General features: G+C 59.4%; 112 protein-coding genes and 1 pseudogene (2 of these 113 cut by a window edge). 69 read left to right on the forward strand and 44 right to left on the reverse strand.

What is annotated here, in order from left to right; genetic code table 11:
* The 6 genes from AC07R0_RS09220 to AC07R0_RS09245 form a co-directional block, all read left to right on the forward strand.
* Nucleotides 1–532, forward strand: the 3' portion of a protein-coding gene (locus tag AC07R0_RS09220; protein WP_495096913.1) for a M15 family metallopeptidase. The gene continues 314 nt to the left of window position 1, outside the view; the window shows 532 of its 846 coding nt (coding positions 315–846); its start codon lies beyond the left edge, outside the window; its stop codon occupies nucleotides 530–532.
* A gap of 91 nt (nucleotides 533–623) precedes the next feature.
* Nucleotides 624–887 (forward strand): PAAR domain-containing protein, encoded by a 264-nt coding sequence (locus tag AC07R0_RS09225; protein ID WP_495076129.1) that lies wholly within the window; start codon nucleotides 624–626, stop codon nucleotides 885–887.
* Nucleotides 888–926: 39 nt separating this feature from the next.
* On the forward strand, nucleotides 927–2,351 hold the full coding sequence (locus AC07R0_RS09230; RefSeq protein WP_495104574.1) for a hypothetical protein: 1,425 nt from the start codon (nucleotides 927–929) through the stop codon (nucleotides 2,349–2,351).
* A gap of 72 nt (nucleotides 2,352–2,423) precedes the next feature.
* Nucleotides 2,424–6,245, forward strand: coding sequence for a type VI secretion system membrane subunit TssM (gene tssM, locus AC07R0_RS09235; protein ID WP_495104670.1), 3,822 nt, complete (start codon nucleotides 2,424–2,426; stop codon nucleotides 6,243–6,245).
* Nucleotides 6,242–7,228, forward strand: coding sequence for a type VI secretion system-associated protein TagF (gene tagF, locus AC07R0_RS09240; protein ID WP_495104575.1), 987 nt, complete (start codon nucleotides 6,242–6,244; stop codon nucleotides 7,226–7,228). Before tssM ends, tagF begins: the two co-directional genes overlap by 4 nt.
* A gap of 4 nt (nucleotides 7,229–7,232) precedes the next feature.
* Entirely contained in the window at nucleotides 7,233–8,009 is a 777-nt protein-coding gene (locus tag AC07R0_RS09245; RefSeq protein WP_495104576.1) for an OmpA family protein, read from the forward strand.
* Between the two features lie 27 nt (nucleotides 8,010–8,036).
* On the opposite strand, the gene tssA is transcribed toward AC07R0_RS09245, so the two are convergent.
* Entirely contained in the window at nucleotides 8,037–9,098 is a 1,062-nt protein-coding gene (gene tssA, locus AC07R0_RS09250; RefSeq protein WP_495104577.1) for a type VI secretion system protein TssA, read from the reverse strand.
* Between the two features lie 103 nt (nucleotides 9,099–9,201).
* Entirely contained in the window at nucleotides 9,202–12,684 is a 3,483-nt protein-coding gene (gene mfd / locus AC07R0_RS09255) for a transcription-repair coupling factor (RefSeq protein ID WP_495104578.1), read from the reverse strand.
* Nucleotides 12,685–12,766: 82 nt separating this feature from the next.
* Between mfd and ispD the strand changes: the two genes are divergently transcribed.
* Both ispD and ispF read left to right on the forward strand, forming a co-directional pair.
* Nucleotides 12,767–13,501, forward strand: coding sequence for a 2-C-methyl-D-erythritol 4-phosphate cytidylyltransferase (gene ispD, locus AC07R0_RS09260; RefSeq protein WP_495104579.1), 735 nt, complete (start codon nucleotides 12,767–12,769; stop codon nucleotides 13,499–13,501).
* A complete protein-coding gene (ispF, locus tag AC07R0_RS09265) occupies nucleotides 13,501–13,974 on the forward strand; it encodes a 2-C-methyl-D-erythritol 2,4-cyclodiphosphate synthase (protein ID WP_495104580.1) in 474 nt (157 codons plus the stop codon). Before ispD ends, ispF begins: the two co-directional genes overlap by 1 nt.
* On the opposite strand, the gene AC07R0_RS09270 is transcribed toward ispF, so the two are convergent.
* Together AC07R0_RS09270 and ompR are read right to left on the reverse strand one after the other, a co-directional pair.
* On the reverse strand, nucleotides 13,963–15,306 hold the full coding sequence (locus tag AC07R0_RS09270; RefSeq protein WP_495104671.1) for an ATP-binding protein: 1,344 nt from the start codon (nucleotides 15,304–15,306) through the stop codon (nucleotides 13,963–13,965). The genes ispF and AC07R0_RS09270 overlap by 12 nt on opposite strands.
* 129 nt (nucleotides 15,307–15,435) lie before the next feature.
* The gene (ompR, locus tag AC07R0_RS09275) at nucleotides 15,436–16,167 is read right to left on the reverse strand and encodes an osmolarity response regulator transcription factor OmpR (RefSeq protein WP_490594065.1); all 732 of its coding nucleotides are present in this window, start codon (nucleotides 16,165–16,167) and stop codon (nucleotides 15,436–15,438) included.
* Nucleotides 16,168–16,360: 193 nt separating this feature from the next.
* Between ompR and AC07R0_RS09280 the strand changes: the two genes are divergently transcribed.
* Nucleotides 16,361–17,092 (forward strand): SIMPL domain-containing protein, encoded by a 732-nt coding sequence (locus AC07R0_RS09280; protein WP_495104581.1) that lies wholly within the window; start codon nucleotides 16,361–16,363, stop codon nucleotides 17,090–17,092.
* Nucleotides 17,092–17,508, forward strand: a complete 417-nt coding sequence (arfB, locus tag AC07R0_RS09285) for an alternative ribosome rescue aminoacyl-tRNA hydrolase ArfB (RefSeq protein ID WP_495104582.1) — start codon at nucleotides 17,092–17,094, stop codon at nucleotides 17,506–17,508. The genes AC07R0_RS09280 and arfB overlap by 1 nt, the downstream gene beginning before the upstream one ends.
* Nucleotides 17,509–17,518: 10 nt before the next feature.
* Here arfB and AC07R0_RS09290 read toward each other — a convergent pair whose 3' ends face one another.
* The 4 genes and pseudogenes from AC07R0_RS09290 to AC07R0_RS09305 all read right to left on the reverse strand — a co-directional run bounded on the left by AC07R0_RS09290 (nucleotide 17,519) and on the right by AC07R0_RS09305 (nucleotide 20,086).
* Entirely contained in the window at nucleotides 17,519–18,316 is a 798-nt protein-coding gene (locus tag AC07R0_RS09290) for a UDP-2,3-diacylglucosamine diphosphatase (RefSeq protein WP_495104583.1), read from the reverse strand.
* 7 nt (nucleotides 18,317–18,323) lie between these two features.
* Entirely contained in the window at nucleotides 18,324–18,830 is a 507-nt protein-coding gene (locus AC07R0_RS09295) for a peptidylprolyl isomerase (protein ID WP_495076118.1), read from the reverse strand.
* 71 nt (nucleotides 18,831–18,901) lie between these two features.
* Nucleotides 18,902–19,482, reverse strand: a pseudogene (locus tag AC07R0_RS09300) (peptidylprolyl isomerase).
* Between the two features lie 61 nt (nucleotides 19,483–19,543).
* A complete protein-coding gene (locus AC07R0_RS09305) occupies nucleotides 19,544–20,086 on the reverse strand; it encodes a tetratricopeptide repeat protein (RefSeq protein ID WP_495104584.1) in 543 nt (180 codons plus the stop codon).
* 191 nt (nucleotides 20,087–20,277) lie between these two features.
* On the opposite strand from AC07R0_RS09305, the gene cysS reads away from it, so the two are divergent.
* From cysS to AC07R0_RS09320, 3 genes are all read left to right on the forward strand, one after another.
* Complete coding sequence (gene cysS, locus AC07R0_RS09310) at nucleotides 20,278–21,654, forward strand: cysteine--tRNA ligase (RefSeq protein WP_495104585.1); 1,377 nt, start codon at nucleotides 20,278–20,280, stop codon at nucleotides 21,652–21,654.
* 48 nt (nucleotides 21,655–21,702) lie between these two features.
* Nucleotides 21,703–22,371 (forward strand): DNA-3-methyladenine glycosylase family protein, encoded by a 669-nt coding sequence (locus AC07R0_RS09315; RefSeq protein WP_495076114.1) that lies wholly within the window; start codon nucleotides 21,703–21,705, stop codon nucleotides 22,369–22,371.
* A gap of 78 nt (nucleotides 22,372–22,449) precedes the next feature.
* Complete coding sequence (locus tag AC07R0_RS09320; protein WP_495076113.1) at nucleotides 22,450–23,427, forward strand: acetyl-CoA carboxylase carboxyltransferase subunit alpha; 978 nt, start codon at nucleotides 22,450–22,452, stop codon at nucleotides 23,425–23,427.
* A gap of 64 nt (nucleotides 23,428–23,491) precedes the next feature.
* On the opposite strand, the gene AC07R0_RS09325 is transcribed toward AC07R0_RS09320, so the two are convergent.
* Nucleotides 23,492–24,907 carry a phospholipase D-like domain-containing protein gene (locus tag AC07R0_RS09325; RefSeq protein ID WP_495104586.1) on the reverse strand — a complete coding sequence of 472 codons (1,416 nt, stop codon included), beginning with the start codon at nucleotides 24,905–24,907 and terminating at the stop codon, nucleotides 23,492–23,494.
* Nucleotides 24,908–25,035: 128 nt separating this feature from the next.
* Between AC07R0_RS09325 and AC07R0_RS09330 the strand changes: the two genes are divergently transcribed.
* Nucleotides 25,036–25,221 carry a hypothetical protein gene (locus tag AC07R0_RS09330; RefSeq protein ID WP_495076111.1) on the forward strand — a complete coding sequence of 62 codons (186 nt, stop codon included), beginning with the start codon at nucleotides 25,036–25,038 and terminating at the stop codon, nucleotides 25,219–25,221.
* Nucleotides 25,222–25,244: 23 nt separating this feature from the next.
* Here AC07R0_RS09330 and AC07R0_RS09335 read toward each other — a convergent pair whose 3' ends face one another.
* From AC07R0_RS09335 to AC07R0_RS09360, 6 genes are all read right to left on the reverse strand, one after another.
* Nucleotides 25,245–25,514, reverse strand: a complete 270-nt coding sequence (locus AC07R0_RS09335) for a hypothetical protein (RefSeq protein ID WP_495104587.1) — start codon at nucleotides 25,512–25,514, stop codon at nucleotides 25,245–25,247.
* A 70-nt stretch (nucleotides 25,515–25,584) separates the two neighbouring features.
* Nucleotides 25,585–26,349 carry an amino acid ABC transporter ATP-binding protein gene (locus tag AC07R0_RS09340; RefSeq protein ID WP_495076109.1) on the reverse strand — a complete coding sequence of 255 codons (765 nt, stop codon included), beginning with the start codon at nucleotides 26,347–26,349 and terminating at the stop codon, nucleotides 25,585–25,587.
* Nucleotides 26,333–26,986, reverse strand: coding sequence for an amino acid ABC transporter permease (locus tag AC07R0_RS09345; RefSeq protein ID WP_495076108.1), 654 nt, complete (start codon nucleotides 26,984–26,986; stop codon nucleotides 26,333–26,335). Before AC07R0_RS09345 ends, AC07R0_RS09340 begins: the two co-directional genes overlap by 17 nt.
* Nucleotides 26,987–27,004: 18 nt before the next feature.
* Nucleotides 27,005–27,676, reverse strand: a complete 672-nt coding sequence (locus tag AC07R0_RS09350; RefSeq protein WP_495076107.1) for an amino acid ABC transporter permease — start codon at nucleotides 27,674–27,676, stop codon at nucleotides 27,005–27,007.
* Between the two features lie 96 nt (nucleotides 27,677–27,772).
* The gene (locus AC07R0_RS09355) at nucleotides 27,773–28,564 is read right to left on the reverse strand and encodes a transporter substrate-binding domain-containing protein (protein ID WP_495104588.1); all 792 of its coding nucleotides are present in this window, start codon (nucleotides 28,562–28,564) and stop codon (nucleotides 27,773–27,775) included.
* Nucleotides 28,561–29,340, reverse strand: coding sequence for a GntR family transcriptional regulator (locus AC07R0_RS09360; protein ID WP_495104589.1), 780 nt, complete (start codon nucleotides 29,338–29,340; stop codon nucleotides 28,561–28,563). Before AC07R0_RS09360 ends, AC07R0_RS09355 begins: the two co-directional genes overlap by 4 nt.
* Nucleotides 29,341–29,507: 167 nt before the next feature.
* Between AC07R0_RS09360 and AC07R0_RS09365 the strand changes: the two genes are divergently transcribed.
* Nucleotides 29,508–30,494 carry a diguanylate cyclase domain-containing protein gene (locus tag AC07R0_RS09365; RefSeq protein WP_495104590.1) on the forward strand — a complete coding sequence of 329 codons (987 nt, stop codon included), beginning with the start codon at nucleotides 29,508–29,510 and terminating at the stop codon, nucleotides 30,492–30,494.
* Here the strand turns inward: AC07R0_RS09365 and AC07R0_RS09370 are convergent.
* From AC07R0_RS09370 to AC07R0_RS09400, 7 genes are all read right to left on the reverse strand, one after another.
* Nucleotides 30,491–30,853: a PilZ domain-containing protein gene (locus AC07R0_RS09370; RefSeq protein ID WP_495076103.1), complete on the reverse strand. Its 363-nt coding sequence runs from the start codon at nucleotides 30,851–30,853 to the stop codon at nucleotides 30,491–30,493. The two genes, AC07R0_RS09365 and AC07R0_RS09370, sit on opposite strands and share 4 nt — an antisense overlap.
* Before the next feature lie 38 nt (nucleotides 30,854–30,891).
* The gene (locus AC07R0_RS09375; RefSeq protein WP_495096745.1) at nucleotides 30,892–31,131 is read right to left on the reverse strand and encodes an HNH endonuclease; all 240 of its coding nucleotides are present in this window, start codon (nucleotides 31,129–31,131) and stop codon (nucleotides 30,892–30,894) included.
* A 115-nt stretch (nucleotides 31,132–31,246) separates the two neighbouring features.
* Nucleotides 31,247–31,693, reverse strand: coding sequence for a hypothetical protein (locus AC07R0_RS09380; protein WP_495104591.1), 447 nt, complete (start codon nucleotides 31,691–31,693; stop codon nucleotides 31,247–31,249).
* Nucleotides 31,694–31,866: 173 nt separating this feature from the next.
* Nucleotides 31,867–33,120 (reverse strand): hypothetical protein, encoded by a 1,254-nt coding sequence (locus tag AC07R0_RS09385; protein ID WP_495104592.1) that lies wholly within the window; start codon nucleotides 33,118–33,120, stop codon nucleotides 31,867–31,869.
* A gap of 10 nt (nucleotides 33,121–33,130) precedes the next feature.
* Nucleotides 33,131–33,880, reverse strand: coding sequence for a hypothetical protein (locus tag AC07R0_RS09390; protein WP_495076099.1), 750 nt, complete (start codon nucleotides 33,878–33,880; stop codon nucleotides 33,131–33,133).
* A gap of 40 nt (nucleotides 33,881–33,920) precedes the next feature.
* Nucleotides 33,921–34,451: a hypothetical protein gene (locus AC07R0_RS09395; RefSeq protein WP_495104593.1), complete on the reverse strand. Its 531-nt coding sequence runs from the start codon at nucleotides 34,449–34,451 to the stop codon at nucleotides 33,921–33,923.
* Entirely contained in the window at nucleotides 34,448–34,726 is a 279-nt protein-coding gene (locus tag AC07R0_RS09400) for a DnaJ domain-containing protein (protein WP_495076097.1), read from the reverse strand. Before AC07R0_RS09400 ends, AC07R0_RS09395 begins: the two co-directional genes overlap by 4 nt.
* 429 nt (nucleotides 34,727–35,155) lie before the next feature.
* Between AC07R0_RS09400 and AC07R0_RS09405 the strand changes: the two genes are divergently transcribed.
* The 5 genes from AC07R0_RS09405 to AC07R0_RS09425 all read left to right on the forward strand — a co-directional run bounded on the left by AC07R0_RS09405 (nucleotide 35,156) and on the right by AC07R0_RS09425 (nucleotide 36,966).
* Nucleotides 35,156–35,386, forward strand: a complete 231-nt coding sequence (locus AC07R0_RS09405; protein ID WP_490594091.1) for a hypothetical protein — start codon at nucleotides 35,156–35,158, stop codon at nucleotides 35,384–35,386.
* 85 nt (nucleotides 35,387–35,471) lie between these two features.
* Complete coding sequence (locus AC07R0_RS09410; RefSeq protein WP_490594092.1) at nucleotides 35,472–35,639, forward strand: hypothetical protein; 168 nt, start codon at nucleotides 35,472–35,474, stop codon at nucleotides 35,637–35,639.
* A gap of 99 nt (nucleotides 35,640–35,738) precedes the next feature.
* Nucleotides 35,739–35,978 carry a hypothetical protein gene (locus AC07R0_RS09415; protein ID WP_495076096.1) on the forward strand — a complete coding sequence of 80 codons (240 nt, stop codon included), beginning with the start codon at nucleotides 35,739–35,741 and terminating at the stop codon, nucleotides 35,976–35,978.
* Nucleotides 35,979–35,980: 2 nt separating this feature from the next.
* The gene (locus tag AC07R0_RS09420; RefSeq protein WP_495104594.1) at nucleotides 35,981–36,358 is read left to right on the forward strand and encodes a DOPA 4,5-dioxygenase family protein; all 378 of its coding nucleotides are present in this window, start codon (nucleotides 35,981–35,983) and stop codon (nucleotides 36,356–36,358) included.
* Between the two features lie 2 nt (nucleotides 36,359–36,360).
* The gene (locus AC07R0_RS09425) at nucleotides 36,361–36,966 is read left to right on the forward strand and encodes a DUF2242 domain-containing protein (RefSeq protein ID WP_495104595.1); all 606 of its coding nucleotides are present in this window, start codon (nucleotides 36,361–36,363) and stop codon (nucleotides 36,964–36,966) included.
* Between the two features lie 7 nt (nucleotides 36,967–36,973).
* On the opposite strand, the gene AC07R0_RS09430 is transcribed toward AC07R0_RS09425, so the two are convergent.
* Nucleotides 36,974–37,342, reverse strand: a complete 369-nt coding sequence (locus AC07R0_RS09430) for a thioredoxin family protein (protein WP_495104596.1) — start codon at nucleotides 37,340–37,342, stop codon at nucleotides 36,974–36,976.
* Nucleotides 37,343–37,381: 39 nt separating this feature from the next.
* Nucleotides 37,382–38,287: a LysR family transcriptional regulator gene (locus tag AC07R0_RS09435; protein WP_495104597.1), complete on the reverse strand. Its 906-nt coding sequence runs from the start codon at nucleotides 38,285–38,287 to the stop codon at nucleotides 37,382–37,384.
* Between the two features lie 80 nt (nucleotides 38,288–38,367).
* Here AC07R0_RS09435 and AC07R0_RS09440 point away from each other — a divergent pair, with 80 nt between their 5' ends.
* Both AC07R0_RS09440 and AC07R0_RS09445 read left to right on the forward strand, forming a co-directional pair.
* Nucleotides 38,368–38,709 (forward strand): protocatechuate 4,5-dioxygenase subunit alpha, encoded by a 342-nt coding sequence (locus AC07R0_RS09440; RefSeq protein WP_495104598.1) that lies wholly within the window; start codon nucleotides 38,368–38,370, stop codon nucleotides 38,707–38,709.
* Between the two features lie 2 nt (nucleotides 38,710–38,711).
* A complete protein-coding gene (locus tag AC07R0_RS09445; RefSeq protein ID WP_495104599.1) occupies nucleotides 38,712–39,578 on the forward strand; it encodes a class III extradiol dioxygenase family protein in 867 nt (288 codons plus the stop codon).
* A 52-nt stretch (nucleotides 39,579–39,630) separates the two neighbouring features.
* Here the strand turns inward: AC07R0_RS09445 and rpoD are convergent, their stop codons facing one another.
* Nucleotides 39,631–41,979, reverse strand: coding sequence for an RNA polymerase sigma factor RpoD (gene rpoD / locus AC07R0_RS09450; protein WP_495096736.1), 2,349 nt, complete (start codon nucleotides 41,977–41,979; stop codon nucleotides 39,631–39,633).
* Between the two features lie 254 nt (nucleotides 41,980–42,233).
* A complete protein-coding gene (gene dnaG / locus AC07R0_RS09455; RefSeq protein WP_495104600.1) occupies nucleotides 42,234–44,111 on the reverse strand; it encodes a DNA primase in 1,878 nt (625 codons plus the stop codon).
* A 502-nt stretch (nucleotides 44,112–44,613) separates the two neighbouring features.
* On the opposite strand from dnaG, the gene AC07R0_RS09460 reads away from it, so the two are divergent.
* Nucleotides 44,614–45,345: an alpha/beta fold hydrolase gene (locus tag AC07R0_RS09460; RefSeq protein ID WP_495096734.1), complete on the forward strand. Its 732-nt coding sequence runs from the start codon at nucleotides 44,614–44,616 to the stop codon at nucleotides 45,343–45,345.
* A gap of 77 nt (nucleotides 45,346–45,422) precedes the next feature.
* Here the strand turns inward: AC07R0_RS09460 and icmH are convergent, their stop codons facing one another.
* Genes icmH through tssJ form a run of 3 tightly spaced genes read right to left on the reverse strand, consistent with a single transcriptional unit; the run spans nucleotide 45,423 to nucleotide 48,254 of the window.
* A complete protein-coding gene (icmH, locus tag AC07R0_RS09465) occupies nucleotides 45,423–46,208 on the reverse strand; it encodes a type IVB secretion system protein IcmH/DotU (protein WP_495104601.1) in 786 nt (261 codons plus the stop codon).
* Nucleotides 46,205–47,551: a type VI secretion system baseplate subunit TssK gene (gene tssK / locus AC07R0_RS09470; RefSeq protein WP_495104602.1), complete on the reverse strand. Its 1,347-nt coding sequence runs from the start codon at nucleotides 47,549–47,551 to the stop codon at nucleotides 46,205–46,207. Before tssK ends, icmH begins: the two co-directional genes overlap by 4 nt.
* A 37-nt stretch (nucleotides 47,552–47,588) precedes the next feature.
* Nucleotides 47,589–48,254: a type VI secretion system lipoprotein TssJ gene (gene tssJ / locus AC07R0_RS09475; protein WP_495104603.1), complete on the reverse strand. Its 666-nt coding sequence runs from the start codon at nucleotides 48,252–48,254 to the stop codon at nucleotides 47,589–47,591.
* 257 nt (nucleotides 48,255–48,511) lie between these two features.
* Between tssJ and AC07R0_RS09480 the strand changes: the two genes are divergently transcribed.
* The 11 genes from AC07R0_RS09480 (at nucleotide 48,512) to AC07R0_RS09530 (ending at nucleotide 63,637) form a co-directional block, all read left to right on the forward strand.
* Complete coding sequence (locus AC07R0_RS09480; RefSeq protein WP_495104604.1) at nucleotides 48,512–49,126, forward strand: tetratricopeptide repeat protein; 615 nt, start codon at nucleotides 48,512–48,514, stop codon at nucleotides 49,124–49,126.
* A 71-nt stretch (nucleotides 49,127–49,197) separates the two neighbouring features.
* Nucleotides 49,198–49,698, forward strand: a complete 501-nt coding sequence (tssB, locus tag AC07R0_RS09485) for a type VI secretion system contractile sheath small subunit (protein ID WP_495096729.1) — start codon at nucleotides 49,198–49,200, stop codon at nucleotides 49,696–49,698.
* An 11-nt stretch (nucleotides 49,699–49,709) separates the two neighbouring features.
* The gene (gene tssC / locus AC07R0_RS09490) at nucleotides 49,710–51,197 is read left to right on the forward strand and encodes a type VI secretion system contractile sheath large subunit (protein ID WP_495104605.1); all 1,488 of its coding nucleotides are present in this window, start codon (nucleotides 49,710–49,712) and stop codon (nucleotides 51,195–51,197) included.
* 35 nt (nucleotides 51,198–51,232) lie between these two features.
* On the forward strand, nucleotides 51,233–51,724 hold the full coding sequence (locus AC07R0_RS09495) for an Hcp family type VI secretion system effector (RefSeq protein ID WP_495096727.1): 492 nt from the start codon (nucleotides 51,233–51,235) through the stop codon (nucleotides 51,722–51,724).
* Between the two features lie 65 nt (nucleotides 51,725–51,789).
* The gene (tssE, locus tag AC07R0_RS09500; protein ID WP_495096726.1) at nucleotides 51,790–52,281 is read left to right on the forward strand and encodes a type VI secretion system baseplate subunit TssE; all 492 of its coding nucleotides are present in this window, start codon (nucleotides 51,790–51,792) and stop codon (nucleotides 52,279–52,281) included.
* Nucleotide 52,282: 1 nt separating this feature from the next.
* On the forward strand, nucleotides 52,283–54,127 hold the full coding sequence (tssF, locus tag AC07R0_RS09505; protein WP_495104606.1) for a type VI secretion system baseplate subunit TssF: 1,845 nt from the start codon (nucleotides 52,283–52,285) through the stop codon (nucleotides 54,125–54,127).
* Nucleotides 54,091–55,188, forward strand: coding sequence for a type VI secretion system baseplate subunit TssG (tssG, locus tag AC07R0_RS09510; protein WP_495104607.1), 1,098 nt, complete (start codon nucleotides 54,091–54,093; stop codon nucleotides 55,186–55,188). The genes tssF and tssG overlap by 37 nt, the downstream gene beginning before the upstream one ends.
* Before the next feature lie 15 nt (nucleotides 55,189–55,203).
* Entirely contained in the window at nucleotides 55,204–57,912 is a 2,709-nt protein-coding gene (gene tssH, locus AC07R0_RS09515; RefSeq protein ID WP_495104608.1) for a type VI secretion system ATPase TssH, read from the forward strand.
* Nucleotides 57,913–57,930: 18 nt separating this feature from the next.
* Nucleotides 57,931–61,038, forward strand: a complete 3,108-nt coding sequence (locus tag AC07R0_RS09520; RefSeq protein ID WP_495104609.1) for a type VI secretion system Vgr family protein — start codon at nucleotides 57,931–57,933, stop codon at nucleotides 61,036–61,038.
* A 105-nt stretch (nucleotides 61,039–61,143) separates the two neighbouring features.
* Nucleotides 61,144–63,345: a hypothetical protein gene (locus AC07R0_RS09525; protein WP_495104610.1), complete on the forward strand. Its 2,202-nt coding sequence runs from the start codon at nucleotides 61,144–61,146 to the stop codon at nucleotides 63,343–63,345.
* 1 nt (nucleotide 63,346) lies between these two features.
* The gene (locus tag AC07R0_RS09530) at nucleotides 63,347–63,637 is read left to right on the forward strand and encodes a hypothetical protein (RefSeq protein ID WP_495104611.1); all 291 of its coding nucleotides are present in this window, start codon (nucleotides 63,347–63,349) and stop codon (nucleotides 63,635–63,637) included.
* Between the two features lie 30 nt (nucleotides 63,638–63,667).
* Here the strand turns inward: AC07R0_RS09530 and AC07R0_RS09535 are convergent, their stop codons facing one another.
* Nucleotides 63,668–64,657 (reverse strand): formylglycine-generating enzyme family protein, encoded by a 990-nt coding sequence (locus AC07R0_RS09535; protein WP_495104612.1) that lies wholly within the window; start codon nucleotides 64,655–64,657, stop codon nucleotides 63,668–63,670.
* Between the two features lie 365 nt (nucleotides 64,658–65,022).
* Between AC07R0_RS09535 and AC07R0_RS09540 the strand changes: the two genes are divergently transcribed.
* From AC07R0_RS09540 to AC07R0_RS09575, 8 genes are all read left to right on the forward strand, one after another.
* Nucleotides 65,023–65,952 carry a branched-chain amino acid ABC transporter permease gene (locus AC07R0_RS09540; protein ID WP_495104613.1) on the forward strand — a complete coding sequence of 310 codons (930 nt, stop codon included), beginning with the start codon at nucleotides 65,023–65,025 and terminating at the stop codon, nucleotides 65,950–65,952.
* Nucleotides 65,942–67,102: a branched-chain amino acid ABC transporter permease gene (locus AC07R0_RS09545; protein WP_495104614.1), complete on the forward strand. Its 1,161-nt coding sequence runs from the start codon at nucleotides 65,942–65,944 to the stop codon at nucleotides 67,100–67,102. Before AC07R0_RS09540 ends, AC07R0_RS09545 begins: the two co-directional genes overlap by 11 nt.
* Nucleotides 67,099–67,854: an ABC transporter ATP-binding protein gene (locus AC07R0_RS09550; protein WP_495104615.1), complete on the forward strand. Its 756-nt coding sequence runs from the start codon at nucleotides 67,099–67,101 to the stop codon at nucleotides 67,852–67,854. The genes AC07R0_RS09545 and AC07R0_RS09550 overlap by 4 nt, the downstream gene beginning before the upstream one ends.
* A complete protein-coding gene (locus AC07R0_RS09555) occupies nucleotides 67,854–68,549 on the forward strand; it encodes an ABC transporter ATP-binding protein (protein ID WP_495104616.1) in 696 nt (231 codons plus the stop codon). Before AC07R0_RS09550 ends, AC07R0_RS09555 begins: the two co-directional genes overlap by 1 nt.
* Nucleotides 68,550–68,639: 90 nt before the next feature.
* Complete coding sequence (locus AC07R0_RS09560) at nucleotides 68,640–69,959, forward strand: lactonase family protein (RefSeq protein WP_495104617.1); 1,320 nt, start codon at nucleotides 68,640–68,642, stop codon at nucleotides 69,957–69,959.
* Nucleotides 69,960–70,059: 100 nt separating this feature from the next.
* Nucleotides 70,060–72,159, forward strand: coding sequence for a 3-hydroxyacyl-CoA dehydrogenase NAD-binding domain-containing protein (locus AC07R0_RS09565; protein ID WP_495104618.1), 2,100 nt, complete (start codon nucleotides 70,060–70,062; stop codon nucleotides 72,157–72,159).
* 12 nt (nucleotides 72,160–72,171) lie between these two features.
* Nucleotides 72,172–73,347, forward strand: coding sequence for an acetyl-CoA C-acyltransferase (locus tag AC07R0_RS09570; protein ID WP_495104619.1), 1,176 nt, complete (start codon nucleotides 72,172–72,174; stop codon nucleotides 73,345–73,347).
* Between the two features lie 115 nt (nucleotides 73,348–73,462).
* Nucleotides 73,463–74,356, forward strand: a complete 894-nt coding sequence (locus AC07R0_RS09575) for a LysR family transcriptional regulator (protein WP_495104620.1) — start codon at nucleotides 73,463–73,465, stop codon at nucleotides 74,354–74,356.
* Here AC07R0_RS09575 and AC07R0_RS09580 read toward each other — a convergent pair.
* Nucleotides 74,346–75,674 (reverse strand): glycerate kinase type-2 family protein, encoded by a 1,329-nt coding sequence (locus tag AC07R0_RS09580; RefSeq protein WP_495104621.1) that lies wholly within the window; start codon nucleotides 75,672–75,674, stop codon nucleotides 74,346–74,348. The genes AC07R0_RS09575 and AC07R0_RS09580 overlap by 11 nt on opposite strands.
* 6 nt (nucleotides 75,675–75,680) lie before the next feature.
* Entirely contained in the window at nucleotides 75,681–76,979 is a 1,299-nt protein-coding gene (locus AC07R0_RS09585; RefSeq protein WP_495104622.1) for an MFS transporter, read from the reverse strand.
* A gap of 259 nt (nucleotides 76,980–77,238) precedes the next feature.
* On the opposite strand from AC07R0_RS09585, the gene AC07R0_RS09590 reads away from it, so the two are divergent.
* Nucleotides 77,239–77,445 carry a hypothetical protein gene (locus AC07R0_RS09590; protein ID WP_495096707.1) on the forward strand — a complete coding sequence of 69 codons (207 nt, stop codon included), beginning with the start codon at nucleotides 77,239–77,241 and terminating at the stop codon, nucleotides 77,443–77,445.
* Between the two features lie 14 nt (nucleotides 77,446–77,459).
* Nucleotides 77,460–78,389, forward strand: coding sequence for a glutathione S-transferase family protein (locus AC07R0_RS09595; RefSeq protein WP_495104623.1), 930 nt, complete (start codon nucleotides 77,460–77,462; stop codon nucleotides 78,387–78,389).
* Between the two features lie 17 nt (nucleotides 78,390–78,406).
* Here the strand turns inward: AC07R0_RS09595 and AC07R0_RS09600 are convergent, their stop codons facing one another.
* Nucleotides 78,407–79,138: a DUF1223 domain-containing protein gene (locus AC07R0_RS09600; RefSeq protein ID WP_495104624.1), complete on the reverse strand. Its 732-nt coding sequence runs from the start codon at nucleotides 79,136–79,138 to the stop codon at nucleotides 78,407–78,409.
* A 181-nt stretch (nucleotides 79,139–79,319) separates the two neighbouring features.
* Between AC07R0_RS09600 and pgm the strand changes: the two genes are divergently transcribed.
* The 11 genes from pgm (at nucleotide 79,320) to AC07R0_RS09655 (ending at nucleotide 91,647) form a co-directional block, all read left to right on the forward strand.
* Complete coding sequence (pgm, locus tag AC07R0_RS09605; RefSeq protein ID WP_495104625.1) at nucleotides 79,320–80,960, forward strand: phosphoglucomutase (alpha-D-glucose-1,6-bisphosphate-dependent); 1,641 nt, start codon at nucleotides 79,320–79,322, stop codon at nucleotides 80,958–80,960.
* Between the two features lie 94 nt (nucleotides 80,961–81,054).
* Nucleotides 81,055–81,792, forward strand: coding sequence for a sulfite exporter TauE/SafE family protein (locus AC07R0_RS09610; RefSeq protein WP_495096703.1), 738 nt, complete (start codon nucleotides 81,055–81,057; stop codon nucleotides 81,790–81,792).
* Nucleotides 81,789–82,145 (forward strand): winged helix-turn-helix domain-containing protein, encoded by a 357-nt coding sequence (locus tag AC07R0_RS09615; RefSeq protein ID WP_495104626.1) that lies wholly within the window; start codon nucleotides 81,789–81,791, stop codon nucleotides 82,143–82,145. The genes AC07R0_RS09610 and AC07R0_RS09615 overlap by 4 nt, the downstream gene beginning before the upstream one ends.
* Before the next feature lie 42 nt (nucleotides 82,146–82,187).
* The gene (gene modB / locus AC07R0_RS09620; protein ID WP_495104627.1) at nucleotides 82,188–82,862 is read left to right on the forward strand and encodes a molybdate ABC transporter permease subunit; all 675 of its coding nucleotides are present in this window, start codon (nucleotides 82,188–82,190) and stop codon (nucleotides 82,860–82,862) included.
* A gap of 17 nt (nucleotides 82,863–82,879) precedes the next feature.
* Nucleotides 82,880–83,635 carry a molybdate ABC transporter substrate-binding protein gene (gene modA / locus AC07R0_RS09625; RefSeq protein ID WP_495104628.1) on the forward strand — a complete coding sequence of 252 codons (756 nt, stop codon included), beginning with the start codon at nucleotides 82,880–82,882 and terminating at the stop codon, nucleotides 83,633–83,635.
* Nucleotides 83,632–84,366: an ABC transporter ATP-binding protein gene (locus AC07R0_RS09630; RefSeq protein ID WP_495104629.1), complete on the forward strand. Its 735-nt coding sequence runs from the start codon at nucleotides 83,632–83,634 to the stop codon at nucleotides 84,364–84,366. Before modA ends, AC07R0_RS09630 begins: the two co-directional genes overlap by 4 nt.
* Nucleotides 84,367–84,680: 314 nt before the next feature.
* Nucleotides 84,681–85,298, forward strand: a complete 618-nt coding sequence (locus AC07R0_RS09635; protein WP_495104630.1) for a hypothetical protein — start codon at nucleotides 84,681–84,683, stop codon at nucleotides 85,296–85,298.
* 229 nt (nucleotides 85,299–85,527) lie between these two features.
* A complete protein-coding gene (locus AC07R0_RS09640) occupies nucleotides 85,528–87,024 on the forward strand; it encodes an arabinofuranosidase catalytic domain-containing protein (protein ID WP_495104631.1) in 1,497 nt (498 codons plus the stop codon).
* 322 nt (nucleotides 87,025–87,346) lie between these two features.
* Complete coding sequence (locus AC07R0_RS09645; RefSeq protein WP_495104632.1) at nucleotides 87,347–89,713, forward strand: Tex family protein; 2,367 nt, start codon at nucleotides 87,347–87,349, stop codon at nucleotides 89,711–89,713.
* An 81-nt stretch (nucleotides 89,714–89,794) separates the two neighbouring features.
* The gene (locus AC07R0_RS09650; RefSeq protein ID WP_495104633.1) at nucleotides 89,795–90,622 is read left to right on the forward strand and encodes an HDOD domain-containing protein; all 828 of its coding nucleotides are present in this window, start codon (nucleotides 89,795–89,797) and stop codon (nucleotides 90,620–90,622) included.
* Between the two features lie 68 nt (nucleotides 90,623–90,690).
* On the forward strand, nucleotides 90,691–91,647 hold the full coding sequence (locus tag AC07R0_RS09655) for an alpha/beta hydrolase (protein WP_495104634.1): 957 nt from the start codon (nucleotides 90,691–90,693) through the stop codon (nucleotides 91,645–91,647).
* Here AC07R0_RS09655 and ygfZ read toward each other — a convergent pair.
* The gene (ygfZ, locus tag AC07R0_RS09660; protein ID WP_495104635.1) at nucleotides 91,630–92,547 is read right to left on the reverse strand and encodes a CAF17-like 4Fe-4S cluster assembly/insertion protein YgfZ; all 918 of its coding nucleotides are present in this window, start codon (nucleotides 92,545–92,547) and stop codon (nucleotides 91,630–91,632) included. The genes AC07R0_RS09655 and ygfZ overlap by 18 nt on opposite strands.
* Nucleotides 92,548–92,597: 50 nt before the next feature.
* Here ygfZ and mltG point away from each other — a divergent pair, with 50 nt between their 5' ends.
* The 6 genes from mltG to AC07R0_RS09690 all read left to right on the forward strand — a co-directional run bounded on the left by mltG (nucleotide 92,598) and on the right by AC07R0_RS09690 (nucleotide 97,277).
* Nucleotides 92,598–93,581 (forward strand): endolytic transglycosylase MltG, encoded by a 984-nt coding sequence (gene mltG, locus AC07R0_RS09665; protein ID WP_495096690.1) that lies wholly within the window; start codon nucleotides 92,598–92,600, stop codon nucleotides 93,579–93,581.
* Between the two features lie 160 nt (nucleotides 93,582–93,741).
* Complete coding sequence (tmk, locus tag AC07R0_RS09670) at nucleotides 93,742–94,395, forward strand: dTMP kinase (protein ID WP_495104636.1); 654 nt, start codon at nucleotides 93,742–93,744, stop codon at nucleotides 94,393–94,395.
* On the forward strand, nucleotides 94,392–95,393 hold the full coding sequence (locus tag AC07R0_RS09675) for a DNA polymerase III delta subunit-related protein (protein WP_495104637.1): 1,002 nt from the start codon (nucleotides 94,392–94,394) through the stop codon (nucleotides 95,391–95,393). Before tmk ends, AC07R0_RS09675 begins: the two co-directional genes overlap by 4 nt.
* 21 nt (nucleotides 95,394–95,414) lie before the next feature.
* Nucleotides 95,415–95,774, forward strand: coding sequence for a PilZ domain-containing protein (locus tag AC07R0_RS09680; RefSeq protein WP_495096687.1), 360 nt, complete (start codon nucleotides 95,415–95,417; stop codon nucleotides 95,772–95,774).
* 52 nt (nucleotides 95,775–95,826) lie between these two features.
* Nucleotides 95,827–96,621, forward strand: a complete 795-nt coding sequence (locus AC07R0_RS09685) for a TatD family hydrolase (protein WP_495104638.1) — start codon at nucleotides 95,827–95,829, stop codon at nucleotides 96,619–96,621.
* The gene (locus tag AC07R0_RS09690; RefSeq protein ID WP_495104639.1) at nucleotides 96,618–97,277 is read left to right on the forward strand and encodes an ankyrin repeat domain-containing protein; all 660 of its coding nucleotides are present in this window, start codon (nucleotides 96,618–96,620) and stop codon (nucleotides 97,275–97,277) included. Before AC07R0_RS09685 ends, AC07R0_RS09690 begins: the two co-directional genes overlap by 4 nt.
* 11 nt (nucleotides 97,278–97,288) lie before the next feature.
* Here the strand turns inward: AC07R0_RS09690 and AC07R0_RS09695 are convergent, their stop codons facing one another.
* From AC07R0_RS09695 to smpB, 8 genes are all read right to left on the reverse strand, one after another.
* On the reverse strand, nucleotides 97,289–97,591 hold the full coding sequence (locus tag AC07R0_RS09695; protein WP_495104640.1) for a copper-binding protein: 303 nt from the start codon (nucleotides 97,589–97,591) through the stop codon (nucleotides 97,289–97,291).
* A gap of 29 nt (nucleotides 97,592–97,620) precedes the next feature.
* Entirely contained in the window at nucleotides 97,621–98,115 is a 495-nt protein-coding gene (locus tag AC07R0_RS09700; RefSeq protein WP_495104641.1) for a cupredoxin domain-containing protein, read from the reverse strand.
* 95 nt (nucleotides 98,116–98,210) lie between these two features.
* Nucleotides 98,211–99,584: a multicopper oxidase family protein gene (locus tag AC07R0_RS09705; protein WP_495104642.1), complete on the reverse strand. Its 1,374-nt coding sequence runs from the start codon at nucleotides 99,582–99,584 to the stop codon at nucleotides 98,211–98,213.
* A gap of 1 nt (nucleotide 99,585) precedes the next feature.
* The gene (locus AC07R0_RS09710; RefSeq protein ID WP_495104643.1) at nucleotides 99,586–101,007 is read right to left on the reverse strand and encodes a TolC family protein; all 1,422 of its coding nucleotides are present in this window, start codon (nucleotides 101,005–101,007) and stop codon (nucleotides 99,586–99,588) included.
* 4 nt (nucleotides 101,008–101,011) lie between these two features.
* Complete coding sequence (locus tag AC07R0_RS09715) at nucleotides 101,012–101,278, reverse strand: hypothetical protein (RefSeq protein WP_495096680.1); 267 nt, start codon at nucleotides 101,276–101,278, stop codon at nucleotides 101,012–101,014.
* A 103-nt stretch (nucleotides 101,279–101,381) separates the two neighbouring features.
* Complete coding sequence (locus tag AC07R0_RS09720; protein WP_495096679.1) at nucleotides 101,382–101,777, reverse strand: hypothetical protein; 396 nt, start codon at nucleotides 101,775–101,777, stop codon at nucleotides 101,382–101,384.
* Between the two features lie 48 nt (nucleotides 101,778–101,825).
* Nucleotides 101,826–103,355, reverse strand: coding sequence for a methyl-accepting chemotaxis protein (locus AC07R0_RS09725; RefSeq protein WP_495104644.1), 1,530 nt, complete (start codon nucleotides 103,353–103,355; stop codon nucleotides 101,826–101,828).
* 115 nt (nucleotides 103,356–103,470) lie between these two features.
* Complete coding sequence (smpB, locus tag AC07R0_RS09730; protein ID WP_490594157.1) at nucleotides 103,471–103,944, reverse strand: SsrA-binding protein SmpB; 474 nt, start codon at nucleotides 103,942–103,944, stop codon at nucleotides 103,471–103,473.
* Nucleotides 103,945–104,004: 60 nt separating this feature from the next.
* Here smpB and AC07R0_RS09735 point away from each other — a divergent pair, with 60 nt between their 5' ends.
* Both AC07R0_RS09735 and AC07R0_RS09740 read left to right on the forward strand, forming a co-directional pair.
* Nucleotides 104,005–104,445 (forward strand): type II toxin-antitoxin system RatA family toxin, encoded by a 441-nt coding sequence (locus AC07R0_RS09735; RefSeq protein WP_495096677.1) that lies wholly within the window; start codon nucleotides 104,005–104,007, stop codon nucleotides 104,443–104,445.
* A complete protein-coding gene (locus AC07R0_RS09740; RefSeq protein ID WP_495104645.1) occupies nucleotides 104,442–104,777 on the forward strand; it encodes an RnfH family protein in 336 nt (111 codons plus the stop codon). The genes AC07R0_RS09735 and AC07R0_RS09740 overlap by 4 nt, the downstream gene beginning before the upstream one ends.
* A 15-nt stretch (nucleotides 104,778–104,792) precedes the next feature.
* On the opposite strand, the gene AC07R0_RS09745 is transcribed toward AC07R0_RS09740, so the two are convergent.
* Nucleotides 104,793–105,278, reverse strand: a complete 486-nt coding sequence (locus tag AC07R0_RS09745; RefSeq protein ID WP_495104646.1) for a DUF4124 domain-containing protein — start codon at nucleotides 105,276–105,278, stop codon at nucleotides 104,793–104,795.
* Nucleotides 105,279–105,408: 130 nt separating this feature from the next.
* Between AC07R0_RS09745 and guaB the strand changes: the two genes are divergently transcribed.
* The 5 genes from guaB (at nucleotide 105,409) to AC07R0_RS09770 (ending at nucleotide 110,996) form a co-directional block, all read left to right on the forward strand.
* The gene (gene guaB, locus AC07R0_RS09750) at nucleotides 105,409–106,878 is read left to right on the forward strand and encodes an IMP dehydrogenase (RefSeq protein ID WP_495096674.1); all 1,470 of its coding nucleotides are present in this window, start codon (nucleotides 105,409–105,411) and stop codon (nucleotides 106,876–106,878) included.
* Nucleotides 106,879–106,950: 72 nt separating this feature from the next.
* Entirely contained in the window at nucleotides 106,951–108,567 is a 1,617-nt protein-coding gene (gene guaA / locus AC07R0_RS09755) for a glutamine-hydrolyzing GMP synthase (protein WP_495104647.1), read from the forward strand.
* A gap of 23 nt (nucleotides 108,568–108,590) precedes the next feature.
* Complete coding sequence (locus tag AC07R0_RS09760) at nucleotides 108,591–108,785, forward strand: hypothetical protein (RefSeq protein ID WP_495104648.1); 195 nt, start codon at nucleotides 108,591–108,593, stop codon at nucleotides 108,783–108,785.
* A 60-nt stretch (nucleotides 108,786–108,845) separates the two neighbouring features.
* Entirely contained in the window at nucleotides 108,846–109,967 is a 1,122-nt protein-coding gene (tadA, locus tag AC07R0_RS09765) for a tRNA adenosine(34) deaminase TadA (RefSeq protein WP_495104649.1), read from the forward strand.
* A gap of 24 nt (nucleotides 109,968–109,991) precedes the next feature.
* Nucleotides 109,992–110,996 carry an LD-carboxypeptidase gene (locus AC07R0_RS09770; RefSeq protein ID WP_495104650.1) on the forward strand — a complete coding sequence of 335 codons (1,005 nt, stop codon included), beginning with the start codon at nucleotides 109,992–109,994 and terminating at the stop codon, nucleotides 110,994–110,996.
* A 7-nt stretch (nucleotides 110,997–111,003) separates the two neighbouring features.
* Here the strand turns inward: AC07R0_RS09770 and AC07R0_RS09775 are convergent, their stop codons facing one another.
* Nucleotides 111,004–111,345: a hypothetical protein gene (locus AC07R0_RS09775; RefSeq protein ID WP_495104651.1), complete on the reverse strand. Its 342-nt coding sequence runs from the start codon at nucleotides 111,343–111,345 to the stop codon at nucleotides 111,004–111,006.
* 239 nt (nucleotides 111,346–111,584) lie between these two features.
* Between AC07R0_RS09775 and AC07R0_RS09780 the strand changes: the two genes are divergently transcribed.
* On the forward strand, nucleotides 111,585–112,114 hold the 5' portion of the coding sequence (locus tag AC07R0_RS09780) for an adenylate/guanylate cyclase domain-containing protein (protein WP_495104652.1). 400 nt of this gene lie beyond the right edge of the window; only the first 530 of its 930 coding nucleotides appear in the window; the start codon lies at nucleotides 111,585–111,587; its stop codon lies beyond the right edge, outside the window.

Here is a 112,114-nt window from a genome sequence, read left to right on the forward strand (position 1 = left end):
AGGTTTTGATGATTCCAGCCGCAACGCGAACGTGCAGGTGTCGGAATTGTTGCGGGGTGAACTACTGGTCCCACCGCCACCTTTGCCGCCAGACTTTTTTACGTCACAAGAAGTAACAATGGTGCGACCTATGTTGGTTTCGGCAAGTCGCAACTGGCAATTACTCAATAGTGAGTACACCCAGCGGCTGCTGCTGGTGTTCAAAATCATGAAAGAAAAATACGATTACGACATGACAATTTTGGAAGGTTATCGCAGCCCTGAACGACAGAACATGCTTGCAGCATTGGGCCCCAATGTGACCAATGTCGCAGCATTTCAAAGCTACCATCAGTATGGCCTTGCTGCCGATTGCGCTTTCATGCGCTATGGAAAATTGGTGATCAGTGAAAAGGACCCATGGGCCATGCAAGGCTACCGTTTGTATGGCGAAGTGGCTGAGTCGGTGGGGCTGACCTGGGGTGGGCGCTGGAAGATGATGGATCTGGGTCATACCGAACTGCATTTGCCCGGCGTTCTGAAGAAACCATGAAGACTTCTGAAATCATCTCGTGTGCTCTAGACGCCACGTTGTGCCAGATAGACTAAGACGTTAATAGAAGATAGAAGAACAAGGGATTCAAATGGGAAAGGCATTTATTGTTTTAGGCGACAAAACCTCGCATGGCGGGACGGTCGTGTCTGCATCGGGCCAAACCGTTACTGGTGGCGTTGGTGTGGCGAGGATTGGCGACAAGGTAACCTGTCCTATCAAGGGGCACGGCGACAATCAAATTGTGAGCGGTGACGCCATGCTGATTGTGGACGGTGCGCCGGTAGCGCGTGATGGCGACAAAACTGCTTGCGGCGCTACCTTGATAGCAAGCCAAGGCTTAACTACATCTTGAGCTCAAACGCATGCTGATTGTTTTGAGAGTGGGTTGCTGATGCTGGCTTGGTTCAAGCGCAGCGCACTGGTGGTACTGTGCTTCGTCGCAGTGTGGTTGCTGATGGTGGTGTACTGGCGTAACAACCACAAAATGCCGGCAGCTTCGGAAGCTGTCTTGTATTTGTTTGTATTGCCTGCAGCTTTTTTACTGTGTGTTTGGCTGTTTCGCAAGTCAATGGCTTTAGTGGTAGCCCGCGCAGAAAAAGCGACAGTCGCCGCAGCGTCTGCTGCTGTTCATCCTGCCGTGCATACGGATAATTCTGCGGCAGAACGTGATTGGCATTTTGCGGTTCTGGCCACTGCTTTGCGGTCACCACATGGCGCATCCGCTGAGGAGTTGGCGGTTGCCTTGAAGTCTCAGGATATACGTTTGCAACTGGATACCGAGTTAACCACGTTGGATGGTTTCCCAGTTAAAACCGGGCGCATCACCGATCTAGACAGTGGTGCTGTTTTGGATGCAGTTACGTCTTGGCAAGGTGCTGCTCACGAACCTGTACAGAACTGGTCGGATGAGCAGTTGCGTGCCTTGAGCATGGGTACTGATGTGCTGCAAGAGCTGCTGCCGCAGTTGCTTTCTCACCCGCATCTTGCCGCTTACATCCAGAGTGCAAAGACGGGGTCTGCCGTGCGCGATGGTGTGGCTTTGCCAATGCTGCAGTTGCTGGCGTTTTGGCCCCATCGTTGGACGGACGAAATGTGCCAGGCGTCGTCAAGGTGGTTCAAGCACCAGTTGGTGCAGCATGGCTGGCCGCTTGAAAAACTGGAGTTGGTGGGTACGACTAAAGCAGAACCCTTGGCGCAGTTGGATGCGGTGTTGCTGCAGGCCCATCGTCTCGCTGCGCCATGCCTATGCGTGGTTGTTGCGTGTGAATCCTGGATAGGCGAAGAAAGTATTCTGGCCTGGGATCAAGCAGGGCAGCTGCGCAAAGCCAAGGTCGAGTCGGGACAGACACCAGGAGAGGGGGCCGTAGGCTTTTTGCTGGCCGACATGCAGCAGGCTCAGCTGCTGGCTGCCGGTGCTCAGTACGCAAAAATGCGCCGTATGGCTTTGGGGCGCAGAGATAAATCGGCAGATGCAAGTGGGCGAATCAGCGGCGAATTGTTGGTGCAACTGGTACAAGATGCCATTCAAGCGGCGGGTATTGCGCCTGAGAAGATAAGCTTGATTGCCAGTGATGGAGATCACCGTCGGCTGGCGGAACTGTTCAGCCTGGAAGCCAGTGTTTTTCCTGATCTGGACTTTCGCAGCCAATGTTTGAAAGTAGCTGCAGACTGCGGCAGTGCTGGCGCTGTATCTAGCTTGACTGCGCTGGCGTTGGCGCACCATGAAGCAAGTGTAGAGCAAGGCATTGCCTTGTGTATTGGCTGCCAGGACGCTTATGAACGTGTGGTGATGGTCGTGCAGCCTTGTACTTCCTAACCCGTCGAAACGACTGTGTCGTAGACGCCAATGGCGTTTCGCACCAGTCCCAACAATGACATTGACTACAACATGCAACGAATCTGGCAGTTTTTGACCAACACGAACACGTTGGTGGTAATTGGGTTCGCCGCACTGGCGGGCTTCTTGTTTTTGGGTGCCAGTACGATGCAGCTGGCCGCAATTTGGGCGGTCGGCTTGTTTTTGGTGGCGCTTGGTCTATGGCTGGCTTTTCAGCTTTTCAAGCGCTGGCGCGCCAAGCGTGCAGCCGGACAGCTAGGCGATATGCTGGAAAGCCAGGCTGATAAATCGGTGTCTAAAAGCAGCAATTTCCAGCGTGATGAAGTTGAGCTTATCCGCAAGCGCATGTTGGATGCGATCAACACCATTAAGACATCCAAGCTGGGTTTGCGCTCGGGCGCTGCTGCTTTATATGAGCTGCCCTGGTACATGGTGATTGGCAATCCGGCAGCTGGTAAAAGTACGGCAATCGTCAATTCAGGCTTGCAGTTTCCGTTGGCGGACAAGCACGGCAAGATCATTCAGGGCCTGGGCGGTACACGCAATTGCGATTGGTTTTTCACGACAGATGGCATATTGCTGGACACGGCGGGGCGGTATTCGGTGTACGACGAAGACCGTGCGGAGTGGTTTAGCTTTCTGGCCCTGCTGAAGAAAAACCGTAAGCAGGCGCCTATCAACGGCATCATCATGGCGGTAAGCATTGCCGAGTTGGTTGGCAGCAGGCCAGAAGCCGTGATTACGCTAGCGCAGAATTTACGCGCGCGTGTACAGGAGTTGACCGAGAGACTGGAGGTGTTTGCGCCGGTCTACGTCATGTTCACCAAGGCGGATTTGATCACTGGATTCAATGAGTTCTTTGCCGGTAGCGAGCTGTCTGAAAGTGAGCGTGTTTGGGGTGCCACCATGCCTTATGCACGCTATAGCAGCGGCCAGGAGATCGTCAATTTCTTTGATACCCGGTTTGACGAATTGCATGATGGTTTGAAGGATATGAGTTTGGCCAGCATGTCCATGAGTCGGGGTGAACGCCTGCCCGCAGGCGTGCTGACGTTTCCCTTGGAGTTTTCTTCTATCAAGGGGGTTTTACGATCCTTCATCACCACTTTGTTTGAGGAAAATCCTTACCAATTCAAGCCCGTATTCCGTGGCTTCTATTTCACGAGTGCCTTGCAAGAGGGGAGTGCCTCTGGCTCCTCGGCGCAGCGCATTGCCGAACGGTTTGGTTTGCAGTTGCGTCCTCAAGAACAGACCGAAGTGCGGTCACAGCATGGTTTCTTCTTGCTGAATTTGTTTAAACAGGTGATCTTTGCGGATAAGCAATTGGTTGCGCAATATGCCAGCCCTGCCAAGACACGCATGCGTTATGTCGCGTTCTTTGTTGCAACAGCTTTGGTTGGCCTGGCATTGGGAGGCTGGAGCTGGTCCTATGTGGGTAACAAACAGCTCGCCGCGAATGTACAGGCAGATCTGGACAAGGTGGTAAAGCTGCAAGACAAACGTTTGGATCTGCAGTCGCGATTCGAGGCCTTGGAAATTTTGCAAGATCGGATCGAGCAGCTCAGCAAGCTTCACGCAAGCCAGCCTTTGTCAGTTGGTCTAGGGCTGTACCAGGGGGATCTGCTGGAACGCAAGTTGCGCGAGGAGTACTACGCCGGCATCAAGGAAGTCATGCTGAATCCGGTAGCAGCGAATATCGAGGCCTATCTGAGCGAGGTCAATGCTGGCGCCGACAAATTGGAGCCGATGTCACGTCCTCCCCAGTTTGCCAACGTGTCCACCACAGACAAGCAGGCAAGAGCTGCGCAAAGTTCACAACAATACAAGGACGTCTCGCCTGCCAGTGTGGAAGACGCTTACAACGCACTCAAAACTTACTTGATGTTGGGAGACAAGTCGCGAGCGGAAACGGGCCATTTGAATGACCAGATCACCCGCTTCTGGCGCGGTTGGCTGGAGAGCAATCGCGGCAATATGCCCCGAGAGCAGCTTATTCGTAGCGCAGAGCGCTTGATCAGTTTTTCCTTGGAACAGATCAACGACCCATCTTGGCCTGAGATGGATAACAAGCTGACTTTGGTGGACCAGACCCGAGAGAGCCTGCGGCGTGTGGTACGAGGCATGCCAGCACGGGATCGGGTATATGCCGAGGTCAAGGCGCGCGCGTCCACTCGCTTTCCCAGTGTCACCGTAGCCCGCCTTGTCGGAGATCAAGACAAGGAGTTGGTGCTGGGGAGCTACGTCATTCCCGGAACCTTCACACGCGATGCCTGGGAGAAGTACATTGAAGAAGCTTTCAAGGATGCCGCCAACAAGGAGCTGCAAAGTAGTGACTGGGTGCTGAAGACGGCATCCAAAGACGATTTAACCCTGGAGGGCAGCCCCGAGCAAATTCAAAAGGCCTTGGTTAACCAATACAAGACCGAATACGCCAAAGAGTGGCAGAAGTTTGTACAAGGTGTGGCGGTGGCCGACCTGAATAGTTTTGAGTCTGCAGTCACGGCAATGAACCGACTGGGTGACCCAGTTACCTCGCCCATCAACAAGATTGTGACAACGGTTTACCAGGAGACATCTTGGGATAACCCGTCCTTGGTCAACGCGGGCCTCAAGAACGCCCAGTCGGGAGTCATCGATTGGTTCAAGCAGACGGTGCTGGGGCAAGCGCCGGTACCTGTAAACGTCAACCTCAATATGGGAGCCGCTGGCGCTGAAATTCCTTTGGGACCTGTAGGCAAGGAGTTTGCGGGCGTGGCCAAGTTGGTGGTTGTTAAGGATAAGGATGCATCGCTAATGCGCGGCTATATGGAAACTCTATCCAAGCTACGTACCCGCTTCAACCAGATCAAGAACCAGGGAGATACGGGACCTGGAGCAAAGCAATTGATGCAACAGACCCTGGAAGGCAGCAGTTCCGAACTGTCGGATGGGTTGAAGTATGTAGATGAACAGATGCTTACCGGCATGAGCGATGCACAGAAGCAAGCTATTCGTCCCTTGCTGGTGCGACCGCTGATCCAGGCTTTCGCGGTAATCGTTAAGCCTACAGAGGCTGAAATGAACAAGGTTTGGCTGGCGCAGGTGTACGAACCCTTCCAAAAGACCTTGGCAGGAAAGTACCCATTCACTGTGGACTCCAAAATCGAAGCAAATAGCGCCGAGATCGGAGCGATCTTTGGCGCCGATGGCGCCATAGCCAAATTTGTAACTACTTCCATGGGGCCATTGGTGGTGAGGCGTGGCGATACCTTGGCGCCCAAGACCTGGGCCAATATGGGGATCAACTTGTTGCCGTCTGTTTCGGCGAATTTCGCAGGCTGGGTTGCTCCGCAGGCTGCGGCAGGCGCTGCGGCGCAGGCTGGGGGAGCCTCAGATCCGCAAACCGTGTTCCAGATACAACCCTTGCCAGCGCCTGGTACGACGGAATACACAGTGGAGATCGACGGCCAGATGCTGCGGTACCGTAATACCCAGGCCCAATGGACCAATTTCGTGTGGCCGAATGCGCAAGGTGTACCTGGTGCCAAGATCACGGCGGTGACGTTTGATGGACGTACCGTGGAGGTGGCCAACCAGCCTGGCCGTTTTGGCCTGGAGCGGCTGATTAATTCTGCGACCCGCAAGCGCAAAGATGGTGGCGTATTTGAATTGGGCTGGAGCAATGGCGCAGTGGCAGTGGCGATGGACCTGAAAATTATCAGTAGCTCGCAGGTCTCCGGCGCAACCTCAGACAAAGGCGGAAGTACGCCTACCTTGCGTGGAATGAAGTTGCCCGAAGCCATTGCGGGCGGTGCGGCGGCTCCTGCCGACCCGGTTCAGGCTGTGAACCTACCGGTGCCTGTTGCTTCTAGCACTGTAGGAGCCTCGCAATGAGCAGCGCTGCCACTCCCACCAAAGTGGGTTACTTTGGAAAACTGCCTTCACGTGGAGACTTTGTCAAAGCTGCAGACAATAGTGCGCTCATCGGCTTGCTGGACGATTGGCTGGCCCAATCAATGGAGCTGTTGTCTGTAGATCCACGCTGGAAGATCATCTACGACGCAGTGCCGCCATTGCACTTTGTTTTCATGGGCCCGCGCAGCAAGCGCGCTGTTGCAGGGCATTTACGCGCCAGCACCGATCAAGCGCAACGGCGCTTTCCATTTCTGACAATGGGCACGATGGATATTGAAGACCCGTCTGCCTTTGTCAAACGTAGCCCATTGATCTTGTCCAGATTGTGGACGCGTCTGGAGTCTTTAACTGCGAGCGCTACGTCGTCTCAGGATCCTGCTGCATCTCTGCAGAGCCTGGCGGCTGCGACCGTGGATCTGGAGCTGAATACCGCAGGGTATGACGCAGCCTTTGCTGACTTTCTGGAGATGCAAACTATTGGTGCTTTGGACAGTTTGCTCGCACGTTCTGGCTTCGCTGGCAATGCCCGTCAGCTGATTCTGGCCCTGGGTTTGTTATTGCAGCCTGTCATGGCCAGTAGCTCCAGCCGCTTGGATAAAAGCCTGGTTTTGCCGTTGCCAAGCGATCCCATATATCGGCCATTGGTGGCAACTTTCTGGATGCATTTGATTGTCCCGTTTTTGCAGCGTGCTGATTTCGAGCTGGCTTTGTTTTTGACCCAAATCCATGGGAACCCAAGCATGGTTCTAGGTTTTGGCGGTGCGTCCGCTCGTACCTTGCATGCGGTGTTGGACCCCCAGGTTGGTAGTGAACAGCATATTGCTTTTGATTCTGCTGACTGGATTGAAGAGCAGTTGGCTGCTGACTATGGCTTGAAGAAGCTGTCCAGCTATTTATCTTTGCCGAATCTGTCTTTGAAGTCCGCACACGATTCGTTTCGTGAAGCGTTTTTGGGAGCTTGATGCCATGCGTCGCCTGTGGTTTTTTCTTTTTTTGATTCCGAGCTGGATCGGCGCGCAAACAGTAGCTCCTCCTGTTGTTACGCCAAATCCTGGTCAGGTTTTGGCTGCTGGCACAGTGCCGGACGAAGCTACCAAATCCAGTGTGTTGGCACGACTGCGCGAGTTATATGGTGCAGATAAGGTGGTGGACCAAATTGCTATCGGTTCTGTCGTGTCCCCTGCCAATTGGAGTACTTATGTGCAGAAAATTATCGGCCCCAATCTCAAGTTCGTCAGCCGTGGTCAGCTCAAGATTGATGGTACGGCCGTCAGCGTGCATGGGGAAGTGGCGAACGAAGCACAGCGTCAACAGGTAGCCAGTGCGATTGCCACCAGTCTCAATCCGACCTATACCGTCAACAATGGACTGCGCGTATCGGCGTCGGAACAGGGCATTTTGGATAGTACTTTGGCCAACCGGATTGTGGAGTTCGAAAGCGGCCAGACGACACTGACGCCTGCTGGTAAGACCATTCTGGATGAGATGGCTCTTGCCTTGCAAAAACTCAAGGACCGCAAGGTGGAAATCATCGGTCATACCGATGACAAGGGGCTGCGGGCCAGCAATCTGGCATTAAGCCAGGCGCGTGCAGACGCGGTAAAAATTTATCTGGGATCTAAGGGCATCAATGTCGCGCTGCTATCCACCTCTGGGCAAGGCCCCGACCGACCCGTAGCCAGCAACGATACGACCGACGGTCGTGCCCGCAATCGGCGCATCGAATTCCGAATTGCGCAGTAAACAGTAACGCTTCAGCCGATGAGGTTCTTAGTGCCCATCGGCGGGCGGCATCTGCAAACCCAACAGTTCTTCGATATGCGCCATGGATGCGCTGTCTTTGATGACTGTTTTCAGCCAGGCATGCAAGGGCAAGTCACCCCAGTGTGCAGCCTTTTCTGCCAGATAGGCAACAGGGCTATGGGGTTCCGTTTGCCTAAAGAATTCTGCCACTGCACGTAGTTGTGCTAAAGCCTGGGTCCGGTTCTGTATGGGGCCATTGCGCATAGTGGCGAGAGTTGTAGTAGTAGGTAGCGGCTCGGTTACTGCGGTTTCAGCTTCTTCAGTAGGGGCGGCTTGGATGCCGATATCGGCCGCAAAGCGGGCGATGGTGCGCATTACCTGGTCCAGGCTATTCTTTGCAGCAGAGAACGTCGGGCCATCCATGCCAAGGCGTGCATCGACCGACTTTTCCATTTGCTGCAACGCGTCCAGGCAGTACTGCGAATCGGCAAGCAGCTCCTCGTAAAATTTGCGCGAGCTTTTGTGCCGAGCTGCTTCTAAGGTGGCCAGCTTTAAGCCTTCTTCCGGACGTCCACCTGCAGCGATGATTTTTTCGGCCTGCACGGCGCGTGTGCGTGCTGATTCAAAATCAGCCAGGGAAAACGCCGAGTCCTTGCCTTCGGTCAGCGGCATCTCGCGTAGCAGCGGTACCGCACGCGCCAGAATCCAACTCAGGTTGCCAACCCGTATGTCCTGGTCGTCATCTTCGGCCAGGGGGTGTATGTCGGCCCAATAGCTATCACATAGGCCGCTAATCAGGCTGAAACCATCGCCCAAGCCACGAAAGCGTTGGGTTTTAGCGCTTGCTTCGGTAAACCATACAGCCAACCGTAGATCTTTGCTTCTGGTGGAGAGCAGCGAAGTACAAAGTTGCACTACTGCATTCCAATCCGCTTCTTTGAGCGTGGTAACCCACTCACCCTGGTCCAGAGTGGGGTCGTCAAAGCGGCGTGCTTGTGCAATGGCATCCAGTTCTGGGGAGAAAGAAAGATCCTCACCGCAAGGGTGTGCATCGCTGATAGGTTGAAGAAGCGAGCTGACGGTCGACATGCTTTTAAGGGCTCCTGACATTGGAGAGTTAAGCCCCTGGCTTGGGGCGCAATGGACTTTTGATTATCTCGGCTTCTGGTCGCTTTTATATGTGACGCATGACCTAAGAAGCGACTGCTTCCACCTGGATGGGCTGCCCCAGGCTACGCAACACATCTCGCACCATCTGCGCGCGGTCTTTGGGCTCTGGCAGTTCGCGTTCAATGCGCAGCTTTTCGTTGCCGGCCAGCTTGATGTGCTTGTTCTTCTGGATCAGGTCGATGATGCGCATCGGCTCAATCGGCGGATTGGTCTTAAAGGTGATGTTGATCACGCCGGGCGCCGCATCCACCTTGACTACGCCATAGGGCCGTGCCAGCACCCGCAGGCGGTGGCCGTCGATCAGGGTCTGCGCCTGGGCGGGCAGCTTGCCGAAGCGGTCGACGATTTCTTCCAGCAGTGCGTCGATCTGGTCGGTGGTCTTGGCCGTGGCCAGCTTTTTGTAGAAGCTGAGCCGCAGGTGCACATCGCCGCAGTAGTCGTTCGGCAGCAGGGCCGGGGCGTGCAGGTTGATTTCCGTCGTGACGCTGAGCGGGCTCAGCAGATCGGGCTCGATGCCGGCCTTCAGGCAGCGCACGGCTTCGTTCAGCATCTCGTTGTACAGCTGGAAGCCGACTTCCAGCATATTGCCGCTCTGGTTTTCGCCCAGCACCTCGCCGGCGCCGCGGATTTCCAGATCGTGCATCGCCAGGTAGAAGCCAGAGCCCAGCTCTTCCATCTTCTGGATCGCGTCCAGGCGCTGGCTGGCCTGTTTGGTGAGGCCTTCCAGATCCGGCACCATCAGATAGGCATAAGCCTGGTGGTGGCTGCGGCCGACGCGACCGCGCAGCTGGTGCAGCTGGGCCAGGCCGAACTTGTCGGCCCGGGCCATGACGATGGTGTTGGCGCTGGGCACGTCGATACCGGTCTCGATAATCGTTGAGCACAGCAGCAGGTTGAAACGCTGGGCCACGAAGTCGCGCATCACGGATTCCAGCTGGCGCTCGGGCATCTGGCCGTGGGCCACGGCGATGCGGGCCTCGGGCAGCAGCTCTTCGAGCTTTTGCCGGCGGTTCTCAATGGTCTCGACTTCGTTGTGCAGAAAGTAGACCTGGCCGCCGCGCTTCAGCTCACGTAGCACCGCCTCGCGGATCACGCCATTGCTCTCGGAGCGCACAAAGGTCTTGATAGCCAGCCGGCGCTGGGGCGCGGTGGCGATCACGCTCAGGTCACGCAGGCCTTCGAGCGCCATGCCCAGGGTGCGCGGGATTGGCGTGGCGGTCAGGGTCAGCACGTCGATTTCCGCCCGCAGCGCTTTCATCTGCTCTTTGTGGCGCACGCCAAAGCGGTGCTCCTCGTCGATGATCAGCAGGCCCAGGTTCGCGAACTTGGTCGATTCACTCAATAGCTTATGCGTGCCCACCACAATATCCACGCCACCTTCTGCTATGCCTTTGAGAGCGGCAGTGATTTCCTTGCCCGAGCGGAAGCGCGATACCTCGGCCACCTTGACCGGCCATTTGGCGAAGCGGTCCACCAGGGTCTGGTAGTGCTGCTCGGCCAGCAGGGTGGTGGGCGCCAGCAGCGCTACCTGCTTGCCGCCGGTGATGGCGATGAAGGCGGCGCGCAAGGCCACCTCGGTCTTGCCGAAGCCGACATCGCCGCAGACCAGACGGTCCATGGGGCGTGGGCTGATCATGTCCTGGATGACGGCATGGATCGCTGCCTTCTGGTCCGGCGTTTCTTCGAATCCGAAGTCGTTGGCAAACACCTCGTAGTCGTTGGGCGAATAGCGGAACGCATGGCCTTCGCGGGCCGCGCGGCGGGCGTAGATGTTCAGCAGCTCGGCGGCCGAATCGCGTACCTGTTCGGCGGCCTTGCGCTTGGCCTTTTCCCACTGGCCCGAGCCGAGGCGGTGCAGCGGCGCCTCGTCGGCGCTGACGCCGGTGTAGCGGCTGATGTGCTGCAGCTGGCTGACCGGCACATACAGCGTGGCCTTGTCGGCATACTCCAGGAACAAAAATTCCTGCAACACCGGCGTGCCATCGACATTCTTGCCCTGGCCCAGGTCCAGGTGCACCAGGCCTTTGTAGCGACCGATGCCATGGGCTGAGTGGACCACCGGGTCGCCCAGGCTCAGCTCGCTCAGGTCCTTGATCAGCGCTTCGACGTCACTGACCTGTTCTTGCTTCTTGCGGCGGCGCGTGGTCGGGCCGGCGGCGAATAGCTCGGTCTCGGTGACGAAGTCGATGGCCTCGGCCAGCCAGCTGAAGCCGTTGTTCAGTGCGGCGGTGGCGATGCCGACTTTTTCGCTGCTGGTCTGGAAGTCTTCCAGCGAGTCAAAGGCCGGCGGGTTCACCTGGCTGGCGCGCAGCAGGTCCAGCAGGCTTTCGCGCCGGCCATTGCTTTCGGCCAGCAGCAGCACGCGGTGCGGCGTGCGCTGGATGTGCATCTTCAGCTGGGTCAGCGGGTCTTCGGCGCCGCGCGCCACCGACAGCACCGGCAGGGCTTCGAAGCCGGTGTCGCTGCTGCTTTCCACCGTGCGCAGCGCCAGCTGGGCGTGCTGGTTGGTCAGCGCGTAGAACTGCTCGGTGCCCAGGAACAGCGCCTCGGGCGGCAGGGCGGGGCGGTCGATATCGCCTTGCACCAGGCGGTAGCGCTCTTTGGTGTCCTGCCAGAAGCGCAGGATTGATGGCTCCAGGTCCCCGTGCAACACGACAGTGGCGTCGGCGCCTATGTAGTCGAACACGGTGGCTGTGTCTTCAAAGAATAGCGGAAGGTAGTACTCGATGCCGGCGGTGGCCACGCCATTGCCCATGTCCTTGTAGATGCGGCTCTTCGTTGGGTCGCCGTCCAGCAGTTCGCGCCAGCGGCTGCGGAACTTGGTGCGGGCGTCATCGTCCATCGGGAACTCACGGCCCGGCAGCAGACGTACTTCAGGCACAGGGTACAAGCTGCGCTGGCTGTCCGGGTCGAAAGTGCGGATGCTGTCGATCTCGTCATCGAACAGATCCACGCGGTAGGGCACGGCGCTGCCCATGGGGAACAGATCGATCAGGCCGCCGCGCACTGCGTACTCCCCGGGGCTGACCACCTGGGTTACATGGCTGTAGCCGGCCAGGGTCAGCTGGGCTTTCAACTTGGCTTCGTTCAGCTTCTGCTTGGTCTTGAACTGGAAGGTGTAGCCGGCCATAAAGCTGGGCGGCGCCAGCCGGTAAAGCGCTGTGGTGGCCGGAACTATGACCACGTCGGCGCCTGTGTCCTTGTCGCGCTGGCTGATGCGCCACAGCGTTGCTAGGCGCTCGCTGATCAGATCCTGGTGCGGTGAAAACGTGTCGTAAGGCAGGGTTTCCCAGTCGGGGAACATCGCGCAGCGCAGGCTGGGCGCAAAGAAGACGATTTCTTCCATCAGCCGCTGGGCGTCACTGGCGTCGGAGGTGAAGATCGCCGTCAGCGCACCCTTGGCTTTTTCCCGCAGGGCCAGTTGGGCCAGCAACACCGCGTCGGCCGAGCCTTGAGGGCGGGGCAGGGTATAGCGTTTGCCGGGGGTGAGTTTGGGGAGGTCCATGGGCTGCAGTAGGCTTTGATTCTGGAATGCAAAAACACCCCCCGGCGCGAGGGCGGGGGGTGTGGATGAGACTGATTTTAGAATGCAGGCAATGTCTACCGATACCCTACCTGCAGTACCCCGTTTTTTTGTCCTGATTCCTTGTGCTGGTGTGGGTAGCCGAGCCCTTGTAGCCGGTGCCGCGCCAACCCCTAAGCAGTACCAGCTTGTTGCTGGCCAGCCTATGGTGATGCACACCCTGGCTGCCTTTGCCAGCGTGCCACGGATTACCGACGTGCTGGTGGTGGTGGCGATGGGGGACGACTTTTTTGAGCACCAAAGTTCAACTTGTGTGGTGTCTGATTGCGGTGGTGCGACCCGGGCCGAATCGGTTTTCAATGGCTTGCACGATCTGTTTGAGCAAGGCGCTCAAGGCCATGACTGGGTGCTGGTACACGACGCTGCGCGCTGCCTCATCACTCCGGCGCAAATCGATGCACTCATAGATGCCTGTGAAGCGGATGCTGTGGGTGGCTTGCTGGCGCACAAGCTGGCCGACACACTGAAAAGCGAAGATCAGGGCCGTGTGGCAGGCACCTTGCCGCGCAACGACAAATGGTTGGCCCAAACCCCGCAGATGTTTCGCATTGGCATGTTGTCGCAGGCGCTGCAGTCTGCAGGGGCCGAGGTGACGGACGAGTCCAGCGCCATCGAGGCCATGGGCTTGGCACCCAAACTGGTGCCGGGCAGTGCCCAGAATTTCAAGGTAACGTATCCTGACGACTTTGCGCTGGCTGAGGTTGTGCTGCTCAGTCGTTTATCTTCCAGGAGTTTTTAATGCAGTTTCGGATCGGAGAGGGCTGGGACGTCCACGCCCTGGTAGCTGGGCGTAAGCTGATATTGGGTGGCGTTGAAATCCCCCACACCATGGGGCTGCTGGGCCATTCGGATGCAGATGCCTTGCTGCATGCCATCACCGATGCGGTACTGGGCGCCGCTGCGCTGGGCGACATCGGCACACATTTTTCAGATACCGACCCGCAATTCAAAGGTGCCGATTCATTGGTGCTGCTGGTCGATGCTGTGCGCCGTGTGCAGGCCAAGGGCTATAGGATTGGCAATATCGACAGCACCATCATTGCCCAGGCACCGAAGATGATGCCGCACATTCCAGCCATGCGTGAACGCATTGCTGCAGCGCTCGGGCTGGAATTGGATCAGATCAATATCAAGGCCAAAACAGCCGAGAAGATGGGGCCTGTGGGCCTGGGGCAGAGTATCGAGGCGCGGGCGGTCGTACTACTGTACTGAGGACAACCGGGGTTTGTTGGACCTTTGCATCTTGATGTGGGCTGCCAGACCACCCGACGAGCTATTGGCCAATTCAAACTCCCCACCCATGCGCTGTATGGCTTTGTCCACAATCGACAAGCCCAGGCCGGCTCCCGTGGCTGCCGTGCGGGCCGCATCACCTCGGAAGAAGGGTTTTAGTAGATTGTCCAATTGCTCAGGGTTGACGCCCTGGCCGTGGTCGCGCACTTTCAACAGTACCCAGTCATCCCGTGATTTGGCGGCAATGTCCACTTCGGCAATGCCGGAGCTCTCGGATTTGCCATAGCGGCGCGCGTTCTCCAGCAGGTTGGAGATCACACGCGTCAGCTCCACCTCGTCGGCCAGCACCATCAAAGCCTCATCCACATTGAGATTGATGCGCATATCCTCGTATTCGCGCACGGCATACAGGCTGGACTCGATCACCGCATTCAGCGACACCGTTTTGAGCTCCACATGGTCTGGCCGCGCGTAGTCCAGGAATTTATCGATGATGGCATCCAGTTGCTCGATGTCGGCCACCATGTGTTCACGGGCATCGTAGTCGCCCACACTCATTTCGGTTTCCAGGCGCAGTCGTGCCAGCGGCGTGCGCAGATCATGCGATATGCCGGCTAGCATGACCACGCGGTCCTGTTCAATCTTGGCCAGCTTTTGCGCCATGCGGTTGAATCCAATATTCACCTCGCGGATTTCACCGGTCACGCCGCGCTCATCCAGGTGGCTGGCGTCAAAGTCACCTTCACGCACGCGGCTGGTGGCGAACGACAACTGCTTCAACGGGCGGTTGATGAGGCGGGCAATCAGGGCGGCACCAGCCAAGGATAGGCCGCCGATGGTCAGCAGCCAGATCAGCCAGGTCTTGTTGCTGGCGGGATTGAAGCGTTCACGGTCCAGCTGCAACCAGTTGGGGTCGCCATTGATTTGAAAGCCAATCCACAGCCCTTCCACCCCGTTGACGCTACGGGCGACAACAGTCGTCGGGCCAAGCAGGTTTTTGAGTTCTTGCGCGATGCGCTCGCTCAGGCTGTCGTGGTCAAAGGGTTGAAACTGGTCGGTCGGCTCACGCGGCAGGATGCGCAAGCCCTCTTGTTCGGCCATGGCCTTGATCAACGAGACCCGCGCTATCGGGTCGGTATGCAGCAGCGCTGCGCGGCTGAGGTTAACTTGCGAGGCGATCTGCTGCGCTGCCTGGATGGCACGCGGTGCGAAGTCGAGCGCCCGCAGTGTCATCAGCCAAGCAAGCATGCTGCCCATGAGCAGCGCCGCCAATAAAAAGAAGGTACGCCAGAACAGGCTGACGACGACCATCTGGCGCGACAGATGTGACTTCTTATTACGCGCCTCCAGCGGTGCAGGAGCACTGGCGTCGATCTGGTTGGACCCGCCAGCGCGGTAGCTGGAAGACTGGCCGGTCAGCGGAGCTTTTCTCAAAATGGATTAACCCGCACCATCGGGTACGAATACATAGCCCACGCCCCAGACCGTCTGGATGAAGCGGGGTGCTGCAGCATCTACCTCCACCAATTTGCGCAGGCGTGATACCTGCACGTCCAAGCTGCGATCGAAAGGCTCGAATTCGCGGCCACGGGCCAGCAATGCCAGTTTTTCGCGTGACAGTGGCTGGCGCGGGTGGCGAACCAGCGCTTTGAGCATGGCGAATTCACCGGTGGTCAGGGGGAGTTCTTCACCGTTGCGGTTCAAGGTGCGGGAGCCCAGGTCGAACGCAAACGGGCCGAAATTGATGATTTCGTTGTCTATCGATGGTGCTCCGGGTGCTTCCTTGGTCGGGCGACGGCGCAATACAGCATGGATGCGGGCCAGCAGCTCACGCGGGTTGAAGGGCTTACCCAGGTAGTCGTCTGCGCCTACTTCCAGGCCTACGATACGGTCAATGTCTTCGCCCTTGGCGGTCAACATGATGATGGGTGTGCGGTCATTGCTGGCGCGCAGGCGACGGCAAATGCTCAAACCGTCTTCGCCGGGCATCATCAAATCCAGCACAATCAAATCGGCCGTGTCGCGCAACATGATGCGACTTAATGCTTTGCCGTCTTCGGCCAGCATGACTTCAAAGCCTTCTTGCACCAAGTAGCGGCGCAGCAAATCGCGAATTCGGGAGTCGTCATCGACAACCAAGATCTTGTCGGGTCGGCTGGCAGTCTGGTTCATAGTCCGTGTACTGTAAATATGTAACAAGGGGGGATTCTGCAGTGTGTAACAACGGAAAATCCTGGATAACGGTGGCTTCTGACAGACTGTTACAACTTTTGCAGGCCCTTAGCGGCCTGGTTTTGTAGCATTTTCACCAAAAATGGGATGTGCTTTTCGGCCCGATTTTCGATATCCACACCCCAAGGAAACAATGCAAAAAACCCCATTAATTGCTACTAAATTTATAGCTGTAGGCCTATTTTTAATATGCGCGCGCCCGGTATTTCCCCAGGAGTCAACGAGTGTTGCCCCGCTACACAATGTGGTGCAGTTATCTGCCAGTGGTGCAGTGGAAGTTCAGCAGGACTGGCTGACCGTTGTGTTGGCAACCAGCCGCGACGGTGCGGACGCCGTTGTTTTGCAAAATCAGCTGAAAGTGGCCCTGGATAGTGCATTGGTCGAGGCCAAGAAATATGCCCAAGCCGGCCAACTGGACTTGCACACGGGCAATTTCAGTTTGTCGCCGCGCTATGGCAAGGACGGCAAAATCCAGGGATGGGTGGGCACAACCGAGTTGGTGCTGGAAGGACGAGACTTCAGCCGCATCGCCAGCACTGCCGGCAAGATCAATACTTTGACTATGTCGAATGTGGCTTTCAGCCTCAGCCGCAGCCAGCGAGCACAAGTCGAGGGCGATGCGCAATTGCTCGCCATTGAGCAGTTCAAATCCAAAGCCCGGGACATTGCCAAGGGTTTTGGTTTTAGCGGCTACAGCTTGCGCGAGGTTTCTGTGAACACCAATGACACCGGTCCCACACCCCGTATGCGTCCCATGGCCATGAGTGCCAAATTGATGGAGTCCGATATGCCAGTGCCAACCGAGGCCGGCCGCAGCACCGTGCAGGTGACGGTGTCAGGTGCCGTCCAACTGACGGGGCCGTGATGCATTTCCGTCCCCTGGCCATCGATCCAGCGGAGGTCGAAATCACGGCTGTCCGTGCCCAGGGGGCAGGCGGGCAGAACGTCAACAAGGTGTCGAGTGCGGTACATCTGCGCTTTGACGTGCGGGCGTCCTCCTTGCCGGAGGATGTTAAGGAGCGCCTGCTGGCATTGCGGGATGCCCGCATCACCCAGTTGGGGGTGGTGGTGATCAAAGCCCAGCAGCACCGAAGTCAGGAGCAGAACCGGGTCGACGGCCTGCAACGCCTGCAGTCCCTGGTGGAATCCGTGGCATTAGCCCCCCGCGTACGTCGAGCGACCAAGCCTACCTACGGCTCGCAGCAACGCCGGCTAGAGGGCAAGGGGCTGCGTTCCAGTACCAAGGCACTGCGCGGCAAGATCCGTGATGGATCGTTGTAGCCAACAGGTTCTAAGCGATCTGGATGCGTACCAGGCCGTTGAATGAAATACGCAAGGCATCGCCACGCGGGGGTGTGGCGTCGGCGTCCCAGTCGCTAAGCACCCAGCGCTCCAGGTCTGTGCTCAGCGCATGTTGCGCCGGCCGGTGGGTATGGCCGTGTACTAACACCCGGGCGCGTGCCGCAGCCAGCCATTGGCAGGCTGCCGGGCCATCCACGTCGGCATTGACCACGCCGCTATGTTTGCGGTTTTCGCTCTGGCTGCGGATGTTGCGGGCGATTTGCTGGCGTTGCGCCAGAGGCTGTGCCAGAAAATTGCTCTGCCAGGCGGGGCTACGCACCATTGCTCGGAACTGTAGGTAATCCACATCGTCCAGGCACAAGGCATCGCCATGGCTAAGTAGCCAGCGTTGCCCGGCGAACTGCAAGACCGTAGGGTCGTCCAGCAGGGTCAGCTGGCAGGCATCGGCAGCCCGCTGCCCGAACAGAAAGTCCCGGTTGCCGTGCATGAAGAAAATCGGACGCTGTTGGGACGCTGTTTGTAGCACCTGTAGGCAGGTCGCATCAAACCCTGTTGGATCGGCGTCCACACCGTCGTCACCCACCCATACTTCAAACAAGTCACCCAGAATGAAGACGGCATCGGCCGTGGTGCTTGCCATATAGCGTTGCCACGCAGCAAAGGTGGCCGGCTCAGCGGCCTGCAAATGCAGGTCTGAAATGCAATCGACCGTGCGCCAGTGGGCAGGAGCTAGCAGCTCGGCCACTGGAGGCACGGTCGAGGCTGGCGCGATGGAGGTCGGCGCCATGCAGTCCTTACAGCGCGACGGCTTTTTCGATGACCACGTCTTCCACGGGCACATCGCCGTGGCCGCCGCGGTTACCTGTCTTCACTGCCTTGATGCCGTCCACAACTTCCGTGCCGGACACGACCTTGCCGAACACGGCATAGCCCCAGCCGGAGCTGGAGATTGCGGTGTGGTTCAGGAAGCCGTTGTTGGCCACGTTGATGAAGAACTGGGCCGTAGCCGAATGCGGATCGCTGGTGCGGGCCATGGCAACGGTGTAGTTGTCATTCTTCAAGCCGTTATTGGCTTCGTTGTCGATAGGGGCGTCCGTACCCTTTTGCTTCATGCCGGGCTCGAAGCCTCCGCCCTGGACCATGAAGCCAGGAATCACGCGGTGGAACACGGTGTTGTTGTAGTGGCCCTTGGCCACATAGGCCAGGAAGTTAGCGACCGACTTGGGAGCCTTTTCCTGGTCCAGTTCAAGGGTGATGACGCCGCGGTTGGCGATGTGGAGTTCGACTTTGGGGTTGCTCATGGCAGGTTTTCCTTATGGAGGTTGAAAGCGCTTTCGTGATCCCGGGGCGCCTGGCAACCCGGGCGGGAAAGTTAGAGAGGAGTGGCAGTGCGGATGCTGATGGTGGTCACGGGAACGTCCTGGAACGGCCCCTTGCTGGCGGTAGCGCTGGTGCGGATCTTGTCAATCACGTCCATACCCGACACCACTTTGCCAAACACTGCATAACCGTAGCCGTCCGGCTGGGGGCGTTCAGGTTGCTATTGTCTTTGACATTGATGAAAAACTGGGCGGTGGCCGAGTTGGGGTTGCCGGTACGCGCCATGGCAATCGTGCCACGGTCATTCTTCAGCCCGTTATTGGCCTCCAGCGGAATGGGCGGGCGGGTTGGCTTTTGCTGCAAGTCGGGGGTAAAGCCGCCGCCCTGGACCATAAAGCCGTCGATCACACGGTGGAAGATGGTGCCGTCGTAATGTTTGTCTTGCACGTATTGCAGGAAGTTCGCCACGGTCTTGGGTGCTTTGTCGGGGTAGACCTCGACCACGAAGTCGCCGACGGAGGTGGCAAATTTGACCCGGGGCGCGTCGGCGGAAAATGCGGGAGCGGCGAGGGCACAAGCCCAGATGGCACCGGCAGTCAGCCAGGCGCGCTTGGAAGTAGAAAAAGCCATCATGTAGAAATGCTATGCAAAAAGGGCGCTGCAGCCTCATGAGACTGCAGCCGTGAACGCAGAGTTACTTTGCTTTGGGGGCGGCAGCGGGTGTCAGCACATCTTTCAGCAAAGCGACTTTTTTGGAGGCTTGCGGATTGTTGGCATTCAGCTGCAGCGACTTGCTATAGGACAGGCTCGCCAGCTTGGCGTAGATATCGCCCAGATTTTCATGGGCGGTGGCGTAGTTCGGGTTGATGCGGACCGCCATTTCCAGGGCTGTACGGGCCTTGTCGAAATCGTTCTGTCCGGCGTACAGCACGGCCAGATTGTTATAGGGTTCGGGCAGTTCGGGGAACTCCTGGGTGAGCTCCGTCAGGGTGGTGATTGCATCCGCGGGGTGGCCTGCTGCGCTTTGCACCGAAGACTTCAAGAAGCGCATTTGCGGGTCCCGTGGCTTGACAGCCAGGTACAGGTCTACTTTGGCCTGTGCCTCTGTCAGTTTGCCGGTGCGTAGCAACTGGTTCACATCGCTGTAGTCATCCGCGTAAGCTGCCGAAGTCGCCACCAGGGCGCCAACAGCCAGCACGCGTAGCACAGTAGAAAAACGGAACTTTGGGTGCAGCATAGGGCCTCTTGAAAAGCATGCGAAGACAGGCCCAAACGAGGGCTATATACTCGGAAGATTGTAGCCCAGGGGTTTCGCAATAACGGACCCGCCCCCACCCAGGCGCGGATTTCAAGCTGCCTCCCTTGTCCAGTGTTACCCAGTGAAAAGCCCGCAGGACCACCATGCGTCCTGCGCCAACCCTAGATTCCATGAGTTTGCGCATATACAACACGCTTTCGCGTGCCACGGAAGAGTTTTCGCCGATCGAGCCAGGCCATGTGCGCATGTATGTATGCGGCATGACGATTTACGATCTGTGCCACATCGGCCATGCCCGCATGATGATGGCGTTTGACGTTGTGCAGCGTTGGTTGAAGGCTAGCGGCTTGCGCGTGACCTACGTGCGCAACATCACCGATATCGACGACAAGATCATCGCCCGTGCAGTGCAGCGCGGCATCACCATCCGTGCCCTGACCGACGAGATGACCCTGGCCATGCACCAGGACATCAGCCTGCTGGGCATAGAGCCGCCCAGCATCGAGCCGCGTGCAACGGAATACGTGCCGCAGATGCTCAACCTGATCGGCATGCTGGAGCAGAAAGGCCTGGCCTACCGCACGCCGCAAGGCGATGTGAACTACGCCGTGCGCAAATTTCCGGGCTACGGCAAGTTGTCCGGCAAGTCGTTGGACGAACTGCATGCAGGTGAACGCGTGGCGGTACTGGACGGCAAGGAAGATCCCCTGGACTTCGTCCTATGGAAAGCCGCCAAACCCACCGAGCCCACCGACGCCAAATGGGACAGCGACTTCGGCCCCGGCCGCCCCGGCTGGCATATTGAATGCTCGGCCATGTCCTGCCAGACCCTGGGTGAAAGCTTCGACATCCACGGTGGTGGTGCCGATCTGCAGTTTCCGCACCACGAGAATGAAATCGCCCAGAGCGAAGGCGCGTCGGGCAAGCCCTTGGCTCGCTTCTGGGTGCACAACGGTTTTGTCCGGGTGGACAACGAGAAGATGTCCAAGAGCCTGGGCAACTTCTTCACCATCCGCGACGTGCTGCAGAAGTACGACGCTGAAACCCTGCGTTTCTTCCTGGTGCGTACCCATTACCGCAGCCCGCTGAATTACAGCGATGCCCATCTGGACGACGCACGCACCGCTCTGAAACGCCTGTACACCGCACTCAGCCTGGTCGAACCCGAAGTGCCGGCACAGATGGACTGGACCCAGCCGTTTGCTGCCCGTTTCCAGGCCGCCATGGACGAAGACTTTGGCACGCCGGAAGCCCTGGCCGTGCTGTTTGACCTGGCATCCGACGTGAATCGCAGTCAGTCGCCAGCGCAGGCCGGCCTCTTGAAGGCCCTGGGTGCAACCCTGGGTTTGCTGCAAGGCAGCGCCAAGGCCTTTTTGCAGGCTGGTGCCGGTCTGGACGATGTCGCCATCAAGGCGCTGATTGTCCAGCGCGCGGAGGCCAAGGCCGCCCGCAACTTTGCCGAAGCCGACCGTATTCGCCAGGAGCTACTGGCCCAGGGCATTGCCCTCAAGGACTCCGCCAGCGGCACGACCTGGGAGGCAGCGTAGTGCTTTTTTTGCGAATGATTTGGCCCGCTGGCGCAAGTGGAATGTGCGATGGCTGCTACTAAAAAGATAGTAAAAGACAGCCCCACCGTATTCACCCCGGCCTACTGGGCAGATGCCCGCAAGCATCTGGTGAAAAAAGACCGGGTGATGAAGCGCTTGATTCCCCAGTTTGGCGATGTCTGCCTGGAAACCCGGGGCGATGCCTTCACCACATTGGCGCGCAGCGTCGTGGGCCAGCAGATATCGGTCAAGGCGGCACAAACGGTGTGGGGCAAGTTTGTCAAACTACCTGAGCAGATGGTTCCGCAGAGCGTGCTCAAGCTCAAGGTGGACGATATGCGCGCCGCCGGCCTGAGCGCGCGCAAGGTGGAATACCTGGTGGACCTGGCCCTGCATTTCGATGCCGGCAAGCTGCATGTCCAGGCCTGGGAGGATATGGACGACGAGGCCATCATTGCCGAGCTGGTGGCCATACGCGGCATCGGCCGCTGGACGGCCGAGATGTTCCTGATCTTCCACATGATGCGGCCGAACGTGCTGCCGCTGGACGATGTGGGGCTGATCAGCGGCATCAGCCAGAATTATTTTTCGGGCGACCCCGTCAGCCGCAGTGACGCACGCGAAGTGGCTGCCGCCTGGGCACCTTACTGCAGCGTGGCAACTTGGTATATTTGGCGGTCTTTGGCCCCGGTGCCTGCTGCGGACGCGGCGAAATAAACACCTACTAGCTTTCAGGACTGGGGCGCGATGCACCTCCAGTCCTGAAAGTTATCTCACTACCTTAGGAGAATGACCTTGGCAAAAAGAACATTTCTGGATTTCGAGCAACCGATTTCCGACCTCGAAACCAAGATCGAAGAGCTGCGCTATGTGCAGACCGAGTCTGCCGTGGATATTTCGGAAGAAATCGACCAGCTCAGCAAAAAGAGCCAACAACTCACCAAAGACATTTACAGCAACCTCACGCCCTGGCAGATCACCAAGATCGCCCGTCACGCCGAGCGTCCCTACACGCTGGACTATGTCAACGAAATCTTCACCGACTTCGTCGAGATGCACGGCGACCGCCACTTCGCCGATGACCTGAGCATCGTGGGCGGCCTGGCGCGCTTCAACGGTACGGCTTGCATGGTGATTGGTCACCAAAAGGGCCGCGACACCAAGGAGCGTGGCCTGCGCAACTTTGGTATGACCAAGCCCGAGGGCTACCGCAAGGCGCTGCGTCTGATGAAGACCGCCGAGAAATTCAAGCTGCCGGTGTTCACCTTTGTGGATACTCCCGGTGCCTACCCCGGCATTGACGCGGAAGAGCGCGGCCAGTCCGAAGCCATTGGCCGCAATATCTACGAGATGGCGCAGTTGGAAGTGCCCATCATCACCACCATCATCGGCGAAGGCGGCTCTGGCGGCGCGCTGGCTATCTCGGTGGGCGACCAGGTGGTGATGCTGCAGTACTCCATCTATTCCGTCATCAGCCCTGAAGGTTGTGCCTCCATCCTGTGGAAGACCTCTGAGAAAGCCGGTGATGCAGCCGACGCCCTGGGTATTACCGCGCACCGCCTCAAGGCCCTGGGCCTGGTGGACAAGATCGTGAACGAGCCCGTGGGTGGCGCCCACCGTGACCACAAGCAGATGGCCGCCTTCCTCAAGCGCGCCTTGAACGATGCGTACCGCCAGGTCAGTGATCTCAAGGTCAAGGAACTGCTGGACCGCCGTTACGACCGCCTGCAAAGTTACGGCCGCTTCACCGATACCAAGGCCGAAAGTAAATAAGCAAGCAAGCCGCGATTACCTGCATGCATGCCCTGGTGGACCTGTTCACCAGGGCATTTGTCCTTTAGAGCTGAAAAGCTACCCAGCGCACCGCCGCTTCCAGTAGTTCGCGCGCCAGGCCGGGAGCGCGTGGTTTGTAGGGTTTGGTATTGGCCAGCTGGTGTTCGATCCATTGGGCGAAGGTCTGCACCACGGGCGCATCGTAAAAGGCCACCATCAGTTCGTAATTGAGGAACAGGCTGCGCTCGTCCAGATTGGAAGAACCCACCAGTGCCATGTCCTCATCGATGAGCACGGCCTTGGCGTGCACCATATGCGGCGATAGCCATATGTGAGCCCCTGATGCAGCGAGCTCGCGAAGCGCGGCGTGGCGCGCAATATCGGCCAAACGGTGGTTGGAATGGGCGGGTATCAGCAGGGTCACGGTCACGCCGCGTCGGGCTGCCAGGGCCATGGCCACGAGCAAGGTCGAGTCGGGCACGAAATAGGGCGTTACGGCCAGTATGCGGCTTTTGGCTGTGAAGCAGGCCGACACCAGCAGCGTATAGACCGTGTCCTCGGTCTGGTCCGGACCACTGGGCACCAGGCGGGCCCGTGAGCCCGTAGTGTGGGCGAGGCCTGTTGCGGGTGGCGGTGCGGCTTCGGTCACGCCAGTGATGGCGAAGTTCCAATCTCTGTCGAAGCGTTGTTGCGCCTGCTGCGCCAGGTCGCCGCGCAGATCAAAACTAAGGTCTATCCAGACCGGTTTGCTGCGGAAGGTCTGGGTCGACCTGGTGTCGCCCTCAAAGTACTCGGCTGCCAGATTGCGCCCGCCGCACCACAACCATTGCCCGTCGGCTAGCACCATCTTGCGGTGGTTGCGCAGATTGGTACGACCGCGCAAGGGGGAGCGCAACGGCGGTACGAACAAGGCCACCTGAACACCTGCAGCGCGCAGCTTGTTCAGCTTGACGGGGCCACCCAGATAGCGCCCTATGCCGTCTAGTAGCAGCCGTACCTGGATGCCTTCACGGGCGCGCCGCACCAGCAATTCGCAGATCTCATCGCCCAGCACATCCTTGCCCAAAACGAAGGTGCAGATGTCCAGGCGCTGGTGCGCGCCGTGGATGCCCATCCGAAGGGCATCCAATGCCTGGCTGCCATGCGCGTGCACGGCCAACTGGCTAAACGAGGCCGCGTCACCCAGGCTCAGTGCCCTGGCCAGCCGCTCGGCCTCGGCGGGCGGGGCATTGTGGCTGGATGGGGTTGTAGGCGGCCTTCTCAGGCGCTTGGGACTGACAACTTTTCGGCTGCCAAATACCAGATACAGCGGCAAGGCCACATAGGGCAGAAGCACCAGGGAGACTACCCAGGCGATACCCGCGGACGGATGGCGGCGTTGTTTCAGCGCGTGTGAGCCTGCAGCGTAAATGCCCAGGCCCAGCAGGACGATCAGGCCGTGCAGGGTAATCCAGTGGCGAGCGAATATGTCGTGGAGCACAGCTTGTGTAAGACCGGTTTCAGGCCAGGTAAAGACGCTACAAAGTTATACACAGTCTAGTGCGTACCCGGTTGCAATCCCGCGCAAACAGGTTTGCAATAGCCCATGGCTACGTGAAAGGAGACGATATGCGAACCGAACTTCTGCAACCCGCTGCCACCATCGTCGCAGCACTGATCAATAAGGAGGCCGACCGCAGCTCCACGGGCCACCGCCTAAGCTGCCAGGAGCTGCTGGTCGCCACCTACCGCAAACTCGAAGCCGCGGTGGAGCAGATAGAACAGGAAGACAGCAACAAACACCGGCGTGAGTAGCCGGTAGGAACCGGGCCGATGGCCTAAAGCTGCCGGCCCGCCTTGTCCAGCCACATCTGCAGGCTGTCGTGCAGGTCGGTGTGGCTGAACGAGCAGCTTTCTTCACTGAACAGGGCGCTGGATTCCAGCCGATCCAGCAGGCCCAACAACACCTCGCCGTAGCGCGGGGGCAGGGCGGCCAGCAAGTCCGGGCATTGCCGTGCAGATTGACTGAACGCGTGGACGTCCAGGCTTGCATTGCGCAAGGCGTCCAGGCTTTGTTGCAAGCCGGCAAGTTCAGTGCGTGCGCTCATCGATTTGAATAAAAAGTGGCCCTGGCGCAGATTCTATCTGCGCGAGTAGCTATCAAATATATAGCGCGCGTCAGTCATGCAGTGAGGACAGGAACTGTTTCAGCTCTGGCGTTTGCGGGTTGCCGAACAGCTCATTGGGTGGCCCCATCTCGTGTACACGGCCCTGGTGCATGAAAATCACGCGGTCGCTGACCTTGCGGGCAAAGCTCATTTCGTGGGTCACCATCAGCAGGGTCATGCCCTCGTCGGCCAGGCTTTCCACTACGCGCAGAACCTCGCCCACCAGCTCGGGGTCGAGAGCGGAGGTGATTTCATCGCATAGCAGCACAGCCGGCTCCATGGCCAGAGCCCGGGCAATTGCCACGCGCTGCTGCTGGCCGCCAGAGAGCTGGTCGGGCCAGGCGTCGAACTTCTCGGCCAGGCCTACGCGGGCCAGCAGCTTGCGGGCCTGCTCCATTCCGGGTGCTTCGGCCTGCTGCTTCACCAGGCGGGGAGCCAGCATCACGTTCTTGCCGACCGTGAGGTGGGGGAACAGATTGAAGCCCTGGAAGATCATGCCCACGCGCTGGCGCAGTGCACGCATGGCCAGAGCGTTGTCATGCAGCAGGGGCTTGCTGTCTACGGTGAGCGAGCCGCTCTGGAATTCCTCCAGCCCGTTGATGCAGCGCAGCAGTGTGCTTTTGCCTGAGCCGCTTTTGCCGATGATGGCTATCACCTCGCCGGGCTGGACTTGCAGGTCGATGCCCTTGAGCACCTCGTTGCTGCCAAAGGATTTACGCAGGCCCTTGATTTCGACGATCGCGGGTGCGGACACGGGTTTAGCGACGGGCTGCATGCAGCTTCCTTTCAAGCATCTTGGCGTACAAACTGACGGGGAAACACAAAATGAAATACAGCAGAGCCACGCAGCTGTAGACCACAAAGGGTTTGAAAGTGGCGTTGGTGATCATGGTGCCGGCCTTGGTCAGCTCGATGAAGCCGATCACCGAGGCCAAGGCCGTACCCTTGATGACCTGCACCAGGAAACCCACAGTCGGGGCGATGGCGATCTTCACCGCCTGGGGTAGCACCACGTAGCGCAGGCGTTCACCAAAACTCAAGGCCAGGCTGGCTGACGCTTCCCACTGCCCCTTGGGGATGGAGGCCACGCAGCCACGCCAGATTTCGGTCAGAAAGGCGCTGGTGTACAGCGTCAATGCGGTGGCGGCAGCCACCCAGGCGCTGGTATTGACGCCAAACAAGGCAATGCCAAAGTAGGCCAGGAAAAGCTGCATCAGCAGCGGCGTGCCCTGGAACACCTGTACATAGGCGCCTACGGCCTTATCGACGCCTTTGACCTGGCTGAGCCGGGCCACCAGCAGCAGTGCGCCGACGATACCGCCGCCGATGAAGGCCATTAGCGAAAGCCCCACCGTCCAACGCGCAGCCAGCAGCAGGTTGCGAAAAATATCCCAAACGGAAAAATCAACCATGGTGCAAATCCTTGGGGGTTAGCGGCCAAACACGAAGCGTGGGCCCAGCCAATTCAGCAGCTTGCGCATGGACACCGACAGCGCCAGGTAGATGGCGGTGGCGATGATGAAGGCTTCGAACGCGCGGAAATTGCGGCTCTGAATTAGGTTGGCGGCGTAGCTCAGTTCTTCGGTGGAAATCTGTCCGCACACCGCCGAGCCCAGCATGACGATGATGATCTGGCTGACCATGGCCGGCCAGACCTTTTTCAGGGCAGGCGGCAGCACCACCCGGGTAAAGATCTGCAGGCGCGACAAGGCCAGGCTCATGGCCGCTTCGATTTGCCCCTTGGGTGTGGCGTCGATGCCGGCGCGGATGATTTCCGTGGCGTAGGCGCCCAGGTTGATCACCATGGCCAGCACCGAAGCCACCTGGGGCGATAGCTTGAAGCCCAGCGCGGGCAAGCCGAAAAAGATGAAGAACAGTTGCACGATGAAAGGCGTGTTGCGGATCAGCTCCACATAGGCTCCCACCAGCCATTTGAGGGCCAGCGGCGCGGGTGCATTCTGGCTGCGCACCCAGGCGCAGGCGATGCCAACCACGGCGCCAATCAGCGTGGCCAGCAGCGTCAGCAGCAGCGTCCAGCCCACGCCCTTGAGCAGCAGCGGCCACTGCTCCAGCACGGCAATAAAGTCAAATTGGATGCGCATGGGCTGCCTCCGAGGATGGTGTTGGCTGGGGTCGCGCGCCTCAAAGGCGCGCGGAATGGACGATGGGCTTGCCCCACATAAGGCGGGGCGGCCTATTTACTGCGGCAGATCGCCAGCGGGGCGGCCCAACCAGCGCACGGCCATCTTGTCGATGTCGCCGGATTTCTTGGCGTCGGCGATGATTTCATTCACCTTCAGGCGCAGCTTGTCTTCCCCCTTGGCCACGCCGATGAAGTTGGGAGAGTCTTTCAACAGCAGCTTGTATTCGGTGCCCAGCTGCGGGTTCTTGGCCATCAGGTTGCCGGCTACCGAGGCGCCCGTGGCAATCACCTGCACCTGGCCGGAGACGAAGGATGAGACGGTGACGTTGTTGTCTTCGAAGCGCTTGATGTCTGTACCAGCTGGGGCCAGCTTGGTCAGCTCCTGGTCTTCGATGGCACCACGGGTTACGCCGACGCTCTTGCCGTTCAGGTCGGCAAAGCTCTTGATGGCCAGGGATTTGGGTGCGAACACGGCCTGGAAGAAGGGCGAGTAGGCGGACGTGAAGTCGATCACTTTTTCACGCTCTGGGTTTTTGCCCAGGGTGGAGATCACCAGGTCAGCCTTTTTGGATTGCAGGTAGGCGATGCGGTTGGCGCTGGTAACGGGTGCGAGTTCGATGGCCACGCCCAGCTTGGCGGCAATGTAGTTGGCCATGTCCACGTCCAGGCCCTGGGGTTTGAGGTCGGTGCCGACAAAGCCGTAGGGAGGGAAGTCGGTGGGAATGGCGATGGTGATCTTCTTAGCCTTCATCACGTCGTCCAGCGCCGTTTGGGCGTGGGCACCCAGGCTGGACAGCAGGGCGATGGTGGCAAGGCCCAATTGGAAATGGCGGCGAGAGGTGGTCATAGCAAAGCTCCTAGGTAGGTGGATGGGTCTTCGGTGGGGTTCGCAGGTTTTTTGCGAGTTTTCAATGATCTTGTATGCAAGACTTGTGCCTCAGCGGCGAGGGCCGGCTTGCCTACCGGCGCCAGGGCGTCGCGCAACTGTGCCAACGGGTCGGCATTCACGGGCAGCTTCAGCGCATGTTGAACGCTGCCGATGTGGGCTGCCATCAGGGCCTCGGCACGGACAATATCGCCTTTCTCCAGGGCGCCAACGATCTGTACATGGTCCTCGCAGGACTGGGTTGCGTTGTGCGACGACTGGTACAGCATGGCGATCAAGGTCGTGCGCGCGGTGTAGTCGCGCAGGGTGTCGGCCAATAGCGTATTGCCCAGGCATTCGGCCAGGCAGACGTGAAAGTCGCCCAGCAAGAAGCTGCGCGTGCCAATGTCATTCCCCTCCACGGCCGCCTGCTCTTGCTTGAGGTGCTGTTTAAGTCGTTTCAGTGCAGGTTTTTCAATGCCTTGCAGGCTGCGAATCAACCCGGTTTCGATGACGCGGCGGGCTTCAAAGGCTTCACGCGCTTCTTCTTGCGAAGGCTCAATCACATACCAGCCACGGCGCGCGCTGACGGTGACGATGCCGCGTGCGGCCAGGTGGGTCAGCGCCTCGCGCACGATGGTACGACTGCAATCGAACAGCATGGCCAAAGGTTGCTCGCCCAAGCGGGAGCCAGGGGCCAGCTTTTGCGCCATCACGGCTTCGATAATGCGTTTGCTGATGTCGGATGCGGTGCTCATGGCTGCATATCATGCAGCATTTGTGCCAACTGGTATGCAAGATAAGTGCACCCATTTGGTGTGCCCTACCTATTTAATCCGTGCTTGGACGGGGCTATCTTGGTGCCAACGGTGTTGGCGTGGGATTTGCGATAGTTCTAAGATGGTGTTTTATTGAAAGGCCCACCATGTCGTTGCTGTATTACGGTAGCGCGCTGCTTTTGCTGTGCGCCTGTGGTGCTTGGGCTTTGTACGGGCTGCACAGTAGGCAGGTTGAGGGGCTGCGTTTGCGCTTTAATGCGGTGGCACGCAGCTCCGCGGACGCCATCTGTTTGGAGGATGCCCAGGGTGTGGTGCAGTACTGGAGCCCGGGTGCGGTAGTGATGTTCGGTTATACCGCCAAGCAGATGTTGGGACAGCGCAGTCAGATTCTGGTGCCCGTGGACCGCCTGGAAGAAGAAGAACAGCTGCGCAGCCATGTAACTGAATCGGTTCAAACCCTGGAAACCGTGCGCCTGCACCAGAACGGCAGCTTGATTCCGGTGGTCATTGCGGCGACCGCCATGCTGGACGCCCGCGGGCAGCTGGTGGGCTTGTCCAGGGTGGTGCGTGACACTTCGATGCAAAAGCTGGCGACCGACTTGGTGCGCACCATGTCGATGAACGACGCCTTGACCGGCCTGCCCAACCTCAGCCTGCTGCGTGACCGCCTATGGCGCGCCCAGTTGCACAGCAACCGGCAGCGCAGTTTCTTTGCTGTGCTGTATGTGGACCTGGACCAGTTCAAGCAGGTCAACGACAAGCACGGGCACGCCATTGGCGACAAGCTGCTGGTCGAGGTAGCCGTGCGCATGATGGCGGCCATACGCCAGAACGATACAGTGGCTCGTCTGGGGGGCAATGAGTTCGTAGTGCTTCTGGAAGATCTGGGTGCCGAGGAGGTGTTTGCGGTAAATCACGTCAATGCCGTGGCAGACAAGGTGCTGGATCTGCTGGACCGCGACTATCTGCTGGGCGACTTGCGTCTGCGTTGCACGGCCAGCATCGGTATCCATTTGCTGCAGGGTGGCAATGGCAGCGTGGACCAGATCATCAAGGCCGCGAACACGGCCATGCGGGTGTCGCGCCAGGGGCGCCAGTCGGTGGCGCTAGGCGTTTTTCGGGGAAAGGTTTAAGACAGCATCAAGGCCTTGAACTCGCGGTCGAGCAATGCGGGGTCCGTCAGGTTCAGCTCTATCAGGCGACGCAGATGGGTCATGCTGTCCAGATCGATACTGCGACACATCAGGCCGATATCGTTGCCGTTGATATGCGCCACCTCGGTAGACATGGCGATATGCGCTTCGAGCTTGGCCAGCGGGATGCTGAGCTGGCTGAACATGCCTACCCGGATTTCGGCCGGAGCGGCCAGGCGTACCAAAGCACCCTTGAAGGACAGGTCCAGTACCTCTACCTGATGGCGGGCCATTGGCGTGGTCAGAAATGCCGGGGCATCAAAAGACACGCGCATGAATTGGCGGCGCTCGTTGGACATAGTTGTCTCCTTAATCGGTCCGGTGATTTTGCGCCAAATCAGGCGCCGTCCAACGGGTTTGCGGGCTTTTTCGCGTGGCGCTGGTGGTTACAGTGGTCGTGGCTGATAGCCAGGTTTTCCTGGTGGCTGCTGCCACCCTCGCTCAGCGGCTGGATATGTTCCAAGGTAGCAGCCTCGGCTGCCACATGTTCGCCGCATACCCAGCAGGGTACCTGGCCGTGCAACTGGCGGGCCACAATGTTGTAGATTTTTATGCGGGTGTGACCAAGTCGGCTCATGCGGCGCCTGCGCTGGAATAAGTGGAAAAACGAATGCGGGCTGAAATGCCCGAGAATGCTATGCAGTTTATAGCGGCTGGTGCAGGTACTGCATGCGCTGGAGGCCGAAAAGACCTCAGGCCTGTAGATCGATGCCGCGGGGTGCGCCTTGTAAGCGCTGGAACACGTTCAGCGTTTTGGACAGGCTGTGCACGCTTTGCAGGTCGTTGCGGTTGCGCGCGTCGTCAATACCGATTTGCAAGCGGGCAATGATGTTGTTGGGTTGGTCGTAGATTGACGGGATCTTGCCGTGAAAATTGGTTTTGCTGGACGCTGTGGGCATGGTATCGGCCAGGGTGACGGTGTCTTCCTGGTCCAATTGACCCCTGCTGACCAGTTCACCCACGGTTTGACCCAGCTGGGAAGGGGTGATGCTGGTGAAGTCGTAGGTCGAGGATGCGTTATTGGAGCTGGTGCGGCTGGTTGATGCCGTATCGGTATAGGCGGCAGACAGCGCAGCAGCACCCGCCTTGCTGACCGGCGTTGCAGCGTACATATTGCCGCTTGCCCCCATAACCCTCATATACGCCTCCATTGAACTTGCCCTCAGTTTCAACGAAATACGCCCAACCAATTTCTGGATGAACGCCGGAAAACGCCCCTATTTTAACTTTCAGAGCGATGTAATCAACTATCAAAAATAATAGCGCTCTGCGCAAGCATCACTTGCGCGAGGCCAACAAAGCATGTTTGTTTTTAGGTCGGCTTGGCTGCTTTTGCAAGCTTGGGCGCGGCCTTGACCAGATTGCAATGCAATTTCAGTGCCGCCATGGCTTCCACCAGGCGGGTATCGCGCTCGTCCTTCAGGTCGCGTTCGGTCTCTGCGACAAAGTTCTGCCACAGCGTCTGGTAGTCGTTGTGGTTCTCGTGCGGCGCATATTCGCGGATGAAGTCAGTGGCCAGCTGGGGCTGGTAGCTGCCTTTGCGGATTTTGCGTACCAGGCTGGCGGCCGCCGTTTCGGTCAGCGTGGTCTTGCGCGCCACACCGGCGGCAATGCACAGGAAGAGGGTGATCAACGAGCTGTCGTCGGTATGCCGCTGGGTTAACTTCAGCCACTGGTCGGAGATGGCCCGGTCCAATTCGCTGACATCTTCCACGCCTTCGTCCAGCCAAAAATAGCGGCCCATGAAGTTCAGCGACTGGATAAACAGTTTGCGCGGCTTTACCGAGGCGTCCAGTACCTTTGGCAGATCCTGCTCCACCATAGACTCCAGCGTGGCCTGCAGTACCGGACGCAGGTGGGCAGGGGCATCCTTGGGCATGGCAAGGTCTACCGGTTTGCCGGCTTCGGCACGTTTGCGCAACAGATTCACCACGGTTTCGAACTGCGGCCAATTCGGCATCAAGCTGCGACCGGCTGCCAGGGACAGCAGGCTGGTGCGGATGACGGCCTCCGAGTCGGTATCGGCAGCCTGGAGCTCGCGTCGTGCCACGCCCAATTTCTGGGCCAGCCAAAAGGCTGCGTCTAGGCGGGTCTGGATGGCTTCGCGCTTGGCCAGTTCCTGCTGGTATTCGGGCAAGGTCTTCAGCGTCCATTTGGCCAGCACCGGGATCATTTCGTCGCGGAAGCCGCCGCTATCGATCATGCTGAAGTGGGTGTTGTCCGGCATGGACAGCAAGCCCTTGAGCATGTCGGAGCCAGCCTTGGAGCGCGACAGAAAGGAGTTCTCCCGCAGCAGCTCGGCCGCTTGGCGCAGGTCGCCGGCGCAGTCCTGCTCCAGATGCAGGCTGACCAGGTTGACCATGCGCTCACGCGACTTTTCCAGCTCCGGCCGCAGAAACTCAGTGCCAAAGTAGCGCGCGATCTGCACCATGCCCTTGGGCGCATCGTTGCGGATGGACTCAAGCTTGGCGTCGTCGATCAGTCCGTTCTGCAGGCCAAAGCGCAGCGCTTTCTCGAAGAAAGGCCGGTGGTCGTAGATCGAGATGCCGGCACTGGTTTCTTGCATGGTCATGGGCTTAGATCGCCGATTCTTCGTCGGGGTCCGCGGCTTTGCGCTGCGAGCCTTCGCCTTCGCCGTGGGTTTCGCGGAAGGGCGTGTGGCCGCCCTGGTGCAGGCTATCGTCTTCGTCTTCGGATTCTTCCTCGAAGGCCTTGACGCGGGCCCGCAGTATCACCATCACCTCGATCAGGATGTCAGGGCAGTCGTTGCGCAGCAGCCAAGTGAATTCCATCCAGTCGTGGTCGGCAATCTCGTCGCGGTCCACCTTGGCCTCGTTGTACATCTGCACGACCAGCTCGCCTTCGGACAGCACGGCGCCGGTGTCTTCCGATGCTTCGAAAGTACCGGTGCGCAAAAAGCTCTCCACCCGGCCCCAATGGTCGGCCAGGTAGTCGGCCAGGGCATCGCAACCACCTTCGCGTTCGCCGATGGCGCGCAGGAATTCAACCGGGTCGTTGTCATCCCGGAAGATGACCGAGTTCATCATGCCGCGCAGGTGGGCGTGGGTCAGGTCTTTGTACTGCTTCTCGATGACCACGGCGCGCGAGAACTGCTCGGGCGTGACCAGCAGGTTGATGACCGAGTCTTTGGACGGGTCGTACTCGCGTATCACCGCCAATAGGTCTTTGGGGGGCAGCTGGTCCAGCGCTAGTACCAGGGCCTGGTCGCCTTCTTCGTCGGCCAGTTCCACCAGGGCGGATTCGGCGCCAACGATGTCTCCGGCCAGGATCAGGCTTTGGGCTTTGACGATTGCGGGGTAATGCATGGGTACGGCCTTTACTCTTTACTCAACGGACTTATCTTGCTCACGCTTTGGGCGGCTTCGGGTCGAAGCCTTGCTCCTCCATCCAGGCGGCGCCGGCATCTTCGCGGTCGCGGGCGTCCTGCTCTTCGGGGTCGAAATCCTCTTCTTCATCCTCGGGCTCGTCCACGGCGGCGCCGCGGTCATCGGCTCGGGTGTACAGGTATTCCAGGCAGGCGGCGACGGCCAGGAAGCGCTCCCCGGTGGGCTCTTGCAGCACGCGTGCGGCCAGGGTCTTGGCCCAGGGGGCCAGTTGGATGGTTTGTGAGAGTTTTGCCCAGTCGGGAAACTCTTCAGGTTCTTGCGCGACCAGCAGGTCCATGGATTTGGTGTTGGAGAAGCTGAAGCCCTGGTGGAAGGCGGTGGCCAGCATTTCAGGGCTGTCGTCCATCATGTGGACCAGAAAGTCCACCTGGCTGCGCTTTTCCTTCAGGCGCTTTTCCAGCACGTTCTTGCCTTCGGAGTCGGACACCAGGTCGTCCATTTCCGCGTCGTAGGCGCGGGCGTGGTCGGCAAAGTAGCGGGAGAGTTTCATTTCAAGGCCTCGTTCAGGTAGTTGTGCCAGATGCTGCGGGCGGTATCCAGCGGGTCGTCCAGCAGGCCGCGGCGGCGGTTGTCGTCATACGTCTTGCGACGCTCCTCGTCGGACAGCACCTCGTAGGCGGTTTGCACCGCACGGAACAGCTGGGGCGCGTCGGGGGAGGCGTTGCGGTCCGGGTGGTACTGCGAGGCGCGCAGCCGAAAGGCTTTTTTGATCTCGGCCAGCGTGGCGGCACTGGACAGCCCTAGCGCAGCATAGTGGTCTTGCATGGTTTTTCTTCACAAAAAAAGACAGCCCACATGGCGGGCTGTTTTTACATCTCGGCGCAAGCGCGCGGATACAGGATTTTACCCGCTACAGAGCATGTGGGGGCCGGTGCAAGAATGCCAAGCCGTTTGCACGCGAAAAATGCTGTCGGTGCAGATAAATACTTCGCTGGGTGCTATCGAAAATGCAGCATTGGCGTCGCAGATCAGGAGGCCAGCTCAGGTGGTCTGCTTATGAACATATCCAGCCTGAAATGGAAGGCTGCAACCCGGCAGATGTCCCCAAAGTTGAGAATGAACAAGAGCCTGCTATATGCCCACACACACCCTTATTCCGAAGGAGGACATCATTCAGGAGGATAATGTAGCCTCCTGTGTGGCCTGCGTGCCGTATGACTATGCCTCAGGGCATCCCGATAAAAGGTTTTATCCATGGCGAAAGCTGAATCCAAAACTGCCATGCTGGCCGACGGACTGCGTTACAAGTCCAAGGCTTCCGGCTCGCCCTTTGCGGCTGCTGCGTCGTTTGGTGGCGCCACCATGTCGTGCTTTTTGTGCGGCAAGCACCGTACCCGTTCGCTGATGGGTACCCGCAAGGTGCTCGGCAAGTCCCAGGCTGTTTGCTCTCCATCGTGCCAAGCGATGGATGAAGCCGCCAGCTAAATCCAACACCTGACCCCTGTTACGGCAAACTGCATTCGCGGTTGTGGCCTAATTGCGGGTTAACCAACTTTAAATGGAGTAATTGATGGCTAAAGAACCCCGCACCGAAGCAGAGCGTCGCGCTTCCCCCAAGCCCACGCCACTGCCCGGCTACACCAACCCCGTCAGCCGCGGTCAAAAGCGCAGCCTGGAACGCGGTGTTGCAACACGTAGCAAGAAAAACCCTGGCAAGCGTCCACACAAGGGCGGTTAATCCATCCAGGTGGCAACAACGCCGCGTAGGCGGGCCTGTATGGGTCGCCTACGCGGCGTTGTTGTTTCCGGTCGATCAATTTCAAGCAAAATCAGCCCCATGGTCAAACACAAATCCGGTCCTAGCGAATGGGTGACGAAAATGCTGGCGCTGATCCGCAGCGGCAATGCGACGGCGGCAATTGCACAAATCAAGGCTGCGCACAGCGCCAAGGATGTGGCTCAGCTGCGCACGCAGCTGCAACTGCCTAATGCACCCGCGCGGCATCCCAACGTCGATACAGCGCTGGACGAGCAGGCTGTGGCATTGGCCAGCCCACGGCTGCACCGGGCGCCTTAACCATGGCTGAAGTCGATACGCCGCGCATTCGGGGCTTTCACGCCCACGTGTATTTCGACGCCAGCACGCTGGAGCAGGCCCGCGCCCTGTGCCTTGAGGTTGCCAGCAAGTTCAAGTTAGCGATGGGGCGGGTGCATGAGCAGCCTGTAGGGCCGCACCCTGACTGGAGCTGCCAACTCGCATTTGCTCCCTCGGTATTTGCCGAGTTGATCCCTTGGCTGGCGTTGCATCGGCGCGGCTTGGTGGTGTTCATCCACCCCATCACCGGTAATGATCTTATTGACCATCGGGACTATGCGATGTGGATGGGCGCAGTTCGGCCGCTGAACTTGTCGGTACTTTCAGGCTCGGACACTACCTATGAGCTTCCTGAAGATTAACGATGCCGACTTCTAAGCATTGGGTTCTATGGCTGCTGGCAGCTGGTGGTTTGGGTGCCTTGGCAGGATGCTCGCTCCCCATGCGGTCCATTCCACAGCAAGAAAACTTCAACTCCAAAGGGCAGTTTTCTCGTATGTTTGATGCCTCGCCTGCGCAAACTTGTGAAGCCGCTCGGAGGGCTTTGCTGAGCCAGGGCTACATCATCTCAGCCGCGAGCAAGGAACTGATTCAAGGGCAAAAAAGCTTCCAGCCTGAAAACGAAATACATGTACAGGTGGATATTCGCGTGGTGTGTGTCTCGGAAAGCAAAAACGGCCGCATCAGCCTGGGTTTTGTGAGCGCGCTGCAAGACCGTTACGCATTGAAAAAGACCAACGCCTCCGCCAGTCTGGGGGTGGGTGCACTAGGGTCGTTTTCGCTGCCACTAAGCTCAAGTAGCGACGCCATGGTCAAAGTCAGCAGTGAAACTATCGCTTCTGAAACGTTCTACGATAGCTTTTTTTCATTGGTGCAGCATTATCTGGTGCAAGACCAGGAAGACGATGATGACGACGAGCCCGCTGTCAAGCCTGCAACAAAACCACCCAAAGCGGGTGTAGAACACTGAGTCTGGGTTAGGTCAACACGCGCAAACGCTGCGCTAGCGCGGTCACTGCGGATTTCGCTGGGGCTGGAGATGGAGGCGCCTCCAGTTGCGCCTGGATCAGGCGGTGTAAGGTTTCGACCTGTGGCGTGATACTGCCAAAGAAGCGCACCTGCTGGTCGACCAGAACCAGCAGGGTGGGGAAGTTGTCTACCTCAATCGGGTCTACCAGATCGGCCTGGTCTTCTATATCAATCCACACAAATTCGGCGCCGGGAAAGCTGGCCTTCATCTGCTCAAACCGGGTCTGGTATTCGCGGCAGCTGCCGCACCAATCAGCACACAGGCAAGCCACCCATAACGAAGAGTTGCTTACTATGGATTTGATAGCTTGTGACATAGATTCTGATTGCGCTAGCGGGTGATTTTAGGTCGAAGTTTATGGCTGCAATACTTCTATGGCGATGGCTTCCAGGGACTGGCGCAGCCAGCGTTGTACCGGGTCATGCTGGTGCCGCAAATGCCACAGCATATACATGGGCAAATTGGGGCAGGGTAGTGGTAGCGAGCAACTGTTGAAGTCGTGCAGCATAGCCCGGCCCAGTAGCCCTGGCATGGTGGCTAGCCAGGGGCTGCCCTGCAGAAAGGCGGCAATTCCGGCAAAGCCAGGCACGGTGACCGCCATGCGGCGTTGTATGCCCTGTGTTTGCAGCCAATGGTCTATGTCTAGTGTGCGGCGCGGCTGGTACAGCACGCTCACATGCTCGCTGGCCAGGTAGTCAGCCAGCGTGTTCGGTGCGGCACGCGCGGTCGCGTCATAAAACACCCGGTAGGGCGTTTCAAACAAGCGTTTTTGTACGATGTCCGTGGCATCGGGAGGTCGGGGGGACAGTACCAATTGGCAGCTGCCATCGCGCAGCATTTCCGCGCTGGGTACGCCCGAGGGAACGGTGTGCAAACTCACCATGGGTGCTTGCTGGCGCAGTTTGCGCAGCAACGGGGGGAGCAGCAGATCGCGCTGCATATCGTTGGCCGCGATGGTGAAGCGGACTTGCAGGGCAGCAGGGTCAAATTGCTCGGCGGTGGCGAGCCTTTGCATATCTTCCAGCAATAGGCGAGCTGGCTGGGCCAGAGCTTCGGCCCGTGCGGTGGGGACGATGCCACGCCCCGACTTCACGAACAGCGGGTCGCCCGTAATGCCGCGCAGCTTGTCGAGCAAATGGCTGACGGCCGATTGCGTCACGCCTAGGCGTTGTGCGGCACGGGTGACCGAGCCTTCTTCCAGTACCGCCAGCAGCAGTTGCAGCAATTGGCCATCCAAGTGTGAGTAATCGAATTTGCTCATGGGTTTGATCTTAATTATCGACTTTATTGAATGTGTGGCGGCGGGAATACTTCCCATCACCCACTTCACAGGAGACAACCATGGTCCACGTCGATATACCCGGCACCACCTTGTTTGATAGCGTCCAGGCCCGCAAGGGTTACGCACTGAACAAGATGTGCTTTTCGTTCAACACCGCCGAAGCCCGCGCAACATTTCAGCAGGACGAAGAGGCTTATATGCGGGCTTTTGGCTTGAATGCCGAGCAGGCCGAGGCGATTCGCCGGCGCAATGTGCTGGCGCTGATAGAGGCTGGGGGCAATGCCTACTACCTGGCCAAATTTGCGGGCATCTTTGGCCTGGATATGCAGGACATAGGTGCACAGCAAACTGGTTTGAGCAAAGAGGCCTTCAAGGCCCGTTTGCTGGCAGCGGGAGCTTAACCATGGCACATATCGTTGGCGCTATCACCACCTCCCACGTACCGGCCATCGGCCGTGCGATTGCCAAGGATCTGCAAAACGATCCTTACTGGAAACCATTCTTTGACGGTTTTCCACCCGTACGCCAGTGGCTCAATGAAGTCAAACCCGACGTGGCCGTGGTCATCTACAACGACCATGGTCTGAACTTCTTTCTGGACAAAATGCCAACCTTCGCAGTGGGTGCGGCACCCACATACCGTAATGCGGATGAGGGCTGGGGCCTGGCTGATATGGCACCGTTCCAGGGCAACCAGGATCTGTCGTGGCATTTAATCAACAGCCTGGTGAGCGACGAGTTCGATATCACCAGCTGCCAGGAGATGCTGATAGACCATGCTTTTTGCTTGCCCATGGCACTGCTGTGGCCGGATGCAGATGCCCAGGGCTGTTGGCCCGTCACCACCGTGCCGGTGTGTTTGAACACGGTGCAGTTCCCGCTGCCTACCGCCGCGCGCTGTTACAAGCTGGGCGAAGCCATAGGACGGGCCGTGGCGTCCTGGGACAGCGACGCCCGGGTGATCATCATCGGCACCGGTGGCCTGAGCCATCAACTCGACGGCCAGCGTGCTGGCTTCATCAACAAGGCATTTGATTTGCAGTTCATGCAGAGCCTGGTCAGCGATCCGGCCTGGGCGACCCGCTTCAGCATCCATGAGTTAGTCGAGAAGGTGGGCACCCAAGGTATTGAGCTGCTGATGTGGCTGGCCACGCGGGCCGCTTTGCCTGGACAGGCGCGGTTGCTGCATTCGAACTACCACATTCCCATCTCCAACACTGCCGCCGGTTTGATGTTGATGGAGTCCATCACTCAAGCTGTGCGCACATAAAAAAAGCCCCTGCCAGCGTGAACCGGCAGGGGCTTTTCTATGGGTAGTGCTCTTACAGCGTGTCGATGAAGCTGCGCAGCTTGTCCGAGCGGCTGGGGTGCTTGAGCTTGCGCAGTGCCTTGGCTTCTATTTGGCGGATGCGCTCGCGGGTCACGTCGAACTGTTTGCCGACTTCTTCCAGCGTGTGGTCGGTGCTCATTTCGATACCGAAGCGCATGCGCAGCACCTTGGCTTCGCGTGGCGTCAGACTGTCCAGAATGTCCTTCACCACATCGCGCAGGCCGGCTTGCATGGCAGCTTCGATAGGCGCGGTGTTGGCACCGTCTTCGATGAAGTCGCCCAAATGGCTGTCGTCGTCGTCGCCGATCGGCGTTTCCATGGAGATCGGTTCTTTGGCGATCTTCATGATCTTGCGGATCTTGTCTTCCGGGATCTCCATCTTTTCAGCCAGGATGGATGCATCGGGCTCGAAACCAAACTCTTGCAAGTGTTGGCGGCTGATGCGGTTCATTTTGTTGATGGTTTCGATCATGTGCACCGGAATACGGATGGTGCGTGCTTGGTCAGCGATCGAACGCGTAATGGCCTGGCGAATCCACCAGGTGGCGTAGGTCGAGAACTTGTAGCCGCGGCGGTACTCGAACTTGTCCACCGCCTTCATCAGGCCGATATTGCCTTCCTGGATCAAATCCAGGAACTGCAGGCCGCGGTTGGTGTACTTCTTGGCGATGGAAATCACCAGGCGCAAATTGGCCTCGATCATTTCCTTCTTGGCATCGCGCGAGGCGGCTTCGCCTTCGTTCATGCGCTTGTTGATGCCTTTCAGTTCGTCCAGCGGAACCACGACACGGGCTTGTAGGTCGGTCAGCTTTTGCTGGATATCCTGCACGGGCGGAATGTTGCGGCCCATGATCGCACTCCAGGGCTTGCCTGCAGCGGTTTGCTTTTCGATCCACTTCAGGTCCAGCAGGTGCGATGGCACTTTGTTGCCCATCTTGTCGCGGCCGCTGAAGTCGGCGATGAAGTTTTCTTGCGGATAGCCGCATTTGTCTACCAGGATGCGACGCAGCTCGCGTTCTTTCTTGCGCACGTCGTCCACCTGGCTGCGCAGCAGATCGCACAGCTTTTCAATCGTCTTGGCGGTAAAGCGGATGGTCATCAGCTCTTCGCTCAAAGCGGCCTGGGCCTTGACGTAGTGCGGCGTGCCGTAGCCTTCCTTGTCGTAGATCTTGTGGACCTTCTCGAACAACTCGCGCAGGCGGTCGAAGCGGGTCAGGGCTTCGTTTTTCAGCTCTTCCAACTTCTTGGTCAGTGCCTTGGAGCCGCCCTTGCCGTCGTCATCATCGGCTGCGTCGAATTCGTCGAAGTCTTCTTCGGCCACGTAATCGTCGGCTTCGTTCGGGTTGGAGAAGCCGTCCACGATGGTGGAGATGACAACCTTACCTTCGCGGATCTGTTCGCCCAAGGCAAACACTTCGGCCAAGGTGGCGGGGCTTGCGCTGATGGCTTCCATCATGCGCATCAGACCACCTTCGATGCGTTTGGCGATTTCAATTTCGCCCTCGCGGGTCAGCAGCTCTACCGTGCCCATTTCGCGCATGTACATGCGTACCGGGTCGGTGGTGCGGCCGAATTCGCTGTCCACCGTGCTCAGGGCTGCTTCCGCTTCTTCTTCGGCTTCTTCCTCGGTCGCCGCAGTCGGTGCGGTGTTGTTCAGCAGCAGGGTTTCGGCGTCGGGCGTTTGCTCGTACACCGCTACGCCCATGTCGTTCAACATGTTGACCACGACTTCCAGCGTTTCCGCATCGACCAGCTTGTCGGGCAAGTGGTCGGAAATTTCGCCGTGCGTCAAATAGCCGCGGGTCTTACCCAGCTTGATCAGGGCCTTCAGGCGCATGCGGCGCTTGGCCATGTCTTCTTCGGACAGGACGGTTTCGTCCAGGCCGAATTCCTTCATCAGCGCGCGTTCTTTCGCCTTGCTGATCTTCATGCGCAGTGGCTTGATCTTCTCACCGGTGGGGCTAAGTTGAACCGGCGCTTCTTCCACCGGGTCTTCTTCGATTTCGATCAGATCGTCCAGATTGATTTCCGTCGAAATGGAGCCCTTGGGCTTGGGGCCGCGCTTGGCACCGGTCGGCTTGGGCTTGGCCGCTGCCGCGGTAGTGCTGGCGGTCGCTGCAGGAAGGGTTACGACCTTGGGGGGGCGGCCAGGTTTTTTCTTGGCTGCGGAGTCTTCAGCGGCTGCTACTACTTTTACGGCAGGGGTCTTCGATGCGGGCACGGATTTCACTTTCAAGGCGGACTTGGCCACGACCTCGGGTGCGGCTTTTGCCGTACTTTTGGTTTTTGCTGCGGGTGCTGCAGCGGATTTGACGGGCTTCTCGGACTTTTGAGCGGGCATGGGCAGAAACCTCAGGACAACAGCAAACAAACGAAATAAACCCGGAAACCGCAGGTTACCGGCGCGGGCGCGTGGGAGAGAGAGTTTCTCGTTGGCAAGATGTCTGGGCGATCATTTGGCATGCAGTCCTTGCGGAGGAGCCGGCGCGCGCTGTGGCGCCGATTGGCGATGTCCGGAGGTGCTGCTGTCGCTCTTGCCGAGCAGTTAGCCTTAGATTATAGCCTGCTGGCTTAAATTCAAGTGCTAATTGCGGTTTATGTCACTTTGGTGGCCATAAGCTCCAGGCGGCGCCGATTGATGGCCCGATAGCGCTCCAGAGCCTCGGGATCAGAGGCTGCGGCGGCAAGAGCTTCCGTTTCCTGTTGTTTGAGCTGGTCGATCAGCATCAGGTTCAACAAGGCCTTCAATTCGTTCAAGGCCTCGCGCCCAGGCGTGGCGCCGGGGTCTATGGGCTCGGGCGGAGGGCTGGTCTCCAGCCCAGACATGAGCTTCAGCGCCAGGCTTTCGAATGCTTCTTCACGTAGGCTCTCTCGTAGATTGCCCCAGGTTTGGGGCCCGTGCTCGTGTTGCTGTATCTCTAGCCACACAAATAGCGCGCCGTGGGGCTGGGGCAGGTCGCAGAGCAGCGCATGTTCCTCGTGGGAAAGATCATTCCAGGCCGAGCTATTGGCTAGTAGCAGCCGGGCCGCATGGTCGGAACGACTCGCGGGTTGGCGACGGCCTTGGCGATCCGATCCAACAGGGGGTGGTTTGGGCTCGTAGCGCCGGCCGGGTGTATATGGAGTGCTACTTTTTTTGTAGCTCTTAACTTCGGTGCGGGTGCTGCTGATGGCTTTGCCTTGCCATACATCATTGAGTTCGCTGCTGTTGAGCTGTACCAGATCGGCAATTTCTGCCAGCAGTTGGCGTTTGAGTGCGCCCTCAGGCAGTTGTCCCCACAGCGGCTTGGCATTGCTGGCCAAATGGGCTCGCCCCTCAGCGGTATGCAGTTCGCAGCCCTCACGGACCGAGTCGATCAGGAAGCGGCTCAGCGGAATGGCCTCGGCGATATAGCGGGCAAATGCATCCTGGCCAAAGCTTCGGATGTAGCTGTCTGGGTCGTGCTCTGGCGGCAGGAATAGAAATTTACAGCTGCGTACATCGGTCGCCATGGGAAGTGCGCCGTCCAGCGCCTTGCGCGCAGCGCGTCTGCCAGCGGCATCTCCATCGAAGCTGAAAACGACTGAATCGGTAAATCGGAACAGCTTTTGCAAATGGTCGCTGGTGCAGGCTGTACCCAGTGTGGCGACCGCATTGGGAAAACCCAACTGGGCCAAGGCCACGACGTCCATATAGCCTTCTGTAACAAGGGCATACCCGGCGTCGCGCAGGGCATTGCGCGCTTCAAACAAGCCATACAGCTCGCGCCCCTTGCTGAATACCGGGGTTTCGGGCGAATTCAGGTACTTGGGCTTGTCGTCGCCCAGCACCCGGCCGCCAAAGCCGATGCATTCGCCCTTGACATTGCGGATGGGAAACATGACCCGGTCCCGGAAGCGGTCGTAGCGCTTGTCTTCTCCATCTTCTCCGGTAATGACCAGTCCACTCTCCACTAGCAGCGGGTCGTCGTAGTGCGGGAATACGCTGGCCAGGCTGCGCCAGCCCTCCGGGGCGTAACCCAGGTCGAATTGCTTGGCAATTTCTCCGGACAAGCCTCGGCCCTTGAAGTAGGCAATGGCCCGGGACGATTCTTTCAAGTGCTTTTTATAGGCCAGGCATGCTTTTTCCAGCACGTCTGTCAGCGTGGCCTGTTTTTGCTTTTGTTCCGCCGCACGGGCCCGGTCTTGCGGCGATGCCTCGTCTTCCGGCACTTGCATGCCGTATTGCTGGGCCAGGTCTTGCACGGCCTCGACAAAAGTCATGCCCACGTGGTCCATCAGGAACCGAACGGCATCACCATTTTTACCGCAGCCAAAGCAGTGGTAGAACTGCTTGGTGGGACTGACGGAAAAAGACGGCGACTTCTCGGAATGAAAAGGGCATAAGCCCATGAAGTTGGCGCCCCCCTTTTTGAGTTGCACGTAGCGGCCCACGATTTCGACGACATCGGCGCGGGCAATCAGTTCCTGGATGAAGGTATGGGGGATAGTCACCCCACTATTGTCCATGCAGCGGGGCGATGTCGGTGTCAAGGCCGGTTTTTTGCTTTTGGGGTGGCGGTGAAATGCCCTGGCTTTACCGCCTTCCGCACTTATTCAAGTTGCCACGCCTATCTGATAATCTATAAATGCGGCGAGGCAGCACCATGCCACTATCGTCTCCTTGGTAAATTCATGACTTTTATGGCGTCTTCCTTGATTTTCCAAAATGGTTAGAGCTTTTTCCCTCCAGTTGGACGACAAAAGCAAGCTTGAGGCACAGCCGTCTTTGAATGCATTGCCTCCTAGTCGGCGCACCACGGTGGTGCGATCGGCGGTCGGCCGCTTGGCGCCGGTTTTGCAGCCGCGAACTCGCTACACCGTCGGGGCACCTGTCGCACAGCATCCCGAGCAAGCCTCACAGCAAGCCGAACCCCAATTGGAGCGTCTTCGTGTAGATCCATCCTTGCGCTCCCAGGCATTACCAGCCCCTTTGCTGGCATACACGCCCATGGGCATGCGCTCATTCATCAGTGCAGGCGAGGGCGGGCCTACCGTCGTTTTCGAATCTGGCCTGGGTGACGGCAAGGAGATTTGGGGCAATATTTTTAATGAAGTCAGCGCTGTCGCCCGAGTGTTTGCCTATGACCGGGCCGGCTATGGCGGCAGTGACCCATCCAACTTGCAACGTGACGGCCACCAGGTGGTGCAAGAGTTGCGGGCATTGCTGCAGGCGGAGGAAATCAAGCCGCCTTATATTCTTGTGGGGCATTCTTTGGGTGGCACATTTGTCAAATTGTTCGCCCGCATGCATCCTGGTGACGTGGCAGGAGTGGTGTTAGTCGATGCCCGTCATTCTGAATTCGACAAACGCTGTAGGCAGCAGGGCGTGCACCGCTTGCTCTACCAGCCTCCACAGCTCCTGTTTGCGCTTTCTTCACGAGCGACCCGCGCGGAGCTGGCGGCGTCCGCCTTGACCATGCGGCAAGCGCGCCGGGCAGGGCCTTTCCCCCCTATTCCTTTGATTGTTCTTTCGCAAGGCAAGGCCACATCGAACTGGCCCGAGCGCTTGGGCAAGGTTTGGAACGCCAGCCAGCGCAACCTGGCCAAGATGTCTAAGCTTGGTCGCATGCGGGTATGCGAAGACAGCGGGCATAACATCCACCAAGATCGACCGGAGATGGTTACGACCGCAATTTTGAGCGTACTGTCTGCTGCGCGCTACGCCCAGGCCAAGGCTAAGCGTTGATGCTATTTATTTGTAGCTGCCAGCGCAGGTGTTTACTGCGTCAGCGGCTATATTTGTTTATGCTGGACGATGAAACCTCAGGGGAGGGTAATCGTGAGGTTGGCTGGGCGTGGGGCCAAGCGCACGATGTCGTTGTAGCCGTTGATGCCATCCTGTGTGGAGCGTTGCAGCATCCAGCTTAAAACACCGTAGGCGGACAAAGCCATCAAGGCAAATATGGCGCCTATCACCCATACCGGAACGTCATTGCGAAGCCGATTGGCAATAGCGTCAGGGCGAGCCCAATGGGGGGCGAAACCGGCGCTTTTTCCCTTTATGTGACTGATTTCGTCTCCCAGGCGAGCCGTAATGTAGTTCAGCTTTTCCAGCCCCTCAATGACGTATTTGCCCTGAAAGCCCATCAGCAAGCACATATGAAATACTTCTAATGCATGAATGTGCGCGGCACCCTTGGCTCGCATGGCTTCCAGCTGGTTGAAAAAGTTTTCACCTGCCAGCTGATCGCCAAACAACGCCAACTGCAGAGGCCGGCGTTCCCATGCATCGCGGATGGCAAATTGCGAGCGCAAAACGATTTCATCCACGCAAGCGCAAAAAGCATATTTAGCTGCGTGTACATCTTCGGCGGAGACATTCAGTTTCTTGGCTCCTTGCTCCACGACGGTTAAAAATTTCTGCATTCTTGCCAGCAGTGTCTCGCTATCCTGCGGTGCACTGCCACCTTTGAGCAAGAAGAGTGCGTAGAAGCCGTCGTACATCAAATCCAATAGGGAGTTTGCGTGCACAGGGGCTTCGCTAGCAAAGAATGGGCTAGAGGATGGCGCTGCAGATGCACCTAGCAGGGAGGGAGCGGATGAGGTCATGCGGTTACTGCCAAAAGTTCAAGCTTGAGTCCACGAATACCTGCGGGTACGTAAATGCAGATGGACTGGGCCTGCAACATACGCTCATACATGGCCCCTTTGGGGTCGATTGCAAAATAATAAGTATCAGGTCGCACCGGTACGGCAGCTGGTACCTGGGGTGAGTACACCAGTTTCACACCTGGCATGGCCGCCAGCACAAACTTCTCCACATCATCTGGCGCTCCGGTCTTGAAGCGAAGCGGCACGATGTCAATTAGTTCAACCGCGGGTATGTCGGCGCCGACCGCCAGGTACAAGGCCGTCTTGTCGTCGATTTTTCCGGAATCCAGCATGCCATGGTGGTAAGACGGCTTGGCCTCTGACAGTGCGATTGCAAAATAGCGCGATGAAATAACGGTGTCCAGCAGCTCTCGGATGATGCCATCCAGCTTGGCAAAACCGGGGCCCGGATCCTGGTGTACATAGGGTGGCAGATCGCTCAGCGCGTAGTTTTTGGAGAAGGTCATTAACGAGCCTGTAAGAGCCAACAGCTGCTCGTAGAGTCGCTCGGGGTGCAACAGAGGATTGTTTTGGTAATGGCTCAATGCAGCATAGGCCGTGCTGGCAGTGTGTAGAAGCCAAAAAGACGATATGTCTCCAGAGCGGAATTCAACTACGTTCTTACTGGGTTCCCTGTGGTGTCCATATAGCGCGCTGACTTTGGCTTGTAACGCATCCATTAGGCGCCGTAGCCTGAGTACCAAGTGCGGCGCGCTGCCAACAGATAGGCTGGGTGGGATGAAATGCGGGTCCAATTCAAAGCCGCCTTGGCTGGAACGGCGTAATCGAGCGATAGGCAGGCAGACCATGGCGTCACGTGGTTCCAGTTCGGAAATAAGTCGCACCGACTTTTTGAGGTAAACCACTTCGGCTTTGGCCGCATCCGTGAAAAGGTCGGGTGTCTCATGATTGGCCTGGGTGTAGCGGGACGACTGTTGACCATTCGCATTTGCCACAAAGTTGCCGCCAAAACTTTTGAGCGCTGGCAGTGCCGCATAGTAGGTAATGGTTTGCAGCGTGGGTGGCAGATCTGTCAAAGCAACGGCTTCTGGTAAATCGTCACCGTCAGGCGCGCGGTAAATTTCGCCGTCCTGAAAAATAACGGACAGGTCCAACAACCGAAAAGAGTTATTGGCCAAAGCATCCCGGTCAATTTTGAGTTGCTGGACACCCCAGGCATAAGGGTGAAGCGCTGTAGCGGTCTGGTGCAGACGACTTTCGTGGTAGCTATCTTGGCGCTGGAAATGCTGTGGACGCAGGAACAAGCCCTCGCCCCACAAAACCTTGTCAGATTGATTCACAGTATGGATCTCTTTTATATATTCGTTTTTAGTAAAACTATTGTGGACACCGTACTGGCGCCAGCATGGGATTTTTGCTTTGTGTGTCGGTCGAAGTAGTGCCAACCCCCACGGTCAGAACGCAAGCATGCAATCCTAGAACGATGCCGGATTTTTCTGCCTGTGCCGCGGGGAAATCAACCCTCCAGCGTGATGGGACTGGGTTTCTAAATAATGCAACAACGCCAATATATCCGGCTTCATAGCTGACTTTTTCAATTGCCTCGTAACGTTGGCCTGGTATTAGTGTAATTTCTCGAACTTCCAATAAATCAGCACCTAGTGCTTCTTTTTCCTTTTGAGAATTCAAGAAAACGTCATAAGGGGCTTGAGAGAATGCAGTGTTTTGTTTGAGTTTGTAAATCTTTGCAATAACCGCAAGTGGGCGTCCGGATGCATCCAGGTTCAAAGTGTCGCTGGCGTGCAGTTTAATCGGTACATTGCGAGGCACCTTTAAGGCATCCGGCACCTCAGGAGCATCCGGCTTTTTAAGGCCTGTGGCCTCGAGTGCGGAATTAGCTACTGCCCCCAAAACCGAGACGGCAGATGTCGCCGAGCATCCTGCGATCCCCAAAAAAGAAAAAACCATCAGGATCTGATAAAAGAATTTTTTCCACAATTTTGATGAAGAAAATGATGTTTGTCGAAAGTCAGATTCGCGCACTTGTATTGATCCAATGCTAAGAGTGATGTGTGCTTTTTATCGGTTAAACAAAGCAAATTATGCCGTCCAAGTGCGTCTTTGCTTGCAGTTCTAGAGGCTCTAACTGCGCTTCATTGATCAACTGAAAGCTTCTGAAGGTTTCTGAAAACGAAGCTGCAAGATGGAAGACCCGAAAATTTCGCACGCAACCTGCGCTAACATAGACAGATTCGCATTTTCAACAATGAAAACATTGTTTTGTACTAGGAGCATTAAGCGTGCATATTCGTAAATTGAATTCTGTTTATTTTTTGTTGCTGGCATCTCTTTTGGGCGGGTGTGCCGCGCCAGTTAAAACTCCCGAGCCTGTCAAGGTGACCCTGGAGTCTGCAGTAACAGATGCAAATGCTGCTCAGGCAGCAGGGCAAACGGATCAGGCATTAAGTCTATTTAAAGATGCTGCCAATAAATTTCCTGCTGATAAAACACCATGGTTACGCATGGCACAGATTAAATTTGATAGTGGAATCTATGGCGAAGCCATCATAAATGCTTTGGAGGCATTGCAGCGAGATCCTTCAGATAAGATTGCCAATAGTATTGTGACCGTGAGCGGTTTACGTCTCGCAACAAAATCTCTCGCCGATTTGCGTACCCAAAATGCGCTGTCTGGTACCGTCAAAAATGAAGCTCAAGACCTTGCCAAGTTGCTTCGTGAAAATCTTGGTGAAACTGTTTTGGTGCCTCCTCCCGCAGCTACGGCTCCCCGGCCACGTGCATCGGCCCCCCTTGCGGTGAAGCCGGTGGCGGCAAGTTCCAAGCCTACCAGCGCTTCGGCCAAGGTCGACACTCCAGACTCGGGGAAATCTAATCCATTTGGTGGATTAAAGTAGTTCGGTTGCCTGCTGCAAGAGATACATTGCTCCCCGCAGCATTTTAAATTTTTGTTACCTGTGGAGTGAACATGGCTAAAAGTGAAAGCATTCAAAAGAAACTTCAAAAAGTGCGTCCGCCACGGGTGCAAATGACTTATGACGTCGAAATTGGTGATGCTATTGAAAAGAAAGAACTGGCATTTGTGACCGGTGTTGTTGGTGATTTTAGTGGTAACTCTGAAATTGCCATGGCCAAGTTAAAGGATCGCAAATTTATTAACATTGACCCGGACAACTTTGATGAGGTTATGAAGGGGCTGGAGCCGCGAGCTGCATATCGCGTAAAAAATGAATTGAGCGAGAAAGGCGGTGAATTTTCTGTGGATCTGAAATTTAAATCCATGGAAGATTTTCGTCCAGAAGCGGTGGTGAGGCAGGTGGAACCCCTCCAAAAACTATTAGAGGCGCGTACAAAACTGGCTGATTTGCGTAATAAATTGGCTGGCAGTGAGAAGCTTGAAGATATTCTCAATGATGTGCTTAACAATACGGAAAAGCTGGCGGAACTAAGTCAAAAAACTACCAAGTAATCGGGGTAATTATGTCTGAACAAAAAAATACAGCAGAGGCTGCCGTTGAAGTGCAGACTGAGCTTGGTTTGTTGGATCAAATCGTTGAGCAAAGTAAGGTTGCCAAGTCAAGTGCCGAGCACACCCGGGCAAAAGATATTATTTCTGAGCTGGTAAATCAGGTCATGGACGGCACTGTGGTGGTGTCAGAGAACTTGATGGCGACCTTGGATGCACGTGTTGCCGAAATTGATCGACTTATTTCTAATCAAGTAAGTGCGATCATGCATGCAGCCGAATTCCAAAAGTTGGAAAGTAGCTGGACCGGGCTGCATTACTTGGTAAAAAACACGTCAACTGGTCAAAATTTAAAAATAAAAGTTTTAAATGCCACCAAAAAAGAATTGATCAAAGATTTCAATTCAGCTTTGGAGTTTGATCAAAGTACGATGTTCAAAAAGGTGTACGAGGAAGAGTTTGGCACTTTTGGTGGAGCTCCATTTGGGAGTCTGATTGGTGATTTCGAAATTACGCGACAACCAGAAGACATGTATTTTATTGAGCAAATGTCGCGTATAGCAGCGGCCGCTCATGCTCCATTTATTTCCGCTGCGTCACCTGAATTGTTCGGACTGGAAACATACAGCGATTTAGGTAAGCCACGTGATTTGGCAAAAATATTCGACACAGTTGAGTATGCAAAATGGAAATCCTTTCGTGAATCAGAAGACTCACGTTATGTGGGCTTAACCTTGCCGAGGTTTCTGGGACGACTGCCATTTAATCCCAGAGATGGATTAACTGTGGAAGGTTTTAATTTTGTAGAAGATGTAGATGGAACAGACCACGAAAAATATTTGTGGTGTAACGCAGCATATGCTTTCGGAACGAAACTGACCAAAGCCTTTGAAGACTTCGGTTGGTGTGCCGCAATACGTGGCGTTGAGGGTGGTGGTTTGGTTGAGGATTTGCCAACCCACACTTTTAAAACTGATGAAGGTGAAGTCGCTTTAAAGTGTCCGACCGAAATTGCAATTACGGATCGACGCGAAAAAGAACTGAGTGATCTTGGTTTCATATCGCTTGTGCATTGCAAAAATACCGATTACGCGGCTTTTTTTGGTGCGCAATCTACGCAAAAGGCAAAAAGCTACAACACGGAATCAGCCAACGCCAACGCGGTTTTGTCTTCTCAGTTGCAATATATTTTTGCGGTATCTCGTATTGCCCATTACATGAAATCCATGATGCGCGACAAGATTGGCAGTTTTGCTGCAGCATCCAATGTGGAGGATTTCTTGAATCGTTGGATTGCGCAGTATGTGCTGCTGGATGACAACGCTAGCCAAGAGGCAAAAGCGCAATTCCCCTTACGGGAGGCGTCTGTGCAGGTTTCTGAAGTGCCAGGCCGGCCGGGTGTTTACCGTGCAGTATCTTTTTTACGCCCGCACTTTCAGCTGGATGAATTGTCAGTATCTCTCCGCTTGGTGGCTGAATTGCCTCAGTCCTCCAAGTCTTAACCGTTGTTTTATACAACATAACCGAAAGGTAAATTATGGCAATTGACGTATATTTGCAGATTGATGGCATTAAGGGTGAATCTACCGATGATTCACACAAAGATTGGATTGAGTGTCAATCCGTTGATTTTGGTGTTTTGCAGCCAAAATCCGCGACGGCATCTACAGGCGGCGGGCACACTGCCGAACGCTGTGAACATAAAGATATCGTTTTCACAAAACTTGCTGATTTGTCAACACCCTTGCTGTTGCAAAATAGCTCGTCTGGCAAAACGATTGCCAAGGCAAAATTTGAATTTTTGCGCGCTGATGGCAAAGGTGAGCGCGTCAAATACTTCGAAATTGAAATTGAAAACCTGATTATCAGCAGCGTTTCCTCTTCTGTCGCTGAAGGTAGTATTTTGACGGATGTGGTTTCCTTGAAATACTCGTTGGTTAAATGGAAGTACACGCAGCAGAAGATTGGCGGCGGCGCTGGTGGTAATACCTCTGGCGGCTGGGATCTGTCTAAAAACAAGGTTGCCTAAGATCTTGTCACTTGAAATAACCACTGACTTTCGTTGGTGGTTATTTCATTTGGATATAAATATATATGAAAGGATTTTCTTCAGGATTGTTTGAGAAATTACTTGGCGATGGTGCGCGATCTTCATCGCAGAGCCTCGTACGGTTGTTGTCGCTAGAAGAATTGAAGGATGAGGTAGCCCGTGACCTTGAGTCCCTTTTAAACACACGTGCTGTTTTTACGTTGGACAATTTAAAAAAATATCCCGAATGTTCGACCTCGATCATCAACTATGGTTTGCATGATTTTGCAGGTATGAGTTTGGCCAGTACGGATGACAGAGCCACTATTTGCCGCAATCTAGAGCAATCGATTGCTCGTCACGAACCTCGATTAAGAAGTGTGCGGGCTTCTCTGGAGGTTCAGGACGGCAAGATCAATAGATTGAGCTTTTCCATTTCAGCGCTTTTGGTTGTGAGTACAACCCAGGAGCCAGTTAGTTTTGATGCCGTATTGCAACCATCGTCTTTGCAATATTCAATTAAAAAATCCCGGTATACGGCACGGATCGGAATTTAAGTTGCAAGAACTTCTTCCTTACTATGAGCGAGAGCTAGGCTTTCTAAGGCGGTATTCGCGCGAATTTTCGGAACGTTATCCGAAAATTGCGGGTAGTCTATTGATGGTGGGGGAGGTTTGTGAGGATCCCCACATCGAGCGCATGATCCAGTCATTTGCGCTGCTGAGTGCGCGAGTTTCTAAACGCATCGACGACGACTACCCCGAGTTTACGGAAGCACTGTTTGAAGTGCTTTACCCACATTATTTGAGACCATTTCCATCGTGTGCGATCGCACGTATGGATTCGGGTGTCAACATATCCCAGTTGACGGCAGCAACTCTAATGCCGCGAGGGACGGAGGTGAGCACCCGTCCGGTTAAGGGTGTTGAGTGTAGATTTCAAACCGCTTATGACGTGGTTGTTGCTCCTATTCGGCTGTCTCATGCGCAGTTCGATGCCATTGTGGCGGCTCCGGAATCCGTTGTGTTGCCACCCAAGGTCACTTCAAAAATCAGCATTCACATAGATGTTCTGTCTGAGCAGCTTGGCGTTGGTCAACTCGGTATTGGCAAACTCAGAGTGTTTATCGATGGAGAGCCATCCTTTTGCGCAGCTTTGCGGGACGCATTGTTTACCCGTAGTGTGCGAGCCTATGTTGAGCCGCCTAAAACGACGCAATGGAAGACACTGCCAGCCGTTCCAATTCGGGAGGTTGGCTTTGACGAAGAAGATGCACTGATTGATTTCCCTGCCAATTCGCATCCTGCTTACCGTCTGTTGACTGAGTATTTCTCTTTTCCAGAGAAATTCAATTTTTTTGATCTGGAGCTCTTGCCCATTTTGGCGCTGTTGCCGTTGGGGTGTAAGGGATTTATTCTGCATTTGGCGCTGGAGGGTCTGCGTTCAGATTCGAATATCGCGCGGATGTTGGGCACGCTATCGGCCAAGAATCTGCTATTGGGGTGTACGCCCGTGGTCAATCTGTTTAAACAACATGGTGACCCCATTCGCCTCACGCATACGGGTGCGCAGTATCCGGTGGTCGCGGATTCGCAGAATGCATTTGCGTTCGAGGTATACGCAATTGACTCAGTCAAACTGGTTCGACAATCGCCACAGGGTGAGTCTGTCACCGAATTCCGTCCGTTTTATTCTTTGCGCCACGGCCAGGTGCCGGGCAAAGAGGGGCATTACTGGGTCATGCGCCGCAATGAAATTGTGGCTCTCAGAAGCCCGGGGTATGAGGCAGAAATTTCGATTGTTGATATTGACTTTGATCCCGCCGAGATTGAGACGCAGACTTTGAGTTTGGAACTCACGGCGACCAATCGTGACCTGCCTGCCGCATTGGCCTACGGGCTGCCAGGCGGTGATTTGTTTCTGAAGGGTGGCACGTTGGTCAAGTCCATGAGTTTGCTGCGCAAGCCCAGCGCCCCCCTGCGCTTTGAGCGTGGACGAGGAGCCCATTGGCGCCTGATTTCGCATCTGGCGTTGAACCATTTATCGTTGACCAAAGGTGGGGTTGATGCCTTTCGCGAAACTTTGACCTTGTATGACTTGTCGCGTTCTGCGACAACGCAGCGCCAGATCGGAGCAATCTTCTCCATAGAACACCGTGCGGCCACTGCGTGGTTACCTGGCAATCCATTTGCCAGCCTGGTACGGGGAGTTGAAGTGCGTCTGACGCTGGATGAAGAGGGCTTCGTCGGCAGTGGCTTGCATGTGTTTGCCAGCCTGATTGACCGGTTTTTAGGGCTATACGTACACGTCAACAGTTTTACCCAACTCGTCATTACATCCAAAAGAAATGGGGAGGAGCTGTTGCGATGCCGACCACGAAGCGGAGATTTGAGCCTAGCGTAGTTCAGCGCCTGCTCGCCACGCCATATCGCTTCCAGTTCTTCCAGTCGGTGCGGCTGATCGAACTGTGGTTTAAGAAAAGAGGTGTGGGTTCGGAGCAGATGCTGTCCAACCACATACGCTTTGCCAATCGGATTTCTCTTGGCTATCCGGCTAGTGAAGTCGAGAGCCTTGCGGTTTTTCCGTCGGAGCCGGATGCGTCGGTGGTGGAGTCTGAGCTTGCAATGCAGAGCGAGGCATTCAAGCATTTCAGCTTGACGCCTACATTCATGGGTTTTCTGGGCGGCAATGGAGCCCTGCCAAACCATTACACCGAGCGTGTTGCTGCGCATCAGGCTTTGGAAAAAGATGAAGGCCCACGTGCTTTTCTGGACACTTTTTCCAATCGTGCATTGGCTTTGTTTTACCGTGCCTGGCGTAAGTACCGGCTGGAGTTGCACTACGACCAAGCCGAGGGAAAAGACGGGTTTCTCCCGTTGTTGCTATCGTTATCGGGTCTGGGACAAAGCTCTCTGCATAGCCGTCTGGGGAGCGACGGAGAGGGCGTTCTTGATGAGTCCATTGCGCGGTTTGCCGCCGCCGTACGTCAGCGCCCCACATCTGCTGCGCTGTTGCAGCGCGTTTTAAGCGAATATTTTGCGGTACCCATCGCGCTAGAGCAGTTTGTCGGCATGTGGTACCACGTGCCACGTGAGCACCAAACGCAACTAGGGTCAACCAATGCCGTGTTAGGCACGGCTGCGATGGTGGGCTCGCGTGTCTGGCAACGTGACCTGCGGGTACGTCTGCGCGTAGGGCCGCTGGCCCGCGCAGATTTTGAACAGTTTTTGCCAAGGGCCAAGGCGGCTGTAGCTTTGCAAAAAATACTCACCCTTTTCACCGGCGTATGTCTGGAGTACGAGGTGCAATTGGTATTGCGCTCTTCTGATGTATCCGGCGCCCGCTTAGGTGCGGATGGCCCAAGTGGTCGGCTTGGGTGGGATTTATTTTTGACTAGTAAACCAGAAGTGCAGGACCGCGCGGACGTCTGTTACGACATCCATGCGCTGGCTGCAGATTTTTAGACGCGAAAGTAGGCGATGGGCACCAATCTCAAAACACTGATCAGCAAACTCAACGACCACGCACGGCTAGCGACAGAACGCGCAGCCAATATGTGTACCAGCAGAGGTCAATACGAAGTCGATCTGGAGCATTTGTTCCTGGCTTTGCTGGAGCAGCCCCACAGCGACTTTGCCGTGATTGCCCGTAAGTCCGGCATCAGTGTCGAGAGCCTGCAATCAGATCTAGAGGCCGAAATCGGCCGCTTCAAAACTGGCAACACGCGCACACCCGTGCTGTCGCCGCACCTGCAAACCTTGTTCGAACACGCTTGGCTGATTGCTTCACTGGACAACCAGTCTGCGCGCATACGCAGCAGCCATCTTTTGCTGGCTTTATTGACCCAGCCCGATTTGGCGCAGCTGGCCTACAGAGGGTCCAAGCTGTTTGTCAAATTCAAGTTGGACGAACTGAAGCACAACCTAGCCAAATTGACCGAGGGTTCTGAAGAAGGAGCCCGTGTGCAATCCATTACGCAAGAGCAGGGCGGCGATCCTGTCGGTGATCTGTCCGCTCGAACAGGCACCAAGACTCCTGCCTTGGACCAGTACACCACCAACCTCACGCAGCGGGCTCGCGAAGGCAAGGTAGACCCGGTGATAGGCCGCGATACGGAAATACGCCAGGCCGTCGACATCTTGCTGCGGCGCCGGCAGAACAATCCCATTCTGACGGGTGAAGCCGGTGTGGGTAAAACCGCCGTAGTAGAAGGTTTGGCTTTGCGCATAGCACAGAAGGATGTGCCCGAAGTTCTGCAAGGCGTAGAAATCCACACCTTGGACATGGGCCTGCTGCAGGCTGGCGCCAGCGTCAAAGGTGAGTTTGAGAATCGGCTGAAAAATGTGATTGACGAGGTGAAGAAGAGCCCACACGCCATCATTTTGTTCATTGACGAAGCCCATACGATGATCGGAGCAGGCGGCCAAGCCGGCCAGAACGATGCGGCCAATTTGCTCAAACCGGCCTTGGCCCGGGGCGAGCTGCGCACTATCGCTGCGACCACATGGGGTGAATACAAAAAGTATTTTGAAAAAGACGCGGCGTTGGCTCGACGCTTTCAGGTGATCAAGGTGGAAGAGCCCAGCGAAGAACTGGCTTGTGCCATGCTGCGCGGCATGGCTGCGGTGATGGAGAAGCACTTCAACGTGCGTATTTTTGACGAAGCCATCACCGAAGCAGTGCGCCTGTCCCACCGCTACATCAGCGGCCGTCAATTGCCCGACAAGGCGATCAGCGTACTGGATACGGCCTGCGCGAAAGTCGCGCTGGGGCAAAGCGCGGTCCCGGCCGTGCTGGAAAATCTGCGAAAACATCTGGACCGCATGCACACCGAGATTGCCAACCTGGAGCGCGAGCAGGCCAGTGGCAGCCAACACGGAGAGCGGCTGCAAGAACTCTTCGCCCAACGCGATGCGGCCAACGCGGAGCTAGTGCTGCAGACCGCGCGCTGGGATACAGAGCAAGCCCTTGCACAAAAAATAAAGGCCGCTCGTCTTGCTCTGGAAGCGCTTGCAGTGCAGGCACCAACCGTGGTGGCGGAGGGCGCTTCCAAACCGGCTAAAGCGATCAAGAAGCCTACCAAAGCCAGCGATAGCCCGGAGCTGGCTGCTCTTCAGCAACTGTTGGCAGAACTCAAAACCCACCAGGGCGAAACACCCCTAGTCCCCGTCCAGGTTGATGGTCATGTCGTAGCTGAAATTGTTGCCAGCTGGACCGGCATCCCTCTGGGCAAGATGGTCAGTGACGAAATCAAAACCGTGCTCAAGCTCAAGGACCTGCTGCAAGAGCGCGTTCTGGGCCAGCCCCATGCCATCGAAGCTGTTGCCCAGCGTGTACGCACCTCGCGCGCCAACCTGGACGACCCCAACAAGCCCAAGGGCGTGTTCCTGTTTGTAGGCCCCAGCGGCATCGGCAAAACCGAGACTGCGCTGGCTTTGGCCGACGCTTTGTATGGTGGCGAGAAAAAGCTCATCACCATCAATATGAGCGAATACCAGGAAGCGCATAGCGTGTCTGGCCTGAAAGGTTCGCCACCTGGTTACGTGGGCTATGGCGAGGGCGGTGTGCTGACAGAAGCCGTGCGCCGCAACCCCTACAGCGTAGTGCTATTGGATGAAGTCGAGAAAGCCCACCCCGATGTGATGGAGCTGTTCTTTCAGGTCTTTGACAAAGGTGTGATGGACGATGCCGAGGGCCGCGAAATCGACTTCAAGAACACCATCATCATCTTGACCAGCAATGTTGCCTCCAGCCAGATGATGCAGGCCTGCCTGAACAAGACGGCTGATGAACTACCCAGCACCGAAGCGCTGGAAGCCTTGATCCGGCCGCAGCTGATGAAGGCCTTCAAACCCGCTTTCCTAGGGCGGCTGAAGGTGGTTCCGTACTACCCCATTGGCGATGAGGTGCTGGCGCAAATCATCGAGCTCAAGCTATCGCGCATCCAGAAGCGCATTGCCGTCAACCACAAAGCCGAGTTTGTGTATGACGACGCGCTGGTGGATGCAATCCTGGCCCGCTGCACCGAGGTGGATTCGGGTGCCCGCAATGTAGACAACATCTTGAACGGCAGCCTGTTGCCTGAAATATCAGAAAGCGTGCTGGCCCAGATGGCCACAGGCGGCCTTATCCGCAAGATCAAGGTCAGCGCCAATAAAAAGGGCGACTTCAAGTACGCCATACAGTAAGTGAACCGGTAAGCACATATGACCGCGATCAGCACCATCGCCAGTCTTGGCCCGCTCAGTGGCGTATTCAGCAGCATGCTCGACAGCTGGGGCCAGTCCGACCGTTTGCTGCGTTTGCACACCACTCTGCCAGGACAATTACTGCTGGCCGAACGTCTGCAGGCGGTAGAGTCCTTGTACCCTGGCAACCTGGGCGTGCAAGACGAAGCCGGGACCGGCTTGGCCGCGGACCCCGCGTTTTGCGGCACCCGTTGGTACATACGCTGCCTGAGCCAAGACGCCCATATCGACCTGTCCACGTTGTTGGGCCAGCCAGTGCTACTGGAGCTGCTTACCGATGCCAGCCGTACCGATTTGCGTCCCTTCCATGGCCATATCACCCATGTTGAGCAATTGGGTGCCAACGGCGGTCTGGCCCGTTACCAACTGACCGTAGAACCCTGGCTCGCCTTTCTGGCGCAGCGCCAGGACAGCGCCAGCTTCCAGGACATGCAGGTCTTTGACATCCTGGACTCCATCTTCCAGGACTACCAGGGCCAAGGCGCTCTGCAGCCGCAGTGGCGGTTTGATATTGCCGACAAGTCTGCCTACCCCAAACGCAGTCTGACGACCCAGTACCAGGAAACCGACCTGGCCTTCATCACCCGGCTCATGGCCGAAGAAGGCCTGTTCGCCTGGGTCGAGCATGTGGGCGATGCCAACAGCCCCGCACTGGGCACCCACACCGTTGTGATAGCCGACCACAACGGCGCATTCCAGCCCAACGCCAGCGCGGATGTGGCCTTCACCCAGCCCGGCGCAGTCATGCAACGCGACAGTGTCGACCGCTGGCGCAGCCTCAGCCGCTGGCAGGCCCGCACGGTGCAACTCAGCACATGGGACTACCGTGGCGGTACCAGCCGCCCAGCGCTGGCCAGCAATACCGGCAATGGGGAATCCGATGCCACCGGCGCCATCCCCTTGGCCCACCGGGATGCCCCCGGCGCCTATGCCTTCGAAACCCCGGCCCAAGGCCAGCGTCTGGCCCGCAACCAGCTACAGGCCCTGGATGTCGCCCGCCAGCTCTACACCGGAGCCGGCACCGTACGCAGCTTCGCCCCCGGCACCCACTTCGTGCTCAGCGGCCAGGCCGATCTATCCACGTTGTTGGAAGAACCACCTGAGGACGAACGCCGCTACACCCTGTTGCGTGTCGTCCACCTGGCGCACAACAACCTCAGTGCCGAGCTGCGTGCCGCAGTAGACCAGCGCTTGGGTGGAGAACAGGAAGATGCCTCAGGAATAAATGCCAAATCGGCCTCTGGCGCTGGTACTACCAGCGCAGGCAGCTATCTATTCAATAGCATGCGGGAAGCATTGAGTAATCTCTCCAGCAGCGACAAACCGTTGTACCGCAACCGCGTAGACGCCATTCGCAACACCACTCCGTACAGGGGCTCCGTGGTAGGTAGCCAGGGCCAGTTGCTCCACCCCAAGCCCAGCGTCTACGGCCAGCAAACCGCCATCGTGGTAGGCCCAGCCGGGCAGGTGGTCTACACCGACCGCGACCACCGCGTCAAAGTCCAATTCCACTGGCAGCGTGATGCCGCCGGCCAATACGGCAGTCACAGCCGCCAGAGCCACCCCAGCCAGCAAGGCCAAGGTGGAGCCCACACAGGGGCGCCCGCCAATGAACAAAGCGGCACCTGGGTCCGGGTCGCCGCCAGCCTGGCCCCCACCGCAGGCGCCAACTGGGGCGCTGTCGCCATCCCCCGCATAGGCCAGGAAGCCTGGGTGGACTTCATCGAGGGCGACATTGACCGCCCCGTCATCACCGGCAGCGTCTACAACGGCCAAGGCACTGCCGACGCCCAATACAACCAGGCCCCTAGTGGTGCTGGCAGCAGCACCGGCAACGCCCCCGCATGGTTCCCCGGTGAGGCCGACGGCCATGCCCACCCCGCAGCCTTGAGCGGCATCAAAACCCAGGCCTTGTCCGCCAGCCAGCAAGGCGCAGGTGGCTACAACCAACTGGTGTTTGACGACAGTGACGGCCAGGCCCGCACCGCTCTGCAAAGCCATGCTTCCCCGCACCAGGGAACGGCTGAACTCAACCTGGGCCAGCTGCGCCATCAAAGCGACAACCAACGACTGAATCCGGTGGGCTTCGGTGCGGAACTCAAAACTCCGCACAGCCACGCCAGCCGGGCCGGCGCTGGCATGCTGCTGAGTACCGACGCTAGAGCTAACGTCAGCCGCACCCAGCTCGACAGCCAGGAGGCGATAGCTCAGGCCCAGGCCAGCCAACAGCTGCACACCAGCCTGGCCGAGACAGCGCAAAAGCACAAAGCCGAACTCAAAGCCCAGCCCGAACCCGCCAAGCTGCCCGCCGTAGAACAACAGGCCCGCAGCATAGACATCCTGCAAACCCAGGACCAAGACGCCACTGCCTACAGCGAACCCCTGCTCCAGCTCAGCGGCAAAGGCGGCATCACCACCGCCACCCCCGAAAGCGGCGTCTTCAGTGCCGGCAACACCAGCAGCATCACCGCAGGAAACGCCATCAACCTGGCGGCCCAAGGCAACAGTCACCACCTGATCAAAGACGGCATCAGCTTCTTCACCTACGGCAAAGTCAGCAACGCCAGCCAGCCGAACCAGGAAACCGGCATCGCCCTGCATTCCGCCAGCGGCAAGGTCAGCAGCCAAAGCCAGAGTGGCCAGACACGGCTGACGGCTGACCAGGGCATTACGGTGGCCAGCGTCACCGGTGCAATCAACGTCAGTGCGGAGCAGCATGTGTTACTGACCGCGAGCGGGGCGGGGCTGCGCATTGAAGGGGGCAACATCACCATCCAGGGGCCGGGGACTATGGCGTTCAAGGGCAGTGCTGTGGAACTGACCGGGCCGGGGAGTGTGAATGCGCCAGGCAGCAACTTACCCAAGCCGTCAGTCTTGGAGAGGTACAACGAGGCGTTTGTCGTGAAGAATCAAGAAACGGGGGAAGCCATGGCGCACGTGCGGTACCGCGTTGAAGACGACAGCGGCAAGATGCTGGTGGAGGGCGTAACCGATGCTCTTGGAAAAACCCAGCGCGTACATACAGCCAAGGCGCAGGGGATCAAAGTTTTCCTTCTTGACAACTGAGTGCCCTGCAGTTGCCCCTAGTCGGTTTCCCCTTTACTTCCTTGGCTAGTGTGGCAAAACTGTCCCGAGCTTGACAAACATATTTACGTTAAAGCGAAACCCGCCATGACCGAAGTACTGCAACCCAATAAGGCCGTCAACACAGACGCCAAACTAAATACCTTCATTGACGTAACCCACACTCTGGGCGACGGCTACTTGCTGTATCGGCCTGATGAAAATGCCTTCATTGCGCTGTATCCGGAAGAGTTTTTAGCGTTACGTGCTGAAGGCGAAGCGAATAACACGGCGATTGAAGAGCTGCAAGCAGCCAATCAGGACGTAACAGAAAAGTCACTTGCATTGACAGAGCTATTGCGCAACCCGAATCCAGCTAAAGCCGATCTCAAAAAGGCCCAAGATGAACTTGATCAAGCGCTGGCTACTTTGGATGTAAAAAGCGAAGCTGCCAAGACCAAGATAGACAAGCTGACAGACATCAAGGCCGACCAAAAAAAGTTCGTGGAACTACTGCCACTGACCCAGGCACGCAATGCTCGGGATAAGACCTATTACGTGTCTGCCGACAAAATTAAAAGTGCCTTGGCTGACAAACGCGTCTATCTGGTCGAGGGCAAGGCGGAGCGACAGAAGGGCGCCAAGGATAAATTGCACAACGGCATGACACTCAACGGTAAAGAGATCAAACGCCGGATTGCGGAAACTGCGATCGACAAAGCCAAGTTTGAGAAGAAATGGAAGCTCAAACCCAAGGACGGTGACGAATATACGGGCCTATTTTTTAGCGACTGGTCCAAGGCTATGGGCTCTACGGCTCAGACCTTTCTGGAGCGTGAGCAAAAGGAAATTGTGGAAGGCATCTTCGGTCCTGTTAACGCGGACCCGAATGATCCACATCGTAAAGTAGATTTGAAGGCTGAAGCCCAGTTGATGCGATGGGCCGCCGGCGCAGGATTGGAGGCTAACGTGCAAGGCTTCCAAGGCAACATTTTTGACAAACGTGACAAAGATTGGAAGAGCCGCTTCAAACGAGCAGCCAAAGCCGCGCAGTTCAACGTCAAGGCCAATGCTGAGGCGTCGATGGCACTGGGCGAGGCCAAGGTGACAACTACCCTCTTTATGCCCCACTACGCAGGTTGGCACCTGACCCCTGCCGGTGCAGGAGTGGCGCTGGACCTTGGCCACTTTAGGCTGCGCGGCGAGATGGCCCTCTATGCATTGGCGGGGGCCAGCTTGGCTCTGGAGGCAAATGTAGGCCTCATGTTGACCGCGAGTAAGCAGGGTCTGCGAGGGGTACCCAAAAACACCAAGGCCGTAAAAGCCAAGGCTAGCGCCGGGGCCGAAGCCAAAGTGTTCGCCGGACTCAAAGAAGGCGTGGACCTGGCAGGTGCCCTGCAATGGCTGAATCCTGAGGGTTTCACCGATGCCAAAAACCCCAAGCGTAAAGACCCGAGTAAGACATGGGCCGAGTACGTGGATGTAGCCAATGTGGGGGCGGGTATAGCTGGCATCGAAGGTTTGGCCGCTTCGCTGGGGTTTGAGGTCGGCTACAAAAACGGTAACTTTGTGATTGCGGCCAAGGCCGGAGCTTGCCTGGGGTTGGGCGGGGAGGGTAGCGTGTCTTGCAAGGTGGGGGGGAAGACGATTTTTGACTTCGTTGGATGCGTAGCGCACCAGTTGAAGCAGGCGGATTACACAAAGTTGCAAGGGTTGATGGCGAAACCTATTTTTTACGCCTTCAACCAAGTGCTTTACATGGTGCAAGCCGGTGAGAAGACATTGCAGGATTTTGTGGATTCAGCATTGGAAGACGTACGGGATATTGGGCAAATCTATGACAACGCCGTAGATGCAGTTCGTCAAAAAGGCGAGCGCTTCATCCGCGAAATGGAACAGCAAATGCGCAGCGGTTGGGGGTGGTTTGCTTACATGCCACCCGAGGCCCGTGGGGCCATGATCGCCAGCATTACCGAGATTGCTAACCAACCTCAGTACGCGGGGAACCGCGAGTTGCGGCAGATGGCCGCTTTTAGCGTGGATAGTTTGTTGGCAACCACGCAAACGCGGGGGCATTTAGATAACACGCTAGACCGTATTACTACGGCGATGGGCGAGCTGGGCAACCGCAGCAATGTGGTGGCCATGAATGATTTGCTGGACGGGTCCAGTTTTGCGGGCGGGCTGGACCGGGCGAGTGTCCAGGTCGCCAAGGCTGAGCCGATGATTCAGCGCCCGTTTATGCGTAACGACGATCCTAGCTTTGCCTACGCGCAGTTTCCGCTGTCTCACCCTAGTGCGCACGCTTGACGTGAAGCAATCGGTGCACTCAGAGGTCGGTGGCTTTGCCGCCGTAACTACGATGCTTGGTAACGGGATTCGCTGGCTTTTGTGGAGCCCCTTTGCTTTGATCGGTTGGGTTGCGCGGCTGGTTTGGAGCGTTGTGAAGTGGTTTTTTTTAGGGTTGGTGTTTGTGCTCTTTTGGGCATGGACTTCGGACGAAGATGACCTAGTGGTGTTTGACAGCAATGACTCAAATCGCAACGAAACACTTCGCAGCACTATTCGCAAGGCCAAGGCATCTCGTAAAAAGCGCAATTAGTACCCTTTACGGCGATAGTATCGACTTAGATTAGTTGACTGCGCAACGGAACTGAGCGGTGGACCAGCCACTAAAACCAGGGTATTGCCCCGCAAAATCAGGACGAACCTCTTTCGGAGTTTTGCCCCCCCTAGAAAAAACAAATCCACCGAATGCAGGGCTATTTCCCGGCGATGAGTGTCCCCTAATAACTTTTCCCGGTCCAAATTCGGGATGGCTCACTTGCGCAGGTTGCCCCACCACTGGGCCTTTGGGATTGTGTGTGGGCGAGTTCTTGTAATAGTCCGGGTCGTACCAGTCATTGACCCATTCACTGGCAAAGTAATCCAACATTCCATACAGACCCGCAGGGTTCGGAGGGTAGGTGCCGATATCCGGTGTGCGTTGGTCCTCGGTGTCCCAAGGGTAGTTCCTATTCTTATCAATCTTCCCGTTATCCGTAGCAAACAGTACTTTCTTACCGCCAGAGCGAGCCGCGTATTCCCATTGCGCCTCGGTCAGCAAATCAAACGGCATGCCGGTAAGCTGGCCGAGCCATGCGCAATATGCCTTGGCTCCAAACCAGTTCACTCCGGCAGGCTTGCGTGGGGCGCGGTACTTGAGGCCGAATTTTGTCTGGTCGATGCGCTGCTCACCCACACTATCGGTAAACAAATCGAAGTCGTCGTAAGTTACCTTGTAAGCCATGATAGAAAAACCGTCCAGAGTGACGGCGTGTGCAGGCTTGTTGTTGGTTTCCGCCTCGTACGGCAGCCCATCGGCATTGCCCCAGTCGCCCATTTCAAAGGTGCCACCGGGTAGGTGCACAAGCTCTTTTTTTACTCGTTCAGCCAAAGCCTTCGCTGCTGTTGACGCAGGGGCGGCGGTAGCTTGGGAATTCGCCGCTGCGGGCGGTGCTGATGCGTTGGGGCCAGTTTGTCCGCAAGCTGTTAAACAGGTACTAAGCAACAAGCTAAATAAGCCCAATGATTTGCTAGTAGTAGAGGTGTGCGGGCGGGCGGGATTGGTCGAGAAATGCATGCAGGGATTCTCCCTGAACTGGTCACCATACGCTTTGAAAAGTGACTTCAAAAAGCATTCAAATGTAAGCACACAGAATTTGTAGAAAGTCGGCCCCTCACGACCGCCCGACCTGCGCAGGAAGCTATCAAAAATATAGTAGTCGATGCCCTATACGCGAAAGCGTGATGGTCTACACCGACCGCGACCACCGCGTCAAAACCAAATTCCACTGGCAGCGTGATGCCACCGGCCAATACGGCAGCCACAGCCGCCAAGTAGTCCGCTAACCGATCACCTGTTTCGCCAAGGGGGACGTTCACCGGGCCTTAGCGCCAGCTACACTTCCGCCCCACCGCACCGCGTGGCCCCACCCCTGGAAACGCATGGAGTTTTTCACCCTATCTTTGTTGAACGGCCTGGCCTATGGGCTGATGCTGTTCATGCTCAGCGCGGGATTGACGCTGGTTTTCAGCATGATGGGGGTGCTGAATTTGGCCCATGCCAGCTTTTACATGCTCGGGGCCTACTTCGCCTACAGCCTGACGCAGTGGCTTGGCTTCTGGGCGGCCTTGGTGTTGGCTCCGGCTGCCGTGGGCTTGCTGGGCGCGGGGTTTGAAAAGTTCGTGTTGCGCCGCATGCATGCCCATGGGCATATCGCCGAAATGCTGGTGACATTCGGGTTGAACACGGTGCTGATCGAACTGGTGCAACTGGTCTGGGGCAGGGGGCCGGTGGACTACCGCATTCCAACCCAATTGGCGGGGCCTTTGTTCTATGTGTGGGGCTCGCCGTTTCCTGCCTATCGCGGTTTCATGGTGCTGGTGGCGTTGGCCATGTTGGGCGGGCTGTGGTTGGTGTTGGCGCGTACCCGGATCGGCCTGGTGGTGCAGGCGGCGCTGACGCACCCGGATGCGGTACAGGCCTTGGGCCACAACGTGCCTCGCGTGTTCATGGGGGTGTTTGCCGGCGGTGCTGCGCTGGCTGGCCTGGCGGGTGTGGTGGGGGGCAACGCTTTTGTGACCGAACCGGGCATGGCTGCCACCGTGGGCTCCGTGGTATTTGTGGTCGTGGTGGTGGGCGGCATGGGGTCTTTGAAGGGGGCCTTTCTGGCGTCTTTGCTGGTGGGCATGCTGCAAACCTTGGCGGTGGGCATCGATACCCCGGTACTCGGATGGCTGGTCGCCCCAGGCTCCTGGGGCGATGCCTTGCGGCGCATCAAGGTCAGCCAGATCGCGCCACTGTTGCCCTACTTATTGCTGGTGATCGTTTTGGTGGCCAGACCGCAAGGGCTGTGGGGGCGGCGTGCTGACTAAGGCCGCGGTGTGGGGCGGTTCGGCGGCGCTTCTGCTGACGGTGCCATGGGTGTTCCACAGCAGCCTGGGCCAAAGTTTGCTGACGCAGATGGGCATCGCCACCATCGTCTGCCTCAGCTACAACATTTTGCTGGGGCAGGGCGGCATGCTGAGCTTTGGCCACGCGGTGTACGCCGGGCTGGGCGCGTTTGCCGCCATGCATGTGTTGAACCTGGCGCTGCTACCGGTCAGCCTGGTGCCCTTGGTAGGTGGCGTGGCCGGGGCCGTGCTGGCCTTGCTGCTGGGCTGGATGAGTGCGCAGCGTTCTGCCACTACGTTTGCCATGGTGACGTTAGGCCTGGGCGAGCTGGTGGCGGCGATGGCGTGGTTGTTCCCGGCGGTCTTTGGCGGCGAATCGGGCCTGGCCGGCAACCGCGTGCAAGGTGCTGCGCCCTTGGGCATCAGCTTCGGTCCGCAAATCCAGGTTTACTACCTGGTGGCTGCCTATACCGGCGTTTGCACGGCGTTGATGTACTTCTTTACCCTGACCCCCCTGGGCCGCATGCTGAACGCCGTGCGCGATAACGCGGAGCGCGCCGAATTTGTAGGCTACAACGCCCGCCGTGTGCGCTTCATGGCGGTGGTGGTGGCGGGGTTTTTCGCAGGTATTTCCGGCGGCTTGGCGGCCTTGCACTTCGAGATAGTGACTGCCGACGTGCTGGGAAGCCAGCGCTCGGGGACCTACCTATTGTTCACGGTGCTGGGCGGCACGGGGTTCTTTTGGGGGCCGATCATTGGCGCGGTACTGATGGTGCTGTGTTTTGTGTTGTTGAGTACCTTGACCAAGGCCTGGCTGCTGTACCTGGGCTTGATGTTTCTGGCCATCGTGATTGTGGCACCGGGGGGTATCGCCAGTGTGTTGGTGGCGCACCGGCTGCAGTGGCGCCGATGGCCGCGTTATGTGGCTTTGACCCTGTGTGCAGCGATGGCCTTCGTGGGCCTTTCCATGCTGGTAGAGATGGCCTACCAGCTGCAACTGCAGTCTTCGCTGGGGCCGGAGTTGCGCTGGATGGGCTTGCAACTGGACGCCAGCCGCTGGACCTGTTGGCTGGGCGCGGCACTGGTATTGCTGGCGGGCGGCGGCATGTTTATGGGGGCGCGCCGGATATGACGGAACCTGTGCCAGCACTGGAGCTGCAAGGCCTGCGTAAAAGCTTTGGCCCGGTAGACATCATCCGGGGTGCCAGCCTGGCCGTGGCGGCGGGCGAGCGGGTGGCGCTGATCGGCCCCAACGGCGCGGGCAAGTCCACCTTGTTCAACCTCATCAGCGGCAAACATGCGCCAGACAGCGGCCGTGTCGTGCTGCAAGGCCAGGCCATACAAGGCAAAACACCTTTCCAGATCTACCGGGCGGGCCTGTCGCGCAGCTTCCAGGTCAGCAACGTATTCGAACGGCTCAGCGTGTTTGAAAACCTGCGTTGCAGCGTGTTGTGGAGCCTGGGCTATGGCTACAGCTTCTGGCGTCGTTTGTCGGGCCTGAAGGATGCCAATGCCCTGGCAGAGCATTGCATGGCCCAGGTGCAGCTGAGCGCCAAACGTGATGTGTTGGCTGGCGAACTGGGTTATGCCGAGCAGCGCGCGCTGGAGCTGGGTATCACCATTACCGGCGGTGCCCACACTGTTCTGCTGGACGAACCTACGGCCGGCATGGGGGCCAGCGAAAGCGCGCATTTCGTGCAGCTGATACGCGACGTGACCCAGGGTAAAACGCTATTGATTGTGGAGCACGATATGCAGGTGGTATATGCGCTGGCGGACAAAATAGCTGTGATGGTGGCGGGGCAGATCATCGCCTGCGACACACCGGCCGCCATACGCGCCAACCCGCAGGTGCAAGCTGTTTATCTGGGGGCCACCGCCTGATGCTGCAGGTACGCCAGCTCCACGCCTACTACGGCCACAGCCATGTGCTGCAGGGGCTGTCGTTCGACCTGCGGCCGGGCGAAATCGTTGCCCTGCTGGGGCGCAATGGCGCAGGCCGGTCCACCACGGCCAAGGCGCTGATGGGCTTGGTCCGCGCAGAAGGCTCGGCGCTTTGGATGGGGCAGGAACTGCTGGGGCTGCAGCCGTTTCAGATTGCGCAGCGTGGCCTGGGCTATGTTGCCGAAAGCCGCGACATCTTTCCGCGGCTGAGCGTGCAGCAGAACCTGTTGCTGGGCCAGAAGTCCGCCGGCCCCAAGGGCCCGTGGGATCTGGATGCGATCTACCAGATGTTTCCCCCGCTCAAAGCCCGCCAGCATGCCCCTGGCGGCGTGCTGTCCGGCGGCGAGCAGCAAATGCTGGCCCTGGGGCGTACCCTGGTGGGCAACCCGCAGCTGCTGCTGGTAGACGAGCCGACTGAAGGCCTGGCGCCGCAGCTGGTGGCGCACATGGCCGCCACCCTTCAGCAGTTGCGCAGCCAGGGTATGGCGATTCTGCTGGTGGAGCAAAAACTGGCCATTGCCCTGGACATAGCTGACCGCGTATTGCTGATGGGGCGGGGGCGCATCGTGTTCGAGGGTACGCCGCAGCAGTTGCGTGAGGACAATGCCTTGCGTCAGGAGTGGCTGGAAGTGTGAAATGCCTGCTGCAAGCCAGACATCAATTGATAAATAACTTTATGCGTGGGTGCTACCGTAGTTCGCACAAGAGAAACTACGGAGTGAGCTTTGAACACACAGCGCCGCAATGGCTTACCATTTTTGATTACCTGCGCCACCGTTGTCGCATTGACTTCCTGCGGAGGCGGTAGCAGCGATGACACCACCGCATACACGCTGGCCGGTACAGTCAGCGGCTTGACGACCAGCGGCCTGGTGCTGGCCAATGGCTCGTCCACCCTGGCGGTGGCCTCGGGTGCCACCAGTTTCACCTTCAGCGACAGCATGACGGGCAGTTACGACGTCAGCGTGGCGACGCAGCCGGACGGGCAGACCTGCGTGGTCAGCAATGCCAGCGGCGGCGGTGGCAGCAATGTGTCCAGTGTGGTGGTTACCTGCCGTGGCTATGTGGCCTTTACCAGCAACTGGTACAGCGGTAGCCTGGGCGAATTCAGCGTGGGCAGTACCGGGGCCTTGGCTGCGCAGTCAACGGCCACGCTGTCCACCAACACCTATTTGCCGTCCAGCATCAGCACCAGTGCCGATGGCAAGTTTGCTTACGTCAGCTTCCAGAACAACAAGGCCATAGGCGTCTACAGCATCTCGGCCAGCACCGGCGCGTTGAGCCTGGTGGGCACCGGTAGCGCCGATAGCGCAGGGTACGGCCTGGCCATCAGCCCCGACAGCAAATACCTGTACGTCGCCAACTACGGCAGCGCCACGGTGTCGCAGTTCACCATCGGCTCTACCGGCGCACTGACCGCCATGTCCACACCTAGCGTGGCTGCGGGGGTGAACCCCTACGCGGTGGCGGTCAGCCCCGATGGCTTGTACGCCTATGTGGTCAACGCCAGTGGCAACAGCGTGTCGCAGTACAGCATTGGTAGCACTGGTGCGCTGACGGCCTTGTCGCCGGCCACGGTCAGCCTGAGCTCGGTGGGCACCACGCCGCTGGCGATTGCCATTGCGCCAGACAGCAACTACTTGTATGTGACCCTATCAGACAGCGCCAAACTGGCCCAGTTCAGCATTGGCAGCAGCGGCTTGTTGACGGCCTTGTCGCCCGCCAGCGTTAGCACCGGCACCTCGCCCAGCGGCATCGTCGTCAGCCCTGGCGGGCGCTATGCCTATGTGGCGAATTCGGGCGACAACACGGTGTCCCAGTACAGCATCTCCAGCGGCAAGCTGACTGCCATGGCTACCCCCACCGTGGCTACCGGCACCGGCCCCAGCGGAATTGCCGTGTCGCCCAGCGGCAGCTTTGTGTATGCGGCCAACTACAACGACGCCACGGTTACATCGTTCAGCGTAGGGTCCAGCGGCGCATTGACCTCGCTGGGGACTGCATCCACCAACGGCTCCGGGCCCAGCAGTATCTCGGTGCGCTAGTAAAACTGTCCCGACTGGGACAAACCAGTGCATGCGCCGACATGCACCGGGCCTAGAATTTAAATCGCACGATCGTTCGATTTAAACCTGAGGTTCCTCCATGGCGGCGCAATACCAAGTTCACGGCGACATAGCCGTAATCACTCTGAACAACCCACCGGTCAACGGCCTGGGCCTGGCTACCCGCCGCGCCGTGACGGACGGCCTGGCCCAGGCGAATGCCGATGCGACCGTCAAGGCCATCGTACTCACCGGCGCCGGCAAGGCGTTTTCCGGCGGGGCCGACATCAAGGAATTCGATACCCCTGAAGCCATGCGCGAGCCGAATCTGCTGAGCATGATTCTGGCCATCGAAAATTCGGCCAAGCCTGTCGTCGCGGCCATCCATTCGGTGTGCATGGGCGGTGGGCTGGAGACGGCTTTGGGCTGCCATTACCGCGTCGCCGCGCCGGGTTGCAACGTGGCCTTGCCAGAGGTCAAGCTGGGCCTGATCCCTGGCGCCGGCGGTACGCAGCGCCTGCCGCGCGTGCTGGGCGTGGAGGCCGCGTTGAACATGATCGTCAGCGGCGAGCCGGTGAAGAGCGAATTGCTGGCATCGCTGCCCGGCCAAAAGCTGTTCGACAAGCAGGCGGCATCCGCCGAATCGCTGCTGGAGGAAGCGCTGATTTTTGCCCGCTCCATCGCCGATGCCCGGCCCTTGCCGCTGGTGCGCAACCTCAAATGCAAGCACCCGCAGGGCGACGCTTATTTCCAGTTCGCCCGCAACATGGTCAAGGGCATGGCGAAGAACTACCCGGCGCCGCTGAAGTGCGTGGACGCGGTCGAGGCCGCCACCAAGCAGAAGTTCGACGCCGGCATGGCCTTCGAGCTCAGCACCTTCTTGAACCTGATGTGGACGCCCGAGAGCCGGGCCTTGCGGCATATCTTCGCCGCCGAGCGTGCAGCATCAAAAATACCTGACGTGCCCGCAGATACTGCGCAACGCGCTATCAACAGCGTCGCCATCATCGGCGCCGGCACGATGGGCGGCGGGATTGCGATGAACTTCCTGAACGCCGGCATCCCGGTGAAGTTGCTGGAAGCCAAGCCCGAAGCGCTGGAGCGCGGCCTGGCCACCATCCGCAAGAACTACGAAGCCCAGGTGGCCAAGGGCAAGCTGAAGCAGGACAAGCTGGACCAGCGCATGGGCTTGCTCAGCACCACGCTGAGCTATGACGACCTGGGCGATGCCGACATGGTGATCGAAGCCGTGTTCGAAGACATGGGCGTTAAAAAAGCCGTGTTCCAGGAACTCGACCGGGTGATGAAGCCCGGCGCCATCCTGGCGTCGAACACCTCCACGCTGGACCTGGATCAGATCGCCAGCTTCACCAAGCGTCCGCAAGATGTGGTGGGCACGCATTTCTTCAGCCCCGCCAATGTGATGAAGCTGCTGGAAGTGGTGCGCGGCAAGGCCACGGCCAAGGACGTGCTGGCCACGGTGATGGCGCTCGGCAAGAAGATCAAGAAGACCTCGGTGGTGTCCGGCGTCTGCGACGGCTTCATCGGCAACCGCATGATCGAGCAGTACGGCCGGCAAGCCGGCTTTTTGCTGGACGAGGGCTGCACCCCGGCCCAGGTGGACAAGGCGGTGGAGAAGTTCGGCTTCGCCATGGGCCCGTTCCGCATGGGCGACCTGGCGGGTAACGACATCGGCTGGGCGATACGCAAGCGCCGCTACGTGGAAATGCCGGGTATGAAGTACAGCAAGACGGCGGATCTGCTGTGCGAACTCGGCCGCTTTGGTCAGAAGACCGGCGCCGGCTGGTATGACTACCAGGCCGGCAAGCGCGATGCGGTGCCGAGCGCACTGGTGGAAAAAATGGTCGCCGACCACCGCGCCTCGTTGGGCATCACGCCGCGCAAGATCAGCGACGAAGAAATCGTCCAGCGTCTGGTCTATTCCATGGTGAATGAGGCCGCGCACATCCTGGAGGAGGGCATTGCCTCCAAGGCTGGCGACATCGACATGGTGTATCTGACTGGCTACGGCTTCCCCATCTACCGTGGTGGCCCCATGCATTACGCCGACCAGGTGGGATTGTTCAACGTGGTGCAGGCCATGCAGCGCTTTGCGCAGAACCCGCTGGACGATGCCGCTTTCTGGACGCCCGCGCCCTTGCTGGCCAAGCTCGCCGCCGAAGGCAAAACCTTCAACTAAGGAACACAGAACATGACCGCCGCCGTAATCGTTTCCACCGCCCGCACCCCTCTGGCCAAAAGCTGGAAGGGCTCTTTCAACATGACCCATGGTGCCACCCTGGGCGGCCACGCGGTGCAGCACGCGATCCAGCGCGCCGGCATCGAGGCGGCCGAGGTCGATGACGTGATCATCGGCTGCGCCACGCCGGAAGGCGCGACGGGCGCCAACATCGCCCGCCAGATTGCCTTGCGCGCCGGCTGCCCGGTGACGACCTCCGGCGTCACGGTGAACCGCTTCTGCTCGTCCGGCCTGCAGACCATTGCCATGGCGGCCCAGCGCATCATTGCCAACGAAGGTGATGTGTACGTGGCTGGCGGCGTGGAGAGCATTTCCTGCGTGCAGCAAGAGATGAACATCCACATGCTGAACGACCCCTGGCTGGTGAAAAACAAGCCCGAGATCTACTGGAACATGCTGCAGACCGCTGAGCAGGTGGCGCAGCGCTACAACATCAGCCGCGAGCATATGGACGAATACGGCGCGGCCAGCCAGCAAAAGGCCGTGGCGGCCCTGGCGGCCGGCTTGTTCACCGCCGAGATAGCGCCCATCACCGTGACCATGGGCGTGGCTGACAAGGTGCGCGGCCTGATGACCAAGGAAGTGACGGTGAGCCAGGACGAAGGCATACGTGACGGCACCACCAAGGAAGGCATTGCCGGCCTGCGTTCGGCCTTGCCCGGCGGCCTGATCTCGGCCGGCAACGCCAGCCAGTTTTCCGACGGCGGCGGTGCTGTGGTGGTGATGAACGAAGCCCTGGCCAGCCAGCGCGGCCTGCAGCCGCTAGGCCGCTTCCTGGGCTTTGCAGTGGCCGGCTGCGAGCCGGACGAAATGGGCATAGGCCCGGTGTTCGCCATCCCCAAGGTGCTGAAGCGCCTGGGCCTGAAGGTGGAAGACATCGACCTGTGGGAGCTGAACGAAGCCTTCGCGGTGCAGGTGATCTACTGCCGCGACAAGCTGGGCATTCCGGCCGACCGGCTGAACGTGAATGGCGGCGCGATTGCTGTCGGCCACCCGTATGGCGTGAGCGGCCAGCGCCTGACCGGCCACGCGCTGATCGAGGGCAAGCGCCGCGGCGCCAAGCGCGTGTGCGTGACCATGTGCATAGGCGGCGGCATGGGCGCGGCCGGGGTGTTTGAGGTGTTGTAGGCTGCATTGCTATTGAATGAATAGCTGCTGGCGCAGGTAGTGTCTGCGCTAGCGGCCTATTTCTTTTGAATGCACGGGCACCGGTTCCGCGTGGGCTGCGGGCCATAATCCCCGCATGGAACTCCACCAACTACGTGCGCTGTTGGCCGTGGCCCGCTGCGGCCAGCTCGTCAGGGCGGCCGACCAGTTGCACCTGACCCAGTCTGCGCTGTCCAAACAAATCAAGAGCCTGGAAGACGAACTGGGCGTGCTGCTGTTTGCCCGCACGCCCACCGGCATGGTGCTGACCGGAGCCGGGCGGCGCCTGCTGCCACTGGCCACGCAAACCGTGGACTCGGTACAGGAAATGGCGGCGCTGGCCGCCTCTATGCGCGGCACGGTGGCCGGCGGGCTGCGCCTGGGCACCATCATCGACCCGGACTCCATCCGCCTCGGGGCTTTGCTCACGGCCCTGCTGCAGTATTACCCGCAGGTGGATGTGTCGCTGCAGCACGGCATCTCGGGCGGGGTGCTGCAAATGCTCCGAGACGGAGAGGTGGACGCCTGCTTCTACCTGGGGCCGCTGAAGGACACCGACATCGCCGTGCGCCAACTGCTGCTGGAGCATTACGTGGTCATCGGGCCGGCCGCCTGGGCCGAGCGCTTGCACACGGCAGGCTGGGAGGAGCTGGCCGCCATGCCCTGGCTGGCCTCGCCGACCGGCAGCTCGCAGTATGGCGTGGTGACCCAGATGTTTGCGGAGCGCGGCCTGAGCTATCGCACCGTGGTGCAGGCCGACCAGGAGGCATCGATTCTGGAGCTGGTACAGGCCGGCGTGGCCCTGGGTTTGATGCGCGAGCGCACCCTGGCCCCGGCGCTGGAGACCGGACAGGTCGTGGCCTGGCAGGGCGCGCGCCTGGCTTGCCCGCTGTCGCTGCTGTATCGGCGGTCACAAGAGGAATCCGCCACGCTGCAAGCTTTGCTGGCAACCATCGATATGGTGTGGCCGGGGGACGGTATCAGCGCTTAGGTGCTTCAATCACGATAGCGCGAAAGTCGTTCACATTGGTCAGCGTGGGGCCAGTGATGACCGAGTCGCCCAGCGCCTGAAAAAAGCCATGGCCGTCGTTGCGGTCCAGGCTGGCCCTGGGGTTGATGCCCTGGGCCCAGGCGCGCTCCAGGGTGTCCGGAGCCAGGGTGGCACCGGCGATTTCTTCCACACCGTCCACACCGTCGGTATCGCCCGCGATGGCATGCACGCCGGGCAGGCCGTCCAACCCCACCGCCAGGGACAGTAGAAACTCCACATTGCGCCCGCCACGGCCGTTGCCGCGCAGGGTGACTGTGGTTTCACCGCCCGATAGCAACACGCAAGGCGCCAGGAATGGCTGGCCGTGCAGCACGACCTGCCGGGCGATGCCGGCCATGGCCTTGCCCAGGTCGCGCGCCTCGCCCTCCAGGCTGTCGCCCAGGATGTAGGGCGTGTAGCCGGCCGCCCGCGCCACTTGGGCGGCGGCCTCCAGTGCCATCTGTGGGGCAGTGATGGTGCGGGTGACGTTGGCGTCCAGCCGTGCATCGTCGGGCTTGATGCTTTCGCCCTGGCGGCTTTCCAAAAGCGTGCGCGCCGCGGGTGGCAAGGCAATCTGGTAGCGGGTGATGATGGCCAGCGCATCCGCACAGCTGCTGGCATCCGCCACCGTGGGGCCAGAGGCGATATTGCTGGGCGCATCACCTGGCACGTCGGATATCAGCAGGGTGTGCACGCGCGCCGGGTAGCAGGCGGCGGCCAGCCGACCACCCTTGATGCCGGACAGGTGTCGGCGTACGCAGTTCATTTCGGAGATGCTGGCGCCGCATTCCAGCAGCGCGCTGTTCACGGCTTGCTTGTCGGCCAGCGTCAGCCCAGCGCCCGGCTCCACAAGCAGCGCCGAGCCGCCACCTGATACCAGGGCGATGACCAGGTCGTCGGCGTTCAGGCCCGTCACCAGCTGGCGTATGCGCTGGGTGGCCAGCGCGCCGGCCGCGTCGGGCACCGGGTGGGCGGCTTCGACGATCTCGATGCGCTGGCAGGGCACGGCATAGCCATAGCGGGTGATGACCAGGCCTTCCAGCGGGCCGTCCCAATGCGCTTCCAGGCTTTGCGCCATGGCCGCCGAGGCCTTGCCTGCACCGATCACGATGGTCCGGCCCTTGGGTCGTGCAGGTAAATGCGGCGGCAGGCACAGCGCGGGCTGGGCGGCGGCGATGGCGGCGTCAAACAGGCTGCGCAGCAGAGCGCGGTGGTCGGCGGAAGAGGGCGTCACGGGGAGGTTTCCTTTCCGTACGATTGTCAGTGCAGCGCGGCGCATGCCGGTTCAACGCCCTGCTGGCTTGCGGGTGGCCAGCAGCACCAGGATGCCGCCCAGGAACAGGCTGCCGGCCAGTACATACAGCCCTGCCGTGGTGCTGCCGGTGGCGTCCTTGATGCTGCCCACCATGAAGGGGCTGACGAAGCCGGCCAGGTTGCCCAGGGCGTTGATCAGGGCAATGCCGGCGGCGGCCGCCGAGCCACGCAGCATGGCGGTGGGCAGGGTCCAGAACAACGGCAGGCTGGTCAAAATACCCATGGTGGCCAGACTGAGTGCGGCCATGGCCAGCACGATATCGTTGCCAAACACGCCACTCAGCACCAGGCCCAGGCCGCCGACGAAGGCCGCGCCAGAGGTGTGCAGGCGGCGCTCGCCACTGCGGTCCGAGCTGCGGCTGGCGACCACCATTGCCACGGCCGCCAGGCCATAGGGGATCATGGTCAGCAGGCCCACGTCCAGCACATCCTTGACGCCGGCGTTCTTGATCAACTGTGGCAGCCAGAAGCTGATGCCGTACAGGCCCATCACGCTGCAGAAGTAGATGCTGGCCATGAGCCACACCTTGGGGTTGCGGAACACCTGCTTCAGGCTGTGCTCGCTGCGGCCGCTTTCGTCGCGGCGAATGTTGCCTATCAGCAATTGCTTTTCTGCGTCGGTCAGCCATTTGGCGCCAGCGATAGAGTCCTCCAGATAGAAGAACACGCAGATGCCGACCAGGATGGACGGAATACCTTCCAGCAGGAACAGCCATTGCCAGCCATGCCAGCCATTCACACCGGCAAAAGCCTGCATGATCCAGCCCGACAGCGGCCCACCCACCACACCCGACAAGGCAATGGCCGTCATGAACAGGGCCACTACGCGGGCACGCCGCTCCATGGGGAACCAGTAGGTCAGGTACAGGATGATGCCGGGGAAGAAGCCGGCCTCGGCAATGCCCAGCAGAAAGCGCAGCACATAGAACATGGCCGGCGTGGTGACCAGCATCATGGCCGACGAGATGACGCCCCAGGTGACCATGATGCGGGCAATCCACACCCGGGCGCCGGTGCGGTGCAGGATGATGTTGCTGGGCACTTCGAACAGAAAGTAGCCCACGAAAAAGATGCCAGCGCCCAGGCCGTAAATGGTCTCGCTGAACTTCAGGTCGGTCAGCATCTGCAGCTTGGCAAAGCCGACGTTGACGCGGTCCAGATAGGCTACGACGTAACAAAGAAACAAAAAGGGGATCAGGCGCCAGGCGACTTTGTTGTACGCGGATTTTTCGAGTGCGCTGCCCGATGTGGTGGAGGGTAGGGGGGCCATTGTTGTTTGTCTCCGTAAGAGGGATTCTGTGGGCTGCCATCAGCCTGCGCGCAGTCTAGTGGCGTCTTGCCCTGGTGCAGATTGATATATCGGCAACCCTGCATGGAAGCGGCGGAATACCGTTGCAGGGCAAGGACTTACGCGGCGGGTTCAAGTCCGCCCTAGCGCAAACCCCTAGGGGGCGTGCTACCCAGGTAAATCCTGGGTAAAAATAGTGCGACCATGGCGGGCGGGCCCTGCTTTCGGTACAGTGGCGCGCATGCTCACCCCTAAAACGATTGCCCGGCTAGAGAACACCATTTGGATATTGCTCTACGGAGGGCTGCTGACGCTCATCCTGGGATTGTTCACCCAACGCGCGGACGATGACCTGGGCCAGACCATGGTGGTCGGCGGTGGGGTGGCAGCAGTCTTCGGGGCCGTGTTGATCTACGTGCGCTCGCGCGTACGCTCCAGCGACGAATAGTGGAAGGTTTTGCCATGGCCGATCTGATACTGCACCACTACACCATCTCGCCGTTCTCTGAAAAGGTCCGCAAGGTGCTGGCCTACAAGCAGCTGGACTGGCAGTCGGTCACCGTGCCCAGCATCGCACCCAAGCCTGACGTGGTGGCCCTGACTGGCGGCTACCGCAAAACCCCGGTGCTGCAGGTCGGTGCCGACATCTATTGCGACAGCGCGCTGATCTGCGACGTGCTGGAGCACCGCCAGCCCAGCCCTTCGCTGTCACCCCCTTCGCACAAAGGCTTGGCGCGGGTACTGGCGCAGTGGGCCGATACCACGCTGTTCACCGCCGCCATGGCCTATTGCTTCCAACCGCGCGGGCGCGAGCAGCTGTTTGGCCACGTGCCGCCGGAGGTGGGCCTGGCCTTCGCGGAGGACCGTGCCAAGATGAGGGGCGGTGTACCGCACCTGCGCCCGGGCGATGCCACATCGGCCTACAAGTCTTATTTGCGCCGCCTGGCTAGCATGCTGGAAGATTTGCCCTTTCTGGTGGGCACGGCGCCCTGCCTGGCGGACTTTGCCGCCTACGCGCCGCTGTGGTTCACCCGCTTTAACGTGCCAGCGCTGGCGCCCATCCTTGATGCCACGCCAAGTGTGCTGGACTGGATGGACCACATGGCCGCATTGGACCACCCGCCCATACAACAGCTCAGCTCGGAGGATGCTGTCGCGCTCGCCGCGCAATCCACGCCGCTGCCGTTGGAAACCGAAGTGTTCCAGGACGACCATGGCATCCCGCTGGGCAGCCGGGTCAGTGTCCAAGCCGAAAGCTTTGGCCCGGAAACCAGCGAGGGCGAGCTGGTGGCAGCCACCCGCATGCACATCACACTGCGCCGCGAGGATTCGCGAGCCGGCACGGTGCACGTGCACTTCCCCCGCATAGGCTATGTGCTGAAGGCCATTTAAGACGTGCTTAAACGTGCTTAACAGGGCGCAGTGATGGCCTGCAGCGTCTTGCCCGTCTGCGGATCGAACACCACCAGATTGATCTGCCGGCTGTGCTCCGGCGTGCTGGCAATGCTACGAAACGTAAGCCGCTGCGCAGTGTTGCTGGTGTAGACGCCAGCGCTGGTGTACTGGCGCACCACAAAGTCGTGCTGCAAAAATTCGCCCGCGTTTTCACCGGCCTGCACCTTGGAGCTGTAGCCGTTCTCCGTCACCGTCCAATACGCCGACCAGTGCGCGGGTGCGCCGGCAACCGGCGTCACCGTGGCCTCAAACTGGTCTGGCCCCAGCTGGTGCAGGCTGATCTGGGCCAGGCCGGGCTCGGCGGCCTGCTTGTCCAGCGTTCCACCCCAGTTTCTCCAGTCCTTGCCGTCCAGTACCGCCTGCGGCGTGTAGATGGAGCTTTGCCGGTTCCACGCGGCCACCTGGCGCTGCCGCACCGTGTGGGCGGGTGTGGCGAAGCGGTCCACCCAGCCCAGTTGGTCCCAGTAACCCACATGGAAGGCCTGCACCACGGCAGTCTGGCCCTTGAGGTGGCTGAGCCACCGGTCGGCCGGCGGACAGGAGCTGCAGCCCTCGGAGGTGTACAGCTCCACCACTGGCAGCTTGTTGCGGCCCGACTGCAGGCTGCAGCTTCCTTCTGAAGAAAAAGCCGCTCCAGCGCAGGCAATACCTGCGCTGGAAGCTACGAACTTGATAGCATCCCACATGGACGGCTCCTGAAAATAGTTATAGCCGTTGGTCGCAGCAGACCGCAAAGTCTTACAGGCTTACAACTGGAAACACATGCGTGGATAGATACCCGGCAATCGGCCCGGTTCCAGGGCTTAAGCACCGGATTGCTGTGGTTCAATATTGTTGAGAACCACCCATCCAAGAACAGGACACACCATGCCCAACAGCCCTCTGGCCGGACACACCGCACCCCCATCCCTGTTGGTCAATCTGCCCAGGCTGGTTACCGCGTACTACAGCTTGCAGCCCGACCCGGCCGAGTCCACCCAGCGCGTGGCTTTTGGCACCTCGGGCCACCGGGGCAATGCGTTCAAGGCCAGCTTCAATGAACACCATGTGCTGGCCGTCACCCAGGCCATCTGCCTGTACCGTGAAAAGAACGGCATCACCGGCCCGCTGTTTCTGGGCATAGACACGCATGCGCTGTCCGAACCCGCGGGCGCCACCGCGCTGGAGGTGCTGGCCGCCAATGGCGTGCAGGTCATGCTGGCCGTGAATGACGACTACACGCCCACACCTGCCGTGTCGCATGCCATCCTGGTCTATAACAAAGGCCGCAGCACGGGCCTGGCCGATGGTATTTTGATGACGCCGTCGCATAACCCGCCAGAGGACGGCGGCTACAAGTACAACCCCACCAACGGTGGCCCGGCCGACAGCGACATCACCGGCTGGATAGAAAAAGCCGCCAATGAAATCCTGCAGAACAAGCTGCAGGGCGTAAAGCGCATGCCCTATGCCCAGGCGCTGAAGGCCAGCACCACGCACCGCCACGACTACCTGGGTAACTACGTGGCCGACCTGGCGAATGTGATCGATATGGATGCCATCCGCGGCGCGGGCGTGCGCATGGGCGTGGACCCGCTGGGCGGCGCGGGCGTGCACTACTGGGCCCGCATCGCCGAGAAATACCAGCTGAACCTGAGTGTGGTGAGCGAGCAAGTGGACGCCACCTTTCGCTTCATGAGCGTGGACTGGGACGGCCGCATCCGTATGGACCCGTCCAGCAAAAGCGCCATGGCCTCGCTGATCGGCCTGAAGGACAAGTACGACATCGCCTTCGCCTGCGACACCGACCACGACCGCCACGGCATCGTGACCAAGAGCGGTGGCCTGATGCAGCCCAACCACTACCTGGCCGTGTGCATCGACTACCTGTTTCAGAACCGGCCCGGCTGGAGCGCCCAGGCCGGCGTGGGTAAAACCCTGGTCAGCAGCAGCATGATTGACCGTGTGGCAGCCCGCCTGGGCCGCAATCTGTACGAGGTGCCGGTGGGCTTCAAATGGTTCGCAGCCGGCCTGTGCGATGGCTCGCTGGGCTTTGGTGGCGAAGAGAGCGCTGGCGCGTCCTTCCTGCGCCGCGATGGCAGCGTGTGGACCACCGACAAGGACGGGCTGATCCCATCGCTGTTGTCCGCCGAGATCATCGCCCGCACCGGCGACGACCCGCACCAGGCTTACCAAAAGCTGACCCAGGCCTTTGGTGCACCCGCCTATGACCGCATCGACGCACCGGCCACGCCCGAGCAGAAGAAAAAGCTGGGCAAGCTCACGCCACAGCAGATCACCAGTTCGGAGCTGGCGGGCGAGGCCATCACCCAGGTGCAAACCACGGCCCCCGGCAACGGTGCCAGCCTGGGTGGGCTGAAGGTGTCTACCGCCAACGGCTGGTTTGCCGCACGCCCGTCTGGGACTGAGAACATCTACAAGATCTACGCAGAAAGCTTCCACGGTGAAGACCACTTGCGCCGCATCACCCAAGAAGCGCAGGGCATTGTGGATAAGGCACTGGCGTAATATCTCTGCATTTTTGCTATGGTTTGAATAGCTTCTCGCGCAGATAAATACTGCGCCAGAAGCTTTTTTTATATATGAAATTTGAGGGGTCTGCGTGCTTGTATTGATTCTGGTGGCCGGGCTGTGGGCCGGTTTGCAAAACTCGCTGGCCGGTGGTGGCTCTTTTGTCACCTTGCCCGCGCTGATCTTGTCGGGCATGTCGCCATTGGCGGCCAATATCACCTCCACGGTGGCGCTGTTTCCGGGGCAGGTGACATCCGGCTTTGCGGGCCGCAAGCTGGTCACGGGCGCCGGCGCGCTGCCGTTCTGGGCGTTGCTGCTGGTGAGCGTGCTGGGCGGGGCGCTGGGTGGCCTGCTGTTGCTGCATACCCCTTCGGACATTTTTACTCGGCTGGTACCCTGGCTGGTGCTGTTTGCCACCACGGTGTTTGCCTGGGGTAGTTTCTTTCGTAAGCCGGGGGAGGCCTCGGTGCATATCGGGCCGGCGGGCGCGGCGGTGGCGCAGTTTTGCATTGCCATCTACGGCGGCTATTTCGGCGGCGGCATTGGCTTTCTGATGATGGCGGCACTGACCATGGCCGGCTTGCCCACCCGCAATGCTGGGGCCACCAAGAACGCCTTGGCCGGGGTGATGAATGCATCCGCCGTGGCCTTGTTCATCACTTCACCCCAGGTGCAGTGGCTGCCCGCGCTGGTGCTGGGCGCAGGAGCCATCGTGGGCGGCCTCATCGGCTCCTGGGCGCTACACCGGGTGAACGAGAAATACCTACGCATCGCCATCGTCGGCATCGGCGTGTGTCTGACCATCGGCCTGTTCGCCAAGCCGCTGTGAGCACCGCTACCAGCAAAGCCCAGTTCCGCTTGCGCATCTACCGCGATGCCAGCATTGCTATCGGGCCGGGCAAGGTTGATCTGCTGGAAGCCATTGCCGCAACCGGCTCCATCTCCGCCGCTGCTCGGCAGCTTGGCATGTCCTACCGCCGCGCCTGGGTGCTGGTGGACGAAATGAATCGCGCCCTGGTGTCGCCCGCCGTGACCACCGTGGCCGGTGGCGTGCAGGGCGGGGGCACTGCGCTGTCGCCGTTGGGCGAGCAACTGGTGCAGCACTACCGCGCCGTGGAGCAGGCCGCCCGCACGGCAGCCGCTGCAGACATTGCCGCGCTACAGGCGCTGCTGGCGCCCTGAACATTTCTTTATCGCTATATACGGCTGGATACAATGCCGGCCATGCCCGCGCTACTCGCCTCCATGGACTGGTTCCCCCTCATGCTGTCGCTGAAAGTGGCTGCGGTAGCGACCTTGCTGGCGACGCTGGCAGGCGTTGCGCTGGGCTGGGTATTCGCCCGTAAAAAGTTTCCTGGCAGTAGCCTTTTGGAAGCGGCTTGCATGCTGCCGCTGGTGCTGCCGCCCACCGTCATCGGATATGCCATTCTGGTGGCGGCGGGGCGGCGCAGCCCGCTGGGCGCTTGGCTGCGCACGCATCTGGACTACACCATCATCTTCAGCTGGCACGGCGCGGTGGTCGCCTCGGCCGTGGTAGCGCTACCGCTGGTGCTCAAGTCGGCGAGTGCAGCGTTTGCGGGTGTGGACCCTGCATTGGAGGCCGCTGCCAGCACCTTGCGCCAATCGGTTTTCTCGGTGTTCATGCGCGTCACGCTGCCGCTGGCCTGGCCGGGCATCCTGGCCGGTACGCTGCTGGCATTTGCGCGGGCCATGGGTGAGTTCGGCGCCTCGCTGATGGTGGCCGGCTCCATCCCGCAGCAGACGCAAACCCTGTCCATGGCCATTTACGACGCGGTGCAGGCTGGGCAGGACGACAGGGCGCTGCTGCTGGTGCTGGTCACCTCGGTGCTGTCGATTGCGGTGCTGGTGCTGTCGAACCGCTTCTTTTCCTTGCGTTAATTTTCAGGAGCTTTCACGTGCGTCCTTCCTTACTGCTTTCCAGACTGCTTTCCATCTTGCTGGCCTTGCCCTTGCTGGCCAGCGCGCAGCAGATCACCGTCTCCACCGCTGCCAGCCTGACAGATGCGTTCAAGGAGTTGGGCCCCAAGTTTGAAGCCAGCCAGCCCGGCGCCACCGTGCGCTTCAACTTTGCGGCCTCCGGCGTGCTGCTGCAGCAGATCAACCAGGGCGCGCCGGTGGACGTGTTCGTCAGCGCCGACCAGGACACCATGGACCGGGGTGCGGCCCAAAAACTGATCGACACCGACACCCGCAAGGACTTCGTCAGCAACAGCCTGGTGCTGATCGAACCCGGCAAAGATGGCCTGGGCCTGAAAAGCCTGCAAGACCTGGGCAGCGCCAATGTGCGCAAGATCGCCGTCGGCAAAGTCGCCACCGTGCCCGCCGGCCGCTATACCAAGCAGGTGCTGGACAGCGCCCACCTGTGGACGGCCCTGGAGCCCAAGTTCGTGCAGGCCGATAACGTGCGCCAAGTGCTGGACTATGTGAGCCGTGGCGAGGCCGAGGCCGGCTTCGTCTACCGCACCGATGCGGCGCTGCTGGGCGACAAGGTCAAGATCGTGCTGACCACCACCGGCCACACCCCTGTGTCGTACCCCATCGCCGTGGTGGCGGACAGCAAGCAAAAGGCCTTGGCCAAGAACTTCATCGCCTTCCTGTTCACCGATGCGGCGCAGCAAGTGCTGGCGCGTTACGGCTTTGGAAAGCCGTGATTGACGTAGACATCCAGCTCACTGTTGCCGACCGCCGCCGGTGCTTTGATCTGGCCGTGCGCTTTGCCACCGACGCGCCATTTGCCGCCTTGTACGGCCCCTCGGGCGCGGGCAAGTCGCTGACTCTGCAGGCCATTGCTGGCCTTCTCAAGCCCCACCGGGGCCACATCCGCATGGACGGCCGTAGCTTGTTCGACGCAGGGCAGGGCGTGCACGTGCCGCCGCCCCAGCGCCGCGTGGGCTATCTGCCGCAGAATTACGCGCTGTTTCCGCATCTGTCGGTATACGAAAACATTGCCTTCGGCCTGAAGTCTTGGCGCAAAAAACGTCTGTTGCCCATTGAGCAGGCCCATGTGCAGGCCTTGATGGACAGCTTTGGCCTGGCCGCGCTAGCGGACAGCCGGCCCATTACCCTGTCTGGCGGGCAGCAGCAACGCGTGGCTTTGGCACGCGCGCTGGCCTGCCAGCCCGAGGTGCTGCTGCTGGATGAGCCGTTTGCCGCCTTGCACCCCCGCCTGCGTCACAGCCTGCGCGACGAGCTAGCCCAGGTGCGCCGCCAATGGGGCATCCCGGCGCTAATGATTACCCATGACGTGGAAGACGTGCTGGCGCTGGCTGACGTGGTTTTTGTGTTCGACCAAGGGCGAGTCGTGCAGCAGATTGGTATGTCTGACGCCAGCAGCCGCAGTCTTGCGCGGCAGGAGTTGAGTGGGATGTTGTTGAACGGATAGCTCCGAGTAAGACATATACATTTAAGTATCAATAGTGGTACCACCAATGCTAAAAATGATATGTCACGTTTGAAAGATGTGATTGGTTTCTTGAAATGATGACGGCTACGATGGCCCCGAACAATCGGTTTGAGCGGCTAATCGGGTTTGCGTTGGGGGATGTCGACGCGAGCTGAATTTCCCTCCCGGGCTGATCGTTCGGTAGAACATCCCGGCACCTATGCTTTGCGTATGCAAGTATGCCGATCCTGCTCTTGGCAGGGCCATAAGGTGTCTAGATGCTCGCGGGGAAGGCCAGCAAAAGCAGGAAAAGAATGTCTGTTGCTCAAAAAGTGTTCCCGGGCATATGCGTGATCGCCGCAGCGTGCCTGTGCTATTACGCACTGATAGGCGGCAGCCAATCAAACAGCGCTGAGCAGCCTTTGGCAAGCGCCCGGCAACTGGATGGCGCCAAGCCATTGCCACCGTTCAGCAGCACGGCCTCAGCAATAGCGGATGCGCCTGGCAAGCAGCGTTGCGCCGACATGATGCAAATCAGCCCATTCGGAAGCGGCCTATCGAACTGTTCGAACGATCCGGTGCCGCTATCGCCCACCGCGGGTAGAGATGTAACGGCCGTACGCGCAAAGCTTGATCTGATATGGCCATGCCAGGTTGCCCAGCAACCGAATGCGACGGCATCTGAGTGCGCCAAGACCAATGCCGACGCGGCAAATCTGGTCTGGCAGCTCGAAGCGCTGGCAGAACAGGGCGACCGCCAAGCAAGCACCGATCTGGCGAATCTGGTGCAGAGCCGGAAAAAGTCCGCTACCGGTGAATATTTTGACGCTCTTGACCATGCAGAAGCCCGGCTATTGCGCATCGCGATCGATGGCGGTGAGGCGGAGAAGCCGATTCCTCGGCCGTCCCCGGCTCCCGCCGGTGGTGTATGACCGCCGTGGGCGAAAAAAGTACTTCGCTCACCTGGGCCCCAACTGAGGCGGCGCACAAGTTGGAATATCGCGGGTTTGCGCGACATCGGTTCACACCATTGAATTCACCCTATCAGGCACCGAACGCTATACGTTCTGCCGAAATCAATTTTACGGGTTTAGAAATAATAACCCGTGGAATGACATGTCGAGAGGCATGGTATCAAAGTAAATAACCACGGAGACTAAAATGAAAAACCATTATTTGCAGTTGGATGGACATCCCCCATTAAGTAGACTTACCGCCAAGACACTAAATCGCTTTTTAATGCTTTTGGCGTTGATGGTATTTTTAAGCGCAGGTTTTTTCCAGAAAGCTTCTGCCGCCACAAGTACCTGTGATATTTACGCTTCGGGCGGTACGCCGTGCTCTGCGGCCCACAGCACAGTGCGAGCCTTGTTTGGGGCATATAACGGAAAACTGTACCAGGTCAAGCGCGCATCTAATGGCGCCACCATGGATATTGGCACTTTGACAGCCGGTGGTATTGCCAACGCTGCAGCACAAGATGCCTTCTGCGCAGGCTCTGTATGTACCATTGAAACGATCTATGACCAGACCGCGAATGGAAATCACTTGACTGTTGCACCGGCCGGGGGGAACGGCAGCGCAGACATCACAGGCAGTGCTACCGCATTAAAGGTGACGATTGGCGGAAAGTCTGCATATGCGGTCTATATCTCCGCGGGCGTCGGGTATCGGCGCAATAACACCACAGGCATTGCAACCGGTAGCGCATCAGAAGGCGTATACATGGTTACCAGTGCTACCCATGTGAATAATGGTTGCTGCTTTGATTATGGTAATGCCGAGACAAATAACCTTGATACCGGCAATGGACACATGAATGCTGTCTATTTTGGTACTTTGTGCTGGTTCGCATGTACCGGATCTGGCCCCTGGGTCATGGCAGATCTTGAGAACGGTTTATTCCTGGGCGGCAACGGAAGCAATACGAATAATACTGGCCGCAACACCACTTTTGTCACGGCCATGATTAAACAAGATGCCACAACATATTCCATTAGAGATGGAGATGCCCAAACTGGCGCATTAAAAACGGATTATGCAGGGCCCTTACCCACGACGTCAGGATATGTACCCTTCCACAAAGAAGGCGCCATTATTTTGGGTATTGGCGGCGACAACAGCAAGGTGGCAGTCGGTAATTTCTATGAAGGCGCAATGACAACAGGCAAGCCTTCTGATGCAACCGAAAACGCCGTGCAAGCCAATATCGTTGCAGCGGGTTACAGTGGAAATGCCCTGAGTTCTTATAAAAAACTCGTCAATCAAAACAGCAATAAGTGCATGGACGTTCAGCAACCTAATACCAGTGCGGGTAGCAATGTCGATCTCTATACGTGCAACGGGTTTGCTTGGCAGAATTGGCAAATGGTGGACTTGGGCAATGGGTACTCCAGTATCTATAGCGAGCACAGCGGCATGTGCCTGGATGTCAGCGGATCCTCCACCGCCAATGGCGGCAACGTGATCCAAAATACTTGCAGCAGTAGCACCAGTCAGCAATGGCAGGTAACAACGACCACCGCTCCCTGGTTCCGCTTGACCTCGCGCAACAGCGGAAAGGTATTGGATGTTTCCAACTGCGGCACCGCCGACACGACCAATATTCAGCAATGGGCTTGGCTCAATAATGCCTGCCAGCAATGGCAGCTGCAATAAGCATACTTGTCATGAAAATAATTCGACTGATATCGACTGATATCAAGTTGAACTAAACCCATACGCCCAGTATGTCCAACACGCGGTGGCTGGTCTTCACGGACCTCCACCGCGTTTTTATGGGGCGTGTGCCTTACGCCATGTCGCACATGGTTATCCAGCACGAGGCGTATCTGGAAAGCCAGCGCAGAATTGACGTGTGCTATCAAATAAATAGCTTCTGGTGTAGGTGTCACCTAGGTTTTAATCGCTTTTTAGATACAAATAAACACACGTTCCAGCTGTGGCAAACTCACGCCCCTTGCCATATCGATTCCCGTCCATGCAGAAAATCATCCGCCAGCTGGCCACCGAGATCCAAGTCCGAGAAGAACAAATCCGCTCCGCCGTAGAGCTGCTGGACGGCGGTGCCACCGTACCGTTCATCGCGCGCTACCGCAAGGAAGTGACGGGCGGGCTGGACGACATCCAGCTGCGCGAGCTCGAAACTCGCCTGGGCTACCTGCGCGAACTCGAAGACCGGCGTGCGGCCATCGTTGCCAGCATCGAAGAGCAGGGCAAGATGACCGACGCGCTGCGCGTGGCCATCTTTTCCGCCGCCACCAAGCAGGAACTGGAAGACCTGTACCTACCGTTCAAAACTAAGCGCCGTACCAAGGGTCAGATCGCCCGAGAAAACGGCATCGAGCCGCTGGCAGACAAGCTGTTTGGCAACCCCGCGCTGGTGCCGGCCGATGAAGCCCAGGCCTTTGTGAAAGCCGAGAAAGGTGAAAACGGCGACGACTTCACCACCGCGCAGGCCGTGCTGGACGGCGTACGCGACATCCTCAGCGAGCGCTGGGCCGAAGACGCTGCGCTGATCCAGAACCTGCGCAGCTGGCTGTGGAATGAAGGCCTGCTGCGCAGCAAGCTGGCCGCTGGCAAGGACGAGAACAACCCCGACATCGCCAAGTTCCGCGACTACTTCGACTACGACGAGCCCATCGGTCGCGTGCCATCGCACCGCGCACTGGCTGTATTCCGTGGCCGTGGGCTGGAATACCTGGATGCCAAGCTGGTGCTGCCGGTCGAACCCGAGCCGGGCAAGCCGTCCCTGGCCGAGGGCCGCATCGCCATCCACCTGGGCTGGAGCCACCAGGGCCGCCCCGCCGATGATCTGATCCGCAAATGTGTGGCCTGGACCTGGCGGGTCAAGCTCAGCCTGTCCACCGAGCGCGACCTGTTTGCCAAGCTGCGCGAAGACGCCGAAAAGGTGGCAATCAAGGTGTTTGCCGACAACCTGCGCGACCTGCTGCTGGCCGCACCGGCCGGCCCACGCGTGGTGCTGGGGCTGGACCCGGGCATCCGTACCGGCGTGAAAGTCGCCGTGGTGGATACGACGGGCAAGCTGGTGGAAACCGCCACCGTCTTCCCGCACGAGCCGCGCAAGGACTGGGAAGGCTCGCTGCATACCCTGGGCAAGCTGTGCGCCAAACACGGCGTGAACCTGATCGCCATCGGCAACGGCACGGCCAGCCGTGAAACCGACAAGCTGGCGGCCGACCTGATCAAGCTGCTGGCCAAGATGAGCGAGCAAGCCGGCCTGCCACCGGTGGAAGTGCAGAAAGTGGTGGTCAGCGAAGCCGGCGCGTCGGTGTATTCGGCCAGCGAATTCGCGTCGCAAGAGATGCCCGATGTGGACGTGAGCCTGCGCGGCGCGGCCAGTATTGCGCGCCGCCTGCAAGACCCGCTGGCCGAGCTGGTGAAGATCGACCCCAAGTCCATTGGCGTGGGCCAGTACCAGCACGATGTGAGCCAGAACGACCTGGCGCGCAGCCTGGAAGCCGTGGTGGAAGATTGCGTGAACTCCGTGGGTGTGGACCTGAACACCGCCAGCGTACCGCTGCTGAGCCGCGTCTCCGGCCTGTCTGCGAACGTGGCCAAGGCCGTGGTGCGCTGGCGCGAGGCCAATGGCGCTTTCAAGAACCGCAAGCAGCTGATGGACGTGAGCGGCCTGGGTGCCAAGACCTTCGAGCAAAGCGCGGGCTTTTTACGTATCCGCGGCGGTGACAATCCGCTGGACATGACCGGCGTGCACCCCGAAACCTATCCGCTGGTCGAGCAAATCATTGAAGTCACCAAGAAGCCGGTGACCGAGCTGATGGGCCGCGCCGAGATGCTGAAGACGCTGCGGCCCGAGCTGTTCGCGAACGAGAAATTCGGCGTCATCACCGTCAAGGATATCCTGGGCGAGCTGGAAAAGCCCGGCCGCGACCCGCGCCCGGACTTCAAGGTAGCGCGCTTCAACGATGGCGTGGAAGACATCAAGGACCTGGTTGAAGGCATGGTACTGGAAGGCACGGTCAGCAACGTGGCGGCCTTTGGCGCCTTTGTGGACCTGGGCGTGCACCAGGACGGTCTGGTTCACGTCAGCCAACTCAGCCACAAGTTCACCACCGATGCGCGCGAGGTCGTCAAGACCGGCGACATCGTCAAGGTGCGCGTGGTCGAGGTGGATGTGGCGCGCAAGCGTATCGCCTTGAGCATGAAACTGGGCGAGGCACCGGCCCGCCACAGCGGCGACAGGGGCCCGCGCGACAACCGCTTCGAGGGCGCTAGCCGTGGTCAGCAACAGCCGCGTCGCGACAACGGCCCGGCGCCGCAGTCGGCCATGGCATCGGCTTTTGCCAAGCTGCAACCCAAGCGCTGATTTGCACGGTAAACCGCATGCGCCCATGGTGCGTAGCAGGCGGTTTGCCGTACCATGCCGTATACGAATGGAGACACAACCATGGAGTTGAATGCGCTGCTGGCCTCCGAGCTGGCCTTGCCCTATGCGCCCAAGGTGGTGGCCATGTTTCTGAATGAGCTGGCCCACCCGGACCCCAATCTGCGGGTGCTGGGCCAGCTGGTAGGCGCCGACCCGGTGCTGACCGTGCGCCTGTTGGGCCAAGCCAACGCGGCCGGCACGCCTATGACCGGCCAGGTCTATAGCATCCCCGAGGCGCTGGCCATCCTTAGCACCGAGCAGTTGCGCGGCTTGGCGCATACCGCCACGCACAGCCTGGGGCCGCAGACCCTGGCCAGTTTGTCGCTGCCACAGTTCTGGCATTTCAGCGTGGACGTGGCCAAGCTCTCCCGCGCATTGGCCGGCACCATACGCAACAACCCGTGCACTGCCTATGCCATCGGGCTCCTACATGCCGTGGGTGAGCTGGCACTGCATATTGCCATGCCGGATGAGATGGAGGCGCTGAACCAGACCCAGCCGCCATTCGACCTGCGCCGTGCACGGCTGGAACACAAGCGCCTGGGCTATAGCTACGCCGATGTAGCCGCCGGCCTGGCGCGCCAATGGCAGCTACCCGAACGCCTGGTGGACGCGCTGCAGTACCAGATTGCACCGTTCGACAACGAAAGCTACGAACCTCTGGCCGGCGTGCTGCACCTGGCTGCCTGGCGGGTACGCGCCAAAGAGGGCGCGCTGGACGACAACGCGCTGGCTGTCAGCTTCCCCGGAGAAATCGGTGTGCCACTGGGGCTGGACATCGACATCGTGCTGCAGCAGGACCCGCTGGATTGGCGCGACCAGAGCGCACCGTTTCTGCCCCGTCTCTAGTTCTATTTGCTATTTATTTGCTAGCTGCTTACGCATGATTTACCTGCGCTAGAGCAGGTTTCAACTCCATGTCTATTGATTCCCACCTGACCGCGCAAATGCGTTCCGTGTTGAGCCGCATGGCCCGCGCCCGGCGCCCGGCCTTGCATAGCCTGACTCCGGAGCAGGCCCGCGCGGCTTATGCCCTGGGGGCGGGCGTGCTGGAAATTCCTTCGCCCGCCCTGGCCCGGGTGCAAGACCTGCAGATTCCGGCGCGCGACGGGCATGCGTTGCAGGCCAGGCTGGTAGCGCCGTCGTTCGAGCCGCTGCCGGTGCTGCTGTACCTGCACGGCGGTGGCTTTACCGTGGGCAGCGTGGCCACGCACGACATTCTGTGCCGCGAACTCAGCCGCTTGAGTGACTGCGCCGTGGTCTCGCTGGACTATCGGTTGGCGCCAGAGCACCGCTTTCCCACCGCGGTGCACGACACCTGGGACGCGCTGGCTTGGCTGGCTGCCGAGTCCCACAGCCTGGGCCTGCAGCCCGGCAAGATGGCCGTAGCCGGGGACAGCGCGGGCGGCACGCTGGCTGCCGTGGCCGCCATCCAGGCGCGCGACGCCGGCCTGCCGCTGGCGCTGCAAATGCTGTTCTACCCGGGCACGACCTCGCATGGCGATACCGCGTCGCATGCCCGCTTTGCCAGCGGCCTGGTGTTGGAGCGTGAACACATCGATTTCTTCTTCGGCCAGTACCTGCGCAGCCCGGCGGACCGTGAGGACTGGCGCTTTGCGCCACTGCAGGCACAGGATGTGGAAGGTGTGGCTCCGGCCTGGTTCGGCCTGGCTGAATGCGATCCGCTGGTGGATGAGGGCCTGCAGTACGCTGACAAGCTGCGCCTGGCGGGTACGCCGGTAGACCTGGAGATCTACCGTGGCGTGACCCATGAATTCATCAAAATGGGCCGCGCCATCCCCGAGGCGCGCCAAGCCCATGCTGACGCGGCCAGGGCCCTGCGTGGCGCATTCGGACTAGATATCGGCGAGTAGTTCGTAGGGCAGGGGCAGCAGGCTCAGCGCGGCGCCATCCGCTGCGCCCACATGCAGGCTGCCGTCCTGCATGGCGGCCAGCTGCAGGGACACAATCGCATCCCAGCCGCCCTCAGGCGCCGCAGCCGCTTGCACCACCACGCCGCAGGGCTGCTCGGCATCGCTGGAGTGGAAGATTTCCTGCCCTGGCAGCATGCTCACGTCCGCATGGCCTATGGCCGCACGGCGTTTCAACGTGCCACGGAATTGGCTGCGTGCCACCACTTCCTGGCCGGGGTAGCAACCTTTTTTGAAGTTCACGCCGCCGACCGATTCGTAATTCAGCATCTGCGGCACCAGGGCTTCAAAAATCGGTTGCGACACCGTGGCCACGCCGCTGCGCACCTCGCTCCACAGCCACAGCTCGGGGCTGAGCGAAGGACCAGTGGGCGGCGGGGTTTGCGCGGGTGCGATCCACAGCGCGCGTGCCTGTCCATCCGCCGGGTACAGGGCGATGGTGGTGGCATCACCAGCGTTGGCCAGGGTCCAGGCGGGCTGGGCCGGGGCAATGTCGCCACCCACCAAGCCGTACAGCGCGAAGTCGGCCGTGGCGTCGGTCAGCTTGGCTTTGGCCCGCATGACAAACATGCTCAGGCGCTTCAGCGTGGGGGCCAGCAGGTCGCGGTGGCAAATCAGCAGTATCTCGGTCGGGCTGCGCTTGAAGCCGATGAAGCTGGCCTGCATGCGGCCTTTGGCGTTGCAGAACGCGGCCAGGCGGGCCTGGTCCTGGCCCAGCAGGGCAAAGTCCTGGGTCAGCTGGCCGTGCAGAAACTTGGCTGCGTCAGCACCTTCGGCGCGTATCACGCCCAGGTGATGGAGGGGGGCAATCCCGTGGAGTGCGGCGTTGAGTGCGATGGTCATGGGCTGAATTATCATCAATGGCTATTTGTCCGGTTTCACAAAGGTCTACTGTGCGTCGCCTGTTTTTGAGTTTGTTGCTGATCGTGGGCGTATGCGCGGCAGCTGCCGGATGGTGGCTGTACCAGCCCTTGTCCCTGTCCAGCGCTACGCTGGATCTGTCCATCGAGCCCGGCACCAGTCCACGCGGCGTAGCCCAGGCTGCGGTCGATGCGGGCGTGCAAACCCCTGCCGTGCTGCTCTTTACCTGGTTCCGCGTGTCGGGTCAGGCCCGCCAGATCAAGGCCGGTAGCTATGAAATCACCAGCGGCACCACGCCCCTGGAGCTGCTGTCCAAGCTGGTACGCGGCGACGAAGCCATGCGCGCCGTCACCCTGGTAGAGGGCTGGAACTTTCGCCAGGTGCGAACGGCCTTGTCCCGGGCCGACCAGCTCAAGCCCGATAGCGCTGCCCTGAGCGACGAGGCCGTAATGGCTGCACTCGACCGGCCCGGCGTGGCACCCGAGGGCCGGTTCTTTCCCGATACCTATACCTATTCCAAGGGCAGCAGCGATCTGGCTGTGCTGAAACGTGCGCTACATGCCATGGACAAAAAGCTGGAAGCCGCCTGGGCCCAGCGCCAACCCTCAACCCAGGCGCATACGCCGGACGAGGCCCTGATCCTGGCCAGCATCGTCGAGAAAGAAACCGGCCAGCCGGGCGACCGCCCCATGGTGTCCGGCGTATTCAACAACCGGCTACGCATAGGCATGCCGCTGCAGACCGACCCCTCTGTCATCTATGGACTGGGAGCCGGGTTTGACGGCAATTTGCGCAAACGCGACCTGCAGACAGACGGCCCCTACAACACCTATCTGCGCGCGGGCTTGCCACCCACGCCCATCGCCATGCCGGGCAAGCAGGCTCTGCTGGCGGCAGTGCAGCCGGCCCCCACGGCAGCTTTGTACTTTGTGGCACGGGGCGACGGCAGCAGCCAGTTCAGCGCCACGCTGGAAGAGCACAATCGCGCCGTGAACAAATACATCAGACAAAAATGATGCTCACCCCCAGGCTACGCACTTCGTGTCTTCGCCCACCCCCTTGCAGGGGGCGATACCAGCGGCCCGGCAAAGCCGGCTCCGCGGTATCTCTGGAAGCAGGCGGTAAGAGCTGGCATGTGTTTTATAGAAGGCTCTGGATGTCAGGGGTAATTGGTTAATGAAAGCAGGAATTTTCATCAGCATCGAAGGCATAGACGGTGCGGGCAAATCCAGCCATATCGAGGCTCTGGCCGCAGCTTTCCGGGCGCAGGGTAGGGCGGTCACGCTGACGCGCGAGCCTGGCGGTACGCCCTTGGCCGAAAAGCTGCGCGCCATGGTCTTGAACGACAGCATGGACCCGCTGACCGAAGCCCTGCTGGTCTTCGCCGCGCGGCGCGACCATCTGCAGCAGGTGATAGAACCGGCGCTGGCGCGTGGCGACGTGCTGGTCTGCGACCGCTTTACCGACGCCACCTTTGCCTACCAGGGCGGTGGGCGCGGCTTTCGGCTTGATGTGCTATCACAATTAGAGCGCTTCGTGCAGACAGTATCTGCGCCAGAGGCAGATTTCATTCGCAATCCTGATCTGACCTTGTGGTTTGAGTTGGCACCCGAAATCGCCGCCGAGCGGCTGGCCGGTGCCCGCGTGCCCGACCGTTTCGAGTCCCTGCCCACCGAATTCTTCCGCCGCGTGTCCGACGGTTATGCGCGCCGCGCCGAGGACTCACCCGCCCGCTTCGCGCGTATCGATGCGGCGCTGCCACGTGAGGCCGTTTGGCAACAGGTGCATGCGGTGCTGGTGCAACGCGGCTACCTGGAGGCCCTGGCATGAGTGAAGCCCTGGTACCCCCATGGGTGGCGCAGCAGCGCAGTGCCTTGCTGGCCCAACGTGGCCACGCCTGGCTGCTGCAAGGGCCGTCCGGCCTGGGCCAGTACCGGCTGGCGCTGGAACTGGTGCGCGCCTGGCTGTGCGACACGCCGGGTGCACAGGGCGCTTGCGGACAATGCGCCAGCTGCCACGCCATCGATGTGCATGGCCATGCCGACCTGTGCCTGCTGATGCCCGAGGCCATGATGCTGGAATTGGGCTGGCCGCTGAGCGAAAAGGCCCAGTCCGAGATCGACAACAAGTCGCGCAAACCCAGCAAGGAAATCCGCGTCGATGCCATGCGCGACGCGGTGGAGTTCTCGCAGCGCACCAGCGCCCGTGGTCGCGGCAAGGCCGTGCTGGTCTATCCGGCCGAGCGCATGAACCACATCACCGCCAATGCGCTGCTCAAAACCCTGGAAGAACCGCCGGGTGACGTGAAGTTCGTGCTGGCCACGGGCGCCGCCCACCAGCTGCTGCCCACCATCCGCAGCCGATGCATGGGCCACAACATGGTCTGGCCCGAGACGGTCGAGTCCACAACCTGGCTACAGGCCCAGGGCGTACCCGCGGCCGACGCGCCTGTGCTGCTGGCCGCCGCCGGCGGCCGCCCCGAAGATGCGCTGCAATGGGCCCAGGCTGGCCGTACAGCACAGAGCTGGTCGGCCCTGCCGCGCGCTGTGGCCCAGGGTGTGCTGACCATGTTTGCCGACTGGGGCCCGGCCCAGGTGGTGGACGCACTGCAAAAGCTTTGCCACGACCTGCTGCTGGTGCGCGTAGGTGCTGCGCCGCGCTTTTTTGCCGCCAAGGATCTGCCATCGGCACCGTCCGGCAAGCTGCTGACCCAGTGGGCCAAGGACCTGAACGCCACCGCCCGCGTGGTGGAGCACCCGTTCAATGCGGGGCTGCTGCTGGAGTCTTTGGTAGGCCGGGCCCAAAACGTCCTAAACTCGCGTCTTTAACGCTATCCATGGTGCTTGCCAATGAGCAGTAACAACGCCTCGCCCCGTCCCAGCGTCATCCAGCTTGCCATCAAGGAAAAGGGTGCGCTGTATGCCGCCTTCATCCCGATGTTCACCCAGGGCGGGCTGTTCGTGCCGACCACGCGGGAATACCAGCTGGGCGACGATGTGTACGTGCTGTTGTCCCTGCCCGATGACCCGCAGCGCCACCCCATCGCCGGGCGCGTGGCCTGGGTTACACCACCGCGCGCAGCCGGCAACCGTACCCAGGGCGTGGGCATTCAGTTCCCCAAGGACGAAAAAGCCCGCTTGCTCAAGCTCAAGATCGAAGAGATCCTGGGTGCCCACCTGGGCTCGGATCGGCCTACGCAGACCATCTAAGCCCCGCCGTTCCACCGCCTTCACCGCAACCACCGCCCCTCTGGCGGTCGCCATGTTTACCGATTCCCATTGTCACCTCAGCATGCCCGACCTGGTCGCGCAGCTCCCCGCCATCCGTACTGCCATGGCTGCCGCGCGCGTAGACCGCGCCCTGTGCATCTGCACCACGCTGGAAGAATTTCCCGACGTGCATGCCCTGGCCACCGGCTATGACAACTTTTGGTCCACCGTCGGCGTGCATCCTGACAACGACGATGTGCAGGAGCCCACGCTGGACGATCTGCTGCAGCGCGCTGCGCTGCCGCGGGTGGTCGCCATAGGCGAGACCGGGCTGGACTACTACCGCCTGGGTGAGCGCACCGTAGCCGATATGGAATGGCAGCGTGAGCGCTTCCGCACCCATATCCGCGCCGCACGCCAGACCGCCAAGCCGCTGGTGATCCACACCCGCAGCGCCTCGGATGACACCCTGGCCATCCTGCGGGAAGAGGGTGAAGACGGCTCGGCCGGTGCGGCTGGCGGCGTGTTCCACTGCTTTACCGAGACGGACATGGTGGCCCGCGCTGCGCTGGACCTAGGCTTCTACATTTCCTTCTCGGGCATCCTGACCTTCAAGACGGCGCAGGACATACGCGATGTGGCGGCCCTGGTGCCCATGGACCGCATCCTGATCGAGACCGACAGCCCGTATCTGGCACCCGTGCCCTTCCGTGGCAAGACCAACAACCCCTCGTACGTGCCTTATGTGGCGCAGCAGATCGCGCAGATCAAGAACATCCCGGTGGAAGAAGTAGCGCAAGCTACCAGCGCCAATTTTGACCGACTGTTCAGCGGAGTTTTGGCATGATGCAATACTTTAAGAAGCTGGCCTATCTATTTGTTTTGATAGGGTTTAGTGTTGCAAACGCGGGCTCTTTTGAAGACTTTTTCGCCGCCATCAAGCGTGACAATGCCGGTGACGTGCGGGCGCTGCTGCAGCGCGGATTTGATGGCAATACCAGCAACGAGCAAGGCCTGTCCGGCCTGTTCCTGGCCATCAAGAGCGAGTCTTACAAGGCGGCTGACGCTTTGCTGGATTGGCCCCAGATCGCAGCCGAAACCCGCAACCCCAAGGACGAAAGCGCGCTGATGATCGCCGCGCTGGCCGGCGAGCTGGACCTGTGCAAGAAGCTGATCGACAAGGGAGCGGACGTCAACAAGGTCGGCTGGGCGCCCTTGCACTACGCCGCCACGCGCGGCCAGGTGGCCGTGATGCGCCTGCTGCTGGACAACGATGCCTATATCGACGCCGCGTCACCCAACGGCACGACGCCGCTGATGATGGCCGCGCGCTACGGTAGCACCGATGCCGTGCGCCTGCTGCTGGACGAGGGTGCCGACCCATTGCTGAAGAACCAGCAACAGCTCAGCGCCATCGATTTCGCCCAGTTGGGCGTCCGCCCGGACGCGGTGGCCGCGATCTCGGCCGCCGTGCGGGCGAAACAGCCCAAAGGGGCCTGGTAAGACTCTTCAGATCAGGGCGCTACACGCTCAATCGACACCACCGTCAGCGCGCCGTTCACGTCCTCGGCGGTGAATTGCACGCGGTCGCCGGCCTTCACCTTGTCCAGCAAGGCTGGATCCTTCACCTTGAACACCATGCTCATGCCCGGCATGTCGAGATTTTTGATTTCGCCATGTTTCAGCGTGATCTTCTGGGCGGACAGGTCCACCTTGCGGACTTCGCCATCCACCAGGGGCAGGGCGGCCTGGGCCAGCACGCCAGCACTGAAGACGGCGGATGCGAGAGCGGTAAAGAGTCGGGAAGTGTTGCGCATGGAAATTCCTTTCAGGTTTGATGTGGTGGTTATTGGGCAGCGACGGTGATTTTTCCGGTCATGCCGGCCTGGTAATGGCCGGCGATCAGGCAGGCGAAGTCGAAGCTGCCAGCCCGGTTGAAGGTCCAGACCAGGGTGCCGGTTTGGCCCGCGCCCACATGGGCCATATAGGGCTCGTCATGTTCCATGGTGGGAAACTTGGCCATCATTGCGGCGTGTGCGTCCAGGTCCTTCTTGGTACCGATGACGATTTCATGCTGCATGGCGCCGCTGTTCTGGATGACGAACTTCACCGTGTCACCTTTTTTCACGCTGATCTGGTTGGGCTCGAAACGCATGGCATCGGTCATGCTGAGCGTGACGGTGCGCGTCACGGCCTGGGCATCGCCGGCAATACCCCAGGCTTTTTGTTCTTTCTTCATTGCAGCCATTTGGCTGTTATGGGCTTCGTCGCCGTGGGCCCAACTGGTCGTGCAAGACAGGGCGATGAGGGCGGCGATCAGGCTTGGGTAGGGTGTGCGCATAGGTTTTTTCAGTGCTGGGTGGTTTAAGGAAAATAGGGCTCTGGCGCAGGTAGTACCTGCGGGAGTAGCTATGGTTTTAATAGTAAACATGGGACTCAATGGTTTTCATGGCCGCTGCCGGGCTTGCGGACCTGCATGGCATCGCCGGGCGGTATCGGGGCAGGGCGCGTCGGCTCGGCCAGGGCGCCGGTCCATTCGAATGCCTGGCTGGCGCGGGGCTGGGTATACCAGCCGGGGTCGGCGTAGCTGCCCGGCTTTTGGTCTTTACGCACCTTCAGCGTGGTGAACATGCCGCCCATTTCCAGCGGACCGTAGGGGCCGGTGCCGGTCATCATGGGCAGGGTCTGGTCGGGGATGGGCATTTGCATCTCGCCCATGTCGGCCATGCCGCGCTCGCCCATCAGCATGTAGTCGGGCACCAGCTTCTGGATCTTTTGCACCAGGCCCCGGTGGTCCACGCCGATCATATTGGGCACGCTATGGCCCATGGGGTTCATGGTGTGGTGGCTTTTGTGGCAATGCAGGGCCCAGTCGCCTTCCTCGTCGGCCACGAATTCCAGCTGGCGCATCTGGCCCACGGCGATGTCGGTCGTTACCTCGGGCCAACGGGCGCTGACTGGCACCGGGCCACCATCGGTGCCGGTGACCATGAACTCGTGGCCGTGCAGATGAATGGGGTGGTTGGTCATGGTCAGGTTGCCCACGCGGATGCGAACCTTGTCGCCCAGGCGCACGTTCAGGCTGTCTATGCCGGGGAAGGCGCGGCTGTTCCAGGTCCACAGGTTCTGGTCCAGCATGGTGTTGGGCCGGGGTGTGGTGCTGCCGGGGGCGATGTCGTAGGCGTTCAGCAGAAAGCAGAAGTCGCGCTGCACGCTGCTGATCAGCGGGTGGCTGGCCTTGGGGTGAGTGACCCAGAAGCCCATCATGCCCATGGCCATCTGCACCATTTCATCCGCATGCGGGTGGTACATGAAGGTGCCGGGCCGGCGCGCCATAAATTCGTAGACAAAGGTTTTGCCGACCGGTATCTGCGGCTGGGTCAGTCCGCCCACGCCATCCATGCCATTGGGTAGGCGCTGGCCGTGCCAGTGGATGGTGGTGTGTTCGGGCAGGCGGTTGGTGACGAAGATGCGTACCTTGTCACCTTCCACCACCTCAATGGTGGGGCCGGGCGACTGGCCGTTGTAGCCCCATAGCGTGGCGTTCATGCCGGGGGCGATTTCACGCACCACCGGCTCGGCCACCAGGTGGAATTCCTTCACTCCTGCGTTCATGCGCCAGGGGCAGGTCCAGCCATTCAGGGTGACCACCGGGTTGTAGGGTTGGCCGGTGCTGGGCTGCAGCGGCGGCGCGGTAACGGGCGTGGTGGCGATCACCGGCTCGGGCAGCGCGGCCAAAGCAACCCGGCTGACGCTGGCAGCCGCCACGGCAGAGAAGGCCGTGCCACCAAAAAAAGTTCTACGGTCCATATCAATGTCCTTGCGATGTGAGGGCCTCGGCGCTGGCGCCGGAGGCAGAAGACGCTAACGCGCCAGGCGAGGTGCCGCTGAGGGTGGTCTGCAGATCGGCCTCGGCCAGCCAGAAGTCGCGCTGGGCTTCCAGGGCGTTGTTGACGGCCAGAACCTGCTGGCGGGTATCGGCCAACAGCTCCCACACGCTGGCCAGCATGCCGCTGTAGCGCAGCACCAGCTCTTCATGGATCAGCTGACGCAGCGGCACCACTTGGTCGCGGTAGTGCACGGCCAGGTCGTAGGTGCTGCGGTAGCCAAAGTAGGCTTCGCGCGCCTCCGAGCGGGCCTGCACCGCTACCTGGCGCACCCGTGCCGTGGACTGCCGGTACACGGCCTGGGCCCGGGCGTTGCGCGCACCGCCCCAGTCGAACAAGGGCAAGGGCAGTTCCAGCTCCCAGCCGCGCTTGGCGGTTTTCTCGCCGCTGGTGTTGTTGAAGCTGGTGTTACGGGTGGCCGTCAGGGTCAGGCCATCCAGATAGCCTTCGACCCGTTGGAAACCGGCTTGCTGCGCGACAAAGTCCGACTCGGCAACGGCGGAGCGCACATCCAGGCGCTCGCGCAGCGCGCGGGCCTCAATGTCGTCCATCTCGGTCGCAGCTTTCGGGAGGTCGGGCAGGCGCTCGGGCAGGCTAAAGCTGGCTTGCGCCCCCCACAGGCCGAGCAGGCGGGTGAGCTTTTCACGTTCGCTGAAGGCCTTTTGCTCGGCACGGGCCAGTTGGGCCGTGGCATCGGACAGGAAGACCTGTTCGCGGGCCTGCTCCAGGCGGCTCCAGTTGCCGGTGCGGGCCATGCGCCGGGCCAGTTCGGCACCGGCTTCGGCTGCCTCTTTGACATCGTGCAGATAGCGGGCACTTTGCTGAGCGGCCACGGCGTTGATCCAAGCCTTGCGGGTGTCGGCCGCAAGGCGCACAACGTCCTGCGCGGCCTGTAGCTTGGCCAGTTCGTGTTGCTGGCCCTGCCACTGGGCGCGCCAGGGCAGGGTTAGCAGGCCCAGCACATTGAAGCTCAGCATGCGCTCGATTTCGCGGCTATCGCCCTCTGTGAAGCGGCCAATGGCGAAGTGCGGGTTGGGCAGACGCCCCATCTGTACCCGGTCGGCATCGCTCACGCCCAGCGTGGCCAGCGACTCTTGCAGCCTGGGGTTATTGAGCAGGGCGATGCGCACCGCTGCTTCGGCCTGCAATGGCTGCGCCAGCAGCTCGGCGACGGCAGTATTTGATGCCTGCGGGTCCTGGCTGAGTAGCACGGGCGCGCCAGCGGTCTTACCCTGGGCCAGCTTTTGCACGTCAGCCAAGCCACCATCGGGTGAGAGCGAGGCGCAGCCGGCCAGGGTCAGCAGGGCCAGGGCCGTGCTGATAGGTTTGAGCTTAGCGATTCGCATACGGCTACCGCTTGGATGCATTGGGCTGCGTGGTCGGGCGCTGGGCCTGCTCCCACTTCAAGACATCCGCATGGCCCCGGCGGAACTGGCCGACCTGGGCGTTGGCCTCCTTCCAGTCGCTGGCCTGCATTTCCATGCCGGCAGGGGTACTGGCAAAGACCGAGCGGTAGGCCACGGGCGGCACGGTAATACTGGGGTCAGCCGCCGATGGCAGCTGGGCAAAGACGGGCGTGCACAACAGCGTGCCCGCCACGAAAGACATTTTTTTCACAGAATTCTCCTGAACAACACGAGCGAGGTGGCCGGCAGGCCACCGTTATCCGCCCCGCACAGGCGCCATCAGGCGCAGTACAGACGGACTACGGCTAGGGAGTTCAGGAAATGGGTGGTTTCAGCGCTAGTGCGGCGGCGGCGCTGGCGTACGGCGTGCCGCCCGCATGGGGTCGCACATGGGGTGTCCACGCCAGCGCCGAGACTGGTATGGACGCCACCGTTGCCACGGAGTGGCAGACCTGGCACAGGCTGCAGCTGCCATCGCCGCAGTGGGGCGCCGCATCGGGTTCGGGCTGGCTGGAATGGCCGGCGCAATCCATGTGTTCGGCTGGCATATCCTCATCAAAAACAGCGCTGGCGCTGGTAATAGCTGCGCCAGTAGCTATATTTTGCATAGCGGCTGGGTGGGGCTTCAGCATTTCCAAAGCCATGGCATCACCCACCCAGGCGCGCAAGGGCAGCGAGACGATGAGCAGAAACCAAAGCCAATAACGCATGCCCTGAATGATACGGCGCGCGCGCTGAAGTTCCCCCATTGCCTCAGATCAGGCTAGTTTGAACACAGCCACGGCTTGCACCAGGCCGTCAGCCTGGATCTTGAGCCCGCTGGCGGCGGCGGCCATTTCTTCGACCAGGGCCGCGTTCTGCTGGGTGGCTTGGTCCATTTGGGTGACGGCTTCACCGACCTGTGACACGCCGGCCGACTGTTCGTTGCTGGCCCGGCTGATTTCGCCCATGATGTCGGTGACCTTGCGAATGGCGCCCACCACTTCGGTCATGGTGCTACCGGCCTGGTCTACCAGGCTGGTGCCCCGGGCTACCCGCTCCACACTGTCGTTGATGAGAAACTTGATCTCCTTGGCCGCGTTGGCGCTGCGTCCGGCCAGGCTGCGCACCTCGCTGGCCACCACGGCAAAGCCGCGCCCCTGTTCGCCCGCGCGGGCGGCTTCCACGGCAGCATTCAAGGCCAGGATATTGGTCTGGAAGGCAATGCTGTCGATCACGCTGATGATGTCGGAAATCTTGGTCGAGCTGTCGTGTATGCCCTTCATGGTTTCCACCACCTGGCCTACTACCTGACCGCCTTGCACGGCCACGGTGGATGCGTTCTGGGCCAACTGGTTGGCTTGCTGGGCGTTGCTGGCGTTCTGTTTGACGGTGGAGCCCAGTTCCTCCATGGACGCGGCGGTTTGTTCCAGCGCGCTGACCTGGTTTTCTGTGCGCGCGCTTAGGTCGTGATTGCCCTGGGAGATTTCTGCGCTGGCCGTGGCCACACTTTCGGCATTGCTTTTAACGCTGTGCACGATGCCCGCAAAATTGGCTTGCATGTGCGCCATGGACTTGAGCAGCTGTATGGTTTCTTCGTTGCCTGCAGGCTGCACCGTGACCGACAAATCCCCTTGCGAAAGCTGGTCGGCGATGTGCATGGCGTGGGCCATGGGTTGCGCCAGGTATTTGGCCAGCCAGAGCGCCGCCACCACCAGCACGGCGCTGGCCAGGGCCAGGGCCAGACCAATTTGCACCAAGGACTGGTTGGCCTGGTCCTGCGCTTCCTGGTTCATGTCGTGGCCACTTTTCTCGATGGCGTCGGACTGTTCGGCCATCTGCTTTTCCAGGTCGGCAAAGGCTTTCTGGAAGGCCGGCACGGCGGCTTGTGCGGCTGCCAGGTCGGTGGATGCCTGGCCCAGCACCACGGCGGCAGAGTCGGTGTAGCTCTTCACCATCGGCAGGGTCTTATCGACGACAGTCTTGACCTCGGGCGATATGGGTAGACCTTGCAGCGTTTTCAGCGCATCGTTAAATATTTTGGCGTGCTCGGACAAACCTTTTTTGGCTTCTTCAATCTGGCCTTCGTCCTTGCTGGTCGCTCCCAGCAGGGCCAACAGCACATCGCCGCGCACGGCGTCGTGCATCATGTCCGCCTCCTGGCTGCTTTGCAGTGCAACCCCCATGCCGATGGAGCTGTTGATGGCCGTGGTCAGACGTTTGGCATTGAGCAAACCGATGCCTCCCACCAGTCCGGCCATGAGAACACCGACCAAGCCCAGAGAAAGAATTTGGTTGCGCAATTTCATGGTGAGCCTTCGTTACAGAGTGCCAGGCCCATGCTAACGAACATCCTGGGCAGAAGCCAGCGGCTTTTACCAGGGGGTAGACGGCGATAGCGGCGATAGCGCCGCCCGCACGCGCCTAGCGCTGGCGCGACTTCATGGCGCGCTCCACCTCGCGCTTGCCTTCGCGGTCCTTGATGGTGTCGCGCTTGTCATGCTCGGCCTTGCCCTTGGCCAGCGCGATTTCGCATTTGATCTTGCCGCCTTTCCAGTGCAGGTTTAGCGGCACCAGCGTGTAGCCCTTTTGTTCGGTCTTGACGATCAGCTTCTTGATCTGCTCTTTGTGCAGCAGCAGCTTTTTTGTGCGCACCTTGTCCGGGCTGATGTGGGTGGAGGCCGAATTCAAGGGGTGGATCTGGCAGCCGATGATGAACAGCTCGCCATTGCGCACCACGACATAGCCGTCGGTCAGTTGCACCTTGCCTTCACGCAGCGACTTGACCTCCCACCCCTCAAGTACCAGCCCGCATTCAATGCGCTCCTCAAAGAAGTAGTTGAAAGCGGCCTTTTTATTGTCGGCAATGCGGGTGTTGGTATCGGGTTTTTTGGCCATGGGGTACAAGTCGGAAAGCGTGCGGTGCAGGTTTTACAATTCCGCGCAGCCTTCCATTCTATGAAAAACGTCCATAAGTCCGTCCTGATCTGGTACAGCGCCGAGGAAATGTTCAAGCTTGTCACCCAAGTTGAGCTGTATCCGCAGTTTTTACCCTGGTGCGACCACGCCTCTGTGCTGGCCCAGGATGAGAACGGCATGACCGCCGAAGTGGGTATTGCTTTCAGCGGCCTGCACCAAAAATTCACCACCCAAAACACCCATGTGCCGGGGCGCCGGGTGGGTATGAAGCTCGTCAAAGGCCCATTCTCCAACCTGGACGGTGACTGGCAATTCACCCCCGTGGGCGACGGCCAGCAACGCGCCTGCCGCGTGGACCTGCAGCTGAACTACGGTTTTGACAGCGTGGCCTTGTCGGCCCTGGTGGGGCCCGTGTTTGATCGCATCGCAGGCAGTCTGGTGGATGCCTTTGTCAAACGCGCCGAGCAGGTGTACGGGTGAACATCAACATCACGCTGGTGTATTCGCCGGCGCCGCGGGAGGTTTTCGAGACCACGCTCTCGCTGCCGCAAGGCTCCAGCCTGGACGATGCCGTGCATGCCAGCGGTGTGCTGAGGCTGTTTCCCGACATTAAGCCCGCCGAGGTCGCGCTAGGTATATGGGGCCGTAAGGCGCAGTTGGAGCAGGTACTGGAAGACGGCGACCGGGTGGAAATTTACCGCCCTCTAACGGCAGACCCCATGGAAGCGCGGCGCACCCGCTTTAAACGCCAGGGCGCGCGTACCACCGGTTTGTTTGCCCAGAAGCGAGCCGGGGCTAAATCGGGCTATTAAGCTAGGTCTACAGCTTTATTTGCAGTCGGCGTTGATTACGTCCTGGATGCGCTGCGATTCGGCATTGCGCGCAGCGTCGTCCAAAATTTCCCGTTCACCTTTTTCATTTACGCGCGCAATGCGTATGCCGGAATCGTATTGGATCTTGGATTGGCGGGCGCGGGTGCAGTTCTCTGCCTTGGCCGCGGCATTTTTATCGGCTTCGGCCTTGCGCTTGGCGGCTTCCGCGTCTTCCGCCTGCTTCTTTTTCTCTTCCAAGGCCTTGTCCACGCCACTGATCTTGGGGGCGGATGCGGCAGAAGCCGGTACCTCCGGCGCTGCGGCCTTGATCTTCAGGGTGCCGCCTGGCTGCTTCAAAATATTTTTGGCGGGAATGTCGGGTGGTGGCGGGCGGTCACTAAAAACCTTGATTCCGGTGTTATCCATCCACTGCCATTGCGCAAAAGCCGCCAACGACAGCCCACATCCCAAAGCGACTACGAGCATTTTGTGCAATTTCATGCCGCTAGTTTAGCGGCCGCATGCCTGCAAGGATATGAATGCTTTGGCCCTACAGCTTCTCCGGGCGCTGCTGTTGCGCAAAGAATACCCCTGTTGCGGGCTAGTACAATACGACTTTTGGAGCTTTGATATGCGCCTGCTAGGAAAAGCGCTCACTTTCGACGATGTGTTGTTGGTGCCAGCGTTCTCCCAAGTCCTGCCCAAGGACACGTCTCTTGCCACCCGTCTATCCCGCAACATTACCCTGAACCTGCCCCTGGTGTCTGCCGCCATGGACACGGTGACTGAAGCCCGCCTGGCTATTGCCATGGCACAAGAGGGCGGCATGGGTATCGTGCACAAAAACTTCACTCCCAAGCAGCAAGCCGCTGAAGTGCTGAAGGTCAAGCGCTACGAGTCCGGTGTGCTGCGTGATCCTGTCATCATCACCCCGAGCCACACCGTGCGCCAGGTGATCGATATGTCGGCACAGCTGGGCATCTCGGGCTTTCCGGTCTGCGATGGCGGCAAGGTGGTCGGCATCGTCACCAGCCGCGATTTGCGTTTTGAAACCCGCTACGACGTGCCAGTCAGCCAGATCATGACGCCACGTGAAAAGCTGGTCACCGTGACGGAAGGCGCCTCCTTGGCCGAAGCCAAGGCATTGCTGAACAAGTCCAAGCTGGAACGCCTGCTGGTGGTCAACGATGCATTCGAGCTCAAGGGCCTGATCACCGTCAAGGACATCACCAAGCAGACCAGCTTCCCCAATGCCGCACGTGATGCCCGAGGCCAGTTGCGCGTAGGCGCTGCGGTTGGCGTGGGTGACGGCACCGAAGAGCGTGTTGAAGCCCTGGTACGTGCCGGCGTGGACGCGATCGTGGTGGACACCGCCCACGGCCACAGCAAGGGCGTGATCGACCGCGTGCGTTGGATCAAGCAAAACTACCCGCAAATCGACGTGATCGGCGGCAACATCGCCACCGGCGCGGCGGCTCTGGCGCTGGCCGAAGCCGGCGCCGATGCAGTCAAGGTTGGCATTGGCCCCGGCAGCATTTGCACCACCCGTATTGTGGCGGGTGTGGGTGTGCCACAAATCATGGCCATCGACAACGTGGCGACCGCCTTGCAAGGCTCCGGCGTGCCGCTGATTGCCGACGGTGGCATCCGCTACAGCGGCGACATCGCCAAAGCCATTGCGGCAGGCGCCAGCACCGTGATGATGGGGGGCATGTTCGCCGGCACCGAAGAGGCTCCGGGTGAGGTAGTGCTATTCCAGGGCCGCAGCTACAAAAGCTACCGTGGCATGGGCAGCATCGGAGCCATGCAGCAGGGCAGTGCCGACCGCTACTTCCAGGAAGTCAGCACCGGCAATCCGAACGCCGACAAGCTGGTACCCGAAGGCATCGAAGGTCGCGTGCCCTACAAGGGCTCCATGGTGTCCATCATTTTCCAAATGGCCGGCGGTATCCGCGCCAGCATGGGATATTGCGGCTGCGCCACTATCGACGACATGAAGAACAAGGCCGAGTTCGTGGAAATCACCTCTGCCGGCATCCGCGAAAGCCATGTCCATGATGTGCAGATCACCAAGGAAGCCCCGAACTACCGTTCGGAATAAGGCATACGGTAAGTAACCCCATCCGGGCAGCCTACGCGCTGCCCGTTTTTGATTTTGACCCCACGTCCGTTCATGTCTACGCACCAAAAAATCCTCATCCTCGACTTCGGTTCGCAAGTCACCCAACTCATCGCCCGCCGTGTACGCGAAGCCCATGTGTTCTGTGAAGTCCATCCCTGCGATGTGACAGACGAGTGGATTCGTAATTACGCCGCGGACGGCAAGCTGAAGGGCATCATCCTGTCCGGCAGCCACGCCAGCGTGACCGAAGAAAGCACCGACCGTGCGCCCCAGGTGGTGTTCGAACTCGGCCTGCCGGTGCTGGGCATCTGCTACGGCATGCAAACCATGGCCCAGCAACTGGGTGGCAAGGTGGAAACCGGCCATACCCGCGAATTTGGCTTTGCCGCCGTGCGCGCCCGCGGCCATACCGCTTTGTTGAAAGACATTGCCGACTTCACCACGCCCGAAGGCGAGGGCATGCTGAACGTCTGGATGAGCCACGGCGACAAGGTGACCGAGCTACCACCCGGCTTCAAGCTAATGGCCAGCACCGACGGCTGCCCGATCGCCGGCATGGCCGACGAAGCCCGTAACTTCTATGCCGTGCAGTTCCACCCTGAAGTCACGCACACCGTGCAAGGCCAGGCGCTGCTGAACCGCTTTGTGCTCGGCATCTGCGCCACCAAGCCCGATTGGGTGATGGGCGACTACATCAGCGAAGCCGTAGCGCACATCCGCGAGCAGGTGGGTGACGAAGAAGTGATCCTGGGTCTGTCCGGTGGCGTCGATTCGTCGGTGGCCGCGGCCCTGATTCACCGTGCCATCGGCGACCAGCTGACCTGCGTGTTCGTGGACCACGGCCTGCTGCGCCTGAACGAAGGCGATATGGTGATGGACATGTTCGTCGGCAAGCTGCACGCCAAGGTCATCCGCGCCGATGCTTCCGACCTGTTCCTGGGCAAGCTGGCTGGTGTGAGCGACCCCGAAGTCAAGCGCAAGATCATCGGCGGCGAGTTCGTCACCGTGTTCAAGCAAGAGGCCGCCAAGCTGAAAGGCGAGGGCGCCAAGGGCGCCAAATGGCTGGCCCAGGGCACAATTTACCCCGACGTGATCGAGTCCGGCGGCGCCAAGAGCAAAAAAGCCGTCACCATCAAGAGCCACCACAACGTTGGCGGCCTGCCGGCCGAGTTGGGTCTCAAGCTGCTGGAGCCGCTGCGAGAGTTGTTCAAGGACGAAGTACGCGAGCTCGGCGTGGCCCTGGGCCTGCCATACAACATGGTGTACCGCCACCCGTTTCCCGGCCCCGGCCTGGGTGTGCGGATTCTGGGCGAAGTCAAGAAGGAATACGCCGACCTGCTGCGCCGTGCCGACGCGATCTTCATCGAAGAGCTGCACAACTTCAAGGACGAAGCTACGGGCAAGACTTGGTATCAGCTGACTAGCCAGGCTTTTACCGTGTTCCTACCGGTGAAGAGCGTGGGCGTGATGGGCGACGGACGTACCTACGACTATGTGGTGGCCCTGCGCGCCGTGCAGACCAGCGACTTCATGACCGCCGATTGGGCCGAGCTGCCCTATGCGTTGCTGAAGAAAGTGTCTGGCCGCATCATCAACGAAGTGCGTGGCATCAACCGCGTGACCTACGACGTATCGAGCAAGCCGCCAGCCACCATCGAGTGGGAATAAGGCGGATCCATCGGGCCTGAACCATGCGCGCCATTTTTAGCCTCCTGGGTTTGCTGCTGGTAGTGCTTGTGCTGGGCCTGCTGGCCAAGAAGCAGCTGACGCCTACGGTGCAAACGCCGCAGGCCGCCGCCTCGGCGCAAAACATGCCTCAGCAGGTCAAACAGGCGGTGGATGCAGCCTTGCAGCAGCCGCGCATGCTGCCCGATGAAAAACCTTGATGTTTTTGGCAGTTGGTGCAGATTTTATCTGCGGCAGTTGCTACTTAATTCATAGCAAACATGGCCTTGAGTGACGCCGATGTAATGCAGCTGGCCCTGGCTGAAGCAGGTCTGGCCGCGGCTGCTGGTGAGGTGCCTGTCGGCGCCGTGGTCGTGAAAGATGGCAAGGTAGTTGCCAGCGGGCGTAATGCGCCCGTGGATAGTCATGACCCCACAGCCCATGCCGAAATCGTCGCCCTGCGTGCAGCAGCCCAGGCGTTGGGCAATTACCGGCTGGACGGCTGCGAGATGTTCGTCACCCTGGAGCCCTGCACCATGTGCAGCGGCGCCATGCTGCACGCGCGACTGCAACGCGTGGTGTTTGGCGCAGCCGACCCTAAGACCGGTGCGGCCGGATCGGTGCTGAACGTATTCGCCCAGCCCCAGTTGAACCACCAGACCCAGCTGCAAGGCGGCGTACTGGCTGAAGAATGCGCCGCACTGCTGCAAGACTTTTTTCAGCAGCGGCGGGCAGCGCAACGCCAGGCGCGCCACGTACTACGTGAAGATGCTTTGCGCACGCCAGAAGCCCAGTTTGCCGGCTTGGCCGATTTTTCATGGGCCACGCATTACATCAGCGATCTGCCTGCGCTTGCGGGCTTGCGCATGGCCTATGTAGACGAGGGCCCGCACGCTGCGGGTCTCAGCTATGTTTGCCTGCACAGCGCCTCCGGTTGGGGGTACCAGTACCGGCAGATGCTACCGCCATTGCTGGCGGCGGGACAGCGCGTGCTGGTGCCTGACCTGGTCGGGTTCGGCCGCAGCGACAAACCCAAGAAAGAGACTTTACATAGTCTGGACTGGCATTGCCGCATCCTGCGGGAATGGGTGCAGCACCTGGCGCTGCACCGCGTAGTGCTGGTTTTACAAGCGGGTGACCCGTTGGGGCAGGCCTTGCTGACAAAGATGCCCGAGGTTTTTCAAGGCTTGTTGGTGTTGCAGCTGGCCTCCGTGCATTTGGCAGACGATGCCCCTTTTCCTGATCCCGGGCATCGTGCAGCTCTGCGTGCATGGGCCCGCTGGGCGGCGGAGCAGGGCGCTCAAGCTGCGCCCGTTACATGGCATGGGCAGACGCTTCAACTGGCTTGCCCGCCGGGACTGCAAGCGGCGCAACAGGCCGCCACCTATTTCACCCCTGCCTGATTGGCCAATGGGATACTCCTGCGCGTGACCAAACATATTTATATTTACTCCCCCTCTGGCGCAGTGCGCGACAAGGCTGCTTTCAAACGCGGCGTAGCCCGCCTCAAATCCCTGGGCCATACGGTGGAAATCGACACCGATGCCCTCAAGAGCCATATGCGCTTTGCTGGCGACGATGCCACCCGCGTTGCTGCCATCCACCGTGCGGCCGCAAGTGGTGCCGACGTTGCGCTGATTTCACGCGGTGGCTACGGACTGACGCGTCTGCTAGGCCAGATCGACTACGCTGCCGTGACCCATGCCATCCACCACGGCACGCAGTTTGTCGGGTTCAGCGATTTCACAGCTTTGCAAAACGCGCTGCTGGCGCAAACCGGTGCCATCACCTGGGCCGGGCCGGCATTGGGCGAAGACTTCGGCACGGCGGAGCTACCGGACGACATCATGGAAGCCTGTTTTGACGACCTGATCGAAGGGCAGGGCGAGGGCACCGGCTGGCGAATGGGCCGCGAAGATGCTCAGCTTGCTATTGATTCAGTAGCTGCCAGCGCAGATTCTGATTGCGCTAGCGGCAGTTTTTATATCAAAGACGCTACGCTGTGGGGTGGGAATCTTTCAGTCCTCGTGTCGCAGATCGGTACGCCGTATTTCCCGGACATCCAAGGCGGCGTGCTGTTTCTGGAGGACGTGGGCGAGCACCCGTATCGCATCGAGCGCATGCTGACCCAGTTGCTGTATAGCGGTGTGTTGGCGCGCCAAAAGGCGGTGGTGCTGGGCCAGTTCACCGGTTTCACCAAGGTGCCGCATGACGGCAGCTTCCGGATGGCTACGGTGTTGTCCTGGCTGCGCAGTCAGCTGAAAGTACCGGTCCTGACCCAGCTGCCATTTGGGCATGTTCCCACCAAGGTCTTGCTACCTGTGGGTGCCAAGGTGGAGCTGGCCGTGGAAGGGCGCGAAGCGCTGATCGTATGGGGGCATTTGCCGTCTGGATGCACGGACCCCAGCCACGACCACACCCATCACCACTGAAAACCGCTTAGCTGCCCAGTGAGCTAGGACGCGCCTTCAGGCTGCGGGGCAACGCGCCTTGGAACAGCCGTGTAACGTGCTCCATCTTGGCGCGTGCATCTATTTCCCCGCTCTGGCTGGCCAAAGTAGCCATCAGGTCCGCGCGCAGGTACCACAAAACCTGCACATCCTTGGCGGTACGTATCTTGCGTTCCAAGTAAGAGGGGTCGGCCACTGCCGTCTCCAGGCAGGACAGCATCGTCGAGCGGATCAACTCCAACTGCTGCTCCTGCCGAGCATCCACCCGGCCAGACTCCGGACGGAGAAAGCTGAACAGGCTGAGCAGCACGGAGTTTTTAGGGGCGGCCATAGGCAAATAAATGGGTATTGCACGAGTAACTGAATCCCGCGTTTATACCAAGACCCAATGGCCCCGTGCAGTCTTTATAGAGCAAACCCTTCATTTGCCAGCTTGGAACATACTTTAAGGCATGTGCTTGCATAACATCAGCCTCCAATACTTGGAAGCCCAGCGGGGGAACCACACTTTGCCCGCATAATTTCACGGCACTATCGTATTTTTTTCGCAACCACTACATCGCTAGCACCATGGGCGTTCAGGCCACCGTCGTATTTGTCGATCTCACCGGAAGTACTGCTTTCTATGAAGCTCTTGGCAATGCCAAAGCGGCACAGACGGTGACACGGTTGACGCAATGGATCGGTGACGTCTGCGTGGCGTACCAGGGTCGCGTGGTGAAAAAGCTGGGCGACGGTGTATTGGCCGTCTTTGTCAATGCAGAAAATGCGGTCCGCGCTGTGACCGACATCCAGCGTGGCCACCAACTCAGGTTGCTGAAATGGCCGGCCGCCATTCGCATGGAAATCAAGGCCGGCATCGCCTACGGCGAAGTGGTGGAGGTGGAAGGTGACTGCTATGGAGACGCGGTCAATGTTGCATCTCGCTTGAGTGATCTTTCGGGTGCCAACCAGGTCTGGATGACTGAAGCCTTGGTCGATGCGTTGGGCGATGATTCTGGCCTGCGCTTTTTGCGCCTGGGGCCGGTGAGCATACGGGGCAGGGCGGAGCCCCTGCCTTTGTACCGACTCGAATGGCAGGACGGTGCCGTGTCTGAGTT

The sequence above is a fragment of the Rhodoferax sp. GW821-FHT07F03 genome (assembly GCF_059418745.1).

Bases quoted from the DNA above. Each gene is read 5' to 3' on its own strand.
- AC07R0_RS09655 (WP_495104634.1), top strand. From the start codon at position 90,691: ATGTCTATTGATTCCCACCTGACCGCGCAAATGCGTTCCGTGTTGAGC.
- AC07R0_RS09245 (WP_495104576.1), top strand. From the start codon at position 7,233: ATGCGTCGCCTGTGGTTTTTTCTTTTTTTGATTCCGAGCTGGATCGGC.
- AC07R0_RS09540 (WP_495104613.1), top strand. From the start codon at position 65,023: ATGGAGTTTTTCACCCTATCTTTGTTGAACGGCCTGGCCTATGGGCTG.
- tssG (WP_495104607.1), top strand. From the start codon at position 54,091: ATGCCGACCACGAAGCGGAGATTTGAGCCTAGCGTAGTTCAGCGCCTG.
- AC07R0_RS09675 (WP_495104637.1), top strand. From the start codon at position 94,392: ATGAGTGAAGCCCTGGTACCCCCATGGGTGGCGCAGCAGCGCAGTGCC.
- AC07R0_RS09365 (WP_495104590.1), top strand. From the start codon at position 29,508: ATGTCGTTGCTGTATTACGGTAGCGCGCTGCTTTTGCTGTGCGCCTGT.
- tmk (WP_495104636.1), top strand. From the start codon at position 93,742: ATGAAAGCAGGAATTTTCATCAGCATCGAAGGCATAGACGGTGCGGGC.
- AC07R0_RS09690 (WP_495104639.1), top strand. From the start codon at position 96,618: ATGATGCAATACTTTAAGAAGCTGGCCTATCTATTTGTTTTGATAGGG.
- AC07R0_RS09760 (WP_495104648.1), top strand. From the start codon at position 108,591: ATGCGCGCCATTTTTAGCCTCCTGGGTTTGCTGCTGGTAGTGCTTGTG.
- AC07R0_RS09720 (WP_495096679.1), bottom strand. From the start codon at position 101,777: ATGCGTTATTGGCTTTGGTTTCTGCTCATCGTCTCGCTGCCCTTGCGC.
- AC07R0_RS09700 (WP_495104641.1), bottom strand. From the start codon at position 98,115: ATGCGCACACCCTACCCAAGCCTGATCGCCGCCCTCATCGCCCTGTCT.
- AC07R0_RS09225 (WP_495076129.1), top strand. From the start codon at position 624: ATGGGAAAGGCATTTATTGTTTTAGGCGACAAAACCTCGCATGGCGGG.
- AC07R0_RS09430 (WP_495104596.1), bottom strand. From the start codon at position 37,342: ATGTCACAAGCTATCAAATCCATAGTAAGCAACTCTTCGTTATGGGTG.
- tagF (WP_495104575.1), top strand. From the start codon at position 6,242: ATGAGCAGCGCTGCCACTCCCACCAAAGTGGGTTACTTTGGAAAACTG.
- AC07R0_RS09290 (WP_495104583.1), bottom strand. From the start codon at position 18,316: ATGGCGCCGACCTCCATCGCGCCAGCCTCGACCGTGCCTCCAGTGGCC.
- AC07R0_RS09570 (WP_495104619.1), top strand. From the start codon at position 72,172: ATGACCGCCGCCGTAATCGTTTCCACCGCCCGCACCCCTCTGGCCAAA.
- tssC (WP_495104605.1), top strand. From the start codon at position 49,710: ATGTCTGAACAAAAAAATACAGCAGAGGCTGCCGTTGAAGTGCAGACT.
- AC07R0_RS09640 (WP_495104631.1), top strand. From the start codon at position 85,528: ATGAAAAACCATTATTTGCAGTTGGATGGACATCCCCCATTAAGTAGA.
- AC07R0_RS09375 (WP_495096745.1), bottom strand. From the start codon at position 31,131: ATGAGCCGACTTGGTCACACCCGCATAAAAATCTACAACATTGTGGCC.
- AC07R0_RS09600 (WP_495104624.1), bottom strand. From the start codon at position 79,138: ATGTGGGATGCTATCAAGTTCGTAGCTTCCAGCGCAGGTATTGCCTGC.
- AC07R0_RS09350 (WP_495076107.1), bottom strand. From the start codon at position 27,676: ATGCGCATCCAATTTGACTTTATTGCCGTGCTGGAGCAGTGGCCGCTG.
- AC07R0_RS09385 (WP_495104592.1), bottom strand. From the start codon at position 33,120: ATGCAAGAAACCAGTGCCGGCATCTCGATCTACGACCACCGGCCTTTC.
- AC07R0_RS09725 (WP_495104644.1), bottom strand. From the start codon at position 103,355: ATGAAATTGCGCAACCAAATTCTTTCTCTGGGCTTGGTCGGTGTTCTC.
- AC07R0_RS09595 (WP_495104623.1), top strand. From the start codon at position 77,460: ATGGCCGATCTGATACTGCACCACTACACCATCTCGCCGTTCTCTGAA.
- AC07R0_RS09565 (WP_495104618.1), top strand. From the start codon at position 70,060: ATGGCGGCGCAATACCAAGTTCACGGCGACATAGCCGTAATCACTCTG.
- AC07R0_RS09580 (WP_495104621.1), bottom strand. From the start codon at position 75,674: ATGCGCCGCGCTGCACTGACAATCGTACGGAAAGGAAACCTCCCCGTG.
- pgm (WP_495104625.1), top strand. From the start codon at position 79,320: ATGCCCAACAGCCCTCTGGCCGGACACACCGCACCCCCATCCCTGTTG.
- AC07R0_RS09230 (WP_495104574.1), top strand. From the start codon at position 927: ATGCTGGCTTGGTTCAAGCGCAGCGCACTGGTGGTACTGTGCTTCGTC.
- AC07R0_RS09555 (WP_495104616.1), top strand. From the start codon at position 67,854: ATGCTGCAGGTACGCCAGCTCCACGCCTACTACGGCCACAGCCATGTG.
- AC07R0_RS09520 (WP_495104609.1), top strand. From the start codon at position 57,931: ATGACCGCGATCAGCACCATCGCCAGTCTTGGCCCGCTCAGTGGCGTA.
- AC07R0_RS09585 (WP_495104622.1), bottom strand. From the start codon at position 76,979: ATGGCCCCCCTACCCTCCACCACATCGGGCAGCGCACTCGAAAAATCC.
- smpB (WP_490594157.1), bottom strand. From the start codon at position 103,944: ATGGCCAAAAAACCCGATACCAACACCCGCATTGCCGACAATAAAAAG.
- ispD (WP_495104579.1), top strand. From the start codon at position 12,767: ATGCAGGCAATGTCTACCGATACCCTACCTGCAGTACCCCGTTTTTTT.
- AC07R0_RS09680 (WP_495096687.1), top strand. From the start codon at position 95,415: ATGAGCAGTAACAACGCCTCGCCCCGTCCCAGCGTCATCCAGCTTGCC.
- AC07R0_RS09575 (WP_495104620.1), top strand. From the start codon at position 73,463: ATGGAACTCCACCAACTACGTGCGCTGTTGGCCGTGGCCCGCTGCGGC.
- AC07R0_RS09440 (WP_495104598.1), top strand. From the start codon at position 38,368: ATGGTCCACGTCGATATACCCGGCACCACCTTGTTTGATAGCGTCCAG.
- AC07R0_RS09360 (WP_495104589.1), bottom strand. From the start codon at position 29,340: ATGAGCACCGCATCCGACATCAGCAAACGCATTATCGAAGCCGTGATG.
- AC07R0_RS09280 (WP_495104581.1), top strand. From the start codon at position 16,361: ATGCAAAAAACCCCATTAATTGCTACTAAATTTATAGCTGTAGGCCTA.
- AC07R0_RS09295 (WP_495076118.1), bottom strand. From the start codon at position 18,830: ATGAGCAACCCCAAAGTCGAACTCCACATCGCCAACCGCGGCGTCATC.
- AC07R0_RS09305 (WP_495104584.1), bottom strand. From the start codon at position 20,086: ATGCTGCACCCAAAGTTCCGTTTTTCTACTGTGCTACGCGTGCTGGCT.
- AC07R0_RS09775 (WP_495104651.1), bottom strand. From the start codon at position 111,345: ATGGCCGCCCCTAAAAACTCCGTGCTGCTCAGCCTGTTCAGCTTTCTC.
- AC07R0_RS09445 (WP_495104599.1), top strand. From the start codon at position 38,712: ATGGCACATATCGTTGGCGCTATCACCACCTCCCACGTACCGGCCATC.
- AC07R0_RS09390 (WP_495076099.1), bottom strand. From the start codon at position 33,880: ATGCATTACCCCGCAATCGTCAAAGCCCAAAGCCTGATCCTGGCCGGA.
- arfB (WP_495104582.1), top strand. From the start codon at position 17,092: ATGCATTTCCGTCCCCTGGCCATCGATCCAGCGGAGGTCGAAATCACG.
- AC07R0_RS09735 (WP_495096677.1), top strand. From the start codon at position 104,005: ATGAAAAACGTCCATAAGTCCGTCCTGATCTGGTACAGCGCCGAGGAA.
- rpoD (WP_495096736.1), bottom strand. From the start codon at position 41,979: ATGCCCGCTCAAAAGTCCGAGAAGCCCGTCAAATCCGCTGCAGCACCC.
- mfd (WP_495104578.1), bottom strand. From the start codon at position 12,684: ATGGACCTCCCCAAACTCACCCCCGGCAAACGCTATACCCTGCCCCGC.
- AC07R0_RS09395 (WP_495104593.1), bottom strand. From the start codon at position 34,451: ATGAAACTCTCCCGCTACTTTGCCGACCACGCCCGCGCCTACGACGCG.
- AC07R0_RS09340 (WP_495076109.1), bottom strand. From the start codon at position 26,349: ATGCAGCCCGTCGCTAAACCCGTGTCCGCACCCGCGATCGTCGAAATC.
- tssM (WP_495104670.1), top strand. From the start codon at position 2,424: ATGCAACGAATCTGGCAGTTTTTGACCAACACGAACACGTTGGTGGTA.
- AC07R0_RS09635 (WP_495104630.1), top strand. From the start codon at position 84,681: ATGTCTGTTGCTCAAAAAGTGTTCCCGGGCATATGCGTGATCGCCGCA.
- AC07R0_RS09710 (WP_495104643.1), bottom strand. From the start codon at position 101,007: ATGCGAATCGCTAAGCTCAAACCTATCAGCACGGCCCTGGCCCTGCTG.
- ispF (WP_495104580.1), top strand. From the start codon at position 13,501: ATGCAGTTTCGGATCGGAGAGGGCTGGGACGTCCACGCCCTGGTAGCT.
- guaB (WP_495096674.1), top strand. From the start codon at position 105,409: ATGCGCCTGCTAGGAAAAGCGCTCACTTTCGACGATGTGTTGTTGGTG.
- modB (WP_495104627.1), top strand. From the start codon at position 82,188: ATGCCCGCGCTACTCGCCTCCATGGACTGGTTCCCCCTCATGCTGTCG.
- tssB (WP_495096729.1), top strand. From the start codon at position 49,198: ATGGCTAAAAGTGAAAGCATTCAAAAGAAACTTCAAAAAGTGCGTCCG.
- icmH (WP_495104601.1), bottom strand. From the start codon at position 46,208: ATGACCTCATCCGCTCCCTCCCTGCTAGGTGCATCTGCAGCGCCATCC.
- AC07R0_RS09650 (WP_495104633.1), top strand. From the start codon at position 89,795: ATGGAGTTGAATGCGCTGCTGGCCTCCGAGCTGGCCTTGCCCTATGCG.
- AC07R0_RS09590 (WP_495096707.1), top strand. From the start codon at position 77,239: ATGCTCACCCCTAAAACGATTGCCCGGCTAGAGAACACCATTTGGATA.
- AC07R0_RS09410 (WP_490594092.1), top strand. From the start codon at position 35,472: ATGGCTAAAGAACCCCGCACCGAAGCAGAGCGTCGCGCTTCCCCCAAG.
- AC07R0_RS09460 (WP_495096734.1), top strand. From the start codon at position 44,614: ATGCGCTCATTCATCAGTGCAGGCGAGGGCGGGCCTACCGTCGTTTTC.
- tssH (WP_495104608.1), top strand. From the start codon at position 55,204: ATGGGCACCAATCTCAAAACACTGATCAGCAAACTCAACGACCACGCA.
- AC07R0_RS09270 (WP_495104671.1), bottom strand. From the start codon at position 15,306: ATGGTCGTCGTCAGCCTGTTCTGGCGTACCTTCTTTTTATTGGCGGCG.
- AC07R0_RS09355 (WP_495104588.1), bottom strand. From the start codon at position 28,564: ATGACCACCTCTCGCCGCCATTTCCAATTGGGCCTTGCCACCATCGCC.
- tssA (WP_495104577.1), bottom strand. From the start codon at position 9,098: ATGTCGACCGTCAGCTCGCTTCTTCAACCTATCAGCGATGCACACCCT.
- ompR (WP_490594065.1), bottom strand. From the start codon at position 16,167: ATGAACCAGACTGCCAGCCGACCCGACAAGATCTTGGTTGTCGATGAC.
- AC07R0_RS09415 (WP_495076096.1), top strand. From the start codon at position 35,739: ATGGTCAAACACAAATCCGGTCCTAGCGAATGGGTGACGAAAATGCTG.
- AC07R0_RS09495 (WP_495096727.1), top strand. From the start codon at position 51,233: ATGGCAATTGACGTATATTTGCAGATTGATGGCATTAAGGGTGAATCT.
- AC07R0_RS09645 (WP_495104632.1), top strand. From the start codon at position 87,347: ATGCAGAAAATCATCCGCCAGCTGGCCACCGAGATCCAAGTCCGAGAA.
- cysS (WP_495104585.1), top strand. From the start codon at position 20,278: ATGAGTTTGCGCATATACAACACGCTTTCGCGTGCCACGGAAGAGTTT.
- AC07R0_RS09695 (WP_495104640.1), bottom strand. From the start codon at position 97,591: ATGCGCAACACTTCCCGACTCTTTACCGCTCTCGCATCCGCCGTCTTC.
- AC07R0_RS09525 (WP_495104610.1), top strand. From the start codon at position 61,144: ATGACCGAAGTACTGCAACCCAATAAGGCCGTCAACACAGACGCCAAA.
- tadA (WP_495104649.1), top strand. From the start codon at position 108,846: ATGGCCTTGAGTGACGCCGATGTAATGCAGCTGGCCCTGGCTGAAGCA.
- AC07R0_RS09685 (WP_495104638.1), top strand. From the start codon at position 95,827: ATGTTTACCGATTCCCATTGTCACCTCAGCATGCCCGACCTGGTCGCG.
- guaA (WP_495104647.1), top strand. From the start codon at position 106,951: ATGTCTACGCACCAAAAAATCCTCATCCTCGACTTCGGTTCGCAAGTC.
- AC07R0_RS09345 (WP_495076108.1), bottom strand. From the start codon at position 26,986: ATGGTTGATTTTTCCGTTTGGGATATTTTTCGCAACCTGCTGCTGGCT.
- AC07R0_RS09745 (WP_495104646.1), bottom strand. From the start codon at position 105,278: ATGAAATTGCACAAAATGCTCGTAGTCGCTTTGGGATGTGGGCTGTCG.
- AC07R0_RS09435 (WP_495104597.1), bottom strand. From the start codon at position 38,287: ATGAGCAAATTCGATTACTCACACTTGGATGGCCAATTGCTGCAACTG.
- AC07R0_RS09335 (WP_495104587.1), bottom strand. From the start codon at position 25,514: ATGAGCGCACGCACTGAACTTGCCGGCTTGCAACAAAGCCTGGACGCC.
- AC07R0_RS09330 (WP_495076111.1), top strand. From the start codon at position 25,036: ATGCGAACCGAACTTCTGCAACCCGCTGCCACCATCGTCGCAGCACTG.
- AC07R0_RS09405 (WP_490594091.1), top strand. From the start codon at position 35,156: ATGGCGAAAGCTGAATCCAAAACTGCCATGCTGGCCGACGGACTGCGT.
- AC07R0_RS09425 (WP_495104595.1), top strand. From the start codon at position 36,361: ATGCCGACTTCTAAGCATTGGGTTCTATGGCTGCTGGCAGCTGGTGGT.
- AC07R0_RS09420 (WP_495104594.1), top strand. From the start codon at position 35,981: ATGGCTGAAGTCGATACGCCGCGCATTCGGGGCTTTCACGCCCACGTG.
- AC07R0_RS09400 (WP_495076097.1), bottom strand. From the start codon at position 34,726: ATGCAAGACCACTATGCTGCGCTAGGGCTGTCCAGTGCCGCCACGCTG.
- AC07R0_RS09535 (WP_495104612.1), bottom strand. From the start codon at position 64,657: ATGCATTTCTCGACCAATCCCGCCCGCCCGCACACCTCTACTACTAGC.
- AC07R0_RS09705 (WP_495104642.1), bottom strand. From the start codon at position 99,584: ATGGACCGTAGAACTTTTTTTGGTGGCACGGCCTTCTCTGCCGTGGCG.
- ygfZ (WP_495104635.1), bottom strand. From the start codon at position 92,547: ATGACCATCGCACTCAACGCCGCACTCCACGGGATTGCCCCCCTCCAT.
- AC07R0_RS09380 (WP_495104591.1), bottom strand. From the start codon at position 31,693: ATGAGGGTTATGGGGGCAAGCGGCAATATGTACGCTGCAACGCCGGTC.
- AC07R0_RS09315 (WP_495076114.1), top strand. From the start codon at position 21,703: ATGGCTGCTACTAAAAAGATAGTAAAAGACAGCCCCACCGTATTCACC.
- tssE (WP_495096726.1), top strand. From the start codon at position 51,790: ATGAAAGGATTTTCTTCAGGATTGTTTGAGAAATTACTTGGCGATGGT.
- AC07R0_RS09370 (WP_495076103.1), bottom strand. From the start codon at position 30,853: ATGTCCAACGAGCGCCGCCAATTCATGCGCGTGTCTTTTGATGCCCCG.
- AC07R0_RS09550 (WP_495104615.1), top strand. From the start codon at position 67,099: ATGACGGAACCTGTGCCAGCACTGGAGCTGCAAGGCCTGCGTAAAAGC.